This window comes from Paenibacillus sp. P4_E11, from assembly GCF_056401635.1.
In genome coordinates this window covers 1-115,343 of the sequence record NZ_JBFUIX010000007.1, presented here as the reverse complement: position 1 = coordinate 115,343, position 115,343 = coordinate 1, and the positions used below count along the sequence as shown (strand labels likewise).

91 protein-coding genes, 3 pseudogenes, 1 riboswitch and 1 other annotated feature (1 of these 96 running past the window's edge) are annotated in these 115,343 nt (G+C 50.0%); of the genes and pseudogenes, 25 read left to right on the top strand and 69 right to left on the bottom strand.

Going from position 1 to position 115,343, the window contains the following annotated elements:
• Positions 1-189 carry the beginning of a hypothetical protein gene (locus tag AC1DWB_RS05185; RefSeq protein WP_477539969.1) on the bottom strand. 1,098 nt of this gene lie to the left of the window's left edge, so the window shows 189 of its 1,287 coding nt (coding positions 1-189); it begins with the start codon at positions 187-189; its stop codon lies beyond the left edge, outside the window.
• Positions 190-492: 303 nt separating this feature from the next.
• On the opposite strand from AC1DWB_RS05185, the gene AC1DWB_RS05180 reads away from it, so the two are divergent.
• Together AC1DWB_RS05180 and AC1DWB_RS05175 are read left to right on the top strand one after the other, a co-directional pair.
• On the top strand, positions 493-1,548 hold the full coding sequence (locus AC1DWB_RS05180; RefSeq protein WP_477539968.1) for a hypothetical protein: 1,056 nt from the start codon (positions 493-495) through the stop codon (positions 1,546-1,548).
• A 13-nt stretch (positions 1,549-1,561) separates the two neighbouring features.
• Positions 1,562-2,986 (top strand): MBOAT family O-acyltransferase, encoded by a 1,425-nt coding sequence (locus AC1DWB_RS05175; RefSeq protein WP_477539967.1) that lies wholly within the window; start codon positions 1,562-1,564, stop codon positions 2,984-2,986.
• A 62-nt stretch (positions 2,987-3,048) separates the two neighbouring features.
• On the opposite strand, the gene AC1DWB_RS05170 is transcribed toward AC1DWB_RS05175, so the two are convergent.
• The gene (locus tag AC1DWB_RS05170; RefSeq protein WP_477539966.1) at positions 3,049-3,192 is read right to left on the bottom strand and encodes a hypothetical protein; all 144 of its coding nucleotides are present in this window, start codon (positions 3,190-3,192) and stop codon (positions 3,049-3,051) included.
• Between the two features lie 191 nt (positions 3,193-3,383).
• On the opposite strand from AC1DWB_RS05170, the gene AC1DWB_RS05165 reads away from it, so the two are divergent.
• Positions 3,384-3,695, top strand: coding sequence for a hypothetical protein (locus AC1DWB_RS05165; RefSeq protein WP_477539965.1), 312 nt, complete (start codon positions 3,384-3,386; stop codon positions 3,693-3,695).
• Between the two features lie 50 nt (positions 3,696-3,745).
• Here AC1DWB_RS05165 and AC1DWB_RS05160 read toward each other — a convergent pair whose 3' ends face one another.
• The 11 genes from AC1DWB_RS05160 to AC1DWB_RS05110 all read right to left on the bottom strand — a co-directional run bounded on the left by AC1DWB_RS05160 (position 3,746) and on the right by AC1DWB_RS05110 (position 15,647).
• A complete protein-coding gene (locus AC1DWB_RS05160) occupies positions 3,746-4,186 on the bottom strand; it encodes a hypothetical protein (RefSeq protein ID WP_477539964.1) in 441 nt (146 codons plus the stop codon).
• Positions 4,187-4,331: 145 nt separating this feature from the next.
• Positions 4,332-4,601 carry a putative immunity protein gene (locus AC1DWB_RS05155; protein ID WP_477539963.1) on the bottom strand — a complete coding sequence of 90 codons (270 nt, stop codon included), beginning with the start codon at positions 4,599-4,601 and terminating at the stop codon, positions 4,332-4,334.
• A gap of 194 nt (positions 4,602-4,795) precedes the next feature.
• On the bottom strand, positions 4,796-5,239 hold the full coding sequence (locus tag AC1DWB_RS05150; protein ID WP_477539962.1) for an MORN repeat-containing protein: 444 nt from the start codon (positions 5,237-5,239) through the stop codon (positions 4,796-4,798).
• An 89-nt stretch (positions 5,240-5,328) separates the two neighbouring features.
• A complete protein-coding gene (locus AC1DWB_RS05145; protein ID WP_477539961.1) occupies positions 5,329-6,897 on the bottom strand; it encodes a sigma-70 family RNA polymerase sigma factor in 1,569 nt (522 codons plus the stop codon).
• Between the two features lie 324 nt (positions 6,898-7,221).
• On the bottom strand, positions 7,222-7,581 hold the full coding sequence (locus AC1DWB_RS05140; RefSeq protein WP_477539960.1) for a Rieske (2Fe-2S) protein: 360 nt from the start codon (positions 7,579-7,581) through the stop codon (positions 7,222-7,224).
• A gap of 15 nt (positions 7,582-7,596) precedes the next feature.
• Positions 7,597-8,652: an amidohydrolase family protein gene (locus AC1DWB_RS05135; protein WP_477539959.1), complete on the bottom strand. Its 1,056-nt coding sequence runs from the start codon at positions 8,650-8,652 to the stop codon at positions 7,597-7,599.
• Between the two features lie 45 nt (positions 8,653-8,697).
• On the bottom strand, positions 8,698-10,266 hold the full coding sequence (locus AC1DWB_RS05130; RefSeq protein ID WP_477539958.1) for an extracellular solute-binding protein: 1,569 nt from the start codon (positions 10,264-10,266) through the stop codon (positions 8,698-8,700).
• Between the two features lie 66 nt (positions 10,267-10,332).
• A complete protein-coding gene (locus AC1DWB_RS05125) occupies positions 10,333-11,193 on the bottom strand; it encodes a carbohydrate ABC transporter permease (RefSeq protein WP_477539957.1) in 861 nt (286 codons plus the stop codon).
• 13 nt (positions 11,194-11,206) lie between these two features.
• Positions 11,207-12,127 carry an ABC transporter permease gene (locus AC1DWB_RS05120; RefSeq protein ID WP_477539956.1) on the bottom strand — a complete coding sequence of 307 codons (921 nt, stop codon included), beginning with the start codon at positions 12,125-12,127 and terminating at the stop codon, positions 11,207-11,209.
• 187 nt (positions 12,128-12,314) lie between these two features.
• The gene (locus AC1DWB_RS05115) at positions 12,315-14,492 is read right to left on the bottom strand and encodes a helix-turn-helix domain-containing protein (RefSeq protein ID WP_477539955.1); all 2,178 of its coding nucleotides are present in this window, start codon (positions 14,490-14,492) and stop codon (positions 12,315-12,317) included.
• Between the two features lie 132 nt (positions 14,493-14,624).
• Positions 14,625-15,647, bottom strand: coding sequence for a phosphotransferase (locus tag AC1DWB_RS05110; protein ID WP_477539954.1), 1,023 nt, complete (start codon positions 15,645-15,647; stop codon positions 14,625-14,627).
• A 174-nt stretch (positions 15,648-15,821) separates the two neighbouring features.
• Between AC1DWB_RS05110 and AC1DWB_RS05105 the strand changes: the two genes are divergently transcribed.
• From AC1DWB_RS05105 to AC1DWB_RS05095, 3 genes and pseudogenes are all read left to right on the top strand, one after another.
• Positions 15,822-16,175 (top strand): PadR family transcriptional regulator, encoded by a 354-nt coding sequence (locus tag AC1DWB_RS05105; RefSeq protein ID WP_477539983.1) that lies wholly within the window; start codon positions 15,822-15,824, stop codon positions 16,173-16,175.
• Positions 16,162-16,941, top strand: coding sequence for a pentapeptide repeat-containing protein (locus AC1DWB_RS05100; RefSeq protein WP_477539953.1), 780 nt, complete (start codon positions 16,162-16,164; stop codon positions 16,939-16,941). Before AC1DWB_RS05105 ends, AC1DWB_RS05100 begins: the two co-directional genes overlap by 14 nt.
• Positions 16,942-17,027: 86 nt before the next feature.
• Positions 17,028-17,432 (top strand): annotated as a pseudogene (locus AC1DWB_RS05095) (Rpn family recombination-promoting nuclease/putative transposase); the annotation flags it as partial.
• 108 nt (positions 17,433-17,540) lie between these two features.
• Here the strand turns inward: AC1DWB_RS05095 and AC1DWB_RS05090 are convergent.
• Positions 17,541-18,824, bottom strand: a complete 1,284-nt coding sequence (locus AC1DWB_RS05090; RefSeq protein ID WP_477539952.1) for a DUF1501 domain-containing protein — start codon at positions 18,822-18,824, stop codon at positions 17,541-17,543.
• A 15-nt stretch (positions 18,825-18,839) separates the two neighbouring features.
• The gene (locus tag AC1DWB_RS05085; protein ID WP_477539951.1) at positions 18,840-20,159 is read right to left on the bottom strand and encodes a DUF1800 domain-containing protein; all 1,320 of its coding nucleotides are present in this window, start codon (positions 20,157-20,159) and stop codon (positions 18,840-18,842) included.
• A gap of 156 nt (positions 20,160-20,315) precedes the next feature.
• On the opposite strand from AC1DWB_RS05085, the gene AC1DWB_RS05080 reads away from it, so the two are divergent.
• On the top strand, positions 20,316-22,022 hold the full coding sequence (locus tag AC1DWB_RS05080; protein WP_477539950.1) for a methyl-accepting chemotaxis protein: 1,707 nt from the start codon (positions 20,316-20,318) through the stop codon (positions 22,020-22,022).
• A gap of 131 nt (positions 22,023-22,153) precedes the next feature.
• Here the strand turns inward: AC1DWB_RS05080 and AC1DWB_RS05075 are convergent, their stop codons facing one another.
• From AC1DWB_RS05075 to AC1DWB_RS04940, 28 genes and pseudogenes are all read right to left on the bottom strand, one after another.
• Positions 22,154-23,974, bottom strand: coding sequence for a polysaccharide deacetylase family protein (locus AC1DWB_RS05075; RefSeq protein WP_477539949.1), 1,821 nt, complete (start codon positions 23,972-23,974; stop codon positions 22,154-22,156).
• A 46-nt stretch (positions 23,975-24,020) separates the two neighbouring features.
• Positions 24,021-25,358 carry a DegT/DnrJ/EryC1/StrS family aminotransferase gene (locus AC1DWB_RS05070; protein ID WP_477539948.1) on the bottom strand — a complete coding sequence of 446 codons (1,338 nt, stop codon included), beginning with the start codon at positions 25,356-25,358 and terminating at the stop codon, positions 24,021-24,023.
• 176 nt (positions 25,359-25,534) lie between these two features.
• A complete protein-coding gene (gene glnA, locus AC1DWB_RS05065; RefSeq protein ID WP_477539947.1) occupies positions 25,535-26,959 on the bottom strand; it encodes a type I glutamate--ammonia ligase in 1,425 nt (474 codons plus the stop codon).
• Positions 26,960-27,741: 782 nt separating this feature from the next.
• Complete coding sequence (gene aroF / locus AC1DWB_RS05060; protein WP_477539946.1) at positions 27,742-28,785, bottom strand: 3-deoxy-7-phosphoheptulonate synthase; 1,044 nt, start codon at positions 28,783-28,785, stop codon at positions 27,742-27,744.
• A 187-nt stretch (positions 28,786-28,972) separates the two neighbouring features.
• Positions 28,973-29,524: a DUF2062 domain-containing protein gene (locus tag AC1DWB_RS05055; protein ID WP_477539945.1), complete on the bottom strand. Its 552-nt coding sequence runs from the start codon at positions 29,522-29,524 to the stop codon at positions 28,973-28,975.
• 134 nt (positions 29,525-29,658) lie between these two features.
• Entirely contained in the window at positions 29,659-30,912 is a 1,254-nt protein-coding gene (locus tag AC1DWB_RS05050) for a mannosyltransferase family protein (RefSeq protein ID WP_477539944.1), read from the bottom strand.
• A gap of 164 nt (positions 30,913-31,076) precedes the next feature.
• Complete coding sequence (locus tag AC1DWB_RS05045) at positions 31,077-32,048, bottom strand: 4-hydroxy-3-methylbut-2-enyl diphosphate reductase (protein WP_477539943.1); 972 nt, start codon at positions 32,046-32,048, stop codon at positions 31,077-31,079.
• A 58-nt stretch (positions 32,049-32,106) separates the two neighbouring features.
• Entirely contained in the window at positions 32,107-33,567 is a 1,461-nt protein-coding gene (locus AC1DWB_RS05040) for a sensor histidine kinase (RefSeq protein ID WP_477539942.1), read from the bottom strand.
• 4 nt (positions 33,568-33,571) lie between these two features.
• The gene (locus AC1DWB_RS05035; RefSeq protein WP_477539941.1) at positions 33,572-34,258 is read right to left on the bottom strand and encodes a response regulator transcription factor; all 687 of its coding nucleotides are present in this window, start codon (positions 34,256-34,258) and stop codon (positions 33,572-33,574) included.
• Positions 34,259-34,395: 137 nt separating this feature from the next.
• The gene (locus tag AC1DWB_RS05030) at positions 34,396-36,006 is read right to left on the bottom strand and encodes a S1C family serine protease (RefSeq protein WP_477539940.1); all 1,611 of its coding nucleotides are present in this window, start codon (positions 36,004-36,006) and stop codon (positions 34,396-34,398) included.
• A 129-nt stretch (positions 36,007-36,135) separates the two neighbouring features.
• A complete protein-coding gene (locus tag AC1DWB_RS05025) occupies positions 36,136-36,558 on the bottom strand; it encodes a YugN family protein (RefSeq protein WP_477539939.1) in 423 nt (140 codons plus the stop codon).
• 54 nt (positions 36,559-36,612) lie between these two features.
• Positions 36,613-37,290: a response regulator gene (locus AC1DWB_RS05020; RefSeq protein WP_477539938.1), complete on the bottom strand. Its 678-nt coding sequence runs from the start codon at positions 37,288-37,290 to the stop codon at positions 36,613-36,615.
• Position 37,291: 1 nt separating this feature from the next.
• Complete coding sequence (locus AC1DWB_RS05015; RefSeq protein ID WP_477539937.1) at positions 37,292-38,332, bottom strand: HAMP domain-containing sensor histidine kinase; 1,041 nt, start codon at positions 38,330-38,332, stop codon at positions 37,292-37,294.
• Positions 38,329-39,438 carry a cell wall-active antibiotics response protein LiaF gene (gene liaF / locus AC1DWB_RS05010; RefSeq protein ID WP_477539936.1) on the bottom strand — a complete coding sequence of 370 codons (1,110 nt, stop codon included), beginning with the start codon at positions 39,436-39,438 and terminating at the stop codon, positions 38,329-38,331. Before liaF ends, AC1DWB_RS05015 begins: the two co-directional genes overlap by 4 nt.
• Before the next feature lie 125 nt (positions 39,439-39,563).
• Positions 39,564-41,294: an ABC transporter ATP-binding protein gene (locus AC1DWB_RS05005; protein ID WP_477539935.1), complete on the bottom strand. Its 1,731-nt coding sequence runs from the start codon at positions 41,292-41,294 to the stop codon at positions 39,564-39,566.
• Complete coding sequence (locus tag AC1DWB_RS05000; RefSeq protein ID WP_477539934.1) at positions 41,291-43,099, bottom strand: ABC transporter ATP-binding protein; 1,809 nt, start codon at positions 43,097-43,099, stop codon at positions 41,291-41,293. Before AC1DWB_RS05000 ends, AC1DWB_RS05005 begins: the two co-directional genes overlap by 4 nt.
• Positions 43,100-43,443: 344 nt before the next feature.
• Positions 43,444-43,575 (bottom strand): hypothetical protein, encoded by a 132-nt coding sequence (locus tag AC1DWB_RS04995; RefSeq protein ID WP_477539933.1) that lies wholly within the window; start codon positions 43,573-43,575, stop codon positions 43,444-43,446.
• An 80-nt stretch (positions 43,576-43,655) separates the two neighbouring features.
• A complete protein-coding gene (locus tag AC1DWB_RS04990) occupies positions 43,656-44,177 on the bottom strand; it encodes an RNA polymerase sigma factor (protein WP_477539932.1) in 522 nt (173 codons plus the stop codon).
• Between the two features lie 140 nt (positions 44,178-44,317).
• Positions 44,318-45,049 (bottom strand): 3D domain-containing protein, encoded by a 732-nt coding sequence (locus AC1DWB_RS04985; RefSeq protein ID WP_477539931.1) that lies wholly within the window; start codon positions 45,047-45,049, stop codon positions 44,318-44,320.
• Positions 45,050-45,155: 106 nt separating this feature from the next.
• Positions 45,156-47,108, bottom strand: coding sequence for a threonine--tRNA ligase (gene thrS / locus AC1DWB_RS04980; RefSeq protein WP_477539930.1), 1,953 nt, complete (start codon positions 47,106-47,108; stop codon positions 45,156-45,158).
• Positions 47,109-47,522: 414 nt separating this feature from the next.
• Entirely contained in the window at positions 47,523-48,443 is a 921-nt protein-coding gene (ytxC, locus tag AC1DWB_RS04975; RefSeq protein ID WP_477539929.1) for a sporulation protein YtxC, read from the bottom strand.
• A gap of 473 nt (positions 48,444-48,916) precedes the next feature.
• Positions 48,917-49,111 (bottom strand): hypothetical protein, encoded by a 195-nt coding sequence (locus AC1DWB_RS04970; protein WP_477539928.1) that lies wholly within the window; start codon positions 49,109-49,111, stop codon positions 48,917-48,919.
• 369 nt (positions 49,112-49,480) lie between these two features.
• Positions 49,481-50,680: an acetyl-CoA C-acetyltransferase gene (locus AC1DWB_RS04965; protein ID WP_477539982.1), complete on the bottom strand. Its 1,200-nt coding sequence runs from the start codon at positions 50,678-50,680 to the stop codon at positions 49,481-49,483.
• On the bottom strand, positions 50,673-51,638 hold the full coding sequence (locus tag AC1DWB_RS04960) for a 3-hydroxyacyl-CoA dehydrogenase family protein (protein WP_477539927.1): 966 nt from the start codon (positions 51,636-51,638) through the stop codon (positions 50,673-50,675). Before AC1DWB_RS04960 ends, AC1DWB_RS04965 begins: the two co-directional genes overlap by 8 nt.
• 21 nt (positions 51,639-51,659) lie before the next feature.
• Positions 51,660-52,430 carry a 3-hydroxybutyrate dehydrogenase gene (locus tag AC1DWB_RS04955; RefSeq protein WP_477539981.1) on the bottom strand — a complete coding sequence of 257 codons (771 nt, stop codon included), beginning with the start codon at positions 52,428-52,430 and terminating at the stop codon, positions 51,660-51,662.
• A 34-nt stretch (positions 52,431-52,464) separates the two neighbouring features.
• On the bottom strand, positions 52,465-53,100 hold the full coding sequence (locus AC1DWB_RS04950) for a 3-oxoacid CoA-transferase subunit B (protein WP_477539980.1): 636 nt from the start codon (positions 53,098-53,100) through the stop codon (positions 52,465-52,467).
• Between the two features lie 90 nt (positions 53,101-53,190).
• A pseudogene (locus tag AC1DWB_RS04945) lies at positions 53,191-53,868 on the bottom strand (CoA transferase subunit A); the annotation flags it as partial.
• Positions 53,869-54,465: 597 nt separating this feature from the next.
• Complete coding sequence (locus AC1DWB_RS04940; protein ID WP_477539926.1) at positions 54,466-56,067, bottom strand: sigma-54 interaction domain-containing protein; 1,602 nt, start codon at positions 56,065-56,067, stop codon at positions 54,466-54,468.
• Between the two features lie 207 nt (positions 56,068-56,274).
• Here AC1DWB_RS04940 and AC1DWB_RS04935 point away from each other — a divergent pair, with 207 nt between their 5' ends.
• From AC1DWB_RS04935 to AC1DWB_RS04920, 4 genes are all read left to right on the top strand, one after another.
• Positions 56,275-57,093, top strand: coding sequence for a class I SAM-dependent methyltransferase (locus AC1DWB_RS04935; RefSeq protein ID WP_477539925.1), 819 nt, complete (start codon positions 56,275-56,277; stop codon positions 57,091-57,093).
• 142 nt (positions 57,094-57,235) lie between these two features.
• Positions 57,236-57,916 (top strand): DUF421 domain-containing protein, encoded by a 681-nt coding sequence (locus AC1DWB_RS04930; RefSeq protein ID WP_477539924.1) that lies wholly within the window; start codon positions 57,236-57,238, stop codon positions 57,914-57,916.
• 88 nt (positions 57,917-58,004) lie between these two features.
• Positions 58,005-58,820 carry a class I SAM-dependent methyltransferase gene (locus AC1DWB_RS04925; RefSeq protein WP_477539923.1) on the top strand — a complete coding sequence of 272 codons (816 nt, stop codon included), beginning with the start codon at positions 58,005-58,007 and terminating at the stop codon, positions 58,818-58,820.
• A 116-nt stretch (positions 58,821-58,936) separates the two neighbouring features.
• Complete coding sequence (locus AC1DWB_RS04920; protein WP_477539922.1) at positions 58,937-59,371, top strand: hypothetical protein; 435 nt, start codon at positions 58,937-58,939, stop codon at positions 59,369-59,371.
• A 268-nt stretch (positions 59,372-59,639) separates the two neighbouring features.
• Here the strand turns inward: AC1DWB_RS04920 and mqnC are convergent, their stop codons facing one another.
• Positions 59,640-60,776: a cyclic dehypoxanthinyl futalosine synthase gene (gene mqnC, locus AC1DWB_RS04915; RefSeq protein ID WP_477539921.1), complete on the bottom strand. Its 1,137-nt coding sequence runs from the start codon at positions 60,774-60,776 to the stop codon at positions 59,640-59,642.
• Positions 60,777-61,002: 226 nt separating this feature from the next.
• Positions 61,003-61,280: a binding site (T-box leader), on the top strand.
• A 52-nt stretch (positions 61,281-61,332) separates the two neighbouring features.
• On the opposite strand from mqnC, the gene metG reads away from it, so the two are divergent.
• Complete coding sequence (metG, locus tag AC1DWB_RS04910) at positions 61,333-62,970, top strand: methionine--tRNA ligase (protein WP_477539920.1); 1,638 nt, start codon at positions 61,333-61,335, stop codon at positions 62,968-62,970.
• Between the two features lie 85 nt (positions 62,971-63,055).
• Here metG and AC1DWB_RS04905 read toward each other — a convergent pair whose 3' ends face one another.
• Positions 63,056-66,436 carry an Ig-like domain-containing protein gene (locus tag AC1DWB_RS04905; protein ID WP_477539919.1) on the bottom strand — a complete coding sequence of 1,127 codons (3,381 nt, stop codon included), beginning with the start codon at positions 66,434-66,436 and terminating at the stop codon, positions 63,056-63,058.
• A 205-nt stretch (positions 66,437-66,641) separates the two neighbouring features.
• On the opposite strand from AC1DWB_RS04905, the gene AC1DWB_RS04900 reads away from it, so the two are divergent.
• Together AC1DWB_RS04900 and AC1DWB_RS04895 are read left to right on the top strand one after the other, a co-directional pair.
• Positions 66,642-67,184, top strand: a complete 543-nt coding sequence (locus tag AC1DWB_RS04900) for a PadR family transcriptional regulator (protein WP_477539918.1) — start codon at positions 66,642-66,644, stop codon at positions 67,182-67,184.
• Entirely contained in the window at positions 67,181-68,704 is a 1,524-nt protein-coding gene (locus AC1DWB_RS04895; RefSeq protein WP_477539917.1) for a DHA2 family efflux MFS transporter permease subunit, read from the top strand. The genes AC1DWB_RS04900 and AC1DWB_RS04895 overlap by 4 nt, the downstream gene beginning before the upstream one ends.
• Positions 68,705-68,810: 106 nt before the next feature.
• Here the strand turns inward: AC1DWB_RS04895 and AC1DWB_RS04890 are convergent, their stop codons facing one another.
• From AC1DWB_RS04890 to pdxR, 7 genes are all read right to left on the bottom strand, one after another.
• Positions 68,811-69,575, bottom strand: a complete 765-nt coding sequence (locus AC1DWB_RS04890; RefSeq protein ID WP_477539916.1) for a hypothetical protein — start codon at positions 69,573-69,575, stop codon at positions 68,811-68,813.
• Positions 69,576-69,664: 89 nt separating this feature from the next.
• Positions 69,665-70,747, bottom strand: a complete 1,083-nt coding sequence (locus AC1DWB_RS04885; RefSeq protein ID WP_477539915.1) for a sialidase family protein — start codon at positions 70,745-70,747, stop codon at positions 69,665-69,667.
• Positions 70,748-70,789: 42 nt separating this feature from the next.
• Complete coding sequence (locus AC1DWB_RS04880; protein ID WP_477539914.1) at positions 70,790-71,692, bottom strand: carbohydrate ABC transporter permease; 903 nt, start codon at positions 71,690-71,692, stop codon at positions 70,790-70,792.
• A 1-nt stretch (position 71,693) separates the two neighbouring features.
• Entirely contained in the window at positions 71,694-72,611 is a 918-nt protein-coding gene (locus AC1DWB_RS04875; protein ID WP_477539913.1) for an ABC transporter permease, read from the bottom strand.
• Positions 72,612-72,697: 86 nt separating this feature from the next.
• On the bottom strand, positions 72,698-74,245 hold the full coding sequence (locus AC1DWB_RS04870; protein ID WP_477539912.1) for an extracellular solute-binding protein: 1,548 nt from the start codon (positions 74,243-74,245) through the stop codon (positions 72,698-72,700).
• Between the two features lie 476 nt (positions 74,246-74,721).
• On the bottom strand, positions 74,722-77,076 hold the full coding sequence (locus tag AC1DWB_RS04865) for a helix-turn-helix domain-containing protein (RefSeq protein ID WP_477539911.1): 2,355 nt from the start codon (positions 77,074-77,076) through the stop codon (positions 74,722-74,724).
• Positions 77,077-77,319: 243 nt separating this feature from the next.
• On the bottom strand, positions 77,320-78,738 hold the full coding sequence (pdxR, locus tag AC1DWB_RS04860; protein ID WP_477539910.1) for a MocR-like pyridoxine biosynthesis transcription factor PdxR: 1,419 nt from the start codon (positions 78,736-78,738) through the stop codon (positions 77,320-77,322).
• Between the two features lie 133 nt (positions 78,739-78,871).
• Between pdxR and AC1DWB_RS04855 the strand changes: the two genes are divergently transcribed.
• The gene (locus AC1DWB_RS04855) at positions 78,872-79,573 is read left to right on the top strand and encodes an aspartate/glutamate racemase family protein (protein ID WP_477539909.1); all 702 of its coding nucleotides are present in this window, start codon (positions 78,872-78,874) and stop codon (positions 79,571-79,573) included.
• 1,154 nt (positions 79,574-80,727) lie between these two features.
• Here the strand turns inward: AC1DWB_RS04855 and AC1DWB_RS04850 are convergent.
• The 4 genes from AC1DWB_RS04850 to AC1DWB_RS04835 all read right to left on the bottom strand — a co-directional run bounded on the left by AC1DWB_RS04850 (position 80,728) and on the right by AC1DWB_RS04835 (position 83,366).
• Entirely contained in the window at positions 80,728-81,078 is a 351-nt protein-coding gene (locus AC1DWB_RS04850; RefSeq protein ID WP_477539908.1) for a hypothetical protein, read from the bottom strand.
• A 59-nt stretch (positions 81,079-81,137) separates the two neighbouring features.
• Positions 81,138-81,404: a hypothetical protein gene (locus tag AC1DWB_RS04845; RefSeq protein ID WP_477539907.1), complete on the bottom strand. Its 267-nt coding sequence runs from the start codon at positions 81,402-81,404 to the stop codon at positions 81,138-81,140.
• 19 nt (positions 81,405-81,423) lie between these two features.
• A complete protein-coding gene (locus AC1DWB_RS04840; protein WP_477539906.1) occupies positions 81,424-82,350 on the bottom strand; it encodes a zinc ribbon domain-containing protein in 927 nt (308 codons plus the stop codon).
• Between the two features lie 611 nt (positions 82,351-82,961).
• Complete coding sequence (locus AC1DWB_RS04835; RefSeq protein WP_477539905.1) at positions 82,962-83,366, bottom strand: YkvA family protein; 405 nt, start codon at positions 83,364-83,366, stop codon at positions 82,962-82,964.
• A 200-nt stretch (positions 83,367-83,566) separates the two neighbouring features.
• On the opposite strand from AC1DWB_RS04835, the gene AC1DWB_RS04830 reads away from it, so the two are divergent.
• Entirely contained in the window at positions 83,567-84,640 is a 1,074-nt protein-coding gene (locus AC1DWB_RS04830; RefSeq protein WP_477539904.1) for a hypothetical protein, read from the top strand.
• 134 nt (positions 84,641-84,774) lie between these two features.
• On the opposite strand, the gene AC1DWB_RS04825 is transcribed toward AC1DWB_RS04830, so the two are convergent.
• From AC1DWB_RS04825 to AC1DWB_RS04805, 5 genes are all read right to left on the bottom strand, one after another.
• Positions 84,775-85,965, bottom strand: coding sequence for a trans-sulfuration enzyme family protein (locus AC1DWB_RS04825; protein ID WP_477539903.1), 1,191 nt, complete (start codon positions 85,963-85,965; stop codon positions 84,775-84,777).
• A complete protein-coding gene (locus AC1DWB_RS04820; RefSeq protein WP_477539902.1) occupies positions 85,962-87,131 on the bottom strand; it encodes an aminotransferase class I/II-fold pyridoxal phosphate-dependent enzyme in 1,170 nt (389 codons plus the stop codon). Before AC1DWB_RS04820 ends, AC1DWB_RS04825 begins: the two co-directional genes overlap by 4 nt.
• 68 nt (positions 87,132-87,199) lie before the next feature.
• Positions 87,200-88,129: a homoserine O-acetyltransferase MetA gene (metA, locus tag AC1DWB_RS04815; protein ID WP_477539901.1), complete on the bottom strand. Its 930-nt coding sequence runs from the start codon at positions 88,127-88,129 to the stop codon at positions 87,200-87,202.
• 92 nt (positions 88,130-88,221) lie between these two features.
• Positions 88,222-88,351: riboswitch (SAM riboswitch) on the bottom strand.
• 364 nt (positions 88,352-88,715) lie between these two features.
• On the bottom strand, positions 88,716-89,555 hold the full coding sequence (locus tag AC1DWB_RS04810; protein WP_477539900.1) for a sugar phosphate isomerase/epimerase family protein: 840 nt from the start codon (positions 89,553-89,555) through the stop codon (positions 88,716-88,718).
• Between the two features lie 16 nt (positions 89,556-89,571).
• A complete protein-coding gene (locus AC1DWB_RS04805) occupies positions 89,572-90,645 on the bottom strand; it encodes a Gfo/Idh/MocA family protein (RefSeq protein WP_477539899.1) in 1,074 nt (357 codons plus the stop codon).
• 144 nt (positions 90,646-90,789) lie between these two features.
• On the opposite strand from AC1DWB_RS04805, the gene AC1DWB_RS04800 reads away from it, so the two are divergent.
• On the top strand, positions 90,790-91,716 hold the full coding sequence (locus tag AC1DWB_RS04800) for an AraC family transcriptional regulator (RefSeq protein WP_477539898.1): 927 nt from the start codon (positions 90,790-90,792) through the stop codon (positions 91,714-91,716).
• A gap of 488 nt (positions 91,717-92,204) precedes the next feature.
• A complete protein-coding gene (corA, locus tag AC1DWB_RS04795; RefSeq protein WP_477539897.1) occupies positions 92,205-93,140 on the top strand; it encodes a magnesium/cobalt transporter CorA in 936 nt (311 codons plus the stop codon).
• Positions 93,141-93,847: 707 nt separating this feature from the next.
• Here corA and AC1DWB_RS04790 read toward each other — a convergent pair.
• The 7 genes from AC1DWB_RS04790 to AC1DWB_RS04760 all read right to left on the bottom strand — a co-directional run bounded on the left by AC1DWB_RS04790 (position 93,848) and on the right by AC1DWB_RS04760 (position 102,057).
• Entirely contained in the window at positions 93,848-94,912 is a 1,065-nt protein-coding gene (locus AC1DWB_RS04790; protein ID WP_477539896.1) for an HRDC domain-containing protein, read from the bottom strand.
• Positions 94,913-95,124: 212 nt separating this feature from the next.
• Positions 95,125-95,985 (bottom strand): Cof-type HAD-IIB family hydrolase, encoded by an 861-nt coding sequence (locus AC1DWB_RS04785; protein ID WP_477539895.1) that lies wholly within the window; start codon positions 95,983-95,985, stop codon positions 95,125-95,127.
• Positions 95,982-97,706 (bottom strand): alkaline phosphatase family protein, encoded by a 1,725-nt coding sequence (locus tag AC1DWB_RS04780; RefSeq protein WP_477539894.1) that lies wholly within the window; start codon positions 97,704-97,706, stop codon positions 95,982-95,984. The genes AC1DWB_RS04785 and AC1DWB_RS04780 overlap by 4 nt, the downstream gene beginning before the upstream one ends.
• A gap of 32 nt (positions 97,707-97,738) precedes the next feature.
• Entirely contained in the window at positions 97,739-98,368 is a 630-nt protein-coding gene (locus tag AC1DWB_RS04775) for a Gfo/Idh/MocA family protein (RefSeq protein ID WP_477539893.1), read from the bottom strand.
• A 140-nt stretch (positions 98,369-98,508) separates the two neighbouring features.
• A complete protein-coding gene (locus tag AC1DWB_RS04770; RefSeq protein ID WP_477539892.1) occupies positions 98,509-100,125 on the bottom strand; it encodes a type 2 periplasmic-binding domain-containing protein in 1,617 nt (538 codons plus the stop codon).
• A gap of 61 nt (positions 100,126-100,186) precedes the next feature.
• Positions 100,187-101,071, bottom strand: a complete 885-nt coding sequence (locus tag AC1DWB_RS04765) for a carbohydrate ABC transporter permease (protein ID WP_477539891.1) — start codon at positions 101,069-101,071, stop codon at positions 100,187-100,189.
• Between the two features lie 29 nt (positions 101,072-101,100).
• On the bottom strand, positions 101,101-102,057 hold the full coding sequence (locus tag AC1DWB_RS04760) for an ABC transporter permease (RefSeq protein WP_477539890.1): 957 nt from the start codon (positions 102,055-102,057) through the stop codon (positions 101,101-101,103).
• Between the two features lie 302 nt (positions 102,058-102,359).
• On the opposite strand from AC1DWB_RS04760, the gene AC1DWB_RS04755 reads away from it, so the two are divergent.
• Entirely contained in the window at positions 102,360-104,690 is a 2,331-nt protein-coding gene (locus AC1DWB_RS04755; RefSeq protein ID WP_477539889.1) for a helix-turn-helix domain-containing protein, read from the top strand.
• Positions 104,691-104,787: 97 nt separating this feature from the next.
• Here the strand turns inward: AC1DWB_RS04755 and AC1DWB_RS04750 are convergent, their stop codons facing one another.
• Positions 104,788-109,554 carry an S-layer homology domain-containing protein gene (locus tag AC1DWB_RS04750; RefSeq protein ID WP_477539888.1) on the bottom strand — a complete coding sequence of 1,589 codons (4,767 nt, stop codon included), beginning with the start codon at positions 109,552-109,554 and terminating at the stop codon, positions 104,788-104,790.
• 370 nt (positions 109,555-109,924) lie between these two features.
• Between AC1DWB_RS04750 and AC1DWB_RS04745 the strand changes: the two genes are divergently transcribed.
• The 6 genes and pseudogenes from AC1DWB_RS04745 to AC1DWB_RS04720 all read left to right on the top strand — a co-directional run bounded on the left by AC1DWB_RS04745 (position 109,925) and on the right by AC1DWB_RS04720 (position 114,787).
• Positions 109,925-111,400 carry an arylsulfatase gene (locus tag AC1DWB_RS04745; RefSeq protein ID WP_477539887.1) on the top strand — a complete coding sequence of 492 codons (1,476 nt, stop codon included), beginning with the start codon at positions 109,925-109,927 and terminating at the stop codon, positions 111,398-111,400.
• Between the two features lie 195 nt (positions 111,401-111,595).
• Positions 111,596-112,492, top strand: a complete 897-nt coding sequence (locus AC1DWB_RS04740) for a cation diffusion facilitator family transporter (protein WP_477539886.1) — start codon at positions 111,596-111,598, stop codon at positions 112,490-112,492.
• A gap of 70 nt (positions 112,493-112,562) precedes the next feature.
• Positions 112,563-112,862 (top strand): DUF3055 domain-containing protein, encoded by a 300-nt coding sequence (locus AC1DWB_RS04735; RefSeq protein ID WP_477539885.1) that lies wholly within the window; start codon positions 112,563-112,565, stop codon positions 112,860-112,862.
• Between the two features lie 67 nt (positions 112,863-112,929).
• The gene (locus AC1DWB_RS04730; RefSeq protein WP_477539884.1) at positions 112,930-113,229 is read left to right on the top strand and encodes a hypothetical protein; all 300 of its coding nucleotides are present in this window, start codon (positions 112,930-112,932) and stop codon (positions 113,227-113,229) included.
• A gap of 241 nt (positions 113,230-113,470) precedes the next feature.
• Positions 113,471-114,280 (top strand): annotated as a pseudogene (locus AC1DWB_RS04725) (IS1595 family transposase); the annotation flags it as partial.
• 18 nt (positions 114,281-114,298) lie between these two features.
• On the top strand, positions 114,299-114,787 hold the full coding sequence (locus tag AC1DWB_RS04720) for a hypothetical protein (RefSeq protein WP_477539883.1): 489 nt from the start codon (positions 114,299-114,301) through the stop codon (positions 114,785-114,787).
• Positions 114,788-115,343: the final 556 nt, after the last annotated feature.

Below are 115,343 nucleotides of genomic sequence, written 5' to 3'. Positions count from 1 at the left end.
CGATTTGCGTGGTCGGATGATCGCGGCGCCCTGTGGCAGCGATAGCTGCACTTGCTCCATCAGCTTCTCTTCTTCCGCCGACAGCTTCGGCAAGCGCATATATGTTTGTGGCTGTTGGATCAGGCCGCAGCCGGTACCAAGCAACATGCAGACCAGACATACGGTAGCTGCCTTCCACCTTATGAACATGCTCCATCCCTCCGACTCTTCATGTCCTTGTATTGTAACTCATACATCAAAATGTTCAATAATAAGCACACTAGCATCAGGCTGACTTGCAACCTTTCCCCATTCCAAAATGCTCCATTCTCATGCATTTAGTACTAGAGTAGCTTGTTTGAATCGAAAATAGGTGACAAACTAGTAACAATGTTCGACATAACCGTATATAATCGAGTGGTAACGAAGAAACATTTTGGCAGAAAGTGACGTTTGGTACAAGAATCTATTATAATAGCAAGAGACTATACTAGAATGGGGAACCACTTACTAATGAAAGCCGTTAAATATGTACTCTTATTCCTGCTAGCCATCCAGCTATTCCTCCCTTCCAGCCTTTCATTGGCTGACGTCTATCACAACCGAATGGACTATGGGCTGATCAAGAGCAACCTTCATGACATCGATGCCGTCCTCCAGCAAGTGAAGAAAGAAATCAAGCGCAACAACCTTAGCGATTATGTCATCATCCTCGGCGACTCCGTGCTATATGGAAGTCCAGGCAACTCGGATCAAGTGATCAACGCCTTCATGGAGAACCAGCCCGGAGCTCCTCCCATATTCAACTTGTCCTTGCCCGCGATGCAGATCGGGGACTTATATGTCATGCTCTTGAAGCTGAGGGAGTTCGATATTTCGACAGATCGGCTCATCTTCAACATTCGCTATGCTTCCTTTATCGAGCGCGATCCTTTTCCCGCTTCTGTCTTCTGGCTGAGGGACGAGCTTCACAGGCTGGATCCCGACGCATACAATCACGTCCTGCAGCAATTGCTATCAGCCGGCCACAAGCCGCCTAGCACGCCCTATGAGCATTATAAGCATTTGCTGCACGAGGTCATCATGCCTAAGATTACATTGTTCCGTTACAAGGATAACTTGAAGCAAGATCTGAATTACCAGTATATGGTGCGAACCGGACAGGTGATTCCTGACGATGCTCTTGGCGACCCCCGTCCATGGTCGGACAAAGATTTTGCCGATTTCATGCATGATGAAAGTCTGATCAACAGCTTCTCGGACAAGCCGTTCGATCTTACCGAGAAARGTCCTGACATCTACTTCCTGAACAAGATCAACGAACTGCAGAAGGGGAAGAATACACTTGTGCTGCTCACAGGAACGAATCACGAGATGATGAAGGAATATGTGTACAAGCCCGGTTACATCGCGAACATGAAGGCATTGGACCAGCACATGGCTAAGCTGCCTTTCAAATATGTGGATATGGAAGGTCGTATTCCGGATGCTAATTTCACCGACCATACTCATTTGACGCCAGAAGGATATAAGAAGATGGCGGATATTATCTGGAAAGAACTCGAATAGGAGACCGAAGTCGATGCTTTTTCATACACCCGAATTCGCTGGATTGTTATTGATCACTTTGCTTTTGTACTACTTGATGCCCAACACGCGCATTTTCTTGCTCACGATTGCTAATATGCTCTTTTACGGAGTTGCTGGTCTAGGTAATTTGGCCATCTTCTTGTCGATCACAATCATTTGCTACATTTGCTCCCGTAATATGCGGGGCGCCTATGCCCGCTTGTTCCTATGGATTGGGGTATGCGTCAGCTTAGCGAATCTCATCTTCTTCAAATATATCGTGTTCTTCCTGCACGCCGTCGAGAAGGTCATATCGATTGAGCTCGTTGCCAAGGACTCCTTCTTAACGAGCATCGTGCTGCCAATCGGGATTTCGTTCTACACGTTCCAGGTTATTGCCTACATGGTAGACGTGTACCAACGCAAGGCGGAGCCTGCGACCACGCTCTTGAACTTCTGGGTGTTCATCTCCTTCTTCGCCCATCTGGTAGCGGGTCCGATTATGCGCTCGAATGAATTCATGCCGCAGATTGAAGCGATTCGCTCGATTCGGTTCGACAAGAACAAGTTCAAGCTAGGCGTCGCCTGGTTTACGGTCGGATTGATGAAGAAAATATGGTTGGCTGATTATTTGGCTCCCTACGTCAACGAGTATTTCACCAGAGGCGCTTACTTGACCGGGGCGGAAGCTTGGATGGCGTCCTATATGTTCGCCTTCCAGATCTTCTTCGACTTCGCGGCCTACAGTGAAATGGCGGTAGGGTTAGGCTACATGTTCGGCATGACACTCGCCGTTAACTTCCGGACCCCATACTTAAGTACGAACCCGACGGAATTTTGGCGTCGCTGGCATATCACGTTGTCCTCTTGGATTATGCAATACATTTACATCCCGCTCGGGGGGTCTCGCAAGGGCGCGACGCGGCAGTACGTCAACCTGTTCATTGCGATGGCCATCTCTGGTATATGGCATGGCGCGGCCTGGACTTATGTTGTGTGGGGGATGTTTCATGGCACCCTGCTCATTGTGCATAAGCTGTACATGGCGTTGAAACAAAAGCTCGGCCTGGATGGCCTCAATAACAGCAAGCTGTATTATGTTATTTCGATCTTCGTGTTCTTCCATCTCACCTGTATCGGCTGGGTGTTGTTCCGGGTCAACGGGCTCCACAACGCGTTGAGTATGATCAAGAAGATGCTGTCGCCCGAAGTGTTTCAGTTCAATGGGATTCTATTCCCTTTCGTCTATATCGTGGCCTTCTTGTTCCTGCTGCATATCGGGGAATACTTCTTGTTCAAGAACGCGGCGTCGCTCGCGCAAGGTTGGCAGAAGCGGTTTCCCGCTCCGGTACGTGCCGTCCTGTATACCGCCATTGTTACCTTCCTGATCATTTATTTGAAGGGTGACCAGAACACCTTTATTTACTTCCAATTCTAAACAAAAAACGTCCTCACAGCACACTTCGGTGGCTCGTGAGGACGTTTTTTGTGCGTTTCCAGCTAGATCTGACTCTCAATCATTTGGCAATATTGCTTGATCTTCGAGATCTCGTTATGGATCGCTTCGTCGGTCGTCATGTTCTTCAACTTACTGCAGCTCTCAATAATTTTCTCCGCTTGCTCCTTCACATGCTCACCAGCCATTGTAGCTCACCTCCCCTGTATACTTCACCCTCTAGTATGCCGAACTGTATGGGTGTCTATGAATGATGTTCAACAATCAGTCAAGATTCCGTTAGCGTTTGGACATATTTCCTTCGGGATACTGCGAAGATTCGCGTTATACTTAACTCATGGAAGCAAAGATATCTATTAAGCGACTGGAGGAGTATGAGATGCTAAGTGAATCGATCCGGGACAATACCTTACTTGAAACCATATCCTATACAGATGCGTTCGACCCTTTTTATAGCCTATGCCGCCACACGGACAGCCTTCCGAACTGGCTTCAGCTGCAACAGGAAATTCGCGAGCAATTGAACAGCCTCATGGTGAAGCTTGGTACGGAAAACGCACAATTTACAACTGATTTGCAAGCTTTAAATGCGAACATCGCTGCCTATAACGAAAGTGTGCCAAGTAAGCATATGCGTAAATCGTTGATTCATCTGGACTGTATGGAAGACGCCTTCGACAGCTGGCAATAACACCAAATCAGCCTAGAACTTCATGTTCTGGGCTGTTTCCCATTCATCCATCAAGGTAATAGTTTCATTTTGTTAAATAGGATGGATGCGAAAAAACGGTCCATTATCGCATAAACCAACCCGAATGCTCCAAAGATAACCATGGCACTGCTTCTATTCAACTGGTACCCTTGAACAAAATAGTCATCGTACATATTGTGGAAAATCAGCATCCCACTCAGGCCACCCAGAACGGTATAAATCAACACCTGCCCTAATGGAGTCGTCACTATTTTACGGATAATCAGGGATAAGGGCCATAATGCAATAGGATACATAACGACAGCAATAAGACTATGTACGGCGAGAAAAATATATCCTATATTGCGTAGACCATAATATTCGGTTGTCGTGATTTTATTACCTTCTAGCAGTTCCAATCCCCATACTGCAGCACTGAATAGTACAATGAAAAACATCCACATGATCAAGTAATGTCTGAGCACGTGCATAATTACACCACCTATGAGAGAGATAACTACTTGAGAATAACTATCGAAAAAGGTCGCGCCCCAACAACTCTGTTAAAGGTTGTCTCCCAAATCAAGCAAGTGTTGGTATTGCCAATTCCGTTCATTGGCGGTGTCGGGAACGTTATCAGTGGGGTTCGGCTTGGGCAGCGTAGGTAGCGGCGTGAACAGCATGACCAGCAACATGGGCGGTAGCTGCAGCGTGACCGGTGGCGCGGGCAGCAGCGCAAGCTGCAATGTCTTCGGTATCGCGAGCAGCGGCGTGGGCGGCAAAAGCAGCAGTGCGAGCTTCGCTCATCGCTATTTCGCCACGCTCCCAGGCACGTCCTGCTTCAATAGCATTACGAGGTCGGTTGTCTTCCGGGTACTTCTCCTCGAATAAGGGGAGTAAGGGCACCTCGGAATCCCTTCTTACATAGACGTGCTCTTAACCAATATGTTGCTTGTAGCAGAAACCTCCAAATCAAAAATAGCCGCGATTTACGCGACTTGAAGCGGTGCCTTCTCGAAATATTCTATGCTTTCAAATACTTCGGATGCCGGATCACCTCCAACCTGTAATGTCAAGAAGTCCTTGAATACTACATTGGTTCATTCTCTGGTAATTTTGAGGCCAGGTGGCACATTAAATGAACCGGTTGACTTGGTCGGCGCGACTTGGATAGTAATGTTGACCACAGTGCGATCATCCTGCACATTTTTAGTCCCATTTCCTGTTGTTTTATTGTTTTTAAATTCACCCTCGTAGACTAATTTGCCATTATCTTTATTGTACATCTTTCCCTGACCAGATAGTTCACCGTTGACAAAACTGCCATCATTGGCAAGAGCACCGTCCAAATATAATTTTCCGCTTCCATGATAGACGCCAGCGAGGTACTCGCCATCGTATACCAGTTGGCCTTTATTGACAAACTTCCCTCTGCCGGATATCTCGCCGTTCTTAAAATCCCCATCATAGGATTGAAGTTGATCTTCCGACACTAACAAACCTTTTCCGTGATGGACACCATCTTTAAACGTACCCTTGTACAAAATTTTGCCATTCGTATAATATTCTATTCCAGGAGTAACCTAGAACTTTATGTTCTGGGCTACTCCTGCTCAACGTTGATCATCGTCACTTATAAGTTAGAAACAATCGTATTTCGGGAGGGGTCCCATCTCCATGGTATGGATCGATTGTTCAGACGTACACCACCGTACCACTCATCGATTCCGTGAAGGGCAAGCCAATCTTCGTTCCCGTCCATGACAGTCCTGCCTAACTCCGTTAACGAAACCTTACATTGACGAAATGTCGGTGAAGGGTCTTGGTAAGTAGGAAATGATTCTAGTCCTTCGAAACGCAGCAAGGGAGAGGAACCTCGTGTTATTTTCGCGAGACAATACCAATATTGAAGATCTCCCATCCCAAGTCCATGCAGCTTATCCCCTACTTGCGCAAACAAATCCTGTGGAGTATGCAGCCCGTTATGAACCATCTCCAGAGTCGTCTGCTCTACAATTCCAAGTCCATTACGAGTCGAAGGGAACCGGGATAAGTGAAGCTGGAATGCATCATGCACAAATGGCAGGGCAGTGACGTCTCCTTCCTGGATCAACTCCACCAACTTGCGAGGATCTGAAGAACAATAAGCTTCCCACACGGCTTTCCCTACCTCTAACTCTTTTCTTCCGATGGATTGCCATGTGCCCGACAAAGTTTCCATTTGTTTCACGGATAGCTGGCCTAATCCTCGGAATAGTTCAATGCCCGGGAACGATCCGATACACAACAAGCTTAGTTTGGTGTTACCTAATGGCTGCTTCTCAAACCAATTGAGTAAATAACATAACATCGTTTGATCGAATAGGTCGTGCTCGAACCATAGCACAATTTCCTCGTATTTGTGATATTCCACCAATACTTTTTCCTGATTTTCACTTATACGTATATAGTCTGAACTTGGGATTCCCATTGCTTGTTCCAAGTACTGCGCTCGAGCAAAGCGGTTGGCTGATTCCGTTGGATCTAAGAAGACCGGCCCTTCCGGATAAACCTCCCTCCACACCAGAATATCCCCCTGGACGATGTCCTGCCTTAGCTTTTCCGCAACGGAATCCCCATTACAAATATGCAGCATGTTGTTTCCTCCTTCATACAGATGATGGAACATCGAGACGAAATCCGCTACGGGGAGCGAACCCTTCAGCTTAGTACGTGCATCGAACAACCGTTTCTTCAACACCGAAGTAGACGTGCCCAAGTAAGATGAGATCTCTTGAAGCGAGTAGCCGTGAAAGTAAAACAATTGAACAGAGACACGCATGTTGGACGATAAAGAAGCTATTGAATCATGGAGCAGCATCTGCAACTCTCTTCTTTCTACAATGTCCGCTACACTCAATTGGATATCGGCAGTTTGGGCAATCTCATGCAAGGGTACCGTGTGGTGTTGCTTCCTGCGCATCAACCGATGACATTGTCGAATGACTATCGTTTTGATCCATCCAGGAAACGCAGCCGCTTCCTTCAGCTTATGCAAATGGATGAATGCCTCCGTAAACGCCTCCTGAACCGCATCCTCTGCCAAATGAGGATCACGCAGTCTATCGTACGCGACAGCACAAGCCATAGCCGTATAATATTGAACTATATGATTGAAGGCTTCCCGATCGCCTTGTTTCGCCTGTTCAATCCACTGCTGCACGTTGTCTCCTCCCTTTCATCGTCCTCTATATTAAGTGCCAGGCAAGGTCACAAAGGTTACTCCGTCCTATTACTCGTGTTTGATCCAGGCACGCTGTATCTGGTCATTATGAGTTCTTGTTGGCACTTTGTTTCCAATGTTAGGTTCAACTAGCCAACCTCCCCCATTAAGTACTTCATTCATATTACCACGACTTCGATCAACAGCTACTGTAGTAAAGTTCTACGAGGCCAGCTGCCGGTTCCCTGGCAGATTAAGACGCCCAAAAAGGGATCGAACAGGCTACCAGCCCATTCGATCCCTTTTATTCACATGCGACCTCGCCTACCTTCGTTCCATTTCAACACCGACTTTGCCGCCTTCAACGTGCACCTTGTAGCTCTTCACCCATATCTTGTCGCTGAACAAGGACTTGCCGGTTCGAATATCGAATTCCCAGCCATGCCAGGGGCATCGGATGATCAAGCCCTTCTTCCCGTACTTGTATTCGTACACGTCGGAAGGAAGTGTGGTCCCGGAGACGTATCCTGCACACATCGGCGCCCCCTGATGGGGACAATAATTGTTCAAGGCGTAATACTCGTCGTGAATCCGGTATATGCCGATGCTCTTGCCCTCGATCGTGACAACCGCGTGTCCGCCATCAGGAACATCATCCGCATCCAGCACGTAGTGTACTGTCATAAGACCCTCCATGAGTTATAGGTTATACAGGTTTTTGGCGTTTTCGTAAAAGATTTTACGCTTCGCCTCCGGCTTCAGTCTCCTCAGAATCATATCCGGCGAATCGAAATCCCAGTGCGGATAATCGCTCGAATACAGGAGCATATTCTCGGCATCGATCATATTGAACAAGTCGATCAGATGCTGCGGATTGTCCGGCTCCTCAATAGGCTGCGTCGATAAGTAGCAATGCTCGCGAATGTACTGGCTAGGCAGCTTCTTCAGCCACGGGACCGTTGAGCGGAGCGCCTTATAGTTCTTGTCGAGCCTCCACATCAAGTGCGGCAGCCAGGCAATGCCCCCTTCGGTAAGCACCACCTTCAACCGTGGGAATTTCTCGAATACACCCTCACACACCATGCTGACGAGATGAGCCATGAACATTTGCGATAAGCAAGTGTGCCACTCGATGTACCGGGACGGATAACCTGCTGCAGTAGGGGCAGTCGAGCTGCCCCCTCCTTCCGCACCCGGATGTATCGCAAGGGGTAGACCGTTCCGTTCCGCCGCCTCATAGATCGGGTGATACAGCCGCTGACCGAGCGGCGAACGAGCGGCGCTGGAGATCATAACTTCCACGATATCAGGATGGCCGCCGACGCGGTCAATCTCTCTCGCGGCTAGATGCGGGTCCAATGTAGAAACGGCCATGGCACCTTTGAACGCCTTATGCTTGCCCAGCCATTCCGCGATCAAGAAGTCGTTGTAGGCCGAGCATATGACCGCCGCATAATCCGGATCGTGTGTCGTCGAGATGTTGTACACAACCCCGGTCAACACGCAGTATTCCACATTGTAGCCCTCAAGCAGTTGCTTGATCAATAAGTCGGGATCTGATCCGGCTCTGCCACCACCGGGCGGAATGGCATCCTTCTTCATCACACCTACAGGCGAATAGTACCCGGAGCCGGCATACCCGATTCCAGTCGTTGCTACTCGAGATCGCCAAGGTTCGGCCAAATACGGCAGCAAGGCGGAATCATATTGTTCATTGTGGACGTCCACATCAATGACCTTGAAATCATCGACCATTCGTATCCCTCCAATCCAACGGGCAGGGGTTACCTGCCCGATTGCTTACTTCTTGCCGTAAGTGCGAGTATAGGACGCATTGTACATATTAAGCAGTTCGTCAGAGCCGAGTTTCTTCGCCTGGTCGATGAATTCTTCGTACGTCTTATCATTGATCGGCGTCTTACCCGCAACGAATTCGGTCAGCTTCTGCTCCAGGAATTTGTTTAAGTTGTTCAGCTTGGATTTCTCCAGCTCCAGCTCTTCAGTCGTTTTCACGATCTGCTTCGGTGCCGGAATTATGAACGATTCGTAACGCTTGTTGATATCCTTGCCCTTCTCACTTAAGCTTGTTTCCCACACCTCGCGGGACTTCGCATTGTCGAGCGCAATCATGTCGTACCAGACACCCCAGTCCTTACGCAGTACAGTGAATGGTGAGGCGCCGAAATCCTTGTTGTAAACCGGCTTGCCATTCTCCTTCGTAAACGTCTTACCTTCGATGCCCAAGGCTAAGTAGTTGGAGCCTTCTTCGCCTAGTAAGTAGTCCAGATACTGGACTGCTCTGTCCTTGTCTTTCACTTTAGCCGAGATGGCGCGGCCAGCGGCACCGACAACCGGACGGGAGAATTGATAATTCTTGATTCCGGCTGCAGCGAATTGAGGAATCGCATCGAGTGTATAATCGGCAATGCCCGCTTTACGACCTTTGTCCATCAGAGTCTCTAAGTCAGCCTTCCAGAAATACGTCACAAGCGATTTGCCTCTAAGTATCCGCTCTTCCCACTGTGCTTGCGTAATCATGGAGAATTCAGGGTCCAGCAGCTTCTCGTTATACAGTTTATTCAGGAAAATAAGCGAGTCCTTATATCCTTTATGATAAGGAGCAAACGCATATTTATCTGTAGACGGGTCGAGGTTATAGAAGCCGTGAATGCCGGTGAAGGCTCTTCCGAATGTCGTGAATAACCCGGTATCGCCGACAAGGGCGTTATTGATGAGTGGATACGTATCGGGCTGTTTTTCCTTGAGTGTTTTCAAGTACTGGTAGAATTCATCGAGATTGGTCGGCTCCTTGAGATTGTACTTATCCATGATGTCCTTACGTGTGTACCAGATGAAGTTAAAGCCTTTCCCTGCTGCATCGCCCTCAATGACAGGAACGGTGTAGATCCCGCCGTCAGCAGCTGTAGCGACCGCTTTGGCCTCTGGATATTTGTCGTAGAACGCCTTCAGGTTCGGTGCTTTGTTCAAGTAGTCCTTTAAGTTCAAGAACACTTTGTCCGGGCCGTGCTGTCTTCCTTCCAATGTATCGACCTGAATGAAGTCTGTTACCGTATTGGTTGCAATCATGATCTGCTTCTTTTCCTTCAACCCTTCCTGACTGACCACTTGAAACTCTACCTTGACACCAGTCTTGGCTTCTATTTCCTTGAAGATGTCCCAGTCCTGGCGTACTTTTCCTTCCGGGCGGTCATAGGCTAGCCAGGAGAAGGTGATCGGCTTCTTGGAGTCGTCCGCTTTCTTCGTATCTCCAGCAGGGGGCGTATCTTTCGAATTGCTCGAGCACCCTGCTGCGACCAAACTTCCGAGCATAACCGTGGTCAGTGCCATTGCCAACGTTCTTTTTTTCATGCGTTTACCTCCCTATAATGGTTAAAAAGTAAGCCTATATAGTGCTAGATTCCATGGAATCTACAACTATCCTTTAATTCCGCCGATCATCGTTCCCTGTACGAAGTATTTCTGGATGAACGGGTACACGCATAGGATCGGGAGCGTAGCAATGATGATGATGGCGTACTTCATTGTCTGCAGTAGGGTCAGATCACCTTCACCCTGAATCGTAGTGCCGGCCACGAGAATGTTCCGAAGCATGATCTGCAGCGGATACATCGAACGGCCGTTCAAGTAGATGAGTGCATCGAAGAAGGCGTTCCACTGATTCACAGCTGTGAATAAGCCGATCGTTACCATGACTGGCATCGATAATGGCAGCACGATCCGCAGCAGCACTTGCAGCGAGGAGCAGCCGTCGATTGTCGCCGCATCCTCTAACTCCTCTGGCAATGCTTCGAAGAACGTCCGCATGATGAACAAGTACCACGTACTGATAAGCGTCGGCAGGACGATTGCCCAGATCGTGTTCAACATCCCCAACTTCTGAACGACTAGGAACGTCGGGATCATCCCGCCGCTGAATAGTAGGGTGAACGCGGCCATGATCAGAATAATTTTTCGACCAGGTAACCATTTCTTCGCCAGCGGATAAGCCATGGCCGAGGTTGCAATCAAGGTCAGCACTACATGAACGAGCGTATAGCGGATCGTATTCCAGTAGCTGACCCATAGATCCGGATTGGACAACAGCTGTTTGTAAGCAATAAGCGTAACTCCCTTGGGCAAGAGCAGCACATCCCCGCTCGACACTCGGGCGTTATCACTGATTGAAGCGCTGAATACATAGACGAGCGGGAATATCATTACGATAATCAGCAGGATCATGCTCACATAGTTGAACGTATCAAATAGCCTGGAGGCCATCGATTGTTTGATTTTCAATTCGGCCCCTCCTTCACCACAAGCTCGTTTCTGAATATTTCTTGGCAATCCGGTTAGCGGCAACGACGAGGACCAGGCCGATGGCCGACTGGAATAACCCGACGGCTGTGGCGAAGCTGAAATCCGCATCCAAGATGCCGCGCCGATACACGAATGTGTTGATGACGTCCGAAGTTTCATAGTTCATGGAATTATATAACAGCAATATTTTTTGGAATCCGGTCTCCATGAAGTGGCCGAGCGTAAGGACGAACAGTATGATCATGACGGGTACCATGCCGACGAACGTAATATGGCGCATTTGATGGAAGCGGTTCGCCCCATCCATCTTGGCGGCTTCATACAGAGTCGGATCGATACCGGCAATGGCAGCCAGGTACAGAATCGTCCCCCAGCCGACCTTTTGCCATATTTCTGAGCTGACATAGATCGTCCGGAACCAACCAGGCAGACCTAGGAACAGGATCGGCTCCATCCCGAACACCTTCACTAGAAGCAAATTGATGATCCCGGTTTGCGGAGAAAGAAAGGTGACTAGGATACCAGCAATGACAACCGTTGATAAGAAGTGAGGCATGTAGCTGATGCTCTGTACAATTCGTTTGAACATTTTGTTCTTAATCTCATGGAACAGCAGGGCTAAGATGATTGGTGCCGGAAAATGAAACAGGATGTCATACACGTTCAGCATCACGGTATTGCGGATCAGCTTCCAAGAATCCGGATTCACATAGAAGAATTCGATAAAATGCTTCATCCCTACAAACTTGCTTCCGAGTATCCCTCTGCCGATCGAATAGTCTTGAAAGGCAATGATGATTCCGTACATAGGTGCATATTTGAAGATGATGTAATACAAAATCCCTGGCAGCATTAACAGGTACAGGGCGCGGTGCTTTCTCATCATGTACCATACATAATTACGCTGCTGCATGTCCTCCAGCCCCTCCCTTGGTAGCGTTTTCACACTGGTTGATGGCCTAACTATACAAAGTCGGACACATACCGTAAAGCATACATAATTACCCCAGTCTCTTTTTTTGCAAAGGTTCGTTCATCTAGGAATTCACGGCTGTCCCGGGTGATCGGAGGAAAAAAAAGAGACTTCAGAAAAAATGAAGTCAATGGTTGATCCCTCTATATTTGGCAGGAGTAATGCCTTCATATTTGCGAAAAGTTCGGATGAACGAGTTACGTCCCCAGTACCCGACCTTCTCTGCGATGTCATCGATTTTCAAGTCCGTTTCGAGTAAAAATTGCTTGGCCTGCTTCAGCCGATATTTCGCGATATACTCCACATACTTCTCGCCCACCTCTTCTTTGAAGGTACGGCTGAAGTGGCCGTTCGACATATTCAACAGTCCGGCAAAATATTCGATCGACAGCTCCTCGTTGTAATGTTCATGGATATAGGCCAATATATCGGTAAACTGTTTGGCCCGATGATCAGGCTCCTCCGCCCGAAACAAAATATTGTGAATGTCTTGGAAACAGTCCCTCAGTTCATCCCATGTCATACAACGGTTGAGCCTCTCGAACAGTCCTGAGAAGAAAGGCACGTTGAAATCATTTTGCTCAGTTTCTACGGCACGGATCCAAGTGTTGAGAACGTCAGTACACAAATATTTGACCTGAATAGCTGTAGCATTCTTACGGTTTCCCTCATCAAGCATATCGAACACAGATTGTAGCAGCAAGTCAAACTCCCGCGTCTTGTATTGGTTCATGATCCGGTTCACATCCTGAACCGATAAGAAGCTTTCCCACTGCGTTCGCTCCCATACATTCGGACTGCGGCATATCTCCACATCGGAATCAAGGCCACGATTCTGGAGAACGGACGACGCCAGTTCATACGATTCATGCAGATCCTCGATGGCGTTCACCGTCTTGCCGATCCCTATCGTCGCCTTGAAGTAGGGGCTGTATTGCTCCAGCACAACGCTGATGATGGCCGCGGCCTCCTCGGCTCCGAAGTGCAGGAAAGGGTCATGTTGCACGACGCACGCTATCACGTCCGGCTTCGTTTGGCATAGCCAGACCATCGATGGCGAGGATTTGAATATACGTTCCTTGAGCTCCACGAGCATAAAGGACTTCGTCGTCTCTGTCAATTGTTCATATTCCTGCGAATTGTAATGAAGCGCCAGGCACAGAACCGTTCGTACCGAATTCTTGTGATATGTAAACTTGATTTCCTTTGCAAAATATTCAATAGACAGCGCATCGCGGTATTCGCCTTGCAAAATCTTGGTCACGAACAACTCCTGCACCATGGGGGACATCCCGCTTACCCGTTGAGACAACTCTTTGTTCTCTTCTGTAATTTCCTTGATCGGACGATACAAGCGACGGCTTAAATAGTAAGACACGAAGCTGCCCACCACAAGGAAAAAGACAAGAAATGCCCAACTGATCGCCCGCGTAATGTGTGCAGGCTTCATTAGCGTACGCAAGTCCGCGATCGTCACATAATACCATGATTCGTCGAAGCGGGATTTCACGAGCGACATGGCGATCTCGTCTGTGATGAGGAATTGCGATCCCATGGAATTGGCCCGCGTATGCTCCAGCACTGCCTTCGCTTCCTTATCGGTCAAGCCATTCTGATTCATGATGAGCCCTTGGCTGGTAGCTATGGCCGTTCCCGTCACCCACTCCTCCGGGATGTTGATCTGCTCCTGGAGTTTGCTCTCGTTGAATTCGACGACTAGATACATCTCGGGCTTGTCGGTGTTAAATGGATAACTCATGATGGCGGACATGCCCATTGCCTTCGAATCGGTGAAGTCCATCATCTTCTTGCCGATAAAATGAGATAGATACACTTCCCCCTGCCGCTCCATCATCGGAAACCGATAATCGAAGTAATACGTTTTATCCGTATAAATATCGACATCAACCACCATATCGTGATTGGCAAAGTATAAGAATGCCTTCGATACTAATTTATCGGATTGAAGCTTCATCAACTGTTCTCGTAATGAATGAAATTGCTCCGCACGCTGCGGATTGTCACGCGATTCATCCACGACACGGAGCAGACTTAGTAGATTGGAGGAGCTGAGCATGTTGATCATACTGGTCTTCAAAGAATCAAGCGCCGTGTCCGTCTGCTTGGAAAAGTGGCTGATGACGACGTCATTAAGCTTCTCTGCATCCTTCTCAATCGTGCGGACTACAAGAACATGAGCCAGAATGCTGGAGACAATAACCGGGATGAGAATAACGACGAAGTAGTTGGTGAACAGTCTCCAAAAAAGGGCTAATCGATATTTTTGCACCTTAGAAATGGTCATCAACATTGCCTCCCGCCACTTGTAACCGTTTACAGTCTTATAATATTATATGATGCAAGAAATAATACTTCAACAAAAATCAGTTATTTATGATATTAAATTTCTAAAATCTTCTCCGTGCTGAACCAATTGTTATATCCCGCCCAGTGTATCCTCCAGCGTATCCCACTGCCTGGCTGTCCATAGCATTTCGTTCACGAACCGCTCGACGACACGATCACTTCGATCCATTCCCTCATGCAGCCACCAGAACGATTCCACGCACCAGATGTGCTTGACCGCTTGCAGCATACTGCCCTTGGGAAGTTCCTTATAGCAGCGGTACCCTTCGGCGAATGCGGCTGCGATTTCTTCCCGGAACGTACCGTCTTGCCAAGCGCAAGACAGAATAGCCCGCCCGACATCCAGCCGAGGAAATGAATAGCRGACCCGATCAAAATCAACGATGGCGGCTAATGAGCTGTCATGAAACAGCAGATTATCTGTCCACATGTCCAAATGCGTCCAACCTGGCGAGCCATCTTTGAAATCCCGGTCATGGATACGTTCGATCACTTCTTTTTGCAGCAGTAATGCAGATTGAAAGTGTCCATTCCCTGTCGTAAGCGCCCGGCTCCACCTAGTCTCCCATGTCTGCTCCATCTCCTGACGACATACTTGCCATAAGGGGACCAGGTCCCTTGTACGCCCGCCGCCATCTATCCATAGATCGTCCGTCTCATTCCAAACCTGGTGCATCTGTGCCGCAGCGGCTCCAAGACTGTACATTTGACGTCCATTCAGCGAACTCGAATCTACTATACTCCCCTTGCATAGCTCCATCACGACGAATCGTTCCCCTTCATCCGTCACTTGGATATACGGCAGATTGCCATCGGGAGTAAGCAACGCGGGGCATGCTCCGCCCTTGCTATTCAATGCCGCGTGCAGCTGCAAGGCGAGCTCTATCTCTTCCCAGATCTGTGGCTCGTATCTCGAGTATCGATCCCGGTTATAACTTTTGACGAACAAAGCCCCTCTATTGGATTCCATGATCCACTTCTCGTTCAAATGACCGCGGAAAATCGGGGTTGCCGTATCAACGCGAATATCGAACGAACGCTCGAGAGAATAGGTGATTTGTTGCAGCAGGTTGCGCGGTGTCGCTTGATTCATTAATTCATCATCTCCTCTTGGATTAACCCTGTACCAACTCTTGGAGCAAGCCTACTTGGACTCATCGATTCCTACAACTTCGAGCCCGAGTAATTAAACTCCTTTACAGAAGTGCGAAATATACCTTGCATTATAGAGTACTATGTATTATATATATTGTTGAGGTGGTGCATTCTGGAAATTAACAAAGAACTACTCAAAGGCAACATCGACACCATATTGCTTGCTCTTCTGTCCCGGCAATCGATGTATGGCTATGAGCTGGCCAAGTCGGCAAGAGAACGGAGCAAGGCGAACTTCGAACTCAAGGAAGGCACGATGTATCTAGCGCTCAAACGGCTGGAGCAGCAGCTTATGATCGAATCCTACTGGAGCGACGAGGAAGGTGGAGCCGGTGGGCGGCGTAAGTACTACCGCATAACCGCTGACGGGGTTCGTTATTATGCACAGAAGCGGAGAGAATGGGAATTTATTAAGCAGGTATTGGACGAATTTCTGAAGGAGGGCGACGAGGATGCAAGCCATTGAACAGTATATCGATACGTTATTCCGACATGTGCTGGTAACCGAGGAAGTGATCGAGACGAAGCAGGAATGGAAGCGTCATCTGCTGGAAACTGTAGCGGAATTGATGCAGTCAGGCCAATCCGAGAGTGACAGCTTGAAGCTGGCTATCGAGCGATTCGGTGATCACGGAAGTGTTGGCGAGCTTCTGGACCGATTCAAGCAGAGTGATTTTGCACGCAAGACATGGATGAGAGCCGACTTCAACGCAGCCAAGATCGAGAGCTCCGATATGCGGGGTATCGTGATGCGTGATGTGGATCTTACGGGTGCTGAAGTATTCGACAGCCGGCTGAACGGAATGCGAATCCACCACGGCGGTATGGCCAATCTCTCCTTAAGGCATCTGGATCTCGATGGACTTTCAATCGGATTCAGTCAGATGAACGGAGCGGTCATCCACGACTTGGGCGGACATACAACTCCAATTCGCTTCTCGGAAAATGATTTCAAGAGATCGACCATTGACCGTTGCGATCTTGAAGGGTCCGAATTCGTGAACTGCAACTTATCCGGCGTATCCATCAAGGGGTCAACATTAAGAGACAGTTGGCTTCTCCAGCCTGGAGACTACAAGCCGCTCTATATGGATGACGTGAACATGCGCGATAGCACGATTCGCAACTGTGATCTATCCGGCGTGACCATCGAAGGCTGTCAGATCGAAGGGCTCACCATCAATGGCATCCCGATCGATAAGCTGCTCGAAGTATACGAGCGAGCTCAGTAGCTCGACCCAGAAACCGCTGATCTTGATCAGCAAGCTGGCAGAAGCTTTCGATCAATTTGCATCAGACGACGAAATGCATGGTATAATCGGGTATTCCCTTGATTGACGATATTGAAGTGCATATGATTGAATTGCCGAAGCTAGATGAACAGGCCGTTCCAATTGATGGTGGTCTTATAAATTGGTTATTGTTCTTGAAAGGTGCGGATAAATCCAAGTGGGAGGTATTAACGATGCGAGAACCTACTTTGAAAAAAGCCATGACGACCTTGGAGTTTCTAAGTCAGGACGAAGAGGCCCGCAGGTTGTATGAAGCTAGACAAAAATATTTACACGATGAGGCTTCCATGCTTGAAGGAGCAAGAACAGAAGGCGTAGCAAAAGGAAAATTGGAGATGGCAAAAAAATTGTTCTCCAAAGGAATTGACATTAAATTGATAGCCGAGACCTCCGGAATGTCAGAAGAAGAAATTAGGAATATGCTGCAATAGAAGCACGGTTTACCACTTGACCAAAAACCGTCCGGCGATCCGGACGGTTTTTTTTCTAACGGTAATCAGATCTATACGAGGAAAGCATACCCTCTACCCGTAGCAGTTTTAAATGAATTGCAACTTCTCATATGACTTGCCCAGCACACCGACTGCATCACCCTTCAACCAACCGTCCATCAATGTGTAGTAGACGGAACGGAAGTCAACCTCATACTTCAGATCGCCGTTGCGGTCGAGGTCGGTCAAGCTAGGGTAAACCCCATACAGACCGCCCTTCACATTCCCGCCTAGTACGAATACCGGCGCTGCAGTCCCGTGGTCGGTACCACCACTACCGTTCTCCTTCACCCTGCGTCCGAACTCGGAGAACGCCATCGTCACTACTTCGCTCTCCAGATCTTGTGCCTCCAAGTCTTGGTAAAAGGCTTGAAGGCCCAAGTCGAGCTCCTTCAACAGACTAGCGTGCTGCTCCTTCTCCTGCGCATGATCGTCGAATCCGCCAAGCTGGACATAGAACACCCGCGTTCCAGATTTGCCGGCCAACATCTTCGCGACAAGTTGAAGGTCTTTGGCAAAATTGCCTTTCGGATATTCGACTTTGTTCTGATAGTCTGGGCTAAGCGAATGGATCGCCTCCACACTATTATAGGCATCGATACCCCGCTGGCAAGTTACTTTCAGCTGCTCGCCTTGCCGCTCAGGATCATACATATCGAGGAAAGCCTTGGCAATCCGATTCTGATCAGCAACAGGTGTCTTGGGATCGAGGAAATTGAACGTTTCCATTGTCTGAATGACAGGGACATTAACCTGGTCGCCATTGAACACTTTGCTCGCATTGTTGCCAACCTGAACGGCTTTCAGCGGATTGCGGACGGTTCCAAGTGAAGATTGCACATACCGCCCCAGCCAGCCGGAATGCGACAGCTTCTCAGGGACAGCCGTCTCCCAAATGTCCATGGAGCGGAAGTGCGAACGATCCGGATTCGGATAGCCCACACCTTGTATGACAGCCAGCTTACCGTTCTTGTACATCTCATGAAGGCCGACCAAGCTGGGGTGCAAGCCAATCTGCCCGTTCAAGGCCAATACTTCATCCTCTGTAACTTTGAGTGTCGGTCGCGCGTCGAAATAACCACCTAATCCATAGGGAATGACGGTATTCATCCCATCATTGCCTCCAGACAACTGAACGACGACCAACACGGGGGACTTCACTGCTAATCCCGTCCCAGATGCTGCCCCGGTAGAGTCCGCTTGATCAGCCAACGCTGCATCCGTAATTAATGCATGGCCCTGCTGATTCAGGAACAACGGAACACCCAGTCCAAGAGTCGCGAACAAGGCGGTCCCTTTGATCAACAGCTCTCTTCGAGTCATATGTTTCATTATGTTCGCCTCCTCTCACTTCATCTGGGCTTCCGGACTAATCAGCAGCAGTTGCAGCAACCCGCGCATTCCATTGATCTTGGATTTGGCGTATAGGAACGTATCTTCCGCATACCGGACCATCGCTGTCTCGGTTTGCTTACCGAGTGACCCGATTCCTGCATATCGGCTCCACACCCATACATAATCCTGGGCCTCAGCCCCGGCTGCAAGATTGTACGGTCGTTCCGTGAACATCGTACTCTTCACTTTCTTGGCTATCGATTCCGCGAACTGATAGCGGGCCAACAGAGAGGACGACATGAGCCAGGAAGTCCCTTCTACCCAGCCGGACACATCTGGCGGCAAAAACAACTCCTGCCCCATCTTGCGCATCGCAGACACGTAGCCTTTCGACAACGGAATCTGATAGGCGCGAATAATCCAGGCCACATATTCGGCGGGAGACTTGATGATCGCCCGGCGATATTCAGTCTTGTAGAATCTCTCTGACAGGAACAGCTTATGGAGTACATCGCCTACCGTAGCGCTATCCTTGAAATCTGCGGCTACTTGATTGACCCATTCTTCTGGTGGATCGGCCGTTGCAAAAGCCTGCAGAAGCTTGGAAGCCATATGCCGAGAAAGCGCTGCCTGATGGAACAAGACGTCAACGACGGTATGCTCGTTGAAGTTACCGCTTTCACTCAACACTTTCTTCGTACCGGTATCGTGCTGCTTCGAATTGAAGCTGATCTTATAATTGTCTTCCTTGTTGACCGACCAGCCTGTGAATGCACGCGCAGCTTCCTTGACATCCTCCTCCGAGTAATTACCGATGCCTAGGGTGAACAGTTCCATCACTTCCCGGGCATAGTTCTCATTCGGCTTGCCCTTCTTGTTGCTGTTCCCGTCCAACCAGATGACCATCGCCGGGTCCTTCCCGACTTCGATCAACAGATCGTAGAAGCTCCCCAGCGCATACTTGCGGAACAGCTCGTTCTGCTGCACCATAAGCGACACATTGTTTACCTTCCGAAAGGAGGTCGCGAAGTGATCGTGCCAGAACAACGTCATTTTCTCCGTAAGCGGAGCGCTAGTCTCGGTCATCCGATATAGCCAATACGTCTGATAATCGCTGATAGCGGTCGTGCTCAGATTTTTCCCATCTGCCAACACTTCCTCGATCGGCAGCAAGGTTCGCGCCTCTCCGAACAGCGGTTCACCGGTAATCAGCCTACGCACCGTCTCCTCCTTGCCAAGCCGCAGCGCTGCAGCAATGTCATCAGGCGATGTATGAAAGGTCGTTCGATTCAGTAGATGCACCGCCTCTTGTTCCGTCCACGCAGAAGCCATCCTATCTCCTCCTACTCCCACTTCAAGCGGCATTCTCTATACGATCATTATACTCGTAATTTGTTACAAAAGATTGACTACAATTTATTTGAACCCAGAACGGATTATAGTACAATTACTTGAGTGTTTACTTGTATATTTCTGGAGGGGTCCGTGTTGAAAAGCTTGCAGTCCCGCATCATCCTGTCTCTTACCGTTGTTCTACTCCTTTCTGGCTGTCTGCTTAGCGTGGTGTTATACCGGGCGAGTGCTGATTTAATTACGAAGGCATTAGGCGATCAAGCCAAAGTCATAGCCGAACAGGCCGCCAAGAAGATCAAGCTCGAGCCCTACCAGACTTTATCTGCGGAATCCCCTTATTATCAAGAGCTCCGACTCCTGTTGAATGAAATGAAACTTACATACGGCTTGAAATATTTGTATACGATGGGACAGCGGGATCGCAACGGGGAGAGCGAATATTATTATGTGGTGGACGGCGCTCCGCTGGAAGCCAAGGAAGATTTCTCAGCGTTTGGAAAAGTGGAATCCGAACCGTATCCCGCTCTTGCCGCAGTATTCACTCAGAAATCCGTACAAATCGGAGATTTGTCGAACGATCAATACGGCGCCACGTTGACAGCTTATGTTCCGATTAAGAACGCTTCTGGTGAGATGATAGGGGTAGTTGGAGCGGATTTCGACGCTAGTTCTGTCTATGACCGGCTGCAGCAAAATCGCATATTCATCATCTGGCTTACCGCCGCTATGCTGCTGCTGTCAATTGCGGCCATATGGCTGATCGCCAAAATATTAATTCAGCCGTTAAAGCGACTGAATGCCGTCATCACCGTAGTACAATCCGGCGATCTTCGGGTTTCCGTGGAGACAGGACGATCGGATGAGATCGGCATGTTATCCCGCAGCTTCCAACGGATGGTCGATGATCTATCCGCGATCATCCGTGGAATCCGCGACAATGCTTCACAGCTGCAGCACGCCTCCCATCAGTTGGCTGAAACCGCCGAACATACGGGACAATCAGCCGAGCAGGTCACATCAGCCATTCGGGAAGTGGCCACGGGTTCTGCCGTACATATGAAGCAAGTCGGCGAGACGGCCCGCTCGATGGAGAGCGTGAGTGCAGCCATTGAGCGAATAGCCGGATCAAGCGCCATCGCCAGTAGCGCTTCGCTTGCAGCCATGACCGAAGCGAAGCACGGAAATGCGCAGGTGGACAAAGCGATGTCGCAGATGGAGACGATCGTCTCCACGACGAACACACTCGCCGAGAGCATCGCGCAGTTGGAGCATCGCTCTGCAGAGATCGGCCATATTGTGCAGACAATGACAGGCATTGCCGCGCAGACGAATATATTGGCGCTGAACGCCTCGATCGAAGCCGCTCGCGCCGGCCAGCACGGCCAAGGCTTCTCCGTCGTAGCCGGCGAAGTACGCAAGCTCGCCGCGCAATCGCAGCAATCCGCGCAGCAGATCGCAGCACTGATCGAGCAGACGGCGGCGGACACCGACAACGTCGTGACCGCCATCCAGGCTGGCACGGCCGAGGTGCAAGCCGGCATGCAGGCCGTGCACGACGCGAATCGCACGTTCCACGCGATTCAGGCGGAAGTCGAGCGCGTAACCGAACAGGTTCGCGACGTGTCGACCGCCTCGCGCGAGATTGCCGCCGGCTCGCAGATTGTGCGCCAGTCGGTGAGCGAAATGGAACGCATCACGCGCGATGCCGTCGGCCACAACCATGCGATCGCGCAATCGTCCGAGCGGCAAGCCGCTGCGCTGGAGCAGATGACGGGCGCGACCGAATCGCTGAACGAGCGCGTCGAGCAGTTGAACGCGATGATCGCGCGGTTCAAGGTGTAGAAGATTGAAAGACGCGAATGATGGATATCGATGAAGCCTTACATCAATAAATAAAAGCCGATCCCTAAGTCGTCAAGACTCGGGAATCGGCTTTCCTCTTACTCATTTGTTATTATCTCATGATTCAGAGCTTAGCGGGTCAACCAAATCTTCGTTTCACCCGGCTGCACATGCAGCTGCACTTCCTTATACTTGCAGCCGTACCGGATCACATTGGTGACTCGGGCAAGCTCAGCTCCGTTGTCGACCGCAATGCCCCAAGGATGCTCCGACGTTCCGAACTCCTCTTCATTGTAAGCAAACAGCACGGTTATACCTTCGATCTCCGTATCAGCCGTTGAGACGATACGACCTTGAGCGGACTCGCCTGCCTCTCCAGCTGACCATTCGACGGTAATTTGACGACGTTTATCGAACCACTTCAGAATTTGCTCGCCAGTCCACCAATCCAAACCTTGACTTCGGCCATATTGGACAAGCTTCACCATGATATCGCCGACTTGGCTCTCAACCGCGACCATATAGGGATGGAATAAGAAATGAGCGACCCCATATACGTCCCGCGCCCTGTCGGTCAAGGCAAACGCTTCTTCCGCTGTACAGCGCATTGGAAATGGCGGGTCCCATGACAGTGTAGGCAGGCTGACGACGTTCGTCGCATGCTGGCCCGTAGAGGGATCGAACGATAGGAACGGATGTGATGTACCGGCCAGGAATCCTTTATTGCCTTGCTTCGTGCCGCCTCTCGTCTGCTCCATCCGGATCCCTTGACGCTCGCACCATTGCAACAATTGGAAATCGCCTTCCCAGCGAAGATAATGGTTCTTGTTCGAAACGATCTTCTGATCTGGGAACTGCTCTTGCAGCATATCGAATTGATATTTGAAGTGGGACTCTTTCCATTGGCTCTCCGGTATTTCCGAGCCTAATGCATTATAGTGGAGTGCCACTTCGTGTCCTTCGGCGACGATCCGGCGATTCACGTCCTCCGGATAACCTGGCATAATGATACACCATGTAGAATGAACGCCAGCTTCAGCCAATCGGTCGAGTGTGGTATGTGCCTGATCGACAATGTTCCGGTCCGTATCGTGAGAGATATGCCCGAGCGCGGATATTCCATCCGGCCACAGCCACAACTGTCCGAACGTCTGACCAGCTTCTGTGAATAGCTGATGAATGAGCCGCATGAAGAGAATCCGCCATTCATCCACAATCGGATGAAGATAGAACGGAGCGCCTTCCGGTATTACGGCATTGCGGTCGCGATTCCAATCCAGCACACAAGCGTCATCTGCCTTCAGAATGTTATCGTCAATCGCCCCCGTCCCGTCCGGTGCAGCCGGTCCGTCCTTGATTACCTTCATGCCCTGTTGAATGAGACTGAATGTCTCCATTAAGTTGACCGCCAGCAAGACGGCCTTCCCTCTGCCAATCGACTTGACCGCTAATGCCGGGAACGACTCACGTAATACCCCGTTCCGGCGTACGAGCTGCCCCCACTTCTGTAGATTCGCTCCTCCATCAACACTGTCGTCCGCAGCTTCTACGCTTTCCAGCACACATATAGAACCGAAGAAGTGAAAGGAGCTAAGCAGATCTTCCGCGATAGAAGCTATTCCCCAATCCACCCAGCCTTCGGTTATGTTCACGTCATTGCTGACAGTCGTCACACCGTACAGTCGGTCCAGGCCAAACAACCCTCCGATTGCGAGTATGGTGTTGCCGTCGCGGCAATAAGCTTCACAAGCTTGCTCCCACTGAGGATCATCACTCTCTCCAACCACAATGGTCAGCCCTCCTGGTAGCTGTGCCATCCAAGATGACGGGGACCATTTCGTATAAGACAGGCCAAGATAGGTCAATAATTCGAATACATATTCTGTATAGCTAACGCGTCCTTCTGCACGGATCATTTGACATTGTGGTTCATTCCATATGATATGAATCATGAATAATGTCCCTTCTTACGCAATCATTTGCGAGGTTTAATAGCCATTACCTGCGATTGGACAAATGCCAGCCGCCTACGAATGGAGCGTTGCCCTTGTCGCCTTCGAGCAGCTCTTGATAGTTCTCGGCTACTTTGCGATAGGCCGCTGCATATTGCTCGATCTGTTCAGGACGGAAATGCTTGAACCATGGAATGGAGTAAACTAGCTGCCCTATCTTGTCGCTGACCGGTAAGCTGTTATCCAGCTCCCGAACATCGCGGCTTGCATGGGCAATACGAGTCGGCTTCCCGTGACCATACACGTCGGCGTCGTGCAAAAGAGCATGCTTGTGCATCGGCAAGTTACAGCCCGGACCCGCGATAGCGCCTTCGGCCTGGACCGCTTCACAGAAGCGAGTAACCGACAGGCCACCTAGCTCTTCCGGCACGAAGTGTCCATGCGCCGCATACCAGCCAGCCATCGTGCTATCTGTGCCTGGCGCGGTGCGGTGCGGGCGAAGTCCTGGAACGCCGTCGAGCAGATCCCAGAAGTAGTTCATCGCCTTATCGATCTCAGCACAGCGTTGATCGTAATACTTGAGCTGTACGCGGCCCATCGCAGAGCTCACCTGATGCATGCGATATTTGTACCCGCCAAGCGGTAACCCGGTGAATGGTTTCAACTCCGGACTCTCAATCTTTGCACCGAAACGCTCGTAATGCCCTAGCGACAGTGCGCGCTCATACATGTTCAGATCGTTCGTGAGCAGCATCCCAGCTTCGCCAACGGCAAGCGACTTGCCAGCCATCAGCGACATCGCACTGACATGTCCGATCGTACCAAGTCTTCTTCCTTTATAGTAGCCTCCTTGCGCGTGGGATACGTCTTCGATCACTTTCAGATTGCGTCGCGCGGCAATTTCCATGATCGGATCCATGTCGGCCGGGTGTCCCAAATAATGCACGACCATAATGGCCTTCGTCTTCTCACCGATTCGGTGTTCAATATCGTTAGGATCTATGCATAACGTGACAGGGTCCAGATCAGCAAATACGACGGTGGCCCCAAGGTTGAACGCTTGCAGCCCAGACGCCCAATACGTTACGCTTGGGCAGATGATCTCATCACCAACGCCAACACCGCAAGCATACATGGCGGCTTGCAGCGAAGCCGTCCCATTGTTGAAGCCTAGTGCATAATCCATATGGAGCCATGCCTTGAAATCTTCTTCGAATTTGGCTGTAATATCCGTGTTGGACATAGAGCCGGAACGGATAACTTCAAGTACAGCTTGCTCGTCTTCCTCTGTTACGATTGGCCACTTGAATAGATTGCCCACTTCCATTGTAACCGCTTTAGTACCGCCTAATAAGGCTAGCTTGGACTGTGCAGATACTGTCATCCCTTTACCCCTCCCAGTTGTTTTCAAAGTCAAGTCCATTCTACATCTTCTTCTCCACCTGTTACATACCTATTTTTTGATATTCATAGCTATTTTTATGGATGAACAGAAAAAAGACCTCGCAGCCAAATAGCTGGAGGTCGAAGTGTTGGGTATTAGGGCTAAAGCGATAATGATTAGCAATCGAAGTACAGACCGTACTCGTGCGGATGAATGCGAATGGCTACTGCCTTAGCTTCGCCGCGTTTCAACTCGATGTAGTTGTTGATGAAGTCTTGGCTGAATACGCCGCCTTGCGTCAAGAACTCGCTGTCGACTTCGAGAGCGTCAAGTGCTTCGTCAAGCGTACCAGGTACGCTGCGGATTTCGTTCTTCTCCGCATCGGACATTTCATAGATATTCTTATCGAAAGGACCGTAGCCAAGAGCGGTTGGGTCGATTTTCTTCTGGATTCCATCAAGACCAGCAAGCAACATAGCGGCAAATGCCAAGTACGGGTTAGCCGTGGAGTCCGGAGTCCGGAACTCGATGCGGCAGCCTTTTGGTGTAACAGCAGCAATCGGAATACGTACGGCAGCGGAACGGTTTCCTTTGGAGAATACAAGGTTGACCGGTGCTTCGTAACCAGGTACGAGACGTTTGAAAGAGTTCGTGCTCGGGTTCGTCAAAGCGATCAGAGCTGGTGCATGGTACAGAATACCGCCGATGTAGTGCATAGCCATTTCACTCAAGTTCGCGTAATTGCCTTTTTCATAGAAAAGAGGGGTGCCATCGTTGAAGATCGATTGGTGAACGTGCATCCCGGAACCGTTGTCGCCGAACAATGGCTTAGGCATGAATGTAGCAACCTTGCCGTACTGGTGAGCGGTGTTGTGCACAATATATTTGTATTTCAAGAGGTTGTCGGCTGTCTTAGTCAAGGTGTCGAAGCGGAAGTTGATCTCAGCTTGACCGGCTGTTGCAACTTCGTGGTGATGACGCTCAATGCGAAGGCCTGACTCAGCCAGCAAACGGCACATTTCACTGCGAATGTCTTGTTGGCTATCCATGGGAGCTACAGGCACATATCCGCCCTTAACCGGTACCTTGAAGCCCAGGTTGCCGCCTTCTTCCTTACGACCGGAGTTCCATGCTGCTTCATTGGAATCCACTTCGAAGTACGATTTGTTCATACCAGATTCGTAACGGACATCGTCGAAGATGAAGAATTCGGACTCAGGAGCGAAAAACGCAGTCGTTCCGATTCCAGTGGTTTGCAAGTATTCTTCGGCTTTTTGCGCGATCGAACGCGGGTCGCGATCATAACGCTCGCCGTTTGGCAAATGAATGTTACACATAATGACCAATGTAGGGTGGGCTGTAAAAGGATCTACGTACGCCGTTTCCGTATCCGGCATCATAACCATATCGGATTCTTCAATTCCGCGAAAGCCTGGGATAGACGAACCGTCAAACGCTACGCCGTTCTCGAATGTCTCTTCTTCTACTTCAGTGGATGGCAAGCTGATATGGTTCGCTTTACCGGTCAACCCGACAAAACGGAAATCAACCCACTCAATATTTTTTTCCTTAATTAGTGACATTACGTTTTGGACTGACATGTTCATATCCCCCTATATCCGAACGATTTCGGTAAAATTGATCATCATTGTTCAAGTTTTCAATGATTATGGATTTATTATAAAACGACGCGTTTTCAACCGTCAATACTTATGTAAGGTATTTTTTGCGCTCATGTCAGCTTTGCTTACATGAAAGCGGTTTTTTTCACAATTTCGTCAAAAAGCTTGAACAACAAGAAAACCCGGCCTACGGCAAGGTCCTTGGTGGTTGTGGCGCGTGGGGAGGGCATGGGAGGAGATTCCGACCGTTGTTGAAATTTTGTTCCTATGATTGTATGTTTCGGTGTGAACAAGATTTCAAAGACGGACGCTCCGCTTCTCCACCCCTTCCCATACCCTCTCTCGTTCTTCTTTCGTTTTTGGAGTTTCGTTTTCCAAATGGCATCTACTTCCGGAATGCTGCAAAAGTGCAGGATTTTCTCCCTTTCGGATGCAAACGGATCAAAAATCATGTACTTTTGCAGGATTTTTTCGAACGTGTGCACAACAATCGCATTCTACATAGTAGCAATCACCACTGAACCTCATTGATCAACTAATTCGAGCTTAACTGCATACTTCAAGACAAGCAACTATGGGGACAGTCTCCAGTCTCCCTCAGAACCCCAAAAACATACAAGGATAATCGCCTCACGGCGTCCTTTGACGCCGTGAGTTTGTCGAGACGATGAACAAGCAGCGAAGTTAATCATTCTGAATCAATAAAAAATCCCCGCCCTTGTGGGAGCGGGAATCCGAGTAGATGTGAGTTCGATCAACGCTTAAACGAAACTGTGCGATTTAACCGTATTGAACGTTTTGCCGCAGAGTGGTGCCAGCTTCTCAAGATCAACCAACAATTGTGCGAACTGATCCGGGAACAAGGATTGAACACCGTCTCCCGTCATGGAATTGTCTGGATCGGTATGCATCTCGACAATCAGGCCGTCGGCACCTGCCGCAACCGATGCCTTGCTCATCCGTTCTACCAATTCGCGTCGACCTGTGCCATGACTAGGATCTGAGATTACCGGGAGATGGCTAAGCTGCTGAAGGACAGGAATAGCTGTCAGGTCAAGCGTGTTGCGCGTGTAGGTCTCGAACGTACGAATTCCGCGTTCGCAGAGCATAACGTTCGGATTGCCGCCAGCCAATATGTACTCGGCGGCATTCAGGAATTCGTCGTACGTGGAGCTGAAGCCCCGCTTCAGAAGAACAGGTCGATCGGTCTGACCCAGCTTGCGGAGCAGATCGAAGTTCTGCATGTTGCGCGTTCCGACTTGGAGAATATCGGCGTACTCCGCGCACACGTCCACATATTCCGGAGTCATGACTTCTGTTATCGTCAACAGTCCGTGCTTGCGTCCGGCTTCAGCCATCATGACCAATCCTTCGACACCTACGCCTTGGAAGCTGTACGGTCCTGTTCTTGGCTTAAATGCTCCGCCTCGAAGTACTTGGCCTCCCGCTTGCTTAACCAACCGAGCGATCTCATCGATCTGTTCAGGCGATTCAACCGCACACGGTCCACCCATAATGACGAGCTCATCTCCACCGATCGATACATCCTTAATCCGGATCACGGTGTTGTCGGGATGGAAATCACGGCTAGCCAGCTTGTAAGACTTGGATATCTTGATGACGTTCTCGATACCGCTCATTTGACGGAGCTGCTCGGCTAACTTAGGATCAGCTTTGCCAATAATACCGATGACGGTTCGATCCACACCCTTCGATACATGCGCTTGCACGCCGTTCTTCTCAATATGATGTACAATCTCGGCAATACGTTCGTCAGATACTTGATTGGATGTTATGGCTATCATGGATGAACACTCTCCTAATGGTATATTATTCCACGCTTAAAAGCGTAGACGCTGTGACGCTTGTTCGCTTTTAAGCTTCTATGCTTTTATGCTTTTAATCGCTAAAGCAACTATACAATGAAAAGGAAGCTCCCGTCAAGCATCAAAATGACTCCAGCTTATGGAAGCTTCCGAATTAAGATCATATTCACTTCTTTTCCTGTGCGTGTATCAGCAGCTGAGCCCTGCGTGTTTTTCGCTTCTCGGTCCTCTTAGCTGTGTAAAACTCCAGCATGAATTTGATCGGGAAGTAGAACAACAAGCCGAGCAACACACCGTCCACCATTCCACCTAAAATGAGCTTGATATTCATATAGAGCATTTTTTTGAGCCAATGAGGTAAGAATGAGATCCATTCATTAAAATGATCGGGGACGATCCATCCACCAACTTTATTATTGAAGAAAGCCATGGGAATATAAATGATTTTGCCGAATACGAACCCGATTAACGCTCCAGCCAAGCTTGCCCGAAACATGTACACTAACGGAAAGATTAAGAAGAAGGCCAGTCCAAATGTAGGTAAGGTGAACATCTCAATGGCTAAACCAATTGCGAACCCGATGGCTACTTTGGCGGCGCCCCCCTTAGCGCGAAATAACTGCAAATATTTAAATTTGAACCAGCGGCGTATGCCCACTAATGTCAGACGCGTCGCCTTGGTAGACCCTCTTGTTGCCCGGTTCGTCTGCTCGCCCACTGTTATTCATCCTATCCTGAGTAATCGGGCCTATATATACTCTACTATCTACGGCACCGCTACTCCCCATTATACCTGAATTCATAGAAAACCACCAACGAACTTGTTATGTATCAGGTATTGGTTGGAACTGGTTAGAACACGAACACATAATTGTTAAAGTATCCGATAATGAACACGATATGGAACATGAACGCAAGCAAGGCGTACCCGGCTACAACCATCAATCGATGTCGGAACATCTCCACTAGGTATAAGTAAAACGGGAAACATACCGTCATATATCTCGGAATGCTGGCCAAATGTTCACCACTGCTGAATGGAATGATCATGAGCAGAAGACCGGCTCCGAACAAGAGTAATTGATGTCCTTTCCTGGACAGACTGCTCCAATTCCGAATCATGTAGATCAGATATCCGATGAATACAAGTAGAACGGACGTCGCGATCAGGAAAGAAATCAGGCCATTCTCCCACCCGGAGCTTGTCTGAAAATAGGGCTGGGTCAAGTAGCGAATGTAGCTTACAAACGGAAGTGTCGTATATCTTCCCCAGTTCAACTGCTCGTGAAGGGGCGCGAGGAAATCGCCTGTCAGCCATTTCATATAGCCGAGATAAGACGCAAGCGGGACACAGCCGATCAGGAAATACAGGAGCAATCGCCAATCCCGCCAATGAAATTTCCAAAGCTGTTTATCCAGCAAGAGCGAGCAGCAAGTGTAAGCGAAGATGACCACTCCTACATTCCGAGTAACCGTTGACAGACCCGCCAACAGGAACGCAGGAAACCACTTGCCTCGGAGTGAATAGTATACCGCCCCTGTGATCAGCATAAGAAATAAACTTTCGGTATACGGGACGGCGAAGAATATCGAAGCAGGCGCGATTAGAAGCAGACAGACCGCAATTCTTGCTTCGTAATCCTTCAGCCCCCTGATGATCGCAATCCGGTATAGGAATATCATGGATACGAGCAGGAATAGGTTCGATATGATCAGCCCCACTACGATTGGGCTCAGGCTTGTTAGTGCTGAGAACAGCCTAAGCAAGAGAGGAAACAACGGAAAGAACACCCAGTTGGCGGGTGGATGGGGCTCATCGATCCGATAGTCATCGTATCCCGTTTCCGCCATGCCTATGTAGGCGAACGTATCGGCCGTCAGGAATTGTGAGAGCTGAGGTACTTTCGTCTTCAACAAGTCGGTTTCCAACAGCATATGCTGACTTATCGTACCTGGCCATTCCACGGTTTCGTATTCAGAAGGAGTCGTATAACTCGAGAACAAGTTCATGCCGAAGTAGGACGTGACGTATACGAGTATTCTTGTGAGTATGAATATTAGGATCAGAAATCGAATCGGTCTTGTCGTAAGGGTTCTTGCTTCCATCGTTTCCAGGTTCGATCACTCATTTCGATTCCACCATACGGAGGGTTATGTATGTTCGTTACTATAATACCCGAAATGCGCTGAAATGCACAACGAAGGCAGTTAATACGTTGGACAAAAAAAAGAGGAACATCGGTTTCCCTCCGTTCCCGAATTACGCCGTACTAATCCCCGTCTCCGACAGCCGTCTTGACCGCCAACGCCTTGACCGGCGGGAGCAGCTTGCTCTTGTTGATCGTCCGTACGATTGGCCAAGTATTGGCATCCGCCGGATCGAACTGCTCCAGATACGCGATCACTTCCTTCGTAATCGGCGTAGGTGTGGAAGCACCGGAAGTGACGCCAACAATTCGCACCCCATCTAGCCATTCGAGCTTCAGCTCGGACACATCCGAGATCCGATATGCTATTGTTCCCGCGATCTCTTCCGATACTTGAGCGAGTCGATTGGAATTGTTGCTCTTCGGGTCGCCGACAACGATGACGAGATCGCACTCCTTGGCCTGCTCGGCCACCGCCTCCTGCCGAACCTGCGTAGCCAAACATATTTCATTGTGCACTTCAGCGGTCGGAAACTTGGCGATCAATTTGTTGATGATGTGCCGGATATCCCACTGGCTCATCGTCGTCTGATTCGTAATCGTGATGCGATCGGTGTGCAGTTGCAGCGTTTCAATCTCCGCTTCCTTCTCGATCAGATGCACGTTGTCGGGCGCAATCCCTATGGCACCTTCCGGCTCAGGGTGACCCTTCTTGCCGATATAGATGATCTCGTAGCCTTCTGCTACCTTTTCCCGAATCAGATCGTGCGTCTTGGTCACATCGGGACAAGTGGCATCGACGACCGTCAAGCCTTTGTCGCGTGCACGTTTCCGCACTTCTGGCGAAACACCGTGGGCTGTGAAGATAACCGTTCCCTGCTCGACCTTATCCAGGATCTCCAACCGGTCGTTCCCGTCCAGTGTAATAATCCCATCTTCTTCGAACGCTTCCGTAACGTGACTATTATGCACGATCATGCCTAATATATAGATCGGCCGAGGAAGGTCAAGATTGCGAGCTGTCTGTCTCGCTAACACCATCGCATCCACAACACCGTAGCAATACCCTCTGGGAGAAATTTTTAACACTTCCATGCCATTCATCCTTCCATCATAAGGACTGTATATCCCCACTATTATAGCGTATCCGCTACTAGGAAGGAAGCGGCATAGAGGTAGGCAGCCAAATGACGAACGTCGTGCCCAGTTCTTTCTGCGTCATGACCTCGATCGAGCCCCCATGTTCATCTATTATCCATTTGGCGATGGATAGTCCTAGCCCGGTTCCAGCTTTCGTTCCACGAGAAGGGTCAGCCCGGTAGAAACGTTCGAAGATGTGAGGTATTTCTTCCTTGTCCATCCCAATCCCCGTATCGCTGATTCTTAGACCGATCTGACGCTCTGTGCGGATAAAGTCCAGCCTGACGCTTCCCTCATCCGTGTATTTGAAGCCGTTTTCGATAAAGATGAATAAGAGCTGCTGCAAATAGTCTTTATTCCCGTTCACAATGACACCGTTGAGGGCTACGGTATCGCCTACGATCCACTCTACCGTCCTGGGAAGGAACTGCGCGCGCCGCACGACTTCATCGACCAGCGGCTTGAGCTCCACTGGATCTTTGCGAATCGTCTGGCCAGCGTCCGCACGCGCAAGTGACAGCAGGTCGTTCACCATGCGGCTCATCCGCTCGGCCTCGTCGGAGATGTCGCGCATCGCTTCCAGCGACATCTCTACGTTCTCGTCACTTACGCCGTTCACACCGGCGGAACCCGGCTTATTCGCGGAGCTCCACATCTTCTCCAGGAGCTCCACGTTGCCGCGAATCGTGGTGAGCGGCGTGCGCAGTTCGTGCGAGGCGTCGGACACGAATCGCCGCTGCGCCCGGTAGGCATCGTCGAGCTCCGTGTACATCGTCTGGATGCGTGCCAGCATCCCGTTGATCGTGTCCGTCAGCCGTCCGATCTCATCGGACGGCCCGATGTAGTCGATGCGCCGGTCAAGGTCGGCGCCCTTCTCGATGCGGTTGGCCGCTTCGATGACGCCCTCGATCGGTCGCAGCGCCTTGCGCGCCAGGAACCAGCCGACAGAGGCGGCCAGGAGCACGACGAAGAAACCGACCAGGATCAGTGTGAACTTCAGTTGGTGCAGCGTGTTGTCCATCGAGTCGGTGCTACTTGCGACCCGAAGAATGGCTACTAATTCATTTTGTAACACAAGTGAATAATTATAAACAAGCACAGATGTCTGGCCGAATTCGATGATTTCATAATACGATTGCTTTTTCGTAGCCAGATCCAATGTTTGTTTGCTTAAGGGTAAGGTCATCCCAAGGTTGGCGGATTGACTGATCGGCTCGCCATTAGGATATATAACCTGCATGACCATCCCGGTTTGAAACGTATCCAGTTGGGGAAGAGTCAATCCCAAAGAGCCTCCTCTGCGCAGGACTGGCCTGAACTGGGTGGCTACCTCGTCCCCCTTCGCTTTAACTTTATCCTTTAAATCCCCCATTAAGCTTGTGGACAACGAGAAATAGATCGCAAACCCTAGCGTCACCAAAGTTACGGCCAATATGACCGTATACCATAGGGTCAGCCGCAAACGGATCGACATGGTGTTATTCCCCTCTCAGTACGTAACCCGCTCCCCGTACCGTCTGAATGATACGCTTGCCGCCGTGCTCCTCCAGCTTCTGCCGAAGCAGGGCGATATACACCTCGAGCACGTTGGACTCGCCGCTGTAATCGTAGCCCCACACCTTCTCCATGATCAGATCCCGTGACAGGACGCGGCGCGGATTCTGCAGGAACAGATGCAACAGATCGAACTCCTTCGTCGTCAGCTCGATCGACTTCCCTTCGCGGTTCACTTCCCGCGTATCCAGATCAAGCAGCACATCCTCCGCCTGTACGCGGTGTGTCTGCTGCTCGGCCTTATCCGCGCGCCGCCGCAGCAGCGAGCGCACTCGCGCCAGCAACTCCTCCAGCGCGAACGGCTTGACCAAGTAGTCGTCTGCGCCCAGATCAAGACCCTTGACGCGATCCGCAACTTCGTCCTTGGCCGTCAACATCAAGATCGGCACTTCGCTGCCACTCTCGCGGATTCTCCGACACACTTCCCAACCGTCTAGCTGAGGCATCATGACATCCAGTACGACTAGATTCGGTTCCTCCTGCAGCAGCAGCTTAAGCCCTTCTTGCCCGTTCGATGCGGTCGCGACCGCATAGCCTTCGAACGCGAGCGAACGCTTCAACATTGAAGTGATCTTGGCGTCATCGTCGATGACGACGATCTTTTCTCTCATAATCGTCACTTCCTTCTTCCTGATATCTGATCTTCCCATTGTACCACTGATAAACAAAAGCAGGAAAGCAGTGGAGCTTACGCTTCCGGTCCGCTTTCCTGCTGACAGAGCTGCAATTGGCGCATGTGCAGCCATAATTATGACTTATTGCGGTCTCCCACGATAACGAAGGTTTCCATCTTCTTGCCATCTCTGACAATCTTCAATGTTACCTTATCGTCGGCCTTGAGTGCCTTGATCTTGGTCGTCACTTCCGTGCTATTGGACACAGCCGTTCCGTTCACTTCAATGATCACATCACCAGCTGTCAAGCCTGCCTTGGAAGCCGGGCTGCCGGATTCCACTTGTGTAATGACGGAACCTTTGTTGTTTTCCAAATTCAGCTGCTTCACCCATTCATCTTGAATATCATTCAATCCAACGCCGATATACGGTTGCGGCATCTTCACACCCGTCTTCAAGTTATCAAGAACCGCCGTCACCGTGCTCGTCGGAATAGCGAAGCCGATCCCTTGAGCTTGTGCGCTGACTGCTGTATTGATCCCGATTACTTCCCCATTCAGGTTAAGCAGAGGACCACCGGAATTCCCAGGGTTAATGGAAGCGTCTGTCTGCAACAAATGCTCGTATTTACGCGTCCCTTGGTTGTCTGGAATATCGATCGGACGTTCCTTGGCGCTTACTACACCAACGGTTACCGTGTGATCGAAGCCATACGGGTTCCCGATTGCTACAACCCACTCGCCAACCTTGATATCATCCGAGCTGCCCATCGGTAAGAACGGGAAGTCTTTGCTATCTTCAATCTTCAGTACGGCCAAGTCCAAGTTGTACTCAGAACCCATCAGCTTCGCCTTGAACGGCTTGCTGTAGCCTTGCACTTCGACTTCAATCTCAGAAGCGCCATCGACAACATGTTGGTTGGTCAAGATGTAACCCGACTTATCGAAGATGAAGCCGGAACCTAATCCGTTGGCTTGACGCTTCGTGCTGTCAGTTGGAGTTTTGGAAGAATTGCCTCCATTGCCTCCATTGCCTCCATTCCCGAAGAAGTAATTGAATATATCGTCGCTGCTAACCCCGTTGCGCTGGGATTTATTGGAGCCAGCACTAACATAAGTGTTGATCTTCACGACAGCTCCACTCGTATTGTTCACGATGTCGGATATGTTGCCGGGACGTACGATCTCATTCAATGCTGCCGTGGAAGCTCCACCATTGCCGCCATTCGAATTCACAGCTGACTTCGCCCCACCTCCGCTGTTCGAAGTCATCGCAGGGGAATTGTCGTTGCTGAACAAGTTCATTCGATCCGAGGTGAACATCAAGCCCGATACGACAACGGCACCAGCAAGGAAAGTAATGAAGTAGCTCTTCAGCGGAAATCTCTTCTTGGCCGGATTGTAGTCCCATTGGGATGGTGATGTTGGTTGTCGATTCTGCTGTCCTTGTTCGCCGTATCCGTAATAAGGTCGAAGCGGACGAGGAGAAGTGATTTCTACAGGCGTTGCTTCTCCATCGTCGCGCGATGCCGATGGCGTCTCTTCTTTCATCGAAGAGGATTTGAATGGACCATAGGAGTAGTAGTAGGACGATTTCTCCTGCGAGTGGCTGCCGGAATCCCGGCTCTCGTTGTAGGACTCTCCATGCTCTTGATCGTGTTGTCGTTCACGACGGTCGTCCTTGCCTATCGAATCGTCGCGACCTCCTTCGAAAAACTCGTTGTAATCACGTTTGTTGTTATCCATATTTATTCTCCTCCCGGGTTTGTTTGTTTAAGGTTGAATAAGATAAGTATTTATGTTTTATTCTTAGTCTTTATTTAACACGTTAAACCTTAAACCAACCTTAAAAAAAACTAAATGGGAGCTAAAAGTTTATACAGACTTGATTATAGCTGTTTCAACATGTCCTAATATGCTTTGAGCTTCGTTCACCCAATGATCTTCAACCGTGGCGTCCTTGTCCACCGGTTCCTGGAATTGATCGAGCACCGCCGCATAGACGCGAGGTTGCACTTCATTATCCAGCCCTTCGTTGTACACATGCTTCAGTACGAATGGTGTGCCAATGCTCACGGTCGTATGCGGATTGGCTGTGTTCTCGCCATCCAGCGTGCCTGCTATTACTACGAACGGAATGCGCAGCCATACTTGATGAGCCTCATCCAAGTATCGGTCGTAACAACCGTGATCGTAATCCCAGTTGCCTCCAAGTGTGAACTGATGCTGCTGCAGCACATCCTTCATCCGGTCATACTCGCCTACATAGTTTTCTAATGTTGAAGATAAGGGTCTCATGGCAATCTCCTTAGGATTTCTTTTTTCCCCTAGGATGAGCCAAATCTGACTATTCTATGTGTTATTAACGTTATGGATCCAGCCCTTTCGATGGGCGTAAATGGCCAACTGCGTCCGGTCCTCCAGCTCGCACTTCATGAGCAGATTACTCACATGTGTCTTCACCGTCTTAATGCTGATGTGCAGTTCTTCGGAGATGTCCTTATTCGTCTTCCCGTCGGCAATCAGGAGCAGCACTTCCTTCTCCCGAACCGTCAGACCTTCCGATTCCTCGCGGCCGACGGCGGAACGCTGCCTCAACCCGCGGGTCAACGCTTGCGAGACGTCAGCGTTCATCATCTGGAAGCCGCGGGAGGCGCTTCGGATCACATGCGCGAGTTCGTCGGCTGATACCGTCTTCATCACATACGTGACAGCACCCGCTTCAATCGCTTGCACCACCTTCTCATCCTCGAGGAAGCTCGTAAGAAGCACGACCTTCACAGTCGGAATAAGCCGGCACACTTCTCGGGTCGCTTCTACGCCGTCCATATGCGGCATCATCAAGTCCATCAGTATGACATCTGGTTTCCCTTCCTCATCCTGTATGCAGCTTAACTTCTCGATCGCTTCCTTGCCGTTCACGGCTTCACCCATTACGTGGAAATCAGCTTCCATCGACAAATACGTCCGCAAGCCCAGTCTTACCATATCATGATCATCCACGATCATAATCTTCGTTCGAGTTGTCATGCTACTCTTGCTCCCCTTGTGCGAATTTCGGCATATATACTTTCACCCGGGTGCCCGCGCCCGTCTTGCTTGTGATCTCCAACTCTCCACCTAGCTTCGAAGCACGTTCTCGCATCGTCGACAGTCCATAGGAATGCATCCGCTCCCCTTCCTGTTGGAAGCCTCGGCCATCATCGTTAATCTCCAGCACGTACTGATTGCCATTATCCTGCAGCACCAGATTCACATGCTGTGCCGACGCATGCTTGACGACATTCGCCATGCCTTCCTGAATAATCAGGAACAGCTGATGCTCCATCGCTTCCGACATCGTTTCGGTCAGCCTTATATCCATATTGCCCTGCAAGCCATTGTGGCGGCAATAATCCGGGAACCATTTGTCCAGCGCCTCGGCCAGCCGCTTGCCTTCCAGTTCAATCGGTCGAAGCTGGGCCAGCAGGCCTCTTAACTGCTTTTGTGTCAAGGCGGATATGTCGACCAACTGGCCCAGAATCGTCTGTGCCTGGCTGTAATCCCCTCGTTCCACCAACTTCGCCGAAGATGATGCCGACATGTGAATAGCGAACAGCTGTTGACTGACCGTGTCATGCAAATCCCGTGCCAATCGCTTACGCTCTTCGGTTACTGCTGTTTCATTGGATGGCGTGAGCAGCATGACATTTTCTTCGCCAACTTTTTGCAGCAACATGATTCGTTTTTCCAAGGAACCCGCCATGTTGTTGAAATCGCTGTAGATGCGATCGAATGGATCCAGGCCGAGTGGACGAATGCGCTCCGACAAATTGCCCCTCGATAGCTGGAGAATAGCCAAGTGCAAGGAATCGATCTTGCGCTGAAACTGAATGGCGACCATATAGCCCGCGAATAAACATAGCGCCGCTAACACCAGCATGAATTCAATCCAGACAATCTCATCCGACAACCAATCGAGCCAGAACAGGCGCGCAGCCGCCAATCCTCCGCCAAACAGAAGCAGCAGAAGCCCGAAATACCCGAGCAGCTGCCACTTGACGTTCTTTGAGTTTATGAGTATGAATTTCATCCGACCCGCTTCACCCTTACATCGCCGATAAACATGCTGACTACGATTCGCACCTGCTTCTCAGCATCCTTGTATCCAGGGGAGGCCGATTGCATGCTGCGGAACATACCGCCCTCCCTGCGCTCGAATACACTAATGTCACCCAAGAAGGAGGAAGCCGTCACGCTTACTTCAAGCTGCACATCGTTCGGCACGAACACCTTCACATCGCCGATAAAGGCGGAGATGTTAATCTTCGTCTCTCCGTATGGGATAACCGCACGAGTTAGATCCAGCTCCGTATCGCCGATAAAATGTGAGATATTCATCGGGCTAAGCTCCCAGTAGTCTTGTCCCACGTGAAGATCACCAATGAAGTTGTGTCTGTGCTGCACGCCATCATCATGGGAATGCTGGTATTGCTGGCGATGCTGTTCGCGTTGCTCCCGATGATCTCGGCGTTTATCCCGATTGTGGTTGCTCAAGTCCTTGTGCCAGCTATCCCGATGCTTGCCCCAATCTTCCTTGAGCTGCTCCTTCCAATTGTTCCAATCCTTCACGATGACTGGCTCAATCTCAGGTGGAAACGGTGCATCACCGGTTGGCGGACTTGGAGGAATCGGTGTTACAGGTGGACTTCCCGGTTCAGTCGGCTCCATGGGTTCAGTCGGAACTTTCGGCGGTTCATAGGTTGAATACGGCTGGAAGGGCGACTCCGTCGGATTCGTCCATACCGGCTCTTTCTGTTCCTTCGGCTGCTGCTTCTGGCTCTTCCTCGGCCGCAACAACATGTTCAATCCCAAGACGATCAATATGAACGGAACAAGGAATTTGAATATATCTTCGAAACCGATCTGATTAAACCACCTTAGGTTGTTGTTCAAGAATACGAGTCCGACCACAACCACGATCAGATTCCATAAGTAAGACCCGCCCCAGCCGTAGTCCAGCCTTCTCTGGATCAGAATGCCCTTCAGCCCGAACATAATCAGAATAACCGGCCAGTAGTTCTTGAACACGTAGCCTATGTCCACGCTCCAGATCCCGAGTTGATTCAGCAGAAACACTACGCCTATAGCTATCAGGATGAGCCCGCCTAAAACTTTTCCCCCTATATCGTTACGCATGCCTGTTCCCCCGTAAAATATCATTGTTAACGATTTCCTATCCCTATTGTAGTAGAAATGGCGACATAAACAAAGAGCCGTGGGGTGGAATTCGTTCTCGGTCTACAGGCGGAGGCGAATCCGGGTTAAGAAACTGCATCTAATCCATCTTGCTTCTGACTTTCTGCCACAAGACGCGTGTAAACACCATTCAGAAGCATCAGTGTTTCGTGGGTCCCTGACTCCACAACCGCACCTTGATCCAGCACATAAATAATGTCCGCATTCTGGATTGTGGACAGTCGATGGGCAATGATTATCGTTGTATTGCCGCTCCGCACGTGATCAATATTCGCTTGCACACGCCGTTCGGTCTCCAGATCAAGGGCGGATGTCGCTTCATCCAGAATAAGAATATCGGGATTGGCCAGCATAGCACGAGCTAACGCAATCCGCTGACGCTGACCGCCTGACAGCAATATGCCCCGCTCCCCGATCTCGCTATCGTAACCTTGTGGCAGCGTCTGAATATGCTCATCGATCTCGGCGAGCTGCGCTGCCCGAATCATCTCGGACTCCGTATAATCCCGTCCCATGAGCACATTGTTGCGTATCGAGTCTGGGAACAAATAAGGATCCTGAAGAACGCAGCATACTTGTCTCTGCCACGCTGCTCGGCTGATCTGCGTAAGTGGCATATGATTGACCACAATATTCCCTTCTTGCGGATCGAAGAACCGGATCAGCAATTGACCGATCGTCGACTTCCCGCCGCCGCTCATACCTACGAATGCTATTTTACGACCAATGGGGAAATCCAGATTCATCTGATCAAGCACCGGACGAGTCCCTTCTATATAGCGAAAGGTTACACGGTCGAATCGGAGCTGCTCCACACGACTCAGGTCACAGTCCCCGTCCTCCATCTCCTCGGAGTCGATTACCTGTTTCACACGTGTTAATGAAGAATAGCGGGAAGCCGTGTTAACCGCAAGGTTATACATGCCTTCAACGGCGTATAACAGCACGGATGTATATTGAATCAATATGATATAGGATCCGACCGATAGCGTACCTCGATACACTTCCATCCCCCCGTAGCCGATGACGATGAAATAGGCAATCCAGTGCATGAAATCGCTGGACAAGATCGATTTATTAAGCAGCCTGCCTTCTTGCAGGATCTTCGCAAAGAGGGCGTCGAACAAGGAATGGTACTTCTGTCGCTCCCAATCGATTCGATCGAAAGCTATGACCTCGCGGGAGGCTGAGACCCCCTCCTCGATATGCACTAACAATCCCGCCCGAGACGTCTGAATGTCTTCAGACATCCTCTTCAGTTTGGGTGCGAAATAACGAATAGCTGCTACATAAACTACACTAACGATGAATACAACAATGAGCAATGGAGCGTGGAGATATCCGATTATGCTGCAATAGAACAAGGCCCTCCATGTATGCTGAAGCTCACGTGGGAAGAAGTTCGTCAGCAAGTTAGACATCAACAAGGAATCTCGAGTCAGTGTGTGCAGGATGGCTCCCGTTCGTTCTTTCTGGAAGCTCGGCATCGGAATCCGGTGCAAGCTTTTGAGCAGATCAACCAGGATTAATGTACGTACGCGATATTCATTGTATAAGAAGGTCAGATTGCCGAAGAACAACGCACCATTCTGAATAACAATTGCCACTGCAAACACAACAAGCAGCGGGAGCAGCTGATCATACTGCTTTTGGATCAGAACATTGTCGACTAGAAACTTCTGTACTCCGATTAACAACGTATCCCCAAGCGTGAATACTACCAATAATACGAAGGCCCCTATATAACTTACTTTTATTCGCTTGACATATCCCAATGCCCATCTCAATCCGCTCATACGGCCCCTCCCACCGTCATGGCAACATGACCGGATTCCAATTGATACAAAGCTCCCTTTCGCTGCATGAGCTCCGTATAGGAGCCGCTTTCCACGACTTTCCCTCCATCTATCACTACAATGACATCATAATCCCGAATCGTCGATAATCGGTGAGCCACAGCAATCGTCGTCCGCCCTGTTAATAGCTCACGCAGGGCATTCTGTACTTCGGATTCACTCGCTGTATCCAACGCCGAAGTAGCTTCGTCAAGCAGGATAACAGCAGGCTGTTTAATGAACATACGCGCAATCGCAATCCGCTGTCTCTGACCTCCAGACAGTTTCACGCCGCGTTCGCCAACCAGCGTATCGTAGCCTTCCGCCAATTGCATGATGAAGTCGTGCGCATTCGCCGCCTTAGCCGCTTGCATGAGCTCCTCATCCGTCGCGTCTAGCTTGCCGAATCGGATATTCTCCTTAATCGAAGAACCGAACAAATACGTCTCCTGGAATACGAAGCCGATCGAACGACGAAGCGCAGACAACGGAACCATACGCAGCGGCTTGCCGTCCAACCGTATGTCTCCTTGTTGCGGATCATAGAAACGCCCGATGAGTTTCAGCAAAGTAGATTTCCCGTTCCCGCTCGCTCCGACAAGTGCAACCTTCTGACCCGACCGAATATGCAGGTCAAACCCGTTTAGCACCAAACGATCTTGATTATATCCGAAATGCACATTATTGAATTGAAACTCTCCGCGCACCTTGTCCAGAATCACTGTCTCCGTTGCCTCCTGTACAACAGGTGTTTCCTGCATGAAATCATGAATGCGTTCGGCTTGGAACAACAGTGCTTTCTGAGTCGTTAAATTGTTGATAATACGGGTAATTCCAAAGGCGACATCGAAGTAATACAGCGAGAACGCGAGGAAAGCGCCTAACGACAACTGGCCGTTCATTACCAAGTGACTCCCCACAGCAAAGAAAGCCAGAATGCCCAAATATACGGCGAAGGTCCTGGAAACAATTCTCGCGTACACAAACACCCACATTTTATGCTCGACCTTGTTGAGAATGATTTGCTTTTCCAGCAGGCACTCGATGTCCCATGATTGCGTACCGTTGATCCGAATTTCCGCTTGACCGGATACGCTGTTGTACAATCTGCTGTTAACTTCCGTACGTACATCGTTCGTTTCCTTGCGGTAGCTTGCCGCTCTCTTATCGAAATGATGACCTGTTATGTAATATAAGGCAAGACTAGGCAGCACAACCAAGCTTAGCGCCATATGGATCGACAGCAGCATCACGACCGACAGTAGCAACATTATTCCACTCAGGATCATCGCCGGAAGCAGGTCGCTGTATAGCCTTTGCACCGCTGCTGTCTCGGTATGGAAGAATGCCAACGTTTCCCCGACGGGATGTTTCTCATAGTAAGCGTATCCAAGTTTCCGCAATTTCTGGAGTACGGACAGCTGTAAGTCTCGTGATGCTTTCTCGGTAAAATGGCGCTGCAGCATATTTTTGCCGATGTTCGCAATAACTCTGAATAATAGGATGGCGCCCAATCCGCCGATCAGCCATAGGAACAGCTGGATATTCCGCTCAGGTAATACGTGATCTACAAGAATCTGGATGAATCGAGGGACCAGCAATTCGGCTCCAGCCAACATCACCCCGCACCCCACGAAGCCGGCAACATAGCTGGCGTAAGGCTTCAAATACGTGAGTACCCAAATGTAGATAGTCCAGTAGCTATGGCCTTTGTTCTTGGCCGTCTTGGTTGTCTTGGCTGGGCTGATCGCCAGTTTACTTGTCATTTCTCTGATTCCCCCGCAGTATCCATAATCATACAAATTTCTTAGTGTATCCCATGGTAAATAGTTATGCCCTGGAAAAATATGCTGTAAATTTGACAATTTATTAGATATTTTGCTGTTTGTCTGGAAAAAAACCCTATAACAATGTGGCTCTTTAGAAAAACCCGGCCTACGGCCCTACGGCCATGTCCTTGGTGGTTAATGCATCTTTCAAGGCAAGCAATTAACGGCACAGCCTCCGGGACCCCTTGGCTCCATCTCACAGACCCGCCGCGGCGTCTAGCTCACGACAGAAAGAGGCCACAGCACTCGGGCTGTGACCTCTTCCTCTGTGAACAAATACGTTATTTGTTCATATTTTGGTTTGCTTTTTGTGTTGCTTTATTCGTTGCATTCACGTTTTGCTCTTGAGCAAACTCAGCATTATTTTGTTGGTTCTGAGCTGCTTTGATATTGTTTTGTTTGTTCTTAGCCATTGGATAATCACCTCCACGGACCTTAGTATAAACGGTCCAGGAGCATAATATGTGAGCAGCTAACATGACTGCAGCTGCTGTCAGATTGAATCTCCAAGCAGGCTGCGAAGCTGTTCTTTCCCTCGATGCAGTCTAGCTTTCACCGTGCCGACTGGCATGTCCAGCTTGTCTGCGATGTCCTGATCCTTCAGATCCTCGAAATATTTATATTCGAATATACGCCTCGTCGTATCGTCCAGAAGTGAGATCGATTCACATATCATTTTCTGAACCACGATCTCTTCTACGTCCGATTTCGACTCCGTCTGATATCGGCTCGCTTCCTCCGAGATTTGTGTCGCTTGCCTGGAATTACGTTTCATCATATTGAAGGCTGTATTCGTTGCAATCACCTTGGCCCACTGCGTTATCTTCTCCGGGTCCTTAAGGGTGTCGAGCTTCATCAGGATCTTAAGCCACGACTCCTGGACGACATCCATAGCCGTGTAACGGTCACGCATAATCGAATAGGCTACAATAAACATCTGCTTATACAGTTCTTGCAGCAACAACTCTTGCTCTTCTTGATTGACCCCATCCCATTCGACCGCACGTGTCCACATGGGTATCATCTCCTGCAAATATAGACATAGCCTGCAACATTGTGCACACGCTTTCATCTCTCATTCTACCATAATTTCGCATCAAAAAAAAGAAATCGACGTGTTTCTTGTAACGAAACAACGCCGATTTCACAATTTTTTTAAAGCGGATAAGGAAGATCTTGTCTGGTAGCAATGGCGGTCATGATATCATTCCACTGCTGCAAGGTTTGTTCCGTCACTTTCCCGTTGCCAGTCTGGACGACGAACACATTGACCTTCTTCTTACCCCATTCTTTGTATATTTGAGCTTTGCTCTTATAGTACAGGTCGATTTTCTTTCCTTTGATGGCGGAGCCTGTATCTGCCACAATTCCGTATCCATACCCAGGTATATACAGAATCGTTCCTAGCGGGAATACTTTCGGATCGGCAGCGATCGTCGACAATATTCCATGCTTTACCTTAACTCCGGAATACGTAATGCCATACTCAGGGTGCCCCGGCTTCTTGCCTGTCGACTCGACACCCGCGTAATATCCGGTTGCCATCACTTCCATACTGCTCTTGAACTGACTGAAGTCCTCGTGCAGCATCGGAAAGCTCTTATTGCGTTCCATTAATTCTTGTGCGGACTTGATCTTGGATAACCGCTCACGTACGATTTGCTGCGCGGAGCTGAAGCTGCTGACTGGCACTTCCGGTGCGGCTGACGATTGTACATGGGCATCGCCTTGTTGCTTGGCGGACTGATCTTGCTTGTGCGAACGCATCGTAGGCTGCCCTGCTCCGACTGCACTTTGGTTCCGCAGCGGCCATAATGCGGTTAATACGATTACGGTGAATACAATGACACTGAACCATCTGGTGCGGTTCATCGTCGAAGAATACATGAGTAGATTCCTCCCTATAAGGAGGGTGTCCCAATCCAAAAAGGATTATGCATCCTATCGGCGAAATTCCGATTCGATGCATAATCCTTAGAGAGCCTCATTCGTACTAAACTTGCTTCGTGCGAATATCCTCGACGATCTTGGCGATAACCACCTCGGTGCTCTGTGCACCCAGATCGCCTTCCCCACGCTTGCGCACGGATAAAGTGCCGGAATTCTTCTCATTCTCGCCGACGATCAGCATGTAAGGGATCTTCTCTAGCTGAGCTTCCCGAATCTTGTACCCGAGCTTCTCGTTGCGGTAATCCGCCTCGACGCGCACACCTGCTGCCTGCAATTGCTCAGTCACTTGCTTCACATAATCATCAAACGCACTGCTGACCGGGATGACGATCGCTTGTACCGGAGACAACCAAGTAGGCAGATTGCCAGTGAAGTTCTCCAGCAAGAATGCGGTCATGCGCTCCATCGTGCTGATGATACCGCGGTGAATAACGACAGGACGGTGTTTGTTGCCGTCTTCCCCGACGTATTCCAGGCTGAAGCGCTCTGGCAACAAAAAGTCTAGTTGTGCGGTTGACAGTGTCTCTTCCTTCTTCAACGCCGTCCGAATCTGTACATCCAGCTTCGGACCGTAGAAGGCCGCTTCGCCTTCTGCCTCATAGAATGGCAGACCGAGCTCTTCCACTACTTCACGCAGCATCCGTTGTGACATTTCCCACATCTCGTCGTTCTGGTAATACTTCTCTGTATCCTTCGGATCGCGGTAGGACAACCGGAACCGATAATCCTTGATGCCGAAATCCTCATATACGCGCTGGATCAACCTGACCACCCGGGAGAACTCCTCCTTGATCTGATCCGGACGGCAGAAGATGTGAGCATCGTTCAAGGTCATGGCACGAACGCGGTGCAATCCGGTTAAAGCGCCAGACATCTCGTAACGGAACTGGTTAGCGAGCTCGGCAATACGGACTGGCAGATCGCGATAGCTGCGCATGTCGCTCTTATACACCATCATATGGTGCGGACAGTTCATCGGACGGAGCACAAGCTCCTCGTTGTCCATCTCCATCTTAGGGAACATGTCTTCCTGATAATGATCCCAGTGTCCAGAAATTTTGTACAGCTCCACACTGCCCATCACTGGCGTATACACGTGCGAATAGCCCAATGCTTCTTCCACGTCAACGATATAGCGCTCCATCACTTGGCGAAGCTTCGCACCCTTAGGCAGCCAGATCGGTAACCCTTGACCCACTTCCTTGGCGAAAGTGAACATCTTCAAGTCTTTGCCGATCTTGCGATGGTCGCGCTTCTTCGCTTCTTCCAGCAGTTCCAAGTGTTCGTCAAGCTGTGCTTTCTTCGGGAAGGCGGTTCCGTAGATACGTTGCAGCATTTTGTTCTTGGAATTGCCTCTCCAATAAGCACCCGCTACGCTTAACAGCTTGAATGCTTTGATTCGTCCAGTCGACGGTAAGTGAGGTCCACGGCACAAGTCGAAAAATTCACCCTGATCGTAGATCGTCAACACCACATCCTCTGGCAAATCGCGAATGAGCTCCAGCTTGTACGGGTCTTCCATTTCTCCGAATATACGCAAAGCCTCATCACGGCTTACTTCGCGCCGACTGATCGGCAAGTTCTCTTGCGTAATGCGTTCCATTTCTTTCTCAATCTTGAGCAAATCTTCGGAAGAGAGCGGCTGTTCCATGTCGATGTCGTAATAGAAGCCGTCTTCGATAACCGGTCCGATCCCGAGCTTGACTGCTTTGTCGCCATATATCCGCTTGATTGCTTGGGCCATCAAATGCGCTGTGCTGTGTCGGTACATCTCCAAGCCGTCCTGCCCGTCCAATGTGACGATTTCAACGGCCGCGTCGTGCTGCAGCGGATAGCTCAGGTCCACGACTTTTCCGTTTACTTTGCCGCCTACCGCATTTTTTCTTAAGCCGGAGCTGATCGATCCAGCCACATCTTCAATTGTTACACCTTGCCCGTACTCTCTTACTGCACCATCGGGTAACGTTACTTTTACCGCTTGCCCTGCTTCTGCCATTGCCTGATCTACTCCTTTATGTTGGATTCGCCGATTGGTGGGATGAGCCGTACTTCGATTATTGGGAACAAAAAAAGCACCCTCATCCCGGAAAGGGACGAGCGTGCGGTCTCGTGGTTCCACCCTTAATTCATTTCGCGCCGTCAAAAACGGATGTACAGATCAGATCCAAAGATCCATTCGCGAAAACTCATAGGAATTCGGTAACGGGAATCAACCGGCGTCTCTTAATGGTTCTTCAATCATGAAGAACGTTCGGAAACTCTGCTGCAAAGGGGTAAGCCGCCGAATAATTCGGAAGGAGATTTCAGCGCGAGTCTCCTCTCTCTGGGCCAATCATGATCGGGGCTGTTGTCTTTGGTCGTTGCAATTGAACTTTATTATCCCTTAATTATAGCTCGCTGTCGGTTGTTGTCAAGGTGATAACTGATCTTTGTTAGGAATGCCCAGCACGGTGTGGCAGCCTATGCAGCTCGTACAGACGCGCGCGCGGTCTTCGAAGATTTGCATAATCGTCTTCACCACTTGCTCCTCAGGATCTCTTGTATGGATGTAAATATTTTGCGGAGACACGGAAATGAGTGTACTTACGATCATGTCCTCGAAGTTAATTTCCCGGTCCAACAGCTCTACGGTGAAGGAATCGAATTCTTTCGTATCGATCGGCGCCATCTTCTCGTTCAGCAGTGTGAATTCGTGACCGCCGTGGTGCATCAGATGGGCAACCGGAATTTTCGCATCCTGGATGTAGACGAAATATTTGAGCAACGCAATAAACTCTTGGTACTGCTGATCCATAATGTATTCGTCGATGGCGTACTCCACCACTTCCTTCAACTCATCCCGGTATTCCGTCAGACGGAACCGGATCAATCCTTGAATATTGAGCTCGTTGTTCAGCTCCAGATAAGCCAAGATCAGCTGTGCTACCTTCTCTTGTCGGCGTATTCGCGGCTTCGGCATGCCCTCCGCTTCTTCGGACTGATTGAGCAATTGAGCACAATACTTCTCAATCGCCTGCACATCATGCGGCTCTTCGTAGTGGTACGGCCCGCTGATCACTTCCCGCAGCAGCTTCGTCTCAACGTGTTCCATGATGAACGCTGACAGCACGTTAGCCGCACTCTTCAGCACTTCGCTTCCCCATGTCTCCAACTGAAAGCCTGGCAGAACACCCGTGCATTGCAGCGAGAAAAACGACCGGAACGACTTGCCCTTGATCTGCACGGATCCCTTTGGCATATGTATTTGATCGAATGCTTCCATTAAACGTTGCTGAAGCCACTCTCTCTCCTCAGACAACGATTTCGGTACGATAATGTTGAACAATTCCACGCCGATCACTCCTTTCCATCGCCGCTACCGGCTCTATTGCTGTTTCCTAAAGTATATGGCCCCTTCCTTGCGGATATACAAACAACAATTTGGTATCGACCATTTTGGGAATAGCTGGATGGTTGGACTCTCGGAGGAAAATAAACTCATCGGTCAGGTTCATGGCGTATTGAGTTCCGTTTGGCGCGCGAAGGGAGTGAGCAGGAGGTTCCGACCGCTGTTGAAATCGATTCCTCGGATTGAAATGTTGTCGTGGTTAGGAATCGATTTCAAAGGCGGACGCTTCGCTTCTCCACTCTCCTGCTCACTCCCTTTTTTGTTCTTCTGTCCAACAAAGAGCTTCCGTGGTAATCACAGACATCCAACATGTTGTAATCTGTACAAAAAATAAGAAGGCTGCCATCAAATACTTAGCAGCCTTCTTATTTCTTCTTACATAAGTGTAGTCACGTTATCCATTCTGAACATCGTATTTAAGATTTATTTTTGAAATTTTTGAAAAAAGCAAACCCACCCATTAAAAACACAAGAATAATGATCAAATATACATAACCAGGTACATAATCATTACTGATATTTTGTTGCATGGAAATAGCTTCATTTATTACTTTTATTAATGCTAATGTTAACAATGCCAGTCCCATTAGTAAAAATCCAATAGATTTCATTTATATGACCGCCCTTCAAAATCTGTTATTTGCCAGTAGACGCCTCAGATATATTCGCTAAAAGGGTCTGATTTCCTTCACTCTACTTTACCCGTTAACGGACGGATAGACCGGTTCAAACCCAGCTTAAGCGCGGAGAGAAATATGTAGGCTATAATGCTTACCCATGCTCCTCTTTCGCCTTCAGTAATTCATTATAGGGATGTGTGTGTAACATTTTGTTGCCTCGCTCAAACAGTGACCAAAAAAAGAAGAATGGTTGAGCAGCTATAGTACGCTGCATCAACTATTCTTTCGCAACCTTCAAAGCAAATATACCCAACACCTAGCTGGCAACCTGCAATTCGATTCGATAATGACTTCTAACACTTAACGTCCGGTTCCGGGCGTGCGCATATTCTCAATGATCATGGCGATGCCTTGGCCGCCGCCGATGCACAGCGCGGCGAGCCCATAGCGCTTGCCGCGAGCCGCCAGCTCGTAGGCGAGCGACAGCAGGATGCGCGAGCCGCTGGCACCCACGGGATGGCCGAGCGCAATCGCGCCGCCATTCACGTTGGTCCGATTGCGGTCGAGCTCAAGCACCTGCTCGACAGCGAGGTATTGGGCGGCGAATGCCTCGTTCATCTCGAATAAATCGATTTCGCCGATGGAGAGTCCTGCGCGTTCGAGTGCCTTACGGGCCGCTGGGACAGGCCCGATGCCCATCACTTCAGGCTCGACGCCAGCGAGCCCCCACGACACGATGCGGGCGAGCGGCTGCCGATCGCCAAGCGCCTGGCCGCTGGCGAGTACGAGCGAGACCGCGCCGTCGTTAATACCGCTGGAGTTGCCAGCGGTCACGGTGCCGCCGTCCTTCTTGAAGGACGGGCGTAACTTGGCCAAGACGGCGACGGTCGTCTCCGGCTTGATATGCTCGTCCGCGCTGACCGTGATGACTCCGCTGCGGGTCGTGATCTCGACGGGCGCGATCTCTTCCGCCAGCCTGCCGGATTGTGCAGCTGCCGCTGCGCGTTGGTGGCTCAACGTCGCGAACTCATCCTGAGCGTCGCGCGTAATACCGTAACGCTCGGCAAGGTTCTCGGCCGTCACGCCCATCCCACAACCGGCATAGTGGTCGGTCAGTGTATGCATCAGCATGTCTTCCAGCTGAATCGGCCCGAGCTTCACACCGCCGAACCGACTCGTGAAGTCGGCATGAGGCGCCTGCGTCATGTTGTCCACACCTCCGACGAGGGCGAAGGAAGATTCACCGAGAAGGATGCCCTGAGCAGCCGATAGAACGGACTGCAGCCCGGAGCCGCAGACACGGTTGACGAGAAGAGCGGGCACCTCAACAGGAACGCCGGACTTCAAGGCAATATGACGTGCCACGTAAGGACCTGTTATCGAAGAATGAATAACGTTCCCATATATAACTTGGTCGATCTGATGCGGTTCGACGAGGGCTCTGCGCAGCGCTTCCTTCGCACTCACTATGCCAAGCTCTGTAGCCGATACTTGCTTGAACGCTTGCCCGAATGTTCCGAAGGGCGTACGTGCTCCATCTATAATGTAAGCTTCATTCATGTTCGTTTCCTCCATCATGCGGAATTTGTCTAGCACGCAGCAACCGAATCAGATTGCGGTCGCGAATGGCCAGCTCGTTTTCTACTGCTGAAGCATCCACATAGTCGTAGATACCCTTTCCATTCTTAGCTCCTAATCTACCTTCACGTACGTTACGCTGGATGAGCTCCGGTGCGGAACGACTATCATTCAGTAGCGGGAACAATTGTCCACTTACCTTCTCCCACACATCCAGCCCGCCGAAGTCGGCCGTCTCGAGCGGACCATGCAACGCCCAGCGAAGTCCCGGGCCATGCTTCACCGCTGCATCGATATCGTGAGCTTCCGCCACACCACTCTCTAGCAAATGAATCGCTTCCCGAAGAATGGCTGCTTGCAGCCGGTTGGCGATGAATCCAGTCACACCGCGTTTCAGCACAACAGGTACTTTGCCGCAGCCGCGAAGCAAGTCGAGAATTGGCTCTAGCGCTGATTCGGTTGTGGCCGGCATCTTAACGATCTCGACAAGCGGTACGTGAATAGCGGGATTAAAGAAGTGCAGAATAAGCATCCGATCGCCAAAAGCTATTCCTTCTGCTAACTGCTCCAGTGGGTAGGTAGAGGTGTTGGATGCGACAATAGCTGTTTCCTTGATTAAGGGCTCCAGGCTGCGATACAGCTCTTGCTTGACCTCGATTCGCTCTGGTGCAGCTTCGATGATCAGATCAACATCACACACTGCGCTCACCAAATCAGTCGTATAGCAAATTCGCCCCTCTATCGCAGCCAGATCTGGCGCGTGTTGGGTGCCGTCCTCACTTGCAATAAGCTGTAAGTTACGGCGAATGTGCCGGGCCGCTACCTGTAGTGCCGTCTCGCTAATATCATATAAGTTCACTTGCAGGCCGTATGCCGCGAACAGTTGAGCTATTCCATGCCCCATCGTTCCAGAGCCAAGTACGGCAGCTTTTACTATCATCGTGTGTTCCGCCTCCCTCATCTACTGGGCTGTATAGCCGCCATCAATAACAACCGCTTGACCTGTGACGCCCCCAGCCTTCTCGCTCGCCAAAAACACCGCATAATCAGCCACTTCTCTCGTACTCAATAGTCTTTTTTGCGGAACAAGCGGGTATATGACTTCTTCTAACACTTTCTCCAGCGGTACTCCACGGTTACTAGCCAAATCCGCCAACTGGTTGCGGACAAGCTGCGTATCGACATAACCGGGACACAGGGCATTCACCGTAATTCCGTGCTCGGCTCCTTCCAACGCGGCTACTTTCGTTAACCCAATCACTCCATGCTTCGCGCTGTTGTAAGCCGCTTTCCCTGAGAACCCGACCAGTCCGTTAATCGAGGCGATGTTCAGAATACGTCCGAAGCGCTGCTGTTTCATCTGTGGAAAAACGTGCTTGATAGCCATAAAAGGCGCGACGAGCATAAGGCGGATCATCCGTTCATATACGTCTGTAGGGAGGTCCTCGATTGCCGCGACATGCTGTACACCTGCATTGTTCACCCACACATCCAAGCGGCCGAATTGGGACGCAACACGATCGATCGCCTGCTTCAACTGTTCCTCCTCCGTCACATCAAACGCTAGAGCCATACTTGAATGACCTTGCTCCGTTAAACGGCCAGCCGCTTCAATAACCTTCGACTCGTTTCGATCGCATAACACTACCACAGCCCCGTTAGCCGCGAAAGCTTCCGCAATAGCGAATCCAATCCCTCCAGCCGCACCGGTAATAACCGCCACTTTGGGCATGTGCATGGGCTTTGCCTCCTCCTTCCACAACCTCTTAATAGGCTTCTGCTCGCAAATCAGGACTAATAATCAATCGCGGCTCGACGGTCGCTTGAATTTGTTCCGGGGTATAGCCTACAGCCGTTTCCACCAACACAAGTCCGTCTGCGGTCACATCGATAACAGCGCGCTCTGTAATGATTCGATGGACGACACCAACGCCAGTCAAGGGCAGCTTGCAGTCTCGTAAAATTTTGGGCTGCCCGTTCTTGGCTGCATGTTCCATAATGACGAGAATTCGTTTGGCCCCGTGAACGAGGTCCATGGCCCCGCCCATCCCTTTGATCATCTGTCCGGGAATCATCCAATTAGCAAGATCGCCCCGCTCCGATACTTCCATTCCTCCCAGAATCGCAATGTCGATATGACCCCCGCGTATCATCGCGAATGATTCTGCGCTATCGAACAAAGCCGCTCCCGGTATTAACGAGATTGTTTCCTTCCCGGCATTGATCAGGTCGGCGTTCGCATCCTCCGGAGCCGGATAAGGACCGATTCCGAGCAGGCCGTTCTCGGACTGAAGCACAATTTGGCGTCCCTCAGGGATGTAGTTGGCGATCAACGTCGGCATCCCGATACCCAGGTTGACATAGGAGCCGTCATGAATTTCTGCTGCAGCCCGTCTTGCGATCTTCTCGCGGACAGCGGCTTTCTCGTCTTGAAGCGGTGCTGGGACCGAGCTGCCTGTAGCGGCCGGTTGAGCTGGCTTAGGAGCTGACGTTGTCAGCCGCTCGATTCGCTTCACTTGTTGACCTACGATCAGCTTCTGCACATAGACGCCGGGCGTGTGAACGTGATTAGGTGGAAGCTCCCCTACTTCGACGAGCTGCTCAATCTCGGCAATCGTAATTGCACCTGCAGCGGCGATCATAGAGTTGAAGTTTCGTGCGGTATAGTTGTAAATCAGATTGCCCATGCGATCACCCTTCAGCGCCCGCACCAGACTGAAGTCCGCCTTAAGCGCATGCTCCAGCAAGTAGCTCTTGCCTGCGAATTCCCGCACCTCGCGTCCTTCGGCCACAGGTGTTCCTACCCCAGCTGGCGTGTAGAACGCTGGAATTCCTGCACCGCCAGCACGAATTCGCTCGGCCAACGTACCTTGCGGAACGATCTCAATCTCGATCTCACCCGCCAGCACCTGCCGCTCGAACTCCTTGTTCTCGCCAACATAAGAACCGATCATCTTCCGAATCTGACGATTGCGCAGCAGCAGACCAAGCCCCCAGTCATCGATCCCGCAATTATTGGAAATGACTGTGAGGTCCTTCACACCAGAGTCTGCGAGCGCCACAATCAGATTTTCCGGAATTCCGGAAAGACCGAAGCCACCTACCATAATCGTCATGCCATCCTTAATATCGCTTACTGCTTGTTGGAAAGAAGTTAAAATCGGCTTCATCGTTAGACCATGCCTCCTCGATAGGGTGATACTTCTCTATTAAGCAAAAATCGTGCCAACTTTCTCAGAGACGCGGTTATCTTGGGATAATCTGGGGGATTAGACGTCGAAAAGCCGCCAGTAAACAGGGTTGGCGGCTTTCGAGCAGATTTGAACTTTTTTTCTTTAGTCAGTTACAGCCTTAGTCGATCCACCGGATTCCAGTGTACAGGAATTTGAATTCCTGTAATCCGGAATCCGAGGCTCATATCCGTGTTCACAGAGATCGTTGAATAACACATTAGACGTGTGTTGATGAGGGCACAACGAGGCCCCTGTTTATGATCGGACCGTAGATCCGTTATATCCGTCTTGGATGCCCTTTTGGATGTTTAACGGACAGAGGTTCCGTTATTCACACGAAACGGAGCCGATTTCTGCCGTTTCACTGCCAATAAAGGATCCTGTGTCCGCAAGCGGGTGGAATATGGCGTTTTGGAAGCGAATTGCGGATCCTGTGTCCGTTACTCCGTAGAACGATCTCGTTATAACAACAACCGTGCTGTCTGGTCCGAATTCACTTTTGTCATCACGGACAGAGCAGCATTGCTTGATCTTCTACTTGAATTTGTATAGCTTGGCGTAAAGCGCCGACTTGCTCAGCCCCAGCTTGTGCGCCGCCGCCAACTTATCACCGTTTGCTTCATGGAGCGCGCGTTCAATCCACTGCTGTTCCAACCGCTCAATTGCTTCTCTAAGGGTACCAGCCTCTTCTTCAGACTTCGGCAACTCGTGACCATCCGTTATCCTTACTACTGCATGACTTTCGCGAACCTCACGACTTTCGTGGCCATCTTGGCTTGCATGAGCTTCTCGCCCCTCATCCGAATCCGATGAAGTTCCTACCTTTCGACTCCAATTTCGACTTTCGCTTCCTCGCTCACTAGCGCTACCGCCATTTCCTCCAGTAGCTAGCTGCTGCAAGTGAACGGGCAGATCGGCCACCGTGATCCGTCGTCCGTCCATCATGAATAACGCACGTTCAAGCACATTGCGCAGCTCCCGCACATTGCCCGGCCAATCATAGGCTGTGAGCAGCTTCATCACACCCGGTGCAATCGTGACCGCGCCATCGTTGCCCGGTACAGTCGGCTGTATGTCATGCAGCAGCTCTTTGCACAATGGCGGAATGTCTTCCGGCCTTTCCCTCAGAGGCGGGATCGAGAGCTCGACTACGTGCAACCGATAATACAGGTCGCGTCGAAATGTCCCCTCTTCTACCATCCGCTCAAGACTGCGGTTCGTCGCGACGATAACCCGAATGTCTACCGCTTCAGGCGTACCACCCACCGGCTCAATCTCCTTCTCCTGCAGCACCCGGAGCAGCTTGGCCTGCATGCCGAGTGATAGCTCCCCGATCTCGTCGAGGAAGATCGTCCCTTTGTGCGCCAGCGCGAACTTCCCAGGTTTGCCTGACTTCTTAGCCCCCGTGAAGGAACCTTCCTTGTACCCGAACATCTCCGACTCGAACAGCGTCTCCGGTACAGCTGCACAATTGACAGTTACGAACGGTCCATAGAATCTTCCGCTCAACTGATGGATCGCATGGGCGAACAACTCCTTGCCTGTCCCGCTTTCACCCGTGAGGAGTACCGTACTGTTCGAACCCGCCACTTTCTCCGCCATCGACTTCAATTCAGTCATCGTACGGCTGACAGCCGTAATGTGATGCAACCGATACTTGGCTGCAAAAGCAGGCCGTTCAATCTGCTCACTGGATCGCAGAAAAGATTTGATCTCCTTGTATTTCGCATTCATCTCAAACAGCTTGTCGATGTCTTGGAACATGATTTTGCCTACAACGGCAATCAGCTCGCCCTCGCTAAATACGGGAATCCGGTTCGCGATCATCCAGTGTCCGCGTATTTTTTGCAGCTCCCCGAATTCAGCCTTCCCTGTCTTGGCGATGATGTGCAGCCTTGTATTCTCGATCACCTCGGTTACGTGCTTCCCGATCAGCTCCGCTCTTTCCCGCTCGATAAAGGAAGCGTAGGTCACGTTCACATCCAACACATATCCATTCCGATCAGCCACAACAATGCCCTCATAGGCGCTTTCGAGTGCGATCCGATATAGTTTTTGCTGCTCCTCGGCCTTCGCCAGCGCATCTGTTACCCGGCGCAGTTGCCGATGCACCCAACCGTTTTTATGAATAATCATACGTCCACCTGACTCTCCGGCCCCTGCTGGAGCTGCTGATTTCCCCTATACTCGGATCAAGGCCTTCTCTTGCAAGTGATGAGAGTGTAGCACACTTGATAGACTCGTACAATGATCTTGTTGACCACTCGTCGCAAAAGAAAAGGATGGATGCGAATAGGGAAAGTTGTTATGATGGTCAAAAAATATAATTGGAGATGAAACGCAATGAACAAGCCAGTAGCCCACTATGATACTATCGGTACGACCTATCGCTCCACCCGCCACGCCGACCCAAGAATCGTGCAGCACCTGATAGACGCACTAGAGCTTCCCGTCGGTGCGACGATCGTAGATGTTGGTGCCGGCACCGGTAACTACAGCTGTACGCTCGCCGAACGAGGCTATCAGGTGACAGCTGTTGAGCCGTCACAAGTCATGCGCGCACAAGGGAACCGCCACGCTAATCTGCACTGGCTGGAAGGCACGGCAGAAGCACTGCCGTTAGCGGACTGCTGTGCGGATGCGGTCATTTCCACATTGGCTACACATCATTTCACGGACTTGGCGGCCGGTTTCCGCGAGATGAGCCGGGTGCTGAAGCCCGGCGGACGTATCGTGATCTTCGCCGCAGACCCAAGGCTCTGCTCCGACGATTGCTGGTTCCGCGATTACTTGGCGCCCATTCTCGAGCGTTCGTATCCGGTATACAAGCCGATCGCAGAGGTCACGGGACTGCTGGCTGACGGGCTGCTCCTCTCGGCGGATACCGTGCGCGTCGTGCCGTTTCTCGTCCCACACGACATCGAGGACGGATTCTTCTTGTCCGCCTGGAGGCGGCCAGCCCTGTATCTGGATGCGGCGTTTCAAGCCAACACATCGCCGCTCGCGAAAGCGCCAGCAGAAGTGCTACAACCGCTGGTGAAGCGGCTAAGCGAAGATTGGCTCGATGGGACGTGGGCGGATAAGTACGGCCATGTGCTGCAGCAAGAAGCCTACGAAGGCGGCTATCGATTTCTGATCGCGGAGAAGCCGCGATTACGCTGAATCGTATAACTCCTCAGCTAAGTTATCCTAATGCCCCTACTGGGTCTCCGAGTTCGGTTCATCTTGGATTAACAAGGATATACTAGATTCCAATGAACCTCTCGTATTGAAATTTCCCGGAAGAGGAAGGGGATTTCCGTTTATGGGCAACGTTAATTTTGTCGAAATGATTATGCGAAGCACGGGCGCCTTTATAGCGTTGCTGGTCATGACCCGGATTATGGGCAAGAAGCAAATGAGTCAACTTACTTTTTTCAACTATGTAACTGGGATTACAATCGGCGGTATCGCGGCTGACATAGCAAGTGAAAGTGAAACCCCCTATTGGAACGGTTTCATTAGCTTGATCTGGTGGGCTTTGCTTACAATAGCGGTTGGATATATCAGTCTGAAATTTTCAAGTTTGCGCGTCGCCATCGACGGTCAACCTACTATCGTTATTAAGAATGGGCTTCTTCAGGAAAAGGCCATCAGCCGATTAAGAATGAATCTGGATGACCTCAATATGCTGCTTCGGGAACGAGGTACCTTCTCGATCAAGGAAGTGGATTACGCCATTATGGAGCCTAATGGGAAGCTGAGCCTGCTGAAAAATCAGGAAGAGCAATCGCCAACCCGCAAAGACATGAACTTGCCTGTTCAGCCTCTGAACAATCTCCCAACAGAACTGATCGTGGACGGTCGGATTATGGAAAAAAACTTGACGAATTTGGGTCTGGACCATAACTGGTTGAGACGCAAGCTACAGAACTTGAATCCCGAGCATGTATTTTATGCCGAGCATCAACCAGACGGAACACTCTTCTATCAGCAGAAAGAATAGCCCCCTCTAACCCAAATAAAAATAAGTTGATTTTTCGCTCTATTCAGATATAATAGCGAGAAATTACTTTCTAGAAGAGGGGACTTGTATGGAATCCATCATTCAGTATTATAACCAGTTCGACGAGTGGGGACGGCTTGATCGCGAACCTATTGAGTTTCTTGTGAACAGCCATTACATACGCAAGTATTTGCCGTCGTCCGGCCACGTGCTAGATAACGGGGCTGGTCCGGGGAAATACGCCATGCAGTTGGCCGCATTGGGGTACGATCTGACCTTAACGGACTTGACCCCCCGTCTCGTGGAGCAGGCAAGCAGCAAGGCGCAGGAGCTGCAGCTGGCGAATCGCTTCCAAGGCTTCTATCCCGCAGACGCACGGAACTTGAGCCGGTTCGGCGACGAGCAGTTCGACGGTTCGCTTATGCTCGGTCCGATGTATCACCTGCAGACCGAATCAGACCGAGTCCGAGCAATTCAAGAGCTACATCGGGTGACGAAGCCCGGTGCGCCTGTATTCGTGGCGTTCATGTCCAAGCTTCGGTTTCTGACGACCTCGTTACTCTATCCCGAGCACTGGAAGCCGAACAACACGGTCGCCGGCATCTCTCGATTCCTGGACACCGGAACGTTCGACCATAGCGATACCGGCCGCTTTACCGGTGCATATTACTACAACATCGAAGACATCGCACCATTCATGGAAGCGCATGGGTTCGAGCAGTCCCAGTTGATCAGTTCCGGCAGCATCGCTGGTGCGATGAAGCCTGAGCAGTGGGACTATTGGAGATCACGCGGAGAAGAAGAGTATGAACAAGTGATGAATTGGGTTCTGGAGTCTGCTGCAAGCCCTTATCTGCTAGCTACTTCCTCGCATATTCTGTACATCGGGCGCAGGAAAGACTGAGCTCCCCTTTTCGCACGAAGACCACACTACATAACTGCAACCTACAGCAAGTCCGTCACGTCTATCCATCATAGAATCCTCCCGTTAGTTACCATTTGAAATGGCGGTGTCAGGTTATGACAAAAACGTTCGGACTTGCTCTTCTGTTTGTCTCTTTGCTTATGCTCCTGCTCGTTGCCGGCTGTGGTGATCGCCCTCCTATGCTTACCATCAAGGCTGGGAAGCAGGAGGTTCACGTTGAACGCGGCGGGTACAGTTGGAGGTTCTTAGCCGGACATGTCATTGCCGATTCACCGGGTCCATCTGACATGGTGAAGATCGACGAAGATGCAGCTGTTCTCCCTCCCGGGACTGAACTGAAACTATCCTTCGGCAGCAACCCGAAAAAAATGGTTTTGTCTCAATGGGAAGGTCGTGACGAAATCAGCCAAGTGGAGTTGAAGTCGAAAACGTTCAAACTACCCGCTGAGAAAGGCACCTACTTGTACTCCATACACGCGGAATGGCGAAAAGGCAACGCACTATATGCGTTTGCTGTGAAGGTTCAATGATCGCTCCTAGTGGCGACATTCTCAGAAACAAATGAGAGAGCGGGAATGTGGCATTAATAAGGCGTTACGTCTTCCATGAGGCCTCTTCGAATTCCGAAATGATGCAATAGTGCAGGATTTTCTCCCCCCCCTGTCCACTTTTGGATACAAACGGATCAAAAATCATGTACTTTTGCAGGATTCGTACGTATGTTCTAGCTAATTAGTTGAAAAAGCCTGAAACGGGAATTCACTCCGCTTCAGGCTCATGTATGTCATCATTATACAATTAGTTCTGCATGACGAAATCTTTGTCCACCGAGGCATTCTCGTCGTCGAACACTTTCAATATATCGTAGCGCGTGTTGCGCTGCGCCGGAATCTTACCCGCTTCGCGGATCAGTTGCAACGTCGAGGTGATCGTCACCTTGTGCGTTGTTCCCGCCGCCGATACTACGTTCTCTTCGATCATCGTACTGCCAAAATCGTTGCAACCATACGACAGCGAGAGCTTGCCGACTTCCGGTCCCATCGTCACCCAAGACGATTGGAAGTTCGGGATGTTGTCGAACATAAGTCGGCTGATCGCCAACGTCTTGAGGTATTCCGCCGGGCCTAGCTTCTCGCCCTTCAAGTTCGTGTTGTCCGGTTGGAACGTCCACGGGATGAATGCGAGGAAGCCCTTCGACGGATAGCCATTGCGGATGCATTCATCCTGTGCATCACGGATGCGAAGCATGTGCAGCACTCGCTCCTCCATCGATTCACCGAAGCCGATCACCATCGTGCCCGTCGTGTTCATCCCGATCTTGTGGGCCGTTGTCATCACTTCGATCCACTCGGTCCACGAGCCCTTCTGCCGGCTAATCTTCCGGCGGGTCCGGTCATCCAGAATTTCCGCGCCGCCGCCAGGCAGTGAATCCAGACCCGCTTCGTGCAACTGGCGGATGACCTCTTCCAGGGATAACCCCTCAGAGACGTCCTTCATCTTCCAAATTTCTGCCGGAGAGAACGAGTGCATCGTAATCTGGAACCGCTTCTTAATTTCCCTCAACAAATTCGTATAATAGCTGAACGGCAAGTCCGGATTCGTTCCGCCCTGCATGAGAATCTCGGTTCCACCTACATCAATTGTTTCCTGAATTTTCTTGAAAATCACTTCATCCGGCAGTACGTACCCTTCTTTGGACCCAGGTGGTCTGTAGAATGCACAAAACCGGCAATACACATCGCATATATTCGTATAATTCACATTGCGGCCGATAACAAAAGTCGTAATCGGGTCCGGATGCCATTTCTTCATAATCTGATTGGCGGCGTGGCCGATCTTCTCGATTTCGTTCGAAGCGTACAGCTCCAGTCCATCCTCTAAGCTAAGCCGCTCACCTGCAACCGCCCGTTCTAAGACGCTATTCAATTCGCTCATTGTCGGTTCACTCCTCCATCCGTATTCCAGCTGACGTCGAGTCAGCATCCATTCTGCTTAAGCAACTATACGAGCATTATTGTTCTATCGTACCATAATCGCCTAATGACGTCATCATCGGGGATGAGTCGGATATGGCAGCATTGGTACAATTGCAGCAGTTGGTGAAGTGCACCCTTGCACATCACGCTGAAGCTGGATATAATAGGATATTAATGAAATACACACAAATGCGACGAAGAGAAAGAGTAGTGGGATCCTTTCTTTGTACAGAGAGCTCCGGCAGGTGAAAAGGAGTAAAGAAACGTCCGACGAACATGGTCTCTAAGCTGTGCATCGAACCCTGAATCAAACAGGAAGTAGGCTGCAACGGGCGCTCCCGTTATAGAGCTAGAGTATAACCGTCTGCCTTCTTAGGCAAACGTCGTACTTGAAGAGGTTCATGCTGCGAGGCATGAGCGAATTGAGGTGGTAACACGTGAGCATACAGCTCTCGTCCTTTCTGGGGACGGGGGCTTTTTTTGTTGTTTCCATACACATTAGGAGGATGAACCACATGACTATTTTTATTGGCGGGGCGTGGCCGTATGCGAACGGATCGCTGCATTTGGGCCGGGTGGCAAGTTTGCTGCCGGGAGATATTCTGGCTCGGTATTATCGGGTTAAAGGTGAAGAGGTGCTGTACGTATCGGGAAGCGATTGCCATGGTACGCCGATTGCGATCCAAGCCGAACGAGAGGGTGTGTCTCCCCGTGTAATTGCTGATCGCTACCATCAAGAGTTTGTTCAATGCTTCGAAAAGCTGGGGTTCTCCTATGACCTCTACACCCGGACAGACGATCCGTTCCACCACGAAGCGGTACAGCAGTTATTCGTTCAGTTGGTGGAGAACGGGAGCTTATACCGGAAGTCCGTGGAGCAGACGTATTGTGAGACTTGTGACCGATTCCTTCCCGACCGTTATGTGGAGGGTCAGTGTCCTCACTGCGGTCAAGCAGCACGGGGAGATCAATGCGATGGTTGCTCGGCCCTGCTCGACCCGGTCGATCTGATTGACAAGACGTGCAAGCTGTGCGGCAACAGTCCGACCACCCGGCATACGGAGCACTTTTTTCTTGCGTTGTCTAAGCTTCAGGAAGTACTGGATCGTACCCTCAAGCAGGCGGTTGGTTGGAGAGAGAATGCGGAGCATTTGACGCGCAGGTATTTGGACGAAGGATTGCATGATCGTGCTGTCACCCGGGATCTTCCTTGGGGCGTTAAAGTTCCAATCGAAGGCTTCGAAGGCAAAAAAATATACGTATGGATGGAAGCGGTCTGCGGCTATTGGACGGCTAGCAAGCAGTGGGCGCGTGACAACGGCAAAGACTGGGAGCCATTTTGGTCGGAAGGCGTAACCGCTTATTATGTGCATGGGAAGGATAACATCCCTTTTCACACCCTGATCTGGCCAGCCATCCTGTTGGGTGAGGGCAAGCTTCACTTGCCGGATCGCATCGTGTCGAGTGAATATTTGACATTGGAGGGAAGGAAGTTCTCAACGAGCCGCAACTGGGCCGTGTGGGTGCCCTATGTGCTGGAGCATTACGATCCCGATTCCGTGAGGTACTTCCTAACCATTAACGGGCCGGAAAAGCGGGATACCGATTTCTCCTGGAGGGAGTTCATCTACAGCCACAACAGTGAGCTTCTAGGAGCATTCGGCAACTTCGTCAACCGGAACCTGATGTTCCTGGTCAAATCGTTCGATAGCTGCATACCTGACGCACATGTGGATGTGACGATTCGAGATCAATTGAATGACCTGTACGTTCATGTGGGGCAGCTTATTGAGGAAAGCAAGTTGAAAGAAGCACTAGAGACCGTATTCACCTTTGTACGGAGTTCGAATAAGTACTTCGATGAGCGCAAGCCCTGGTCCCAACTGAAGGATGACCCCGCCGATTGCAGAGATACATTGTATACGTGCGTGCAGATCATTGCCAACCTGTCCAATCTGCTCGAGCCGTTCTTGCCCTTCGCCTGCGGGAGAATCCGATCGTTTCTCGGAATCGCCGAGCCAGTCTGGAGCTACATCGAAATCCGTTCAGGTGAGACGTTGGTATCGCCGGTGCCATTGTTCGCGCGAATTGAGGTCAGCCAGATCGAGGATGAAGTGGCTCGGCTGCAAGCAGAGCGGCTGGAGACCGAGTAAACAACAAAACACCTTTCCCAGTGAAGGCAATCTTCCATGGGAAAGGTGTTTCCTAGTTTATACGCAACCAAGCTGCTTAAGTCTCTTACTTCACGATCACTCGAATCGTCACACTCTTACCGCCGAATTTGGCCGTGATCGATGCCGTGCCTTTCTCGTAAGCCGTGATCGTTCCGTCCTTCACATCAGCGACGGTATCTTTTGAGCTTTTCCACTCCGCCTTAGGGCTCACGTTACCTTCCACGCCATTCTTATAAGTGGCGGTCAGAACGACAACAGAGCTTTTACCAGCTGTAAGCTCGATTGTTTTGACACTGGATTTCAAATACTTCAGCGTATCCACTTCAACGGGAATGGATAACGATTTGCCGCCGAATTTGGCGGTGATCGTCGTTTTGCCGTAGCTTGCCGCGGTGAGCAGGCCGGTTGCCGAGACATCTGCAACTTTGAATGACCGGCTAGTCCATTCCGTTTCGTTCGTTACATCACGTGTAGTCCCGTCTGAGAACGTCGCAGTAACCTTGATCTGGGCGGATGCTCCCGATTGCAGATCGAACGCTTTCTCATTCGCGGTTAACTTCACGGCGTAATCTACTTCCACCGGTATGTTAATCGTCTTCGTTCCGTATTTCGCGGTTAGAGACGTCTTCCCACGATCTATTGACGTTACAAGGCCATTCTCCACTTCGGCAATCTTACTGGACGAGATGGACCAAGTTGCCTTACCCGTTACATCTTCCGTCGTACCATCAGCATATGTGGCCGTAAGCCCTACTTGCAAGCTCTGCCCTTTCTGCATGATCAGGCTGCGGTAAGTCGCTGTTAGCTTATCCGCTACCTCGATCTGGGCCGATGTCGTGACCACTTTCTCACCGAACTTGGCTGCGATGGTTGCCTTACCGGTTCCAACCGCGGTAACCAACCCATTCGATACTTCGGCAATTGTGGCCGATGAGGTTGACCATTCAGCCGTATCCGTTACATCCTTCGTCGTGCCGTCCTTGTATTTGGCAATTAGCGTGAGCTGCTTGCGGTCGTCTTCCTTCATCACTAAGGTTTTCTCGCTAATCGTCAACGTATCCAGCTTCCCTACGCTAACGACGATCTTGACCGACTTCTTGCCATACTTGGCCGTGATCGTTACTTCTCCACGCTCGACTGCAGTAATGACTCCGTCGTTTACGGTAGCGAACGCGCTGTTACTCGTCGTCCATTCCGCCTTATCGGTTACATCCTCGGTAGTCTCGTCGGCATAAGTCGCCGTCAACTTCACTCTCACGATATCGCTTGGCTGGATTTCGAACTTGAGTTGGTCAGCTTCCAGCTTAGTAGCGGGATCGACATCGACGGTTGTGGTGACGACTTTGTCGCCGAACTTGGCCGTCACACGAGTCGAACCCGAATCAAGCGCACGAACCGTTCCTTTACGTGCTGTAGCTACAAGCTCGTTGTCCGAGCTCCAATCGACCGTGCTCGTGACGTCCTCGGACGTTCCATTGGCATAAGTCGCCGTTACTTTGAGGTTAGAAGTGTCGCCTTTACGTAAGGAGACCGACTTCTTATCAACATCCAGCTTCCGGGCTACGCTTACGTCAACCGTGACATTCACAGTCTTCGCTCCATAAGAAGCGGTTATAGTCGCCTGACCGTTCTGATACGCAGTGATTTTACCATCCGACGTGATATCCGCGATATCCCGGTCGTCTGAGCTCCACTCAGCCTTCGATGTCACATCAATCGGTTTGCCATCTGCATATGTCGCTGTCAGTGTCAACTGTGCCGTCCCATTCGCTTTGAGGAACACATCGCTTTTGTCGACTTCCAGTTTCTTGGCAATTTCTACATTGGCCGTAACAGTGACCGACTTGTCCCCATACTCAGCTGTAATGACAGCCGTTCCGGTGCCAATCGCCTTGACATCGCCTTTGTGCACGCTGGCCGCTTTGCTGTTATCTGAGCTCCAATCAGCAAGCTGCGTAACATCTTCCGTCGAGCCATCTGCATAAGTAACGGTCAACTTAATCCTCTTGGAGTCGCCCGCTCGCAAATCCAGTCTGGATACATCTGTCTTCAACACTTGCGCGGTATCAACCCGCACGGGGATCGTTACAGTCTTATCTCCGTACTGGGCCGTAATGACCGCTTCACCCTTGCTATAAGTCCGAATTGTGCCCTTGGATACGTAAGCTACGCTCTCATTGTCGGAGAACCAGTCCGCCTTGCTAGTTACGTCCTCGGTCTTGCCATCGGCATAAGTGGCGGTCAAGATAACAGGCTCAGTTTCGTTGCGGCGTAGCTGAAGATCAGTCTTATTCGCTTCCAGCTTCCTCGCTACTCCGGAATCGACCGTTATGGTAACCGTCTTGTTCCCGTAAGAAGCTGTGATCGTGGCTTGTCCAATCGAATTCGCCAGCACGAGCCCATTATCGATCTCTACAATCGCTTCGTCACTGCTCTTCCATGTTGCCTTGGAAGTAACGGTTTCGGTTTTGTTATCCGCATATGTAGCATCCAGCTTGAGCTGGTACGAACCATCCGGTTTGAGGAACAAGTCCGTCTTGTCCGCCTCCAGCTTCCGCACTGTCTCTACATTGACGATAATCGTTGCCGATTTGCCGCCATAGCGGGCTGTGATCGTAGCTTGACCCGCTCCATAAGCGGTAATCGTTCCCTTGATTGCGTCAGCAACCCCAGGTTTATCGGAAGACCACTCCGCCTTGTCAGCCACATCCTGAGTCTTCCCGTCCTCGAACATCCCGATCAGTTCAATCTTATCGAATCCCTTGATGCGCAAGTCAATGCTATCCTTGTTAGGATCCAAGCGGCGGACAACGTCAACCGCTACAGGAACCGTAACTGTCTTGCCTCCGTATTTGGCCGTTATGACCGTTTCGCCAGAGCCTTTGGCCGTGACCTTCCCGTTAATAACGTCCGCGACAAGTTCATTGTCGGTGCTCCATTCGGCCTTGGTCGTTACGTCCCCGACCGAGCCATCCGTATAGGACGCACTCAACGTAATATCATCGAACGAGCCGACCCGAAGCGTCAAGCTTTGTTTGTTCTTGGTCAAGCTGCGAACCTTCTTGACGACGCTCACATTCACAACTTGGGTCTTGCCCATATAGGTAGCAGTAATAATCGCAGTTCCTTCTGCCTTGGCCGAGATCGTCCCGGAATATACGGTAGCGACGGCTTGGTCGCTAGAATTCCATTCCGTCTTAATCGTCGCATCCGACGTTGCACCACTAACGTAGATGGCCGTAGCCGTTAAGCTGGTGGAGTCCCCAACTGATATGGAAACCTCGTTCTTCGACAGCACCAACCGTGATATTTCATCAGCGGCGAATGCTCCTGTAGCTCCTGGCCCAATAATCATAGTTAAGATCAGTACGAGCTGCACGACAGCGCGACGTATGCGTCCCTGAGCACGCCCGGATTTACCGGATGTTTGTAAGCCTGTGTCCATCAATGAAGTCCAATCCCTTCTCTTATATAATCGATGCTAAGAACAAAGGTACCCTATGTTTATCGGCTATGGTCGTCCGATAGTTTAGCTATCCAAGAAAGAAAACTTTGTGAGCTCAACCTTGCCGATTATATATTGACTCGATATATGCTGGAGTGATATATTACTATTTGTCATATTGTGATAAATGAAAGAGAGGTGCTTTATGAACAGTCAGGATGTTATTCTAGGCATGCTTATGAATCGTTCGTTATCAGGTTATGAAATCAAGCAATCCTTCGAGGAGCTTTTCTCTTATTTCTACAGCTCAAGCTACGGAACGATTTATCCCATGCTCCAACGTATGGAGAAGGAGGGATTGTTAACGAAGGAAAGTGTGCTCCAGGAAGGGAAGCCGAATAAAAACGTATTTACTATAACGGAGAGCGGGAGAAGCCAGTTCTACACCTATTTGCAGAGTCCATTGGAGTCGGATTCCATAAAGTCGGATTTTCTGATGAAGCTTTTCTTTGGTAAATATGTGGGGGATGACCAGATTATCGCGTGGTTGAAGCAAGTACAACAGCAAGCACAGAAGCAATTGGAGCAGTTAAATGAGAAGTATTCGCTCTATAAAGCGGAGATGCATCCAGCACAGATCATATGCATTCAGATTGGGATCAAAGAATATTACGCCAAGCTGGAAGCGATCCAAGAAGGATTGGCAAGTATGGAACCAATTCGTACAAAGAGAGAGGAATTAGCATGAACTTAGCGAGGTCCAATAAGGGACTCATCATTCTTGCGATGGCACTTGGCTTATTAATGTCATCCCTGGATAATACGATCGTTGCTTCCTGCATCAACAAACTAAGTGAGGACTTTAACGTTTTTGATAAAATAAGCTGGGTATTTACCGCCTATATGCTAGCGTCAACAAGCACCATGCTAGTGTTTGGTAAAATGTCCGATTTGTTCGGGCGAAAGTTGTTCTACATGATCGGAATCGGGATGTTCCTAATCGGTTCTGCGTTATGTGGAGTTGCTCAGAGCGCCGATCAGCTCATCTGGTTTCGGGTCATTCAAGGGATTGGCTCTGGTGCCTTGTTTCCGATCAGCTTCACCATTATTTATACGATATTCAGCGATCCTAAGGATGCAGCGAAGATGTCAGGTGTATTCGGAGCGATCTTCGGTCTTTCTTCCGTTGCGGGTCCACAGTTGGGCAGTTTTATAGCGGAGCATTTGGGTTGGAGATGGAATTTCTACATTAACGTTCCGATCGGCTTGGCCTCTATGATCATATTGATGATTGCCTTGAAGGAAACCCGTTCCGAGCGCAAACCAAAAATCGATTATTTGGGAACGCTATTTCTTATCATGACAACCGTTTCGTTAATGCTTGCGCTTGAATGGGGTGGCAAAGATTACGCTTGGAGCTCTTGGCAGGAAATTAGCTTGTTCGCAACAGCAGCTGTAATCGGTACTTTATTCATACTGGTAGAGCTGCGAGCGACTGAACCTGTCCTTCCGCTAACCATATTCAAGAATAAGATGGTGTTGGGAACAAGCATCATTTGTTTCTGCCAAGGTGTTCTTATGTTCTCGGCGATTACATATCTGCCTAGCTTCTCAGTCGGGGTACTCGGGCATGCTAACTCCAACAGCGTATTGACGCCTATGATGGCTTCACTAATTGCTGGAGCTATTCTGTTTGGTTTCTTACAGTCCAAATTCGCTTTCCGTACACTCATGCTGATCAGTATGCTGATGACGATCGTTGTAGCCTCGCTGCTTTCTATCGTCAGCACGGATGCTTCTAGCGGGTATATGATTGCCCTTATGATATTACTTGGTGTTGGTGCCGTTGGACCATTGATGAGTGTTGCACAGAGCGCGGTTGCTGCGAATGTTGATCCCCGATATATGGGCGTCAGTTCTTCCATTGTTGGCTTCTGGCGCAGTATTGGCGGTATTATGGGGGCTTCCATTATGGCAACGATTGTGAATAACAACCTGCATAGGCTTATTACCGATGGAGCTGCTAAAGTCGGTATTCCGAATGATAAAATCAATACTTTAGCTAATCCGGAGCTGCTCATGCGTGCAGGAGATCAAATAGATCCGCAAATCCGAACGTTTCTTCAACAGGCGCTTGGAACAGCTATAAATCACGGGTTTATCCTTAGCATTTGTATCGGCATTATAGGTTTGGTAACAGTGATGTTCGTTGGAACGAGCAGGCTTGATTCGAAGAAGAGACAATCTTCCAGTGCTGCGCATTTATAAGTATCGCGGAGACTGAGTTTTGGCAACCTGCCATAGTTGAAAAGAAAGAGGCATGAGTATGTCGGCAGGTTGCGACCTTCTCATGCCTCTCTTCGTCATCTCATTTTCATGTTTGCTTTTGTATTTTCGAGGGATTGTTGATTTTGTAAGGGACTGGATGCTTGGTAAGCTTCTTCGCCACAATCTTCGCATCGAATGTGATCRTATCGCCGACTTCCAGCTCTATTTTCTTAATCGTCGTGCTATGGCTGGACCAGGCTTCACCAAGCTCGACATAAGGCTCCACAAGGGAAAYCGCTTCATAGATGATCACTTCATCGTCCTCATCGGCGAAATGATTGGGCACCGTTGTGAATTCTTTTACGGTAGCGATCATCTTGACCTTCTCCTCAGGAAGCTGGACCTTGGCCGCTTTCCCCTTCTTGGCGGGTGCTTTGGACGACGGCTCGTCGACCTCGGACTCTTCGTCCTTAGACTTTGCCGCCTTGGGCTTTTCAATCGGGGTTGCCGCTTCAGGTTGCGCTTCCGATTGTGAAGTCCCCAGTTCCGATCCCGCTATCTCTGCTGACTCAGCTGATTCTTCCGCTCCCCCCGTAAGCTTCTGGCTGTAAGTGGATGCCTGCATCTCCTTCAGGTACGAGGGGTGGATGCAGTGCTGTTGTTTGTTGTCGAACTCGATGACCGCAGTCATGGTATCGACATATCCGATAATGCTGCAAGCCAGATTCAGTCCATTTCGCTTGTAAAAGAATGCCTTGGTCTTGGAGGCTTTGTCGGAAAGCAAGCCCCATTCCTTACATTTATCAATTTGTTCCGCCTCATTGTCGAAAGCATTATACGTGATCGGCTCGATAGTGAATGCATGTACCATAGCTTCTCCACCTTTTATTAGGATACAGGACTAGTTTATCATATTTCCAGGTGGATTGGGCAGAAAGAGATGGCATGCAACAATCAAGCCTACAGCTCGGACAAGGCAATCTTACGGATTTTCAACCTCGACAAGCAGATACCATCCTCGGCTTCACCCGCGCAATAAGCGAGTAGTACGGCGTTGCCGGTGAAATGGATCGTTACATAACAGCAACCGTTGCCATCCTCCTCTCGCTCAATCGCGAAATGACCACCCCACGTCTTCCCGTCGTCCTGGCTGATCGCCCCGATCAGCGGTGTTCTTCCCCAGCTATGCTTCTCCAAGAGTCGGGTGTTGTACACCGGAATCGGGTTCCATACCGCGAGTAGATCACCATTATTCGGATTACGCTTCATAGACAAGGGAGAGCAAGGCGATGTGAACGCCGACGGCACAGGTTGGCTCCACGATTCACCGCCGTCATGGGAGAATGTCTCATACTGGCAACCCAAGTCGGTGCGCGCCCAGCCCCACAACGTCCCGCTCGCAAGCTCGAGGACGCCCGGCTCCTGCATGTCGCTCTTCGAATGAGGTACACCGATTGAGACAAAGTTCCGGGCCTCGCGCCAAGTCGCTCCATCATCGTCCGATAAGAAGAAGAAAGTGATCGCTCTTCCGTCGAATCCAGCCCAGGCAGATTTGTCATTCGTCTTCATCCGATGCAAACCCGCAGGTACGACGAGCCGCCCGGACGACAACCGGACGACCCGGTCGTTATTCGTCACGTAATAGCCCATGCCTGTCACGCAGCAGACAGGATTGCTCCAAGTCCCACCTTCATCGGACGACCGACGCAAGTGAAGCCGCATATCGTGCCAACCGTACCGTAGCAGATAGAACAAGCCGATGTCGCCATTATTCATCCGCAAGAGCGAGACGCTCATTATGTTGAGCGCGTCGTGGTCTTCCGGTTGCGCGATAATCGTATCGCCTGTCCATGATTCGCCGGCGTCATCCGAGTAGCGGACCGCGATGCAGGCTTTGGCGTCATCATGTGCCGAATCTCCGATAAATCGGCTGTAGGCGAACATGACTCGCCCGTCATGCATATCCAGAAAAGCCCCTTCGCTATTTCTTGGGTTCCCTTCACCAGGACGCAAATCCAATACGATCGCACCTTTTTGTTCCATCTTCTTTTCCACTCCCTTAAGAATGATCGAATGATTAAATGATTATCCTTTCAACGAACCGGTAAGCACACCTTTGACAAAATGCTTTTGCAAAAACGGATAAACACACAATATGGGCAGCGTAGTGACCACGATCATAGCTCCCCGCAAGCTTTGTGCTGTTGGCTTATTCGCTACCCCATTCAACATCTCCGCATCGAGATCCTGGCTGGAGAACGACAGCACGATTCGTCGCAGCAGCACCTGTACCGGCATCAGCTTGGAATCATTGATATAGATGGTAGCGTCGAACCAAGCATTCCAATGCCCGACAGCGTAGAACAATCCAATCGTTGCGAAGGTCGGCATACTGAGCGGGAATACGATACGGGTCAGGATAGTCAGCGGTCTCGCGCCATCAATCGTCGCCGATTCGATCAAGCTCTCCGGTATTTGCGTGAAGAAGTTTTTCATGATGAGCAAGTTCCAGGCGCTGATGAGACCTGGAATGATCATGACCCAGAACGTATTGGTCAAGTGCATGAATTTCAGCAGCAAATAGGTCGGGATGAGCCCCCCGCCGAACAGCATCGTAATAAACACGAGGGTGATGAATGCATTACGTCCTGGCATCTCCTTCCTGGACAAGCCATAAGCAAGCATCGCCGTAAAGAGCAAATTGAGTGAGGTGCCAACGACGACCCGCAGAATCGTAATGCCGTAAGCATGATACAGCATGGAGCCTTCCGACAGCAGCACGTGGTATGCGCTGAAATCAAGCTTTTCCGGGATGAGGATGAAGTTTCCTCTGCGAATCAATTCGCTTTCCCCGACAAACGACGTAGAGACGATCGCCAGGAATGGAGCGATGAATGCAAGCGACAGCAGGGTCAATAGCACATAGTTGAATACCTGAAATGAAGCTTCACCGCCATGTAGACGTCTTCGGATTATTCGCGCAGCCATGTCACCAGATCCCTTCCTGACCGAACTTCTTGGCCAAATAGTTGGTGCCCACAACGAGGATGAAGGCGATTACGGACTTGAACAATCCGACTGCAGCGGCAAACGAATAGTTGACTTCGATCAACCCTTTTCGGTACACATACGTATCGATAATATCTGCTACCCCGTATACCGGCGGGGAGTAGAGCAAGAACACCTGCTCGAATCCGGCATCCATAATATGGCCGATCGAGAGAATGAGCAGAATGACGGCAATGTGGCTAATGCCTGGCAGTGTAATATGCCAGATTTGCTTGATTCGTCCGGCGCCGTCGACTCTCGCTGCTTCGTACAGCTGTTGATCGACACCGGCAATCGCGGCCAAATAAATGATCGTGCTCCACCCGACTTCCTTCCATATGCCTGACAGCACGAGCACCGAGCGGAAGTAGGCGGGATCGGTCAAGAATGGGATCGGCTCAATTCCAAGCTGCTGCAGCACCCCTTTCACAAAACCATCGTCGACGCTAAGCATGGCGGTAAGCAGACCGGCCACAATGACCATGGATAAGAAATGCGGCAAATACGATATCGTCTGCACGACCCGCTTGAATGCGCCATGCCTCACCTCATTGATCAGCAACGCCAACACAATCGGAGCGGGGAAACCGAATACGATCCGATACAAACTAATTGCGAGCGTATTCCCCATGATATCCCAGAAGTAGTACGAAGCAGCGAAGTTGTGAAAATGCTTCAGTCCCACCCACTCCGAGGAAAAAATGCCGCTGAGACCGTCGAACGGTGCCACTTGCTTGAACGCAATAATAACTCCATACATCGGACCRTAATGGAACACCAGGAAGTACAGCATGCCCGGAATAACGAGCGCATAATGCAGCTTATGCTTGCGGATCAATGTTAACGTCTTTGCATTCACTGACTGACCATCTCCGTTTCCTACGTGAAGCCAACAATTCCATCCACAGGAGCGCTAACGTCAGCGCCCCCAATGGAATATGGTGTTTACTTGCCTTTTACCTTGTTGTTCTCTGCGGTATAGGCTTCAATCCACTTGTCGAGCCCGGCCTTGTTCAGCTCCTCGATAAATTTGTTGTATTCGTCCATTGGCCTTGCCCCGGTAATGAACTTGATCGTCTCCTGTTCGATCATGCGGGTGATGTCGCCCGATGTCGGCACCTTGTCGTTGATCGCTTTCGTATCGAACTTGTATTCCACATCAGCCAAGCTGGACTTCTTTACCCGATTCATGTTCGTTATATATTTGCGGATGAAATCGAACTGAGGTCCAAACGCGGGATCGTTCTTCTCGTACTGCACCGTATAGGCGAACGACAAACCTGGAATCAGGTCCCCCATGTAGTCGGTATTCAATCCTTCGATGATTCTCTTACTCTTGTCTGTATATTTCCAATGCTTGCCCTCGATGCCGAAGAACAGCAAGAAGTAGTTTTCGATATCCGAATGCACCCAGTCAATCAATTTGATCGCCGCTTCCGGATTTTTCGCGTTTTTGTTAATCATGATGCCGCTTGTACTTACTCCACCGAGTGTCGTTAAGTTGCCGGTCGGGCCTTTCAGATCCGCGGCTAAGCTATACTTGGCTTCCGGTACGTTTTGCCGAAGCAAATATTCGTTGGCCGTTACGACCGTATTCCACAACACACCGGACGCGACGCGATTTTGCTTCACCAGCTCGATTTGGCGGGTTCGATTGGAGGAGAACGCTTCCTTGAAAATGTAGCCTTTCTTGTACCAGTCCGCCATCTTCGCCACGAAATCGCGATAACCCGGGTTGAGCTGAGGCGGCTTCACTTTGCCGTCTTTATCGACATAATTCCCGTAACCTACATCCATAAAGCCTGCGGCGAACCCTCCTTGAAGGGAGGGGAGATCCGTCAGCAGCGGGATCGTCTGACCAGAGCCTGCCGGGTCCTGATCCTTGAACGCTTTCAGTACGGTCTCATATTCGTCGATTGTCTTCGGCATAGACAGATTCAGCTTCTTCAGCCAATCTTCGCGGATAAGCACTCCGTTACCGGCCACCGGGGCGCCGGTCGCTACTCCCCATATTTTCCCGTCCGCTGTGGTGAGCGCATCCACAGCCACCTTCCAATCGGATGGCCATAGCTTACGGATGTTGCTCCCGTATTTGTCCAACAAGTCGCCAATCGGTCGGACAGCTCCGTTCGCTTGGTGAGTCGCCATCGAGCCGGCGAAGATGTCGAGCGGTTCATTGGAGCCGAGGAGCACGTTCAATTTGTCCGCTTCCGACCCTTTCGGCGGGATGATCGGGACGATCTCGATGCCGATTTTGTCCATGACGACCTTCTTAACCTCTTCAATCGCTTCCGGCTTGCTAACCGTATTGTTGTTCGACAGGTTGCCGAAGTTAGCGTACACGTATACTTTCTCACTCTTCTTGGGTGTACTCTGATCCGTTCCACTGCCCTTATTGTCCAGCTTTCCCCCGTCATTGGAAGAACAGCCGACGACCGCCCCCGCCAACACAATGGCCGCTGCGGCCGATACCCCGATTTTCCTGATGGTCATGCCTGTTTGCCCCTCTCGTAACCGTTTTCAATCTTTCCAGCGATGCGTGTCGCGACAACCGCACAGTGCACTGTGATTGAAGTATTGCCTTAAAAGGTGGGAAAAGAAATGCCACGGTTATGTCACTGCCCCCTTGCCGATGACATTCCTCAAGATGTTGGTATGATTATCATCGTTGTGGTATCGCAACAGCAATGCCGCACGAATTAGCTACTATGTGAGGCTGTCGATTAACTGTGGACAAGAGGAGTGGAAAGTGAAAAAGAGGACCCCAGCGAGTTTTGGCTTGAACCTCCATACCACTTGATCCCTTATACAATCAGGTAGGTTCAAACAAGATGTTTGAGCTCTTGGGGCCCCCACAAAGTACTCGGCGTTATCTTCAGAGCTAGTCTTCACTTTGTGGGGTAAAGCTTAGGGGTCCTTTTTCACTTGGAACGGCCGTTTTGCTTCTATTAACAGTTAATCGACATCCTCTATGTTCCACTTCGTGCTTTTCGATATTCACCGGGCGTCATGCCGATGCATTCGCGGAACAGCTTGATGAAGTAATCGCTTTTCAAATACCCGACTTGTTCACCGATCTCCTTGATCTTCAAATCCGTACCGAGAAGCAGCTCCTTGCCTCGCTCCATACGTACTTGCGTCAAATAATCGGAAAACGATTGTCCGCTGTTCTCCTTGAATATCCGACTCAAGTAGGACGGACTAAGGCGAAGCCGATCAGCGATCTGGACGAGAGAAAGAGGCTTGTCGAGCTCCTTGCATATGATCGCCATCGCTTGCTCGACGTAACGGTTGTTCTTCTCGCGGAAGGCCGATCCGAAACCCGAAGCCATTGTCGAGATTAGCCCGCGCAGCCATTGCACCGCTTCATGCAGATCGTCTTTATGCAGCAACGTCCCGTATAAGTTGTTCTTCTCTCCGGTCAAGGTGGACAAATCAATATTCATCCGATCCGTTGTCGCCACTAGACTGCTAAGAAGCCTCATGAGCGCGTATTGGATTTGCCTGACGTGCACTCGGCCTTTCTCGCCGCTAATATCCTTGACGATCTGATCAAGCAGACGGAGCGCCTGTTCCGCATCCCCGTTCACAATGTATGTGTTCAACGACTCTTCCTTATCTGATGGGTAGTGGAACGATGTCGTTGTTCCTTCCAGTCTGACATCCTCAATGTAGATCACTTCGCCCGTACCCACTATGCCGCGATATCGCAGCGCCTCCAACGCCTCGTTGTAAGCTCTTCCTAATTCGCCTGCGTGAGCGCACGGTTTGCCAATCCCAATGGAGCAGCCGATGTTAAGTCGTTCTCCGATCGTATGGATCAATTGCTCAGCGCTTTCGAACAGAACGGTTATCTCGTGAGGCTGACAGTTGACGATGACCACGAACGTTCCGTCGGCAACTTCGCTAATCATTCGCTTCCAATCCGCCGGCAACCCGGTATCGATCGAATCCGTCAGCCGGACCTTGTTCATGCCTTCGCTTTCCGCATCATCAGAACGTTGCTCATTTGCATACTCCAGTGTGATGAGCATAAGCATGAGTTGCTCCAATTCGATATCGAAGCCAAGATAGTCCAGCCTTTCTACCATATAGTCGCGATCATACCCATTGTGGCGGAGCAGCGACCGCACGAATGTTTCTTTGTAGGCTGGAAGACTTTCCTTCAACCGATACCGTAAACTCCAACGATCCTCGAACGCTTCCTCCAGGCTGCTGCGGATGACGTGCCATTCCCCCGTTGCAGCGCCATGGTACCGGTCGTCCTTGCTTTTGATGAACAGCAGCATGCGTCGGATTGGGGCGTACAAGTTCCGCGCGAGTAATACAGCGAGCAAGCAACCCGCGGCAGCCAGCACACAGCAGTACCAGATGATCATGTTCTTCACCTTGGAGACGCTGCGGTACAGTTCGTTGAGCGGCGAAGCGAGTACAAACGTCCACCCGAGCTTATCCGACTTGATCCACGAGACGAATAACCGATCCCCATCCACTTCCTCTTCGTAAAAGCTTTGTTGGCCGCGGCTCTGCAGTTGCCATACCGGGCTGTTGCCGATTCGACTGTTCATCGGATTAGTGGAATCGTACAGCATAGGCTTACCGGTTGAGGACAGGACGAAGAAGGGCTGGTTTTGTTCGCTGCCCGGTTTGCGTACGAAACTTTCATATATTTTATCCGCATCGAGATTAATGACCAGAACATTTCCTTCGATCGATGTTTTGTACACTAGAGGAATAACATTCAAGGACGTCCCTGCCACCGTCTTCGCACTGCGCATATCCACAATCATCGGCAGTGCCGGATCGCCTTGGGGAAACCGATTCCAGCCTTCGTCATAGAAACGATCCGGCTCGAATACAAGCAGATCGGAGGTCATAATCAATTTCTTGACGCTGTCGAAATAATAAACCGAATAGATGAACTCGTTGGACAGCTTCAGAGCGCGCATGTTATTCAACGCCTGCTTCTTCTCGCGCAAATACGATTCTAATGTAGGCAAATCCTCGTCCTTGAGCTCGCCGGTCAACGCTTCGTAATACAAGCCTCGCGGAAACAGCTCGAACTGCCGCATCGTTGCACCTTCCAACGTCAGTTGACGGAAGCTATTGCCGATCTGGTCGATCATCAATTCCACCGCGTTGGCGGTTTGGTTCAAATAATTGGTATTCGCTTGACGGAGCTCCTGCTGAACCGTAATCTTGACGTTCTGGTAATACACAAGACTGGTCGCGAGCATAGGCAGTAAGCATAAAATCAACGTTACGATCATCACTTTGAAGTAAAAATGGCGGGATTGAATAGAATGAAACCATTTCTTACGCATTCGCGTCACCTCGATTGGATGGATTTTCTAAATTGTAAGCGATTTCAAAATATCTGATAGAATATAGTATGGTTCGACCAATAACTCTAAGCCTACATATTTAGATTAGCTTATTGCTACCCAAGATTCAATCCGTGATTTGAAAAAAAGCCCGCGAGATTGCATTCGGATAATGTTTCGCCGCCCAACTCATTATCATTCTCAAATAAGGAATAAGCGATTCGCCTAACGGAGTCGGGAAAATCAGCATTGAGTTTCCCGCTCTAACGCACGTCGCAGGCGAATAACCCCTTCCTGAATCGATTCAATCGTCAGTCCGCCATATCCCATAACGATCTGGTGCTCATGCCGACCCTTACGGATCGCGTAATGCTCTACCGGGTACACTTGCACCCCTTCTGAATGGATACGCTGGAGTAAAGATTGGGTAAACTGTATCCCCGGGATTTCGACGACGAGATGCATACCAGCGGCCTGCCCCAGGATCAATGCCTGCGGGAGCTCCTGCTGCAGGCTGTGTACTAGGGCTTCTCGCCGCTTGCGGTAAATTTTCTTCATGCGCCGGATATGCCGCTCGAAATAGCCCTCTTCCATGAATCGGGCCAGAATCAGTTGCTCTAGAGCGGAGGTGTGGCGATCGGCGAACCACTTCAGCCGTCGGTAGACCGGAATGAACCGCTCGGGCAGAACAGCATAACCGATCCGCAGTGCGGGCGATAAGATCTTGCTGAACGTCCCTACATAGAGGACGCGCTCCGGATCCAGACCCTGCATCGAGTGTACGGCGACACCCTCGTATGTGAATTCGCTGTCATAGTCATCCTCTACGATGAAGCAATCCATCTGCCGGGCATACTCGAGCAGCTGAATGCGCCGCTGGATCGGCAGCGTGCCCCCGAGCGGGAATTGATGGGAAGGAATGACGAAGACGAAATCCGGCTTTTCCTCAGTGGACAACTCTTCGGGAATGATCCCCTTGTCGTCCACTGGAATCGGCATTACGGTCGAGCCGGCATAAGTGAATATGGCGCGCATCTCGTCCGTGACCGGATCCTCGACAGCGACGAGCGTGTCCTTGTTACGCGATAGCAGTTCCGTGATCAGATGCAACGCTTGTGTAGCCCCTGAGGTAATGACGATCTGGTCCGGATGGCAGCGGACTCCACGCGCTTGCAGTAGGTAACGCGCCAATACGCTGCGAAGCTCAGGCAACCCTTCGGCTCCCGTATAGCCGAAGACGCGCTCCGGAGCGAGAAGACAAACTTCCTTGGCCAGTCGCCCCCACACTGTGCGCGGGAAATAATCCGCAGCAGGGTGCGCCGCTCGGAAGTCGATGGCCGCTTGTTCTGAATTTGACCTCGTCCCGGCTATCGTTGGAGCAGCAAGCTCCTGCTCCGTCTCCCTGAGCCAGTCAAAAGAAGACCCCGCTGCGACGAAGGTGCCCATTTGGGGGCGGCTCTCCAGGTACCCCTCCACCGTCAGCCGCTCATACGCCTCTAATACGATATTTCGCGATACGCCGATATTGGACGCCAGCTCACGACTGGAGGGCAGTCGCTCGCCCTCCACCAGCTCTTGTTGCAGAATGCGAGAACGCACCTGCTCATACACCTGGGCTGTTAAGGATATGTCAGCCCTTCGATCCACCGTAAACCACAACAACGGCGACTCCCCCTTGATCCCGATCCATTGTTCATACTGGTACTATAGGAATAGCTCATTCCTGGCACTTCTTGCAACCAGTATAGCATGATATGATTTGGATCAAAAGATGATCAAAGGAGCGTATACGAAAATGAAAACGATTGGCTTGATCGGTGGCTTAAGCTGGGAATCAACCGCCTCTTATTACCGGTACATCAACGAAGGTATCAAAGAGCGACTTGGAGGATTGCATTCAGCTAAATGCTTGTTATACTCTTTCGATTTCGCAGAGGTGGTGCAGTTGCAAAAGACGGGGCAATGGCAAAAGGCGGCTGCGCTCCTGGCGGAAGCGGCCGTCAAGCTGGAGGCAAGCGGTTGCGACGTGGTCCTAATCTGCACGAACACGATGCATACAGTTGCTGCGGAAGTCCAGCGTGCGGTCAGCATCCCGCTGCTGCATATTATCGATGTAACCGCGAACGAAGTGAAACGGCAGTCGATCCGCAAAGTTGGTCTGTTAGGGACTCAGTATACGATGGAGCAGTCGTTCTACCGGGATCGTCTGGAAGAGCTAGGGATCGAAGCGATCATACCTCAGGAGGCTGACCGGAATCGGGTGCACGAGGTCATTTTCCAAGAGCTGTGCCGCGGAGAGTTGAACCCCTCTTCCAAACAAGAGTATCTGCAAATCATTGAGCGATTGCGCGCACAAGGTGCGGAAGGCATTATTCTGGGCTGCACGGAAATCCCACTTCTCTTACATGAGGGAGATGGACCCTTGCCTCTCTTCGATACGACCTATATTCATGCAAACGCAGCCGTGGAGTTCGCCCTTCATGCCCAGACGTCATAACTGACACCTGTAAGCTGTAACCGCACCGAAAGGTAAAAACGTCGTAAAGGTTGGCTTCAACCGAACGGTAATACAGGGCTTGTAGAGCGAAAAAGCTGCAATAGTACATCATTTTTTTGCGTTTTCCCTATATTCTGGAGATAATCCTGCAAATATACATGATTTCTGCTTGAATGGCTGCTTAACGGGCGAACTGGACTAAAATTGATGTACTTTTGCAGGATTCTCTTCCGGAAACTTACTTTCCCGATAAAAAATGCTGCACTTTCGACTTTCGCAGGATTTACAGGATACAGGTTATCTTTACGGACACAGGGAGGCTGTCGATTAACTGTTAATAGAAACAAAAACGGCCGTTCCAAGTGAAAAAGGACCCCTTTTACTCATACATCTTGTTTGAAACTCCCTGATTGTATAAGGGATCTTACGGTATGGAGGTTCAAGCCAAAACTCGCTGGGGTCCTCTTTTTCACTTTCCACTCCTCTTGTCCACAGTGAATCGACAGCCTTACAGGATCCGTTATTCCCTCCCTGATGGGCAGCAACAAGCCGATAGCAGCAGGGAGTACTGCGCGCTGGCTTAGACGTTCCGGCAGATGTAGTCGTGCTCGAGCATCCCCCAAGCAACATTCCGATTGCGACCACAACCGCCACGAACCCTTTGACTGACTCTATAATCAGGATTGTGCGCCACATAATCACTCACCTGTTGAACCGTGCCATCCGGCATTGTACGTTCATAAGCATCCGTGTGATGCATGTTAGGGTTGTCGATTGCTGTGTAATCAGGTTTAGGATCAAGGTTGTTTTCAAATCCGCTTACATTAAATGCAAGAATGCCCAATGTGAAAGAGAAACATCATAGAATACTGAAGTACAGGATAGCGACCAACTTTTATCCTGAGTGATGTCAAACAGTACAATATAAAAATTGAAACATATGTGACAATGCCGTATACCATGTAATTGTCCTCACTCACATACTTGACCCCAAAATAGTTAATAACTTTGTAAGCTAAGTAAAAGTAGGACGCTGTAATAATAAGACCTATCCAAAACTGCCACTTGAACAACATTTTTATTAAAATGTAGATTCTCCAAATGACAACCAAAGCGATAAGTATTCCGAAAATTACGCCCAAGGCTTTTCGTCCCTAAAATAATTTCTTCAGCATTGCCTTGTAAATCTTATCATCAATCTCTAGCAAACTCCTTTTACCATCCTTGAACTGGACTGCAACAATATGTACCCCTTTACTCTTGGCAGATAAACCAGCCAGAAGCCCGACAGGGCCAAGTATTAATCCACCAACTAAACCCCTGCCAACGGCGCTTGTTGCACTTTTACGTTTCTCTTCATCAACAAGTTCATATTCCGCTACAGTTTCTTTGTTTAATTCAATAGATTTGCTGAATAAACCTGTTGCAATATTTATAATTCCAAATGAAACGACAACATGTTTTCCGTCATAGTCTCCGGCTATTACTTTATTTTTAGCGCCCAATTTTAAATCCTCCAAAACAATAGATTTTTAATGAGGCCCCGAAGAACCGCCCCATCAATTTAACCTTTTACTTTTTCATAGATGCCATGTAGCAAGTTGATTATTTCTGAGAATCCAAACATAAATAATGAAGTAGATCCTGCCCCTATCCAGTACACAACCGCCATAAATGGACTTTCTTCAAGTATTGTCATCCCAAAAAAACCACCAAGAACCAAGATTCCCCATGCAAGAAAATACATCAATGTAGCGATTGTATTTTTTATTGGAATTATATCTTTTTCTAGGGCAACTACTTTTTGTTGGTCTGTTTGAGTTTGATCCATTTTGCTAGTCCCTCCTTTCCTACTGTAGTTTATTTGTAACAATTGCCAACTGCGTTGAATTTCCGCCTAGCTTGTTTGGTACTTCTAGTATACCTATTGGATAGGCCACGACAGTCAATTTATCTCCCACCTTTAACTTCCCACTAGCCACCGTCGAGAATAAATCAAGAACCGTACCGTTGTTAGCTATAAATACCACCTGACAGTTAACGCCCATTTTTGGGAAGTCGCTACCTGGCGGATAGTCTTGGACAATTGTAACTGAACCAGTAAATGTAATAGCCTTACCATAATAATTCCACGGCGTTTTCAAAACATCACCCGAATCAGCAACTTCACCTTTAGCGGATACATCCCCTAAGATATTAAGCAAATTAACTGCGAGGCTTATATTTCCATTTTTTTGAGCATCCATTTCCTTGACATTCCACTTTGGATTCCTTGCCTCTTCGTTTGCCTTAGCTTTCTTATCCGCATCAGCTTTCGCTTTTTCATCCGCATCCGCCTTAGCCTTGGCATCCGCCTGTGTCTTCTTATCGGCATCAGCTTGAGCTTTGGCTGCGGCCTTCTCTTCAGCGGTTTGCTCCACTTTGCCCGATGCTTCCTTCGCTGGCGGATCAGCCAATTCCTTGTCATCACTATTGCCAAGATTTCCAATGATAATAAAGAAAATTATTACCGCTACAACCCACGCCCACCATTTTTTGTAGATAGGTTTCTTTACTTTTATTTTTTTCGCTTTTCCAATTGGAGTAACATTTGCATTAGTATCAATGTTATCATCTGTCCTTACAGGAAATTCGTCATTAATCTTTTCAGCAATAGTAGGACTTACATTTTCCTCCACCGGCAGTTTCGCTTCAGTTTCGGCTACTACCGCCGTACCACAATTACCACAAAATTTAGCACTTTCATTTAACTTAGTTCCACATTTCGAACAAAACATGTTTTGCCTCCTCATTATAATTTCAAGCACCGCTAACTATAAAGTGACACAGCATTTCAACACTGTATACCACCACTACGTCATGAATTACATATTCCTTCCTTAGCAATGCTGAATTTGAATACATTTCCAGATACTATTGTACTATATATGGCGATTTTTAGGAATATTGTCCTATAAATGTTTTACTGCTTTGCGGGAAATAAGGAGCAGTTCAGTAACTTAAATACCAAATTATGTATGACATAAAAATACCAAGCATTTCAGCTTGGGATGCGCCACTACATTTTTTATTTGCAGTAAAAAAATCAACCTGCTTTTTTTATTTCGATATTTCTCCTTTTGGAGTTGTATTGCTTGATACACAACATCTTCTCCACATTTATTTTCCAAGTAAAGTTTGCGGAAATAGTCTTTTGCAGAAGTATGATTCATCTGCTGGAACGCTTATAAAATTGAACGAACCTCAGTAAAAATTAAAATGAAAAAATGACTAGCGGAATTAACCGCCAGCCAATTAGTTCTAATTGAATTTAAATATCTTTCTAATTTCTGCGATGAAGATAACAAAACCTACCAATATCATGATTCCTTTTACTATTCCGTACATATTAATAATTTGAATATGCTACATAAATTTTAAAGATTATTGGAAGTAGAATTACTCCAAGTAACCCAATTCCTAATATATAAAACTTTATATCTTCCATTTTATCATGCTTCATTCGCAAAGAATTTTTTAGCTTGCTCTCTGTGTTCATCTGTGAGATTGTTTCAAATTGCAGCGATATTGCCGCAGCAATGACTGCCGCATCATCTGTAAGTCCAATAGCAATTATAGGATCAGGGATAGCATCGACTGGTGATATGAAGTATGTTAAAGCGCCTATAACCATAGCTTTTGCCCATACTGGTGTTTTTGAATCAAGCATACAATAATAAGCACCTACGGCTTCTGGTATAAATGGCACTTTTCTAGCAACAGATTTAGTTTTATTCCAAAATCCCCCCTTCACAAATTGTTCAGCTTAAAGATTCACCTCCAAACTCTCATGCTTCTCATCCTTGTTGTCATCAAATTCATTTCCAATAACACTCATTTCCTTATGAACCTCCTACCTTCATTCACGCTTTCGCTCCGCCGGTTTTCTAGCAACATTCCCCTTTTTGATTCGTCTAATGGAGAGGCACTGTAGCGAGAAGGAGGAGAAAATAGATGAAAAAATTTATTATTGGCTTTGTTTGCGGAGCAGCCCTCGCCTCATCAACGGCCGTAATGGCTGCGGACTCGATTCAGGCTTTTTTGTTTCCCAGTCAGGTTGTGATTCGCAATGACGAAACGATCAAGCCCATCGATGTAACCGGGGAAAATGCCGTGATCAATTACAACAACAAAGCTTACATACCTCTACGCACGTTTGCGGAGGCTATGGGAGCGAATGTCGATTTCGAGGAAGCTGCCGCTCACAATGGATTCAAGAATCAGATCAACATTAGGACCGACACGGTGCTGACCAGCGGGCTCCTTACCATAAGCGATCCGGATGGCTACGTAAATATGGGAGATATGTATGTCATGATGCAGCCGAACGGTTCCAATCGTCTGTCGTCCGGAACGATCCGGATCAACAAAGAGCTGAAAGACAAGGAAATCGAGATTACCGCCTTCGATACGCAAGGAAGAAAAATGGGCACAACAGATTTTGTGCATGTGAATGATACGGAGACCAGGCCGCCTCAGCCCGGTGAAACCCGGCCCTTCACAACCTCCCTCGACTTTGATCGCAAGCGAAACATCGGATCGTATGAGGTAAAGATCCGCAATCAGCTGGAGGTTACAAAGTATGAGCATATAAGCAGTCACTATGGCACAGGCATTGTCGCCGCCCTCTACCCACCAAGCGGCTTTAATGGACAGCTTCCCGGGAATCAGGTATCGCCTTTCCGCGTCACATTCCTGAACAATACGGAGCACGATATCGTCCTTCAGCCGTATGATTGGCAATTCAAAGTGGATCGGATCGATGAGTTCTCAAAGTCGATTGGAACTGTTTACGAAAAGACGCTGCCTAATATTGAAGGCCCGCTTGGGAGACTGTCTTCGTACAACTTCACCGTCCCCTGGAATCCCGTTGATCGCGAAGGCCAACCACTCGGCCCTGGACGCTACAGGGTCACTCTGGAGAAGGCCGAAAGTGTAAATTTCACTCAGGACGGAGGCGACGTCATATCGGAACGATTGGTGCTGAATACTCGGACCCCATACTCCTTTAATGTTGAAATCCAATAATTCATTCGATAAGAGAGATGGCAATGGAAATCTAAACATAAGAAAACCCGGCCTGTGGCCGGGTCCTCGTTTATCAATACAACGAAAGTTGTACTTTCAAGTTCATTCTATAACGGAGTAACACCCTCATGAGCTTACTCCGCCAAAGCCTGCTCCAAGTCGGCGATGATGTCCTCGACATCCTCGAGACCAACAGAGTAGCGCATCAGACCGTCAGTAATGCCGCGCTCCAAGCGGAATTCACGCGGCATGGCGGCGTGTGACATCATGGCCGGGTAGGACAGGATGCTCTCCACCGCGCCCAGGCTCACCGCGACGATTGGAAGCTGCACGCGGCTCATAACGCGCTTCGCGAGCTCGCCCGACCCAACGTCGAACGAGACGACGGCACCGTAGCCAAGCGACTGCTTCTCGTGAATGGCCCGGCCGGGATGATCCTTCAGGCCAGGGTAGTACACTTGTGCCACGGAAGAGTGCTCGCTCAGCCATTGTGCCAATTGGCGGGCACCCTGCTCGTGAGCTTCCATACGCGCTTTCAGCGTCTTCATGCCACGAACAAGCAGCCACGAATCTTGCACGCCGAGTACCGTGCCAAGTCCATTCTGTAATTGCTTCAACCGCATACCAAGCGACTTGTCTGCGACAACGGCAAGACCTGCCAACACATCGCTGTGGCCGCCAAGAAACTTGGTGGCGCTGTGCAGCACGATGTCGACACCGAGCTCTAGCGGGCGCTGGTGATAGGGGGTCATGAACGTGTTGTCGATCATCGTGAGCAACCCTTGCTCCTTCGCCCATCCGTTCACCGCGGCAATATCGGTAATGCGCAACGTTGGATTCGACGGTGTCTCCATGAACAGCGCCTTCGTATTCGGCTTCAGCGCCGCCTTCACCGCATCCAGGTTCGTCATATCGACGAACGTCGTCTCGATGTTCATCCGAGTCAGGATGCTTGTGAGCAAACGGTACGTCCCCCCATACACGTCCTCTGTACAAATTACATGATCGCCGCTCGAGAGCAGCATGAACGCCGTCGATATCGCTGCCATCCCCGAAGCAAAGGCGAATCCGCGCGTGCCGCCTTCCAACGTGGCGATATAGTCCTCTAACCCCTGACGAGTCGGATTGCCAGAACGCGCATAGTCGAAGTCAGGCGGGTTGTTCAGGTCATAATGATGGAACGTTGATGCTTGATAGATCGGCAAGCTGGCCGCACCGGTAGTCTCACAAATCTCGCCGCCAAAATGGATCAGCTTAGTAGCGAACTTCGTATTCGCATCGGGCTTGTGCTTGCGCGATTTCGGGTTCGTGTTGTTCGTTGTCATGATACTTTGCCCTCTTCCAATTCCAACTTCGCCGCCTCAATAGCGCCTGCCAAGTCGGCGATTAAATCGTCAACGTGCTCAATACCGACAGAGAAGCGCAGTAAGCGGTCATCTACGCCGACCTTGCGGCGGATTTCCTCGGGAATATCCGCATGAGTCTGTACAGCCGGATACGTCATCAGCGATTCCACCCCACCTAAGCTTTCTGCGAAAGCGATAAGCTTAATATGCCGGAGAATCGGTTCAATCATGCGAGCTTCCTTCATCTTGAAAGAGAAGATGCCCGTATTGCCCGACGATTGACGGTTCTGCGTCTCATAGCCTGGGTGGCTTGGCAGCGCCGGATAGAACACTTCGTCGACCAGCGGGTGTTCGAGCAGGAAATTAGCGATCTGGGTCGCGTTATATTCGTGGCGCTCCATCCGAATGGCCAGCGTCTTCATGCCGCGCATAAGCAGCCACGAATCTTGCGGCCCCAGAACGGAGCCAATCGAGTTGTGTAGAATTGCCATCTGTTCGGACAGTTCCTTGCCTTTGGTCACGATCAGACCCGCCAACACATCGTTATGACCGCCGAGGTATTTGGTCGCGCTATGAATAATAATATCGGCGCCTAGCTCGATCGGACGTTGCAGAAAAGGGGTCAACAACGTGTTGTCCACAATCGTAAGCAGCCCTTTCTTCTTCGCCCAGCCGCATACTAGCTCCAGATCAGTAATCATCATAAGTGGATTGGTCGGCGTTTCGATCAGCACGGCCTTGGTTGTCGGACGGTAGTTTGCTTCCAGCGCATCCAGGTCGTTCGTGTCAACGTAAGTAGCGGTGACGCCAAACCGTGTCATGATCTTCTCGATCAAGCGGTACGTTCCTCCGTACAAATCAAGCGAGACGAGTAAGTGGTCCCCTTGACTGAATAAAGCGAATATCGTTTGCAAGGCAGCCATTCCCGAGCTGCAGGCGAATCCAGCATCACCGGACTCCAATTCGGCAATCGCTTGCTCTAATACGAAGCGTGTCGGATTTTTCGAGCGGGAATAATCGAACCCTGTGCTCTGGCCAAGCTGCGGGTGGCGGAATGCAGTAGCCTGGTATACCGGGAAACTTACAGCTCCCGTGACCGGCTCGGAGATCGAACCGATCTGCGCCAAACGGCTTTCAATTTTCATGAACAAGTGTCCTCCTAGTAATCGATAATTCGACTGCAACTATCACGCGCGGCTTTATGCTGGTTTGGTCAAATGTAGGAGGCCATGTGCGCATTCAAATCGTAAGGTGTTTCCTGGTACACATAGTAGTTCAGCCAGTTGGAGAACAGCAGGTTCGCATGGGCTCTCCATGTACATTGCGGGTCGCGCGACGGGTCGTCTTTGGGAAAATAGTTCCGCGGCACCTCGATCGGCAATCCTTTCAATACATCACGGTCGTACTCCCACTTCAAGGTCAATGGATCATACTCGGAGTGGCCGGTTACGAATATATGCTTCCCGTCCTTGGTCGCCACGATGTACACGCCGGAATCTTCTGATTCTGACAAAATGTCCAGGTTGTTGATCGGCTCAATGTCTTCCCGCCGCACTTCCGTATGCCTGGATTGTGGCACGTAGAACATTTCATCGAACCCGCGCAGCAGCTTCACGTGCTTCGTTGTCGTTGTGTGCGGGAATACCCCGAATATTTTGCTGTCCAGCGGATACTTGGGCACTCCGAAATGATGATACAATCCGGCTTGCGATGCCCAACAAATGTATAGGGTCGAGGTGACGTTGGTGTTGCACCAGTCCATCACTTCCTTTAATTCCTGCCAGTAGGTGACGTTCTCGAAATCCATTTGCTCCACGGGTGCTCCGGTAATGATCATCCCGTCGAAGTATTCGTCTTTCACGTCATCGAAATTTTTATAAAACTGCTCCAGATGTTCCGGAGACGTATTTTTGGACGTATGCGTCTTGGGATGCAGCAATACAAACTCCACTTGCAGCGGTGTATTGCCGATCAGCCGTAAAATTTGCGTCTCGGTCGTTTCTTTGGTCGGCATCAGGTTAAGGATGGCAATCTTGAGTGGTCGAATATCTTGGTATTGCGCCACAGATTCGTCCATCACGAATATGTTCTCCTCGTTTAATATCTCTTTAGCCGGCAAATGATCGGGAATTTTAATCGGCATGTGTATACACTCCTTTCGTGGGATAAAAATACAAATAGCCTTTTCTCCAGAGATGAAGAAAGGCCATTAAACCGTACGTGTTCGAATGTCCTCTCTCATCTCCCAGAAACACAACATCTGCTTCCGCAAGAATTAGCACCGTGCGCCCCCATTTCCTACGAAACGGGTTAGTCGGTTGCCGGGTATCATAGGGCTAGTCCCTCCACCTACTCTTGATAAGAGTTCCGTGCTATTCGATTGATTACGTATAATGTTATACAAATGAGTTGGTGTTGTCAAGAGGCGACTGTCGTGGAATGAAGGCAGTACAAAGCAAAGAGACTGTCGACCAACGCCTGATTAGCTCCGAACAGAAGAAGGGTTCCGACCGCTGTTGAAATCACGTCCCAGGATTGAGTTTTTTTTTGGAAGGGACGAGATTTCAAAGGCGGGCACTTCGTTTCTCCACTCCTTCTTCTATTCTCCGCACTTGCGTTAATCGACAGTCTCAGTTTCATTACCCGTACACAAACCATTCCTCGACAGTCTCGGGGGGTAGTAAAAAAGAAACTCCCCGCAGAGAGCAGCGGGGAGTTGGACTAAGAGATTATAGACCGGCGGCGGAGAACACTTTATCGAAGCCGGCTTTGGAGCGCTGGAGCAGGACTTCGGCGGACTCTGTAGGAGCGGACTGCGTCAATATCTCTTGCGAGATCGGCCCTTTGTAGCCCGTCTGGCTCAGCGCACGCAGAAATTGTACGAGATCAATTACGCCTTCGCCCGGATACAACCGGCCGTTGTCGAGTGCTTCCTCAACCGGCACATCAGGCGCATCATTGATATGCACGTGCACGATTTGCTGTGTTGTTAGACGTAGCAGGTCTTCGGTCGAAGGATTGGTCGTGTACCAGTGGTATGAGTCAAGCARCAGACCGACGTTCGGTGCGCCGATCGCATCGATCCAGTCCAGCGTCTCTTGCAGCGTCCAGACGAATGGGTTCGCCCATCTCGTCCGAAGATGGTGTGGCCCTACGTATTCGAGGCCGAGCCGAATGCCATAGGCGCCCAGAATTTCCGCGCACAGGCGCAAACGGCGGGTAGCAAGCGCCATGAAGTGCGCAGCGCTGCCGTCCAGTGAAGGCAGAATGTATGTGGTGCAGCGTGTACAGCCGGCTTCAGCCGCTGCCGCTGCCGATGCAGCGAGATTCGTCAAGCCGTTACGGAACTCGGCATCTGATGTTCTCCACTGAACCTGCAGGCCAATCGATCCAACGATAATTCCTGTTTCTGCAAGAGTAGCTTTCACCGATTCCTTGCCTTCTTGCTCGAACCAACCGCGCACATCCTGTATATCCACAGCACCGAAGCCATGTGCTTGGGCCAGTCTGACAAACTCATTGTTGCTCCCGATGTTGCCTAGACCAGCTCTTGTAAGTCCTCTGATCATGCGAGTTACCTCCTTATTAGTAGCTCCAGTCGAGCTTCACTTCACTTTTGGTACGGGAAGATTCATATATAGCATCCAAGATCAAGTTGTTCGTGAACCCGGACATGACCGACGTAATCGGCGTCTTCCCTTCGGATACGCATTCCAGGAAGTGTCGGCTCAATCGACCGCGGGCGCCCTCGTCGTTCGAAGGGGTATTCAATTCAGTCTCCATCGGAGCATTGAATTTCTCAGTCAGGAACTTGCCCTTGTTGCCTCGGATTGCAGCTCCTCCTTCGGTCCCCATCAAGTGGATGAACGGCGTATTATCCGTGTCCATATGGACAGCCCAGCTGACTTCCAGTGTCAACGTACTGCCATCCTCCATACGGATGAGCGCAGTAGCCAAGTCTTCTACGTCGTAGTAACCATCCCAATTGGGCTTACCCCAAGTGCCGATCCCTTTCTTGACTGGACCGAACTCTGCATAAGTCGCGCCAGATACGGCGATTGGTTTCGGATTGCCCATCAGGTGCATGGACAAGTCGAGCATATGGACGCCGATATCGATTAGCGGTCCACCGCCTGCTTCCTCCATCCGAGTAAACCATGTTCCCCAGCCAGGGATACCCTTGCGGCGGAACCAACCGGCTTTGGCCGTGTAGATACGTCCAAGAGCACCGGCTTCAACCTGCTGTTTCACCTGCAGCGGCAGCCATTCCCAACGCATCTGATGCGCCACCATCAGGGTCATGCCTGTCTTCTCCTGCGTCCGCAAAATGTTGCGAGCACTCTCTGCATTAAGACCCATTGGTTTCTCGAGCAGTACATGCTTACCGGCTTCCATCGCTTGAATCGCCAGTGGGGCATGGTATAAATTCGGTACTCCGATGATTACAGCATCTACGTCTGGTCTAGCGATCAGCTCCGCCGGGCTTGCAGATACGTTCGGAATACCATACTGCTTCGCGCGGCTATCTGCCAATGGCAAATACGCATCTGTTACCGTTGTAATCTCACATTGCTCCTGAAGCTTGCTGAACTCTTGAATATGTACGTTTCCAATATTGCCTGCCCCGATAACACCAAGACGGATTCTGCTTGCGCTCATGTGTGGATACCCTCCATTTTTTCGGTTCGTCTATCTACTTCAGACTCTATCGTTATGATAGAATGAATCCATCTATGTTGCATGCCAGTTTTTACGGAATATACCCCCATTTTTCCTGAAACCGTAAGAATCCGGAGGGAACCTATGACCCTGTATCCGATTTATTATAAAAGACATCCCAACGAATACTCGCCGCTGCCGCTGCAATTCAGCATTCACAGCTTACCCAACGGCTTCGTGGCGCATCGGCATGACTTTCTTGAATTTTCCTATGTGCTGGAGGGTACGGGATGGGAGATCATTAACGGCGTTCGGTATCGGAGTCAACCCGGTAGTTTTACATTCGTACTGCCTTATGAGGTACATGAGATTCAGACAGATCCCGGCTCCTGCTTGAAGTTATACAATGGGGAGTTCGCCATGAGCTTGCTGCTCGATTCCCATGGTGATGCTGGACTGCGCGGTCTATTAGTTGGCGAAGATCCGCCGCTCGCTTCACATGTTCAGCTTACCACTGAGCAAGATGCCCACATCCACCGACTGCTTGATGAGATATATGAAGAGTTTCAAGGGACTGAACAGTGGCGGGTACCGATGGTTAGGGCCAAGTTGACCGAAGTGCTCGTCCGCTTCGACCGACTGCGCCGATCGTCTGCTTCTACTACTTCAAGTCCTCAACCCCTCGACGTACGGAAGTCTGGTTCGGGTGAAAAAGCGTTATGGAGTGTGATTCAGTACATCCACCTCCATTCTCAGGACGAGCTCACCCTGAGCGATGTATGTGCTGCTTTTCATCTAAGTGTGTCTCGATTAAGCGATCTGTTCAAGAAGCATTCGGGCCAAACCTTTCTGCAAGTGCTTCACGACGTTCGTGTCCGGCATGCATGCGGCCTGCTCGTTTCTTCGGAGATGAGTATGGAGAATGTGGCGTTGGAAGTCGGCTATGGATCGTACAAAACGTTCTCCCGTATTTTCAAACTGCGCAAAGGCGTCACACCCAGTGAGTACCGCAAATCTCACATCGATCCTGACCGACATGAACGTGAACTCCATCCAGCCAACCACGGGTAGCGGCATCCGGTTACATGGTATCCCAGTGAATCAAAGCTTGCTCGCGCACCGTTCCCCAGTTGTAAACATACATTGTGAAGAGCCTGTAAAAATCACTTCATCCCGCTCCAGGTGCCTTGTGCGACGGACAGGTTAGGAGTATACTAGACAAGAATTTATTCGTAAGATTCGATATGAATTGACCCAAAGGAGGGAACGTTGCATGGACGGGGGCCGACCCAAACCTGATCAAGAACTGACTGACATAGGATGGCAATTGGAATCCGGATATCGCTTCGTTCCCTTCTTCATATAGTTAGGTTCTGCGAGGCCTTTCCTTCTGGATGAAGTTGCCCCTCTAGCAGTTTTTGTGTGGTTCGCACAAATGAATGGGTATTAGCATGATGTAAGCTGCCGACATTTTCAAGTCTGCAACTGCATGATGCTTATTTCCAGTTTGCTGCTGAAAGTTGTGAATGTGGGGGAAACTGCTAAGGGGTGATTGGATCATGAAAGTGAGATTGGTACAAAACGGACTTTTTACTACGATTGAAGATACATTGCAAATGTTAATTCCGCCGGACAACGGCTTTTACTGGATTGATGCAGGCGTTGAAGATTTGGAAATGCTCCAACCTTTGTTTCATCTGCATGAATTGGCGGTTGAGGATACACTGACCGAGGAAGAACAGCGGCCGAAGATTGAAATTTATGACTCCCACTATTTCATCGTAATTAACAGCATCCGGTACGACGACGAGGAGATTTTCCTGCGTGCCCTGAATATATTCCTGTTCAAACATGCCATTATTACGGTTACTCGTCAAAAAATTAATGAGATGCGCGCCATCAAACCCGTTTTGTGGGAAGAGGAAGTCAATTCAGCTGACCGGTTCCTCTACCATCTTGTCGATATCGTGGTCGATAATTATTTCAGCGTTGGCGACCGGATCGAAGTGAAGATTGAGAAGCTGGAGGAAGATATCGTCGTACACACGAAGAAAACCCACCTCAACGAGATTATCGGGTTGCGAAGCGAGATTCTATGGTTGAAGAAAATGCTCGTCCCGCAAAAGGAAGTCATCTGGACACTCAACAAGAAAGAACTTCGGCTCATCGATGATCAGTTGCAGAAGTATTTCAGTGACATTTATGAGAACGCAGTGAAGATTACGGAAACGTTCGAGACGTTCCGCGACCTGGTCGGCAACTTAAGAGAAGCTTATCAATCCAGCGTAGCTAACCGAGCGAACGAAATCATGCGGATCTTTACCGCGTTGACGACGATATTCATGCCGCTGACGATCATCACCGGCATTTATGGGATGAACTTCGAATTCATGCCGGAGCTGCACACACGGTTCGGTTATTTCGCAGTACTGGGGTTTATGCTGTTAACGGGTTCGTCCATGTTTTATTTTTTCAAAAAAAAGGATTGGTTTTAAAGTTGGGGACTGCATGCTGCATAAAAGCGGAGGCCTTTCGAGCAAAGTGTCGTTGTAACTAGGAAAACCGTTTTGCCCTGCTCAGACATCTTGTTTATCATCGATCGGATTATATGTTTTAGTGGATTCGATGAAAAGCCAAAACTCGCGGCAAACCGGTTTTCTCTTGTTCACTCGCCTTTGCTCGAAAGGCCTGTTTGTTGTGCATGCAGTTCTGGGGAGGGAGGGAGCAGTAAGGCGCTCGGGCGCCGACCTTTCGGCGGCTTGTAAGGCGATATTTTCGGCTTGCAGCTCGTACGTCGGCCTTTCGGTGGCTTGCAAGACGATTTTTTCGGCTTGCAGCCCGGGTGCCGGCCTTTTGGCGGCTTGTAAGACGATATTTTCGTCTTGCAGCTCGGGCGTCGGCCTTTCGGAAGCTTGCAAGACGATTTTTTCGGCTTGCAGCCCGGGCACCGGCCTTTCGGAAGCTTGTAAGACGATCTTGAGACTGTCGATTCATCGTGGGCCCAGGAGTGGAAAGTGAAAAAGAGGACCCTGGCGAGTTTTGGCTTGAACCTCCCCACCTCTGAATCCCTTATACAATCAAGGGAGGTTCAAACAAGATGTTTGAGCAGAAGGGGACTTTTTCACTTGGAACGGCCATCTCTGCTTTGAATCGACAATCTCTTCTTTCGCCTTGCGGCTCCCGCGGGCGCTACCACCGACAACTAAGCCGTCTGCTCCTTCTTCGATTGGAGCGAAGGCGCGTGATCCGCGGCTGCGAAGGCAAGCGCAGTGAGAGCTGCCTCATGATGACGATAGCGCAGGCGAAGCAAACGAAGCCACTCATACGTCTTCTCCAGTTGTGCACCGGTTAGCTCACGGTCGGCGCCATAGATGCGTTTCACGATGGGCTTGAGGAATCGGTCACCGGAGTCCCCGAAGGCGCGCCATGCTTCATCGATCTCCTGCTGAGGTAGTCCACGCAGCACCGGTTCGATCATCGGCTCCATGTCGTATCCCTCCTTGTCGAGTTCTTCGATGCGGGACAACAGCTCTCTGGAAGGGAGCTTAAGCAGTTGCTGAAGAGTTGCCAGATCCTGTCCTTCCCGCACCCCTTCCAACAGCTTCAGCTTCATCTCTTTGCGCTCCGCCTCACTCTTCGCACGCAAATCCCATTGCTGCCGCACCCAATCCTCGAATCCAGCCTGATCCACTTGCTCCGTCACCCACTCCAACGGAAACGAAGTTTCCCGTGCATGATTACCCGTGATTCGAAGCAGATGCTCCCCATACAGACTAGTCTTGTATTCGCCAAACCCGGGAATTTGCCGTAGCTCCTCCGCTGTATGCGGCACGAATGCGCTAACCATCCGCAGCATCCGATTCGAAGCCAGTATGAACGGTGACTTGCCTTCCTTGCTAGCTTGCTCGTTACGCCATACGCGCAGCTCCTGGAACAGATCGTCCCGCCCGTTCGCTTCACTGTAGTAATGCAGCATTTGCAACACTCTCGCTTTGCCCCCAGGCATTACGGCCATTTCTCCCGACATGTCTACCAGAGCGGCGTATCCCTCACTGCGTTTATTTTGCAGTCGATTGCGGAACTGCTGCATCATCTCGCTCCAGCTCATCCCGGCGTACCAGGTGTCACGTTTAGCCGATCCATCGTCCCCTTGCTCCGTCCATTCGACGCACCATTCTCCCCCGTGCTCAGCAATCGATACTTGCGCAGATGCGATCCCCTGCTCCTCAGATTTCCTCTCGAAACTGTTCAAAAACACTAAATTCACTAAACATCCGCCTCCCATAGGCCATTAAAGTATCATTAGACAGCAAAAAGCACCCCTCCTACGCCATGTAGAAGAGGTGCTTCCCCTGTGAAATGATTACTTAAACAATACCATAATTACCCATAAGTTAGCAATAGCTTTTCTTCGGAATAGCGGATCAAGTCTATGAAGCGTATCTCCGTCAACTCCGCTGGTTGGCTTGTTGTCATTTATCAGTTCGCGCCAGTCAGGCAGTAGGTCTCGATCGCGTGGGCCACGCCGCTCTCTTCGTTGGAGAGGGTCGTATAGCGGCACACCCGCTTGACGCCCTCCTCCGCATTATCCATTGCGATTGCCATCCCTGCCATCTGCAGCATTTGTACATCGTTATGGTTGTCGCCGATCGCTGCGGTATCGTTCAGCGGGATATTCAAATGAGCGGCCATACGCTGCAAGGCGAGCCCCTTCTGCGCCGCCGCATTCGTAATCTCCAGATTATTGCCGGCAGACGAGCTGATCGCGAGCTGCGGCTTGCGTTCGAGAGCGGCTTGGCAGTGCTGCAATCGGGAGCTGTCGTAGGAACACGTTAACAGCTTGTAAATTTCAACGCCCGCCAGCACCTCTTCCAGCGATTGAACAGGTATGATCGTGCTTCTCTCAAACCGTTGCTCCGCGATGGCCCGCACGGCCTCTTCCGGCAGATGGGTCTCCGTCTCGCGGATTGCGGTCATGCGCAAAGCGATCGCGCCCTCGGGGTTATCCGTGAATACGCCGATATTCGTATAGACTTCGTAGTATAGGCGTTCCTGCTCCAACAGCGCCCGAATCTCGGCAAACACCGCATCCCCAAGCGGGATTGTAACCAGCTTGCTCCCGTCCTGGCCATACAGCTCGGCGCCGTTAGAACCAATAATCGGACAGATCAGACCGGCCGCCGCGAGCTTCGCCCTCGCCCATGCATAAGGTCTTCCCGTGGCGATCACGACTGCAATGCCTTGCCGCTGCGCCTGTTGGATCCCCAACGCATTCGCCTGTGTAATGTCAAGCGCTTTCGTCAAGAGCGTTCCATCCATATCGATGGCGATAAGCTTCATAAATGATCGTCCTCGTCCAGTCCGGCGGCGGTCTCCGCGAAGGCGGCATCGTTCGGCGGGATACCTCTGCCTTGCGTAGCAAGACACCTTTCCGCCGATGCGGAATAGATGTAAACCGTTTTCCGGCTGATCCGTCGGTTCGCCTCCACCTCAACGACCAGCCGGTTCAGCCCCGGCTCCAAACGATGCTGCACCGTGAATAATCCGCCTTGGTCGGCGTTACCGGCCGCTTGCCGGTTAATACGCACGGCGGCATGCGGCGTCGTATAGCCCGCCACTTCGACCGCATTGTCGCTGCCGACCGAACCGCTCTTCTCGACCGCATACCGGGTCTGGTTCCAGCCCTCGGACTGGCCGAGCAGCTCAAGCTTCGGTCCCCGCAGCTCCGTTGCCAAAACGCCGTCCAACACCGTCCCTACCGCGTCCCGCGGTCCCTCGAAGCCTAACAGTCGTGCCATGGTCGGCGCCATATCGACCATCCATACCTGTTCTTCATACGTAATGCCCGGTATAACACCGGCTCCCGACATCATTGTAAACACATGCTGTACGTGCTTGTGCAAAGAATCGTGGTTAGCCCCGACGGCCCGGGGAACGTCATCTCCGTCCCAGCGGAAATGAAACGGCGGCTCAGGCGATACGACCAAATCGGCAAACCCCGGAAATGCCCCGCGCTTCAACAGCTCTTCTTGATCGAGATGGGTGCCGTAGTAATTTTTCCGCTGAACGCGGGACACGATCTCCGCAATAACCTCCCACTCGACGGGAATTCGGAAATTGATCTGAGCCTGCAGCGTGACTGTAGTAACTACGATATCGGTATCGTCCTGCGCCTGCATACCTTCCTGGCACAGCAACTCCACCTTGTATCGCTCTCCCCTGAATAGAACGCCCGTTTCGGCAATCGTCTCTGCCAAATCCGGCAAACAGCTTATCGCCTCCTCCGGGAAAGGCGCCTTCAAATCTTTGGCGGCAGCGCCGTAAGGGGCCATTCCGTGATCGGTCGTCAACACAATCGTTGTCCGCTCGAATACGCCTCTCTTCTTAAGCGCATGGACGAGCCGGCCCAAATCGGCATCCATCCGCCGGATCGTTTCGCAGATGTTGTCATACCACATCTGCCTCGTCTCCGCCACCCTCAATCCCTCGTAGGTAACCCTGCCGTTATGGGCCACCGTGTCGATGTCGTCGGCATAGATGGAGAGAAACCGTGGCACATCATCGAATCTCATCGTCACATCTCCGGTGGCCACTGGCTCGCCATTGATCACCTTGATCATTTCATCGACCCGTTCGGCAAAATTGCTCGGCAAGCTTACTCGGATATAAGGCTGCTCCACATTCCCTTCGAACGTTCCCCGGTTCTCGAAATACCACGCATTTACCGCCGCAAGACTGACACCGCTCCGCACGGCAGCTTCGGCGATATTTTCCAACGGATTGTGCCGCTGAAATTGGATGACCCGATTCAGCCCCACGTCATAGTAACGGTGGCAGTTGCCTGTATCTGCAGGCCATGCACCCGAAGCGATACACTGCTGCATCGCCCCCGTAATCGAAGGGATTCCCGTCCCAACATTGGTGAACAGCACCCCCTTCTGCAAAAGCGCATTCAGATTGGGCGTGCCACCATACGATTCATTGACGAGCCTGTACCATTCGTAAGCAAATCCGTCCCAGTTCAAATAAATGACATAACCTCGTTGTTCGGCACCGTTCATTGGCCTATTCCTCCTTCCCGCAGATCCGAAGTTCAGTAATGTTTCATCGGCATGGGCTTGCCGATCTTGGCCGATTCATACGCAGCCCAAGCGACCTCTGCCGCACGCAGCCCGTCAACGCCCGTAATGGACGGCTCGCGGCCTGTCCGGATGCTGTCGACGAACTCGCCAACCAGCGCGCCGTTGGAGCTGTCCCCCCAGCCGACTACTTTATGGGTCGTGGAGCCGCTACTCTCCCATAGACTGCCAGCCTGGGCAAAGGCGTCCAAATGGATGACTCCCTTCAAGCCTACGATGCGCATCGTCACATCTCCCCATGTCGAGAAGGTGGACGGCCGCGACCAGCTCGTATCGAGCGTGGCGATAACGCCGTTGTCGAACTTCATCGACAGCAAGCCGCAGTCTTCAACCGGAATGTCGTGCAGCAGCGTATCGATCTCGGCGTACACTTCGCGTACTTCGCTCTGCAGCATCCACCGCATGATATCTGCGACTTCTTGCAGCGATGTGAATACAGGCGCGTCCCAGCCTTGAGCGATGCGATCCGCTTTAGCCGCGTCGATATCGCAAACTGCGGCGATGCGTGCACCGTCCATTTGCCGGTAAGCCCGGTTGTGGGTGTTCCCCATCGTACCGGCCCCGACCAAACCTATCTGGATCACGAATCTATTCCTCCTTATGCGTTCCATTGAAACGCAGCTTCGTTGGTTTTATAGGAAGAAGCAGCCTTCGCGACTGCCGGAGAGGCGGCATGAATAAGCCCGCTGTTCCGGCAATCTGAGGCTGCTCCGCAGTAGTACACTTATTTCTTAATGCTTGAATACCATTCATTCGCTTCTTTTTCTAACTGCTCACCGCCTGCTTTTTTCCACTTCGCCACGAACTCGTCGAAGTAGGCAATCGGCTTATCACCTGTAATGATGCTGATGAAGGCATCCTTCTCGATCTTCATCAATTCCTCTTTATACTTGCCGTCGGAAGCGAGCGGAGCAAGCAAGGCGTTGCTGATGCCGCCTTCTTTGAAGAAGTTTTTATCCGCCCAATCGAATCGAGGCTGCGCCCGCTTGATCGTATAATCCTTCGGCTCGAAAGGATTAAGCATCACGCCTGTCTTGGTCAGCGTCTTGGCATCGGCTCCATTAATGAAACCCGGAAAACCGTTTTCGTTGAATTCCCAAGTCTTCCCTTTGATACCGAATATGCTCGTCAAGTAATCCTCGTATGTTCGATTCATTTTGTCCAAATTTTCGAGGGCCTTGGCCATCTTATCCGGTTCCTTCTCCAATTGCTTGCCGAAACCGATAAAGGTGCCGTTAACCTCGCTACTGCCGGTTACGCCCATTTTTTCGTTCGGCCCTTTCGGCGGCTTACCGTATGTCAACGTTTCAGCAGCTTTTGCATTAATTTTTTGCAGCTCAAGGAAGTTCTCCGATTTGGAATCTCCCTTGTACAGGACTGGCTTCCAGTGGTAATAGTCGCCGATGCTCGTGAACCCAATCCGGTTGTTGAAGAAGGAATGAGAGAAGGCCGCATAACCGCCCTGATTTTCGCCGGTTAAGAATTCCGGATCGAGCACTTTGTCTTTATACCACTTGTTCAGCAAGGTGAGCGCTTGCTTGATCTCAGGTTGGACCGAGCTGTATACGAGCTTGCCGTCACGTTCCTGCCATTTCTCCGGAAGATAGCCGAACGCTCCGTATACCGCCTCCATTCCGGTCTGAGATAACCCGAACGTATCCTTTTTCCCGTTCTGGTCCGGATCTTCGTTCGCGAATTTGTACATCGCCTGTTCGAATTCCTCCAGCGTCTCGGGCGTTTTTTTGATGCCCACGTTGGAGAGCCAATCCCCCCGCCATACGATCGGCTTCCGGTAACGAACGCCTACCGGTATTGGAATAGCATACTGCTTGCCATCGATCTTCCCGTATTTCAAAGCGCCTGGAACGACTTTTTCGATCATCTCGTTATACAGATAGGGCGCATACTTTTTGATCATGTCTACCGGAATTTCCGCAAGCAGATCCTGCTTCGTATATTTTTGCAGCCCCGTGAAGCCTTTGATGAACATTTCATCAGGAATTTCGCCGGATGCAAACTTGAGGTTCAGGATTTCATCCCACTTGCTCGACTCGATGTTCCATACATCGTAATCCGTATTCAGTTTGTCGCCCCAATATTTCAGCATTTCCCCGTCCTTATCCACAGGCACGACAGCCGATAGCGCTACAGAGATTTTATACCTCTTGTTCGGATCCGGCGCATTTTTGTCCGCAGCCGCTGCAGAACTGTTTGAAGCCCCGCCGTTCTCCCCTTGGGAAGCTCCCTCGTTCGCCTGTTTCGTGCAGCCTGCCAGCACCAGCGTCGTCATCATGCTTGCGAGCAGCATGACTGCCAGCGGTTTTCTTGAACGTTGAATCACAACCATCGACCTCCATGTTCGAATTGTTCATTTATAATCAAGATGAAGGATTCATCCTTGATTAACCTTTTAACGAGCCAACCATAATGCCCTTGACAAAATGCTTCTGAACAAAAGGATACACTAGCATAATCGGGATCGTCGCCACCATGACCGTAGTTGCCTTGATCGTTTCCGGATTCGCCACCATATCTTTGTCATCGAACGCGTTGAGATCCATCATATCCTTCGTCCCCTCCAGTACAATTCTGCGCAGAACGACTTGGAGCACATGCTTGTGCGAATCGGAGATGTAGATCATGCTGTCGAACCAGGCGTTCCAATGATGCACGGCCGTCCATAAGCTAAGTGTGGCGATGATCGGCATAGACAACGGAATAACGATACTGAACAGGATGCGAAGTTCGTTGGCTCCGTCAATCTTCGCCGACTCTTCCAAGCTTTCCGGCAAGGACATAAAAAAATTTCGGGCGATGATCATCTGGAACGTATGAACCAACCCGGGGATAATAAGCGCCCATAAGGAGTTCATCATCCCAAGATTTTTGATTAATAAATAGCTTGGAATAATTCCCCCGGAGAAAAACATCGTGAACACGATAAATCCTGTCCAAAATCCGCGATTCGGAAAATGTCTCTTGGACAGTGGATAAGCGGTGAATACAGTAGCCAGAACGGTAATAATCGTACCAATGACCGTCCTAACGATCGTATTCGCAAAGCCGGACGCGATAAATTCGTTGGTCAACACTTTTCCATAGTTCGCTAACGTGAATTTCGGGGGAATGATATGGATTTGCGAGAAAGAAATGTCCCCCGGGCTGAACGAAAGCGACAGCAAGAATAGGAACGGATATATGGTCGACATGCACAACAGGATCATTAGCGTGTAGTTGAATGTATCAAACAGCTTGCTTGACAAAGAAGTTTTTATGCGAGAAGGCATAGGCCATCCACCTTTACGAAAGTTCAATCTTACCATAGCCCGTAATCGTTGATTCGTTTGGCAATGGCGTTGGCAATGAAGATGAGCGTGAAGGCGATGATGTTCTTGAACAGCCCTACTGCTGTTGCGAAGCTGTATTCCATCCCGACAAGCCCTTTGCGGTACGTGTACGTGCTAAGCACATCGCCTACACTGTACACCGCAGGATTGTACATATTGAATACTTGGTCGAAATCGTCATTGACCAATCTCCCGATGGCAAAGATCAACATGATCGTAATGATCGGCGCCATCGAAGGCAACGTAATGTAGAAGATGTTCTGGAACCGATTCGCTCCATCCACGGTGGACGCTTCGTACAGCTCCGGATTGATGGAAGACAGTGCCGCCAAATAGACGATGGTTCCCCAACCAATATCTTTCCAAATATCGGTTGCTACTAGAACCGAACGAAACCAATCCACATCCGCTAAGAAGTAGATGGGCGTGATACCGATCGACTGCAACATAATGTTGATCGGCCCGATCGAAGGCGACAGGAACTGGACGAACAGCCCAGAGATGACGACCCACGACAGGAAGTGAGGCAGATAGCTGATCGTCTGCACAAGTCTTTTGAAGAAATGGAGCCGCACTTCATTTAACAGCAACGCTAAAATAATGGGGGCCGGAAAGCCAAACACGAGCTTGTACGTGCTGATTAAGATCGTATTGCGGAATACTTCCCAGAAGCTTCCGAGCGCGAACAAATCCTTGAAATGTTGAAATCCGACCCACTTGCTGCCCCAAATGCCCAGGCTGAACTTGTACTCCTTAAATGCGATCAGAATGCCGTATATCGGTACATAATGAAAGACAATGTAGTACAGCACGGCCGGAACGAATAGCAGCACCAAATATTTGTTTTTCAGGTACGAATGGAACAGCTTGTTGCTTCTGCGGGGATTCGGCGCGATCTTTCGCTGTTGAATGGCCGATTGGTTCATGGAGCGTCTCCTTTCTGTCGCTGTTTGCTTTCTCGTTATTCACCATATAAGAATGAGCGGCAATGATAAATACTAAAGATTCATCATCATATAAACAGGTTACAACAAGCATTTTTTAGCGGAATATCAAATATTCATGATCGTATCAATTATCGAAGAAATAGCCTTTTCCTAGCCATTTCCCTACTTGGTTTACACAAACTTTATCCAACCGCAAAGGGCAGCATGGTATAATAAGCTTAATTTGATGGCGCTTACGCCTTATGCAGCAAGCGACAAAAACAAAAGGGGATCGGGTTGGAATGAAAATATTCGGAAGGTTGAGGACAGTTTTCTTCAGACTGATTCTTTCCTATATCATCTTGATTCTGATCACGCTTGCCATTGTTGGAGGTACTTCCTACTATTACTTCTCCACCAACTTCAATGAGCAGGTCGAGAAGGTCAATAACCGCATCTTGACTCATCTCAGCCAGTCGATCGAAGACGATATTATCAACATCGTGGAACGCAACTACCTCACACTCGTCACAGGAGACGCGCAAAACACAAGCCCGGCCATGTTTTTGTTCGACAACACCTTAGAGGGCAACCATAGTATGGTCAACGCCATCCATCAGCAATTGAAAGCGTTAACAGCCGCCAATGCCGCTGTCGTTGCCTCGGTAGGCGTCTACTACAAAACCAACAACATCTTGATTACTTCCGATACAGGCATTACATACTTGGGTCAAGAGCAAGAGTCTCGGCTCAATCTGGATTGGATGGACCGGATCCAGACATCTTCGGGCACGCAGTGGATTGAGACGCGGAAAGTGCAGCCCCATCTATCGTCAGATACGCACACATCCGATCTGCTGACATTCGTGAGACCCTACCCGTACACACCCAATGCAGCCAATATCAAAGGGTATATAGCCATCCATATCAAGGAAAGTGTACTGTACGACATCATCCAATCGAGTGATTCGAGCCAGCTGCTTCTCCTGAACCAGGACGGCAAGGTGCTGTCGAACAGCAACAAAGCAGCTCTGCATGAGCCGCTTATCGGTCGCCCTTATATCGCCGAGATGTTGGGCGCGAACCAAACAACAGACGGTTTTGTCGAGAAGGTTGACGACGTCAAAACGATGATCTCCTATGTAACACTCCCTAGCGTGGGCTGGAAGCTGATCAGCATGACGCCGGTGGACGAATTTTATAAAAGCACGACGCTAATCCGTAATATGCTCATCCTGATGTGCATCGTCGCCATCGTAATCGGTGTGATCGTCTCAAACATATTTACGATGAATATGTATAACCCGCTGAAGAGGATCATCCATAACGCAAGGCAATTGTTCGGTACGAATCAGTTCCACAACGAGAACGAATTCAAATTTATCGATCAAGTGATGAACAACCTGTCGGTTAAAGTAAGCGAGCTGGAGCAGACATTGAAGACCAATATGCCGGTCATTAAGCATAATGTCGTGCTCGGCTTGCTCACATCCTCGATTCGCAGCCTGGAAGAATTGAACGCCCGGCTGCATATGCTGAACATCTCCTGGACAGGCAACGCCAATTATGCCGTCACCTTCCGATTGGACGCCGAACAGATGGGCCATTTGCCCATGGAGAAAAGTCAATTCGTCAAGTATAACTTGATTGACTACATCGAGAAGAAGAGCTGCTCAACCTGGTTGCTCCTCGCTACCGAACAGTCCGATCAGGAGATTTATATGATTGTGGGCAGCAAAGAACACGATATGGACGCCGTCGTCCAGCTCGTTCACGACATCGCTTCCTATGCGTATTCAAGCTTTATGATCCATACGGCTGCGGCAATCGGCAGATGTGTAGAGACACCATCCGACCTGCATAAGTCGTTTGAGGAAACGCGGAGGCTGCTTAAGTATCAATACTATTTACCCGAGGAAGGCGTCTATTACGGCGACAAGCTACTGCAGCGGGAGTATAGCCGCGAGCAAATTCCCGAGGAACTGCTGAATCGGTTCGCCGCCACCCTGCGTACCAACAAACGCGAAATCATCCGGGAGGAGATCGGCGCTTTCGTGGGGCTGCTGCAAAACGGTAACTACTCCGCCGATCACTGTCACGACAGATTGCAAGAGATCATCTCGATGATCCGTACGTATATCAAGGATATCCATTTCCGCACGGACGACATTGTAGGCCCCGAGATGCTCGAGCAGTTAGCCCGGATTCGCAACATCGCGGAGTTTGAGCGTTGGCTGCTGATTGCCGTGGATGCGACCATCCATCATGTGGAGCAGCGCAGCAGCAACCGTACCAATGACGTTATCGGACTGGTCAAGAACTACATTCTCTCCAACATCGCCGCCCCGCTGTCACTCGACACGCTGGCCGATCAAGTATCACTCAGCCCGCGTTATTTGAGCCGGGTGTTTAAGGACGAGGTCGGGGTCAACTTCACCGATTTCGTGACGAAGCAGCGTATCGAGCGTGCGAGTGAGCTTATTGTATCGACGACCCTTAATGTCGAACAGATCGCCGAGCAAGTCGGCTTTAACAGCTCAGCCTATTTCATCAAGAAATTCAAAGAGAATTACGGGATTACGCCGAAAAATTATAAGCATCACTATCAGTTGGGTTTCGACAAGAAACTATAGCACTCTGCAGTCATACCAGAGACAAGGAAATAGACCGGGTTGCGCTTATGGCAACACCGGTCTATTCCGCCTTGCAATCATTAATTCATCTCTTGGTCTAGTTCATAAATTGCGCGTATTGCAGGAACCGTTTCAGCATCGTTGCGGCTTGTGCCCGGCTCGCGTTCGCGGATGGCCCGAACGTCTTGTCGTCCATTCCAATTACGATGCCTGCTTGTACGGACGCCGTCACCGATTCTTTCGCCCATGCGCTGATCTGCGCTTGATCGGAGAATTTGGACGCCAGCAGCTCGGGAAGAACCGTTATGGACGCGGATGCGCCTGCCGCCTTCAGCGCCCGTGCAATCATCACGGCCATCTGTTCGCGGGTAATGGCGTCATCCGGCCGGAATGATCCGTCCTCCATTCCTGAGACGATGCCCGCTTTCACAGCCGCGCCCACGTAACCGGCATGCCAGTCGGACTGGGATACGTCGACGAAGGCGGAGCCGCCCTTAACTTCGCCCAACCCAAGCGCACGAACGAGCAACGCCGTGAACTGCGCGCGAGTAATGTCGCTGTCAGGAGCGAAGCTGCGTTCGCTTACGCCCTTCGCCAACTGCTTGGAGGCAAGCAGCTCAATATCGGACTTAGCCCAATGATTCGCCAAGTCGTCGAACGACTTTTGCCCTGAAATGATCATATAGGCACTGTTACCGCTGCGCTTGATTGCGGCCTCTGTTTTTCCATTGGCCTGGGAAAATACAGCCGGAACGAAAGTAAGCTCACCTGTCGCTGGATCATACCAAACCGCTGTTGCCCGAAATGGATCGATGTAGCCGGGTATGATGACCGTTCTTGTGACGTAGGTGCCACCGAAGCTGTTGATTTCGACCGTACTCCCTCCAGCCACTTCTACGGTTATGCTGAACTCTATCGCCTCGCTCAGAGGTGCAGTCCCCGTTGCTCTTGCTTCCACTGCCATTTGTTGGGCCAGCTCATCCGACGCCTTCTCCACCTTGATCGTCACTTTCAATTGATCGACGCTCGTGCCAAGCTTTTGCGCCCATTCGGACAGTTGAAGCAGTCGGACGGGAAGATGATACGTCGCCAGTTCTGTTTGAACAGTAAGAATCGCTTCTGGGGCTGCTGCAACCTTGGACAATGAACCCCCGGATATCTCCAGCGTAGTACCAGCTTCGCTGCCCGCGATCGGGAGCATGATCCGATTATCACCGCTATTCTTCAACTGATTCAATAGTTCATCCAACTTCTTCTCATCTAACGTCACATGGACCGGTTGACCCGTGCTCGTCGATCCCGTAGAACCAGTAGATCCATTAGTGCCTGACGTACTTGGTCCGCCGGTGTAATAACCACCCGAATCCGAGCTGCCTGATGAGTTCGATGAGCCTGTTGTTGCAGACGTTTCCGATATATTTTGCATCAAGTAACCGCCCCATGGCAGTTCTCCCCTTGTTGTCGAGACGGTGGATACCGATCTGGTCAATGTAGTTCCACCGAATGTATAAGTCAACGTATATTCACCCTTCGGCATATCGAAGTAGTATTGAACTCGATCGGCTGTTACGTTGCCGTAAATGTCCACGGAATCACCTACATAATATTTGCCGTTGGCCGTATTCGCTTGGGGCTCCCCATAGGAAGCTTGATACGTCGTGTTCGTAAGGGCATTGTAAATGGAAACGGTCGTTCCCAGCTTCCCCTTGCCGTTCAATGCAATTTCACCATAAATATGATAGTTCGACGTCGGCAATCTTTCCGCTTCATGGAAAGTCACGACAGCCACAGCTAACTTAGTCAGCCCGTTGGCGATCAGTGTTTGTGTCGCATCGATATTTTCTGATAAAATGACAGCTTCCGTTAAGGACTCCTTGAATACCGCCTTGGAGCCTGGCTTGTAGTGGCCTGTATCAGGACCTTCTACCGCAGCTTCGTACAGCGCTTTTCCTTCCGACAACTTTTGCAATAATTGTTCCCTCGGCACCGTGTAAGTAACGTATACAACTTGACGCGTTTCGCGAGCATTATCTGCTGCAACGGTTTCCACGATCAGCCGGTTAATCCCCGGCACCAGCGTGTGCGCGACGGAGAAGGCGCCTTGGGCATCGGCAACGCCTACTGCTTTATCATTGATTTTGACCGTCGCTTGCGGAGCCGTCTGACCGCTCACCGTAAAGCTGCTTGTATTGACGTACACATCATTGGAGGACGGTGTTGACAGCGCGAGAATTGGTCCGCGATACGCCTCGTCAAGCACTTCGTCCAGCACGATGCCAGTCGCGCTTGCTGGTCCTTCAATCCCCAGCAGCCTTGCCATCGTAGGTCCCAAGTCAATATTGTACATTTTCTTATTGTACACGATTCCTTTCTTGACATTGGCACCTGCCAGCAACGCGAATACGTGCTGCGCATCATCTTCAAGCGAATCGTGCTGGCCTGTGATGGGCCTTAGCTTCGTCGGGTCGCCCGTTTTGAAGTGGTACGGTTGTTGCGGTGAAATCAAGAGGTCGGCAAAATGTGCCGCCGTTCCGCGCTTAACGATGTCTTCTTTGTACATGTGCGCACCATAATATTCTTTTTCCTTCACGCGTGCGACAATCTCATCGAGCACCGCACTCTCCACCGGCTTGCGGAATTTAATTTGTGCCTGTAACCCAACAGTTGTAATTACAACCTCTGTATCCGGCTTGGCAGATGTTCCCTCTGCGTAGACAGTTTCCACCTTATAGTCTTTCCCGCGGAACTTCTGTCCGACAGCAGCGATCGTCTGTTCCAGATCAGGCAGGCTTGTTAATGTTCCAGGCAAGTATGGCTGCTGGAATTCATTCGTATCCGCCCCGAATCTCACCATACCGTGGTCAGTTGTCAGCGCTATCGTCGTTTTGTCATAAATGCCCCGAGCCTTTAAAGTATCCACAACTCTCCCTATCTGTTCATCTACTTCGATAAGGGTCTTCGCCATAGTATCCAAATAATCTTGGAGATTTCCCTGTATGGGATCGTGAGTGTTATGTCCGGCCCCATCCATGGAGTCGAAATACAAGGACAGGAAGTTCGGCACATCAGCAAACGTGATCATCTTGTTTCCCGATTTGACTGGCTCCCCTTTGATCACTTTGATCAGCGCGTCCGCCCTTTCCTGCGCAGAACCAGCGGAGATGTACGGATGCGCTTCCTCACCTGCAACGGCTCCCCTGTTCTCGAAGAAGAAAGCATTGACCGCCGCCAATTTGATATTGCGTTTAAACACGGCCTCGGCGACGTTTTCCAAAGCGTTATCTCGATCATACTGGACGACGATGTTCGCGTCATTATCGTAATGCCGGTAATCGTTACCCGTGTCGATCGGCCATGCCCCAGAGACGATGGCTTGCTGCATCGGATTTGTGATCGAAGGAATGCCTGTACTTGCATTTGTAAACAAAACTCCATCCTGGATCAATGCGTTAAAGTTAGGCGTCCCTCCGTACGGTGCGCGGTTGGCCAATTCGTACCATTTGTAGGCGAAGCCGTCCATGTTAATGTAGAGCACATAGTTGTCAATAGGAGGCTCTGCCTGAAGGTTAAGCAAACTTCTTCCTTCTGCATTAACGGGTACTGGTGTGCCCATAATCGCTGAAATAGTCGGTGCGATGTCAATGATGCTAGTCTGGGCCCGCACGATCCCTTTCTGTGAGATCAAATTACCGGAGATGACACCGAATACGTTCATGGCAGTAGAATCGAACGCATCGGGTCGGGCTACATTCACGACGGATGTAGGAGTGAAGTCGAATCCGTCCTTCGGCAGCACGAGCAGATCGGCGAACTTCGGATGAACTCCCATCGGATCAAGCTGTTGACGAGTAAGCACATCCTTCACATACGGTTGCGACTTGATCGTTTGAATAAGTGCATCCACTTGATCTGAGGTGATCGCTTTATTGAATATGATTTGCAAATACTTGGCTTCGAAGTTGTTTACGACTACTAAGTCGATATCGGCGGTAACGACCCCCGAGCTCGTTGCTTTTACTTTAAAATTACTGTTGGTCATGACCGTAACCAGATCGGCTGTTTTCTTCGATGCTGCCGACTCCGTCAGGACAGAACCGCTATGCGAGGATATCATGTACGTCGTCTTCTGCGGATCGCCTTTTTGATCGATCGTCGACTTGAGAATTCCCAGCTGACCGTCCAGAGCGACTAGAGCATCAAGTTGATCATTCAGAAGTCCTTCCTTCGTAACCGTCCCCGATCGGCCGACATTATAGATGTCGTTCGAATATATATTCAAATAATCCGGTTGACCGTAAGTCGTAATTTGATAGACGGCGCTATTGACACTAGCGGAAACGCCGTCAGCAAACTTGGTTGCAGCATTATAGGTGTAAGGGCTTGTCACCCCTGTTCTTAGCGGGGGTTCCCCGACAACCAGCACGTTCCGCGTGTTTGCCATCGCGCTTGTTATCGTTTGCGCGTTATTGGTTGTACTGCCTGTCCCGGTTACTGTATTGCCATTCAAATATTTGTATGTATTGCCCGTCGTTTTCGGATAGGCACCCGTCGTCGCTGAATAGTGCGCGGCTTCCACCGAAGGAACGGTCGTTTTATGATTCATAAACCGCATTCCATTGGCTACGAGCGCGTCCAGGTGCGGCGTCGCTTTCCCATTCTTTTTGGCCAAATCGTACAACTCGCTGTAGAAGCCGTCCCACGTAATATGTACGACTTTATTGTAGGTGGAGGATGTGACCGATACGTCTCTGCCTGCTGCGTTAGCCGTTAAGATCCCGGTCCCTCCGGTGATTATACCAAGACTGCTAGTGAATAATGCATAGATTAATAGAATGCTAACCAGGCGAATGAATGATTGCTTCATGATGCTTGTCCTCTCTCCCTTCGTTTCGCTTCTTCGTCCTTCCCTTGCCCATCTCGATTCTCACCTTTATTCCCGTCGCGTACCGATCAGCCTCCTCTTCTCATACCAAGCAAGAGACACATGGAAACAGCCATCTTCTCCTCTATATCCACCATATAATGAGGCGCTCCCGACTCCTATACAAAAGATTCATCATCATATAAGCCTTTGCATTCTCCGCTTCCGGGAGGCTAACAAAATTTCACGAATATATAAATATAAGCTTCTATAAGGAAAAGTCTATTGATTTACATTCATAGGCAGTATAGGATTTCTATCAAAGGCTTGACGGTATCATGCGACACCAAGATAATAAAGGAGAGAACATTCGATGAATAAACCTAACATTTTGCTTATCATGACGGATCAACAGCGTTGGGATACGCTGGGGTGTTCCGGTAATCAGGCTATTGAAACGGTAAATCTGGATTGGTTGGCTTCCCAGGGTACTTTGTTCACCAATGCCTATACACCTAGTCCTTCTTGCGTTCCGGCAAGAGCCGCGCTGCTTAGCGGACTGGATCCTTGGAATGCGGGAATTCTCGGTATGGGCGGGGGACAAGGGCCGATGGGGACCAACTTTCCGCATACTCTTCCCGGTGAACTGGCCAAGGCTGGATACCATACCCAGGGGATTGGAAAAATGCACTTTTACCCGCAACGGTCTCTTAACGGGTTTCATCATACGGTTCTAGATGAATCGGGGCGAGCCCAGGACCCAGGATTTGTTTCCGACTATAAAAGGTGGTTTGACTTGCATAAGACGGGGGACTATGGCATTACCGACCATGGCATCGATTGGAACTCATGGATGGCCAGGCCGTATCACGCACCGGAGTTTCTGCATCCGACCAATTGGACGGTTAATCAATCGATCCAGTTTTTGCAGCAGCGTGACCCGAGTGCTCCTTTTTTCCTGATGACGTCATTCGCGCGCCCGCATTCCCCTTACGATGCTCCGTCGTTTTATTTTGACTTGTATCAGAATAAAGCTTTGCCTGAACCGTATGTAGGGAATTGGGCTTCTATGAACGATGTTCGCGAGGATGCAATGTCGCCTGTTGCCTGGAGGGGCAAGCGAAGCCCTGAAGAGACGATGCGGGCGAAGGCGGGCTATTACGGCTCGATTCATCATATTGACCATCAAATAGGACGACTGCTCATGTACATGCAGCAAAGCGGACTAATGAATAACACGATCATTGTGTTCACCTCCGACCATGGTGATATGTTAGGAGATCACAACTTGTGGCGTAAAACGTACGCCTATGAAGGTTCCGCTCATATTCCGCTCATCGTTCGACTGCCGAAAAGCATGGGGAAAACCGTACCCATAGTCGATCAACCGGTCACGCTGCAGGATATTATGCCAACCCTGTTGGATGCTAGCTTATGTGCAGTTCCAACAACGGTAGATGGACGAAGCTTACTTGACTTACTTCGCGGAGAAACCGTTCAATGGAGGGACTACATACATGGGGAGCACAGCACCTGCTATTCTGTAGATCAGGAAATGCAGTACTTGACGGATGGCAAAATGAAGTATGTGTGGCTGCCACGCCTCGGCTGCGAGCAGTTGTTCGATCTTACAAAAGATCGTTCCGAGAATGTAAATTTGGCTGAAGACACGCAAGCGCTCCCGGAGCTGCTCAAATGGCGTGCACGTATGATTGCACTGCTGCAGCGACGGAATGCGGGACTGACGGATGGCGATCAGTTGGTGTGCCAGTCTGGAAAGCCGTATCTGGTTTCACCGAAGTATACGGAACGGGTCGGGGAACATCCGTCCTCCATCTTTAACAAGTAGGCATTCTGTTAATTGCAAAACAATTCCCCTTGTGGTACTATAAATTGATGATTTTGAACAGAATGGCGGAATTCATATGATTTTAGCGCAGCAATACAATGAACTGAATACTTTAAAATTGACGTAGTCCTCAACCGGGAAGGTTGAGGGCTTTTTGTTTCCTTAGGGAAATAAACGTGGCGGGGGGAATCATTTGTGCACACAGATAACAAGCAATCGTGGCTAGCTATATGGATCAGTCTGGTGAGCAATATCCTGCTAACCGTAATAAAGATTGTCGTCGGTCTGGTATTCAAGAGCCAGGTGCTGATCGCAGACGGCGTTCACAACGCTGGAGACGTAATTGCTTCAGCAACCGCGTTCGGCGCCATGCGCATTTCCAATCAGCCTGCGGATGAGGATCACCCATACGGACACGGCAAAGCCGAAGTCGTTGGGGCTGGCATTGTAGCTGTTATCCTCGCGCTTGCCGCGATCTGGATCGGATACAACTCGGTTGTAGCTTTGCTTGGACCGGCACCGGAGGCGCACATTATCGCGCTGATCGCGGCATTCATCTCGCTTATATGGAAGCAAGTGCTCTACGTTTACACGCTCAAGGCAGGGAAATCGGCCAATAGTAAAAGCTTGCTAGCTACCGCCTACGACCACCTAGCCGATGTGTATGCATCGCTCGCTGCGGTCATCGGGATCGGTCTTGCCCTGATCGGGGAAATGTACGGCTACGCCTACTTGGCCTATGGGGATCCGGCGTCCGGGATTATCGTCTCTCTATTGGTTCTGAAGCTAGCCTTCCACATGGGGCGTGATTCTATCGATATCTTGATGGAGAAAGCTGTAAACCTCGAGCAAATTGAGCAATACGCTTCTCTCGTCAGCACGGTTCCTGATGTGAAGCGGATCGATCGGCTGCGTGCACGCGAACACGGACATTACATTCTGGTCGATGCCAGGGTCAGTATTCCTGGGGAGTACAGCATCCAGCAAGGTCACGACGTCAGCCGGAAAATCAAAAAGGTCATTATGGATGCGGACACTCAAGTCGATGAAGTACTCATTCATATTAATCCATGGTACCCAGACTCCAATTAGGGTTCTCATTTTGCCGATCAGTTGCGTATCCTGTATAATGACGAAGTAACTTTTCGAGGGGGACTCCTATATGTCGGCTAGTGAATTTGACTTTTTGTACGATCATTCAGAAGATACGATTACACGATTTGTTTGTTTTGTAGGGGAGACGCTGCAACGGTTCGATCTGGCCATCACATCCACGAATCGTTTTTTTGGTAAAAAGCTGGTCACCGACATTCAATCCGGACGCACGGCCATTATCGGACCGGACGATCTCGAGGAACCGGGATACTTGGAACATGTGTACAAGCTGGAAGAGGAGCAAGCCGAGGAGCTGCGCACATTCCTGATCGAGATCGTGGGTATGGTGCATTTCACGGATATTTGACATTAACGAGGAGCCGTACATATTCAGGCACTCGCTGTGGAACACTGGACAAAGAGGTGATCTCCACATGTCCAAGCAGCAACAGCCGGAAGAGTATAACGAGGAAGGTTTTCTTCAGGAGGATCGGGATCGATACACGGATCTCGCCACAGTCGAATCCCAGCGGAATGACTTAACGGCGGAGGAATTTCCCGAGGGGCCTTATGGATCGAACATCCTGCCTCAGACGCTTGGCAAAAGCACGCCATGGCGCAAAGACCAGCGCCCGCCCAACACGTTCACTTACGAAAATCGGGAACTGCATCAAGGGCTCGACCGCGGCGGTTATCCGGGTGAGCACGATACACACGACGAACAACAAGAGTAGTACGAGCACGAAAAAACGCCCCTGTTCATTTTTCTAATGAGCAGGGGCGTTTTTTTTGATTTTGGCTATGTTAAATCTTAATGTTGATATTTGATAATATCGAACAAATGTTCTATGGTGAGGGTGATATCACTGTTCGGAGATGATTGAAGCTTGCTGATACGTTAGACGATAGCGGTAAGCGAGAGCTTATCTATTTTTGCAGTCACGAACCAAGGGTGTGGCGGTTCAAGTTCGAGCAATTGATGAAATCCAAGATCAGAAGCACAAAGATGGGCTTGTTTGTCCGCATTGCAAAACCCATTCTGTCGTGCGTTTTGGGAAGTACGCTGTAAAAACACGTGCTGGATAGGCTAAACGTCAGCGTTACCGTTGTAAGTCCTGTCGCCAAACCTTCAATGACCTTACAAACACCCCTCTGCAACGAACGAGGAGACCTCATATATGGGTTCGTTTTATTGAATGCATGATTGAGGGCTATTCTCTGAGAAAATGTGCAGAGCAATTAAACGGTGAAGTCACTCACGTCACCTTATTTTACTGGCGACATAAGATTCTTTCCGCCCTGAAACAGATCCCAACCGAAGCATTCCAAGGTATCGTAGAAATGGACGAGACCTACTTTCTGTACTCGGAAAAGGGCAAGCGTAACATCGCCGAACGTAAGCCACGTAAACGTGGCGGAAAAGCCAAATATCGTTGCATAAGCAACGACCAAGTGTGTGTACTCGTTGCCCGTGACCGTCAGAAAATGACTTACTCTGGCGTTTTTGGACGTGGGCGTATTCGGAAGACGGAAAACAACGTGTTAAAGGCGTGTACCATATCCAAAACGTAAACAGCTATCACAGCCGCTTGAAGAAATGGATGGACCGCTTTCAATGGTGTTGCAACCAAATATTTGCAACATTATTTAGCTTGGTTTCGTTATATTGACAGCAAGGAATATGAGAATACCTCATCGAATAAGAAAAATATGTTGGTCAAATCGTGCCTTTTTACTGTGACCGACACGAATACCAAGCTTCGGATTTCTGCTTATTCTTGTTGAGCGTGGGAGGGTGTACTTTTGAAACCTAAAACGAAATGGATATCAATTTCAATTATAATTTCACTGATAGTTATTTGTTTTATCTTAGTTTTGTATAACTCAAAACACGGCAATGAGTCACTCTTAAATAAAGCATCCAAAATGAATTTATACGAGTCTGGAAATAAAATCGAAGTCATTAAAAATACCGAGATGTATAACAGTATATTAGAATTAATTGATATGGAATTCCCAGATATTTATGGTATCGATCCCCCCATATCAATTGAGGAGTTTGAAACAATTAAAAATTTCTCAGTTGAGTTTGTATTAAACAGACCAGAAACAATTAAAGCTAATACTGCTGAAGGTAGAAAAGAATTTAAAATCACCTCAATTATTTTTCCATTAGATGATCAGTGGGAATATCAAGCATATGTTACAACCGAAGATGGATTAAATTATTTTATAGGTTACAGAGATAATTTGCAGACCTTGGTTAGAAATATAGTCCCAACTACGAATTGATTACACATTAAAAAGAATGCTGATACAATTCATTTTTTATGAACTGAATTGAAATTAAGCAGTTAGATAACCAATAAACCGCCGTTTCACCAAGGCGGTTTTCTTGTGCTCGTAAATCAACATTAGAATTTAACAAAGCCTTGATTTTATGTTTATTGTTTGACCATCAGCGCGACATTCGCGCTCTAACAACGCGGAAAATCCGCGTTACAGCGGTCCCGGCTGGGCCTGCAGGGGCGATTAGCGCGGATTTTGAGGCTGTCGATTCATTGTGGGACAAGAGATATCTCGGCTTACAGCCCCTGCTGTTGGCCTTTTTCGTACTGCAAGCCGATTTTTGAGGCTGTCGATTAACTGTGGACAAGAGGAGTGGAAAGTGAAAAAGAGGACCCCAGCGAGTTTTGGCTTGAACCTCCATACCGCAAAATCTCTTATACAATCAGGGAGGTTCAAACAAGATGTTTGAGCTAAAGGGGTCCTTTTTCACTTGGAACGGCCGTTTTTGCTTCTATCAACAGTTAATCGACAGCCTCTCATTCCGAAAGGAGCTATCCGC

What these genes read in the sequence shown, in the direction of transcription:
- AC1DWB_RS04825 (WP_477539903.1), bottom strand. Translation starts at nt 85,965, where the DNA reads ATGACAACGAACAACACGAACCCGAAATCGCGCAAGCACAAGCCCGAT.
- AC1DWB_RS04955 (WP_477539981.1), bottom strand. Translation starts at nt 52,430, where the DNA reads ATGCCCAAAGTGGCGGTTATTACCGGTGCGGCTGGAGGGATTGGATTC.
- AC1DWB_RS04735 (WP_477539885.1), top strand. Translation starts at nt 112,563, where the DNA reads ATGTCGGCTAGTGAATTTGACTTTTTGTACGATCATTCAGAAGATACG.
- AC1DWB_RS04760 (WP_477539890.1), bottom strand. Translation starts at nt 102,057, where the DNA reads ATGAACCAATCGGCCATTCAACAGCGAAAGATCGCGCCGAATCCCCGC.
- AC1DWB_RS05090 (WP_477539952.1), bottom strand. Translation starts at nt 18,824, where the DNA reads ATGAAACATATGACTCGAAGAGAGCTGTTGATCAAAGGGACCGCCTTG.
- AC1DWB_RS04970 (WP_477539928.1), bottom strand. Translation starts at nt 49,111, where the DNA reads ATGAAATCTATTGGATTTTTACTAATGGGACTGGCATTGTTAACATTA.
- AC1DWB_RS04880 (WP_477539914.1), bottom strand. Translation starts at nt 71,692, where the DNA reads ATGGCTGCGCGAATAATCCGAAGACGTCTACATGGCGGTGAAGCTTCA.
- glnA (WP_477539947.1), bottom strand. Translation starts at nt 26,959, where the DNA reads ATGTCAGTCCAAAACGTAATGTCACTAATTAAGGAAAAAAATATTGAG.
- AC1DWB_RS04765 (WP_477539891.1), bottom strand. Translation starts at nt 101,071, where the DNA reads ATGCCTTCTCGCATAAAAACTTCTTTGTCAAGCAAGCTGTTTGATACA.
- mqnC (WP_477539921.1), bottom strand. Translation starts at nt 60,776, where the DNA reads ATGAGCGAATTGAATAGCGTCTTAGAACGGGCGGTTGCAGGTGAGCGG.
- AC1DWB_RS05070 (WP_477539948.1), bottom strand. Translation starts at nt 25,358, where the DNA reads ATGACAGTATCTGCACAGTCCAAGCTAGCCTTATTAGGCGGTACTAAA.
- AC1DWB_RS04845 (WP_477539907.1), bottom strand. Translation starts at nt 81,404, where the DNA reads ATGGATCAAACTCAAACAGACCAACAAAAAGTAGTTGCCCTAGAAAAA.
- aroF (WP_477539946.1), bottom strand. Translation starts at nt 28,785, where the DNA reads ATGATAGCCATAACATCCAATCAAGTATCTGACGAACGTATTGCCGAG.
- AC1DWB_RS04755 (WP_477539889.1), top strand. Translation starts at nt 102,360, where the DNA reads ATGAAAATATTCGGAAGGTTGAGGACAGTTTTCTTCAGACTGATTCTT.
- AC1DWB_RS05025 (WP_477539939.1), bottom strand. Translation starts at nt 36,558, where the DNA reads ATGAGACCCTTATCTTCAACATTAGAAAACTATGTAGGCGAGTATGAC.
- metA (WP_477539901.1), bottom strand. Translation starts at nt 88,129, where the DNA reads ATGCCGATTAAAATTCCCGATCATTTGCCGGCTAAAGAGATATTAAAC.
- AC1DWB_RS04990 (WP_477539932.1), bottom strand. Translation starts at nt 44,177, where the DNA reads ATGTGGACACGTGCGGTCGAATGGGATGGGGTCAATCAAGAAGAGCAA.
- AC1DWB_RS05020 (WP_477539938.1), bottom strand. Translation starts at nt 37,290, where the DNA reads ATGACAACTCGAACGAAGATTATGATCGTGGATGATCATGATATGGTA.
- AC1DWB_RS04905 (WP_477539919.1), bottom strand. Translation starts at nt 66,436, where the DNA reads ATGGACACAGGCTTACAAACATCCGGTAAATCCGGGCGTGCTCAGGGA.
- AC1DWB_RS05140 (WP_477539960.1), bottom strand. Translation starts at nt 7,581, where the DNA reads ATGACAGTACACTACGTGCTGGATGCGGATGATGTTCCTGATGGCGGA.
- AC1DWB_RS05085 (WP_477539951.1), bottom strand. Translation starts at nt 20,159, where the DNA reads ATGGCTTCTGCGTGGACGGAACAAGAGGCGGTGCATCTACTGAATCGA.
- AC1DWB_RS04935 (WP_477539925.1), top strand. Translation starts at nt 56,275, where the DNA reads ATGAACAAGCCAGTAGCCCACTATGATACTATCGGTACGACCTATCGC.
- thrS (WP_477539930.1), bottom strand. Translation starts at nt 47,108, where the DNA reads ATGGCAGAAGCAGGGCAAGCGGTAAAAGTAACGTTACCCGATGGTGCA.
- AC1DWB_RS04985 (WP_477539931.1), bottom strand. Translation starts at nt 45,049, where the DNA reads ATGTATTCTTCGACGATGAACCGCACCAGATGGTTCAGTGTCATTGTA.
- AC1DWB_RS04800 (WP_477539898.1), top strand. Translation starts at nt 90,790, where the DNA reads ATGACCCTGTATCCGATTTATTATAAAAGACATCCCAACGAATACTCG.
- AC1DWB_RS04865 (WP_477539911.1), bottom strand. Translation starts at nt 77,076, where the DNA reads ATGCGTAAGAAATGGTTTCATTCTATTCAATCCCGCCATTTTTACTTC.
- AC1DWB_RS05115 (WP_477539955.1), bottom strand. Translation starts at nt 14,492, where the DNA reads ATGACCATTTCTAAGGTGCAAAAATATCGATTAGCCCTTTTTTGGAGA.
- AC1DWB_RS05100 (WP_477539953.1), top strand. Translation starts at nt 16,162, where the DNA reads ATGCAAGCCATTGAACAGTATATCGATACGTTATTCCGACATGTGCTG.
- AC1DWB_RS05000 (WP_477539934.1), bottom strand. Translation starts at nt 43,099, where the DNA reads ATGACAAGTAAACTGGCGATCAGCCCAGCCAAGACAACCAAGACGGCC.
- AC1DWB_RS05030 (WP_477539940.1), bottom strand. Translation starts at nt 36,006, where the DNA reads ATGGATAACAACAAACGTGATTACAACGAGTTTTTCGAAGGAGGTCGC.
- corA (WP_477539897.1), top strand. Translation starts at nt 92,205, where the DNA reads ATGAAAGTGAGATTGGTACAAAACGGACTTTTTACTACGATTGAAGAT.
- AC1DWB_RS05165 (WP_477539965.1), top strand. Translation starts at nt 3,384, where the DNA reads ATGCTAAGTGAATCGATCCGGGACAATACCTTACTTGAAACCATATCC.
- AC1DWB_RS04730 (WP_477539884.1), top strand. Translation starts at nt 112,930, where the DNA reads ATGTCCAAGCAGCAACAGCCGGAAGAGTATAACGAGGAAGGTTTTCTT.
- AC1DWB_RS05175 (WP_477539967.1), top strand. Translation starts at nt 1,562, where the DNA reads ATGCTTTTTCATACACCCGAATTCGCTGGATTGTTATTGATCACTTTG.
- AC1DWB_RS04820 (WP_477539902.1), bottom strand. Translation starts at nt 87,131, where the DNA reads ATGAAAATTGAAAGCCGTTTGGCGCAGATCGGTTCGATCTCCGAGCCG.
- AC1DWB_RS04930 (WP_477539924.1), top strand. Translation starts at nt 57,236, where the DNA reads ATGGGCAACGTTAATTTTGTCGAAATGATTATGCGAAGCACGGGCGCC.
- AC1DWB_RS05040 (WP_477539942.1), bottom strand. Translation starts at nt 33,567, where the DNA reads ATGTCGATCCGTTTGCGGCTGACCCTATGGTATACGGTCATATTGGCC.
- AC1DWB_RS04830 (WP_477539904.1), top strand. Translation starts at nt 83,567, where the DNA reads ATGAAAAAATTTATTATTGGCTTTGTTTGCGGAGCAGCCCTCGCCTCA.
- AC1DWB_RS04785 (WP_477539895.1), bottom strand. Translation starts at nt 95,985, where the DNA reads ATGAAGCTTATCGCCATCGATATGGATGGAACGCTCTTGACGAAAGCG.
- AC1DWB_RS05035 (WP_477539941.1), bottom strand. Translation starts at nt 34,258, where the DNA reads ATGAGAGAAAAGATCGTCGTCATCGACGATGACGCCAAGATCACTTCA.
- AC1DWB_RS04870 (WP_477539912.1), bottom strand. Translation starts at nt 74,245, where the DNA reads ATGACCATCAGGAAAATCGGGGTATCGGCCGCAGCGGCCATTGTGTTG.
- AC1DWB_RS04920 (WP_477539922.1), top strand. Translation starts at nt 58,937, where the DNA reads ATGACAAAAACGTTCGGACTTGCTCTTCTGTTTGTCTCTTTGCTTATG.
- AC1DWB_RS04925 (WP_477539923.1), top strand. Translation starts at nt 58,005, where the DNA reads ATGGAATCCATCATTCAGTATTATAACCAGTTCGACGAGTGGGGACGG.
- AC1DWB_RS05045 (WP_477539943.1), bottom strand. Translation starts at nt 32,048, where the DNA reads ATGGAAGTGTTAAAAATTTCTCCCAGAGGGTATTGCTACGGTGTTGTG.
- AC1DWB_RS04960 (WP_477539927.1), bottom strand. Translation starts at nt 51,638, where the DNA reads ATGATAGTAAAAGCTGCCGTACTTGGCTCTGGAACGATGGGGCATGGA.
- AC1DWB_RS04745 (WP_477539887.1), top strand. Translation starts at nt 109,925, where the DNA reads ATGAATAAACCTAACATTTTGCTTATCATGACGGATCAACAGCGTTGG.
- AC1DWB_RS05050 (WP_477539944.1), bottom strand. Translation starts at nt 30,912, where the DNA reads ATGGAAGCAAGAACCCTTACGACAAGACCGATTCGATTTCTGATCCTA.
- AC1DWB_RS05130 (WP_477539958.1), bottom strand. Translation starts at nt 10,266, where the DNA reads ATGAAAAAAAGAACGTTGGCAATGGCACTGACCACGGTTATGCTCGGA.
- AC1DWB_RS05015 (WP_477539937.1), bottom strand. Translation starts at nt 38,332, where the DNA reads ATGAAATTCATACTCATAAACTCAAAGAACGTCAAGTGGCAGCTGCTC.
- AC1DWB_RS04895 (WP_477539917.1), top strand. Translation starts at nt 67,181, where the DNA reads ATGAACTTAGCGAGGTCCAATAAGGGACTCATCATTCTTGCGATGGCA.
- AC1DWB_RS04750 (WP_477539888.1), bottom strand. Translation starts at nt 109,554, where the DNA reads ATGAAGCAATCATTCATTCGCCTGGTTAGCATTCTATTAATCTATGCA.
- AC1DWB_RS04965 (WP_477539982.1), bottom strand. Translation starts at nt 50,680, where the DNA reads ATGAATGAAGCTTACATTATAGATGGAGCACGTACGCCCTTCGGAACA.
- AC1DWB_RS04780 (WP_477539894.1), bottom strand. Translation starts at nt 97,706, where the DNA reads ATGAACGGTGCCGAACAACGAGGTTATGTCATTTATTTGAACTGGGAC.
- liaF (WP_477539936.1), bottom strand. Translation starts at nt 39,438, where the DNA reads ATGCGTAACGATATAGGGGGAAAAGTTTTAGGCGGGCTCATCCTGATA.
- AC1DWB_RS04855 (WP_477539909.1), top strand. Translation starts at nt 78,872, where the DNA reads ATGAAAACGATTGGCTTGATCGGTGGCTTAAGCTGGGAATCAACCGCC.
- AC1DWB_RS04900 (WP_477539918.1), top strand. Translation starts at nt 66,642, where the DNA reads ATGAACAGTCAGGATGTTATTCTAGGCATGCTTATGAATCGTTCGTTA.
- AC1DWB_RS05135 (WP_477539959.1), bottom strand. Translation starts at nt 8,652, where the DNA reads ATGGTCGATGATTTCAAGGTCATTGATGTGGACGTCCACAATGAACAA.
- AC1DWB_RS05075 (WP_477539949.1), bottom strand. Translation starts at nt 23,974, where the DNA reads ATGATTCATATCATATGGAATGAACCACAATGTCAAATGATCCGTGCA.
- AC1DWB_RS04940 (WP_477539926.1), bottom strand. Translation starts at nt 56,067, where the DNA reads ATGATTATTCATAAAAACGGTTGGGTGCATCGGCAACTGCGCCGGGTA.
- AC1DWB_RS04885 (WP_477539915.1), bottom strand. Translation starts at nt 70,747, where the DNA reads ATGGAACAAAAAGGTGCGATCGTATTGGATTTGCGTCCTGGTGAAGGG.
- AC1DWB_RS04805 (WP_477539899.1), bottom strand. Translation starts at nt 90,645, where the DNA reads ATGAGCGCAAGCAGAATCCGTCTTGGTGTTATCGGGGCAGGCAATATT.
- metG (WP_477539920.1), top strand. Translation starts at nt 61,333, where the DNA reads ATGACTATTTTTATTGGCGGGGCGTGGCCGTATGCGAACGGATCGCTG.
- AC1DWB_RS05170 (WP_477539966.1), bottom strand. Translation starts at nt 3,192, where the DNA reads ATGGCTGGTGAGCATGTGAAGGAGCAAGCGGAGAAAATTATTGAGAGC.
- AC1DWB_RS05120 (WP_477539956.1), bottom strand. Translation starts at nt 12,127, where the DNA reads ATGCAGCAGCGTAATTATGTATGGTACATGATGAGAAAGCACCGCGCC.
- AC1DWB_RS05005 (WP_477539935.1), bottom strand. Translation starts at nt 41,294, where the DNA reads ATGAGCGGATTGAGATGGGCATTGGGATATGTCAAGCGAATAAAAGTA.
- AC1DWB_RS04995 (WP_477539933.1), bottom strand. Translation starts at nt 43,575, where the DNA reads ATGGCTAAGAACAAACAAAACAATATCAAAGCAGCTCAGAACCAACAA.
- AC1DWB_RS05160 (WP_477539964.1), bottom strand. Translation starts at nt 4,186, where the DNA reads ATGCACGTGCTCAGACATTACTTGATCATGTGGATGTTTTTCATTGTA.
- AC1DWB_RS04840 (WP_477539906.1), bottom strand. Translation starts at nt 82,350, where the DNA reads ATGTTTTGTTCGAAATGTGGAACTAAGTTAAATGAAAGTGCTAAATTT.